The following is a 115,343-nucleotide window of genomic DNA, read 5'->3' on the forward strand; positions in this document are numbered from 1 at the left end:
CGCCTGAACGACGCTGTCGGACATCTTCGATCCGACGCTGGCTATGTCAGTATCGATCTCGTTCAAAATTGTGGATAACGATGTGCCGAGAGAGGCGATTGCCGTTTGAACTGTCAGTTGTGCCTCTGTGATCGCGCTGACGACACATCCGTCACATACGGCGAAGGCACTACTGCTGACCGAGAGCAGTGTGGCTCCCGCGAGCGTGGCGCTCAGTTTGATCTTGGTGATTTTCACAGTGGCGTCCTCAGTGGCACGTAGATTCGAGACGCATCGCGGTCGGAGCGGACACGAACAGTTCCAACAGCCGCACTTTCATGGCAATGACTTTTCCTTCTGCAAGCCACTGCCTCATGGTCATTTGGCGCATCACCGACACACCATTCGCGCACTCGCACGCGGTCACTGCGCGGTCCAGTGCCGCATCGTTGTCGATCTGAATCTGCTGTAAATGTGCGAGCGCTTCGGCGTGACGCGCATCGGCCGCCGCTTGTGCGGTTGCAAGCATGTCGGACGTGCTTTGTTGATCGGCGAGCGTTGACGCCGAGACAACAGCGAGCACGTAGGCGCAAATGATTTTTCGAATCACCATGTCAACTGCCCCCGGCATACACCACGGAACGGCGCATGTCATATAGGCCGTACAGATACGCCCGCGTCTCGCCGGGTGCAGTGCGCTCAATGAGGGTTTCCAAGCGTTGGAGCGACATGTGCCACACGTCTTCGGTCTCGAAGACAACTGATAAATCGGTGTCGAACGGCAGCGAAGAAAGGGGGTGACTTGCTTGTAGAATGCGGGTAGTCATGCGTTGGCCTCTCGTACAGGTCTATGTGTGATCAGGTGCGGCGGCCGGTTCCAGCCGGTCGTCGTACCGACATTCTTTTAAGGTAATCTAATTAAAGATAATCAATTATCACCGACACAGATAATTCGGCAAGTACCGGTTTGTCCTATAGTTCAAACTCGCGGAAATATTTTTTCTCGTAGGCTGGGAAAATTGCCTAACAAACAAAAAGTCGGTGAGCGAGCCGATTTCTTTGCCGGTTCGAAAGGCATTGCTTACGTAAATCGAAGAAAGGAACGAGCTCGTGCGTTCTTCTGGTAGCTGTGGACGCGTACTGGGGTGGTGCTGAACGTTGGCGTGTCTCTAGGCTGGTAAGGCGGCCGCGCGATGTTCGGGATGGGTAACTTTAGTTCAGCGATATCGATGGAGCAATCATCTGTCTCGGCTGATTGAATCGATTAGCAGTGCCTCGACCTCGATGATGGTGAGGACGCGCGATTGACTGTTTCATTTGGCTTGCGGACATCTGCCTGTCTTTGCTTGAATTCAGTCCACGCGCTGCGGCGCTGAGCGTAGTGTCGGCGCGCTGTCCGGATGGATCGATGCCCCAGCAGTGCTGCCACCTCGTCGGGCGAAGCGATTGCCTTAGCGTTCGCCGAAAACTGATGCCGAGCAGAATAGAGGGCATAGGTACGCTTGGTATCGCCCGGCCATAGTGCCTTACACAGCCGACGTAGAGCTTGGCTGCACCCCTTCTGAATGGCCGAGAATTGAATTCCCCGCGCTTGAAGTTCGCGCAGCGATTCCAGGTGCGCTCGAACAATCGGTAGATCGCCCGAATGTACAGGGATGACACGATGCTCACCGGTCGCACGTCCGTTTGTGGCCTTTGCGTTTCTGACGACTAGTGCTGCTTGGTCCTCGGACAGATTTGCGTGCTGCCATTCGCAAGGTCGCAGCCCCGTCACAATGGCACTCATCAACCAGAGGGCTGTTCTCCGCGAATAGTCGCCGTCACGTGATGGGTTCGCGAGGTTAGCGACCAACACGTCGTAGTCACGCTTGGGGATGCCCTTTCGTTTGCGTGACGACGTGCGTCCAATTTCCCGTTCTGGCTTGCAGTCGACATATGGGAGGAGTCGGATTTCATCGGCCGTTTTCTGAAACAGCGGGTAGCCGGTGCGTTCGAATTCCATCTCGTAACGGCACACCAGACACGCTTGATACTGCCGGAAAGTCGCCCACTTCCACTCGCTCGCGTGTCGTCTCATGTAGGCCACTACATCGGAAGGAGCCGGGTAGGCGTCTTCGGGTAACTGCATTTCATCGGCAATTCGACAGAGGAGACCATGCGCGCGGGCGAGGTACCCATCAATGGTTTCTTTTGTACGAGTCTGGTCGCTGGCTGCTTGCCTTGGGTTCATCATGGTCGTGCTCAATTCCATTTAGGGATGCAAACCACAAGTGCTCTGCCGATTGGGGTTGCAATATCTTATGTCCACAAGACTATCAGCTTCCGTGATCTTGTTGGTATTCAATCGAGACGGCGTCCAATGCATTGTCGGATTCGTTACGCGGTTGGGTATCACGTAGCGGCTATGTTTTCACATAGCCGCGTTACAGCTTCACTTCCAGTGAGCTGTAACAACCATAGGGTGTCGAAAAAGTATCAGATACCATACCGGTTCGAACCCGGACTTTGCGGGACTCGAGGTATTCGGAACCGAGCTTGTGCGGGTTGCGTGTCGTTATGAAGCGGCAGGGATCGAGGAATCGCGTTAAGCTCGAATGCGTTGATATTGCGTCGTCGATGCGTCGTGTGGAGGTATTGGGTGCTGTGACAGTCGATCCGCATAGGCGAATGCGTCATGGATGCGTCATCAATGCGTCGTTTCTGATACGCTCTCTTTGCTGGGGGCGGCCGAGGTGGGATTGCGTCGTGAATGCGTTGTAGATGACGCACTCGCGATCGAGTCGACTATTCGACACGACGAGCGCGCGATCGGAAATCATCGGCGAGAAGCGCAGCTTCAGCGGCGCATGGAACCGGCTGCGGCTATGCATGATCCGATGCAGGGGCATCTACGAGCCGAACTACGAGATGGGGAAGGCGGTGGGCTTGCGAATTGGCACGGCGTCGGGTATGCCGCTAGTGATCGTGGGCCCTCGGCTTGCGTGGGAAGAGACTTCCCAAAGATAAAAAGTGGCTTTGCCGGTGTTGTCTTTGATTGATATCCCTTTCTCCATCTCGCGTAGCAGCGTCATGTGGGCGGGTTGAGACGGGGCGGACACGTTGCAGTGCTATCGGAAGATTTGGTGAGCAGCTGGCGCACGTCCGTTTCGACTATTCGCGGCGTGGCTTGCCGGTAGCAGCATCGATGGCGTGCATAGTCGCATTACCGCACGAGCGCCGGGTGGAAGAAGCCTCGTGTTTTATGTAGGGAAAGGAAATGCAGGCGAGCAAGCTGTGATGGATTGACGGTAGGATACGAGAGCTTAACTCTTTTGATGCCGCGTTCGCGACACCTATGGTCAGCGTAAAGTACGCGTAAAACCATGCCGCTTGGGGAATTCCGAGAATAGGAAAGAGGGCACCCGGATGACAGGAACATGCGTCGTATGCTTTCGCCGGGGTGTGGAAACGCAAAATCTCGCCAAACATGCTGCTCTTTCTAGATACCGAGTACACAGGATATGAGCAAGCCGCTCCGCAACTTATAAGTCTGGCGCTCGTGACAGAAGACGGAAAGCGTGAGTTCTACGTGGAGATTGCTGATACATGGCGCGTAGCTGACTGCACCGAATTCGTAAAACGAGAGGTCCTGCCGCTTCTCGACGGCCCATGCCGTGCAACTGTACAAGCCCGGGCTGAACTACGTGCCTGGCTTGCAGATTCTCCACGCAAGGTGCAAGTGGCGTGCGATTCAGCAACAGACTTCAATTTCTTGCTCGGCCTGCTCGGATCGCCACGCCCCGTTAATCTGGCGTCAGCCTATTTTGATCTGCGGCCGTTGATCGATACGACGGTCTATGACCGGTCTGTCGCCGCTTACTATAAAACCGACCAAAGGCTTCACCATGCTTTGGCTGACGCCCGGGCATATCGCCGCGGATGGTTGGCTTGGATGGATGCTCGAAAAGCCGGATCCGGAAAAAACCGATGAGCAGCGACAGCATGGAGCGCCAGAATTGAGCTCCTATCAGCTGCGACTACGCAAAAGTATCCGCACAAAGCGCTTGAAATTTCTGGAACGCAAAAAAGACGTAAAGCTGTCCACGCAGTACGAAAAACGTGGATTGTCATTTTCCGGACGCGATTGGGTAGCCTTACATGATGTCGAGATTCATTTAACTTTGAACTCTTCATGCTACTTGGATAAGGCTTCCGAGGCGTGCCGCTCAGCTAACTCTGAACCCGCGGTTCACTTAAGTTTGAATTATCTGGAGTTTGGTTCGCTTAAGTTTGAACTTTATGGGGCGTATGAAAAAATATAACGACAAACGGCTGATATCGGCACATTAGGCCCGTGTACCCATATGCGTTGGCTTGTATGGTAGCAGCAACTGTGGGGCGATCATTGCTCAAGCGATGTTATGTCCAGGATAGTCTCGAACTCCCGAAGCAGGTCCGGTTGGTGAGCACGGAGGTAATCCGACACCGCTGAGTTTTCGAGCAGTTTCGCAAGATACCCGCGCGCCAACACCAGATTTAGCACGTCTTGCCCGTAGGTTTGTTCTGCGAGCTTGTACTGTCCCTGGAGATTGGTCATCTCCCGCTCCATCTTGGCTATCTGTTCCTGGCTCATGCCTGCAAGCCTTGAAGGTTTCTTTCCTTCCGCGAGGCGGTCCGCCGGAGTGGCTAGGAGAAGTGCATTTGCGTAAGAGGTCGTTACGCTGTTCGCCGCTAGCATCAACTCAATGCACTCAACCTGGCGCGTCGATTTCATCTTGCGAAGTACCTTCGAAAGTGCCGGTGAGAACTGCTGATCTTTCAGCAGACTTATAGCCTCGTGGCATATCCCATCCAGTAACGTTACCTTGGCTACGATATGACTGATATCGACACCTAGTGCCTTTGCGAGCCTGGTCGGCGGCACGCCCCGCTCGATGGCTCTTCGGATCATGTAATGTTCCTGAATTGAGGCGAGACGGTTAAGCCGGTTGTTGTATGTGTAGGCTTCGTCATCCGTGGCAATGAGGCATGACGCCTCTGTTTGTCCGAGTTCTTTCAGGGCAATCAGGCGGAGATGCCCATCCAGCAGCATGTATTTCTGGGACGTTGGGTCGCGCCCGGTCACTGACAATGGTTCGATCATCCCAACGTCGGCGATCGACGACACTATCTGTTTGAATTTACGGGTCTGAGAGATACCAAGCACGGCACGGCGAGATGGCAAAATGTCGTTCAGAAGAATCGACAGCGGCTCCGGTATGAATCCAAGCATGACTCCTGTCATATCGGACTCCCGGCTGGCCATACCCGCTCCGCGAGGTACTTGGGCATCGTGGTCAGTGATTCGGCACGCAGGAGATTGACGAAGTTTTCGTCTGCAAGGAGTTGACGCATCGCACCCACTATGAGTAGCAGACGCTGCTGCGAAAACTCCGCCTTTCGTACCAATGCAGTCTGCCGTTTCACTTCGTTTTGATATGTCCGCACCAGCGTGGCGGTAGAAACTTCAGACCGCCTTGCTGTCGAAGGTCGCGCTGCAGATCTTCCGTGCCTTTGCCGCTTTTCTATTACCCGACGGGCTACAATTAGCTGCCTTCCGCGCAACGTGCCGCTCTCATACGCCTCCTGCAATGCAGCTTGAACTGCCTTGTCGTCGTCCCCAGCGCCGGCGATGATCGTTGCGACATTTAAGGGAATGGCTCCGGTCTCTACTGCAATTAGCAACCGCTCCTCTCCCTGTCGAAGCAGATTGGAGATGGCGAGAACATAGGATCCGGCAAGGCCCGTTTTTTCTGAGATTGCCTTCGTTGTGTAACCCTTATCAAGCAATTGCCGTATGCCAGCGAGAAGTTCAAGTGGCCGATGCTGCCATCTCGCAATGTTTTCCGCGAGACTCATGATGAAGGCGTCCTCGTCCGATACCCGAACCACTAGGGCCGGAATCGTTTTTTCTCCAAGCGCGCGGTAGGCCTTGAGCCGGCCTTCGCCGCATACCAGTAAATATCTTTCCACACCTTGTGAGTCGGCTCGTGGGCTAACGCAGATAGGTTTCTTCAGTCCGATTGCCTTGATATTTCCGACGATTTCATCAAACACCCGACTTCCTCGCTCACGCGGATTGAGAACATCGATCTGGTCAAGGGGAATCAGCCGTATCTCCTGGGCCATGCTTGGCGTTTTCATCCCGCCCTCCTGAGCCGGGCACGCTCGGCCATGCGGTACAGATAGTCAAGAGTTTCAAAGCGATAGCTTTCAAATTCGATCGGATTGTGATCTGCTAAGCGGATACCCTCCCGACCGAAATCGAGGCGCGGAAGCAGATAGTAGTCAAGCGGCGCTTCGTTTCGCTCGTTGAGCCGAACGGCAACGGTAATGTCAGGCAGTAATCCTGTATCGAAGCGTATCTTCCACTGGTTCCTTCCGCTGATCCTGATCTGGCAGCGGGACAGTACGAGTGAGACCGTGAATTCGCGATTCACGTGAAGAATGTCGGTCGCTGCGTCACGCGTAACCTCTCCACCGAGATCGCCAATCATATGCTCGGTATCGGTCACAATCTGGGGGTGGAGACGCCGTAGAAAGCGGTTGACCTCGATGTATCGATAGTCCCGATCCGGTGTAAATCCCACGGTTTGGTAGGCTCGAATGAGACTCCCGAACCTGTACGCGTAGACCGAGGAAGAGGGCATTCCCTCCGTCTCATCAATTACTATCCCGGACAAATACCCGCGACTCCTGTACAACGTCCGTAGACGTTCGATCAGATCTTCACTTGTGTAGCGACGAGCTCGAGCCCTGATAATTCCCTGTGCCGTGTAGAACAGTTCGCTGGAAACAATTGCCGGAAACGAGGCGTCTTTGCGGATCCACATATCCGGAGTATTTACTACGCGCAACATCTTCAGCTTGAATGAGACGCGGTTGTAGACATTATTGCCAATGTATTTTTCATTGGTCAGCACTTCGTGAATCGTCGAGCGGCTCCATTCGCGGTCCAGATCGGTATGCACTTTCATCGCGTTAAGCCGTGCAGCTATCTCCAGTTCGCTCAAAGACTCGTCGACAAACCACTTGTAGATCAGATTGACCGTTCGTGTTTCATTTTCTGGCCCCGGCATCAGCACAACCCGATCAGTCTGCAGGCTCTTGCGCTCGCCCCGTTGCAACTCCGTTTTCATCAAGCCGTCCTGACCGACCAGTATGCGCCGCAAACCGTATCCGGCCGGCCCACCTTGCCGATAGCCCAATTCTACTAACCGGCATTGGCCTGAAAATACCTTTGCGGATAGCTCGCGACTATACTCACCGGCCATAGCGCGCTTGACACCCTTGACGATAGTGGACACTGGCGAGCCGTCGTTCTCGAACTGCTCGGCACAGTAGGACACCTGAATTCCGGCGCGACGGCAAATGTACTCGTAATATGCGCTTTCGTCGGCGTCCTGGAATCGCCCCCACCGACTGACGTCGTAGACCAGGATGATCTGAAAATCGGCCGAGCGACTCTCAACGTCACGAATGAGGCGCTGAAGGGCCTCCCGGCCATCAATTCGCAGACCGCTTTTCCCTTCGTCTGCGTATGTTCTGACAATCGTTAAACCACGCTGGGTTGCGTATTCCCGGATGCTGTTTCGCTGGTTGGCAGTCGAATATTGCTGGTGTTCAGTTGACATGCGAACATATTCGACGGCGCGGAGCGTCGTCTCGCATGAAGGAGGTACTCCGTCATCTCTCTCGATCGACATGGAAACACCAGCCCGTGCACGATGTGACCGTGGTTGCATCGTCAGAGTGCGGATACCAATGGGCAGCTGCGGGGGCGCAGGTCTGGAAAACTATGACGCGGCGCTAGCATCCGTGTCTGCTGCAATAGATAGTACGGTAGCAGCAACCACAGTGCCGACGCAGGAGTCATATCTTTGCAATCGGGTGTTCCGATTCCCGCGATGCCATCAGGACTGTCAGACGCACCGTCCAGACGTCCATCTTTGCAAGGCCCGCACGGTCCACTGCCCGAAGGGTATAGAGGCCCGACTCCAAAGGAGACGCGGTAGATGACGCGTCCATCTTTGCACTTGTTGCCCGTCGCTGGTTCCTGACTCCCTGTAGCTGCCGATTACGTTCTGCATAGTCCGCATGTGTCTGTCGATATCTGTGCCAATAATCAGGGTTGCGTTTGAGCCAGCCTGCTTGAGCACGTGTCTGGTTTTCACGGTAGTCGGGATCTGTGCGTATTCTTTCTTTTTGCCAGCGAGATTTGCGCTCGCGTTGACACCGTGGCTCGGAGCAGAATTGTTGCTGAGGGGTTTGGCGCCGCGGCTCGAAGAGTTGGCCGCACGCGGCACATCGGCGGTGTTTGCTCATCGACGCTGCCTCAATAGATGGCCGCGACCGGGCGTTGATGCTTTAGTCCTGAATGTAAAGCCGCGGTTGAGTTTTCGTTTCCACTTCCTACCTGGCGGATCACAGTCGCAATGACGGCAAGCTGAAAGTAAAGTCGTCAGGTTGCATACGCGATGTTGTGCGGACAAATCCAGCTTTTCGAAGTGAAATCTGTCTCATCGCTACCCTCTGGAGTCGAGGTGTAAGCGCAACCGTGTGGTTTGACGCCTGATCAGACGATGTCCAGAACGGGCGACGGGCGTTAGTAAGCGAAAGGCTGCGACTCCGCCTTTCGATCTCAGCACAATCGCTGGATCCACCGTTGATGTAAAGGATAAAGAACTTTGCTGGACGTGAACTCAAAGTAGGGGGTGTACGTCCTCGACGACCGCCTTACCGCCAATGCCAGTCAAGCGGCAGGATGAACCGAACATCGCCTTCGACGTCACAAGCGTTCGATGAAAAGGCGGACGAGCTATTACCTGTTAGTGAGACCGTGTCGCTGAGGCGTGGTGAGGGCGATCAGAAACTCCTTCGAGTCCTTCCCCTCAAGCCATCGCGGGCGCGGCCCCCGACCAGTCCATGTCTCACCAGTGTCCGGGTGGCGGTATCTGGGTGGGGCCGGTGACCTGCCACGCTTGTGTCCGACCAGTTCGCTCGGCTTGATGCCGTACTCCTGCATCAACGCTTGAATCTCTGCGATCACTCCGGTCTTTTCAACTTGTCGAACCCGCTCGATCTCCATGTCGAGTTCGGCCAACTGTTTTGTGAGCTGCGCGTATGTATTCTTGTCCATCGGCGTTCGCGATCAATAGCAACCTAGTTTTGCATGTTCCGGGACGCTTCTTCGAATGCAGTGGCCGCAGCCGCATGAAGTCGTTGCAAGGCATCGCGCACGGCATGAAGTTCGTCCCGGATACCGATCGCCCCGGCGGCGTCAATCATGTCTACGCACGTTGCCATTGCACGCGAACAGCCCTCGTCAATGACGCGAGCCGCCTCGTAACGCTCTGTTGCTGACTTGCCGGTGCTGTTACCCAATCTATGCCTCCACTACTGAGCGGTATTGATCTGATTTGGCCTTCAGGTCACATGGTAACGCCTTCAAAGACTCCGCGGGCACTTTCACAAGCGCGTCGCTCTGCAATGAACAGATGTTTGCTAAGTCGGGCCGTTGGCGGCAGAAAATTCCGTTGAAGAGGTGACACATCCGGCAGCGGGACCGAGGCAGCGAACTATCCGCCGCCGGATGGTTTTTCTTGCACCGGCACGCCGCGAACAGGCAGCGGTGGCTCGTCTGCGCGTTAAACTCGCATAGTCGTTTATGCGAGGATGGCGTTACCTTGACCAATCCGCTTAACCTTGATCTACGCGCTCGCGCCGAGCTGCTTACATACCTGGTCGCTTCTCATTTTGTCGCCCGGCAGTTGACGGGGGAATGGCTGTCGTCCGATCACGTTGTGGAATCGACGAAAATCTGGCTGGCCGCAAACGGCGGTGGAGCCGGTGTCCTGCAGCGGGTCATGCTTGCGAGTCGCGCCCGCGAGATAGCCGAACAGATGGAGTTGATATCGCCGCTTACTTTCGAGCCCGGACAGGTCACTTCGATGTTCTGCGAAAATCTTCGGCTTGACTTCCGCTCGCCGATCGCCAGAGACGTCTATCAGCAGTGCCTGAACCAGCTCCTTCATAGTCGCTGGTATTGACCTGATTCCGCCCCGCGTGCGCGCGCACGTCGCCTGACTTCTTTCGCAGGGCCTGCGACCCTGTCGCGTGCGTAAGGTAGCTTCATTGCCCGCTTCCACTCGGTTGCACAATCTGCTTCCTTAACCATCCGCTCAAGCGACGCGGTTTGAATCGGATAGCGCAAACGTAGCCAGACGAGTATGCCATCACTGCTGGTCCAGCCACGGATGAAGCTGATGCAGACCGCCAGATAGCGAAGATTGTCATTGTGTCCAGCCGACAGAAGCTGGTTCTTTACATGTGCTGCCAACAGCCGCTTTTCAAGCCTCGCAAAACGCTGCACACGGCGGCGATCGACTCGCTGCGACCGCCTGGCGACTACTCTCAACCCGGCAGGCGTCGCGGCCAGAAGTGCATGGGCAAAGTCTCCGGTGACGTTGTCCAGAGTGCCCATCAGATTCGCGACAGCTGCCCGGCGCAACGGCGCCATCCGGTCAAGCGCTCGAATAGTCCTTACGGGTAGCGTTTGCCCCGCGAGAATCGCCGAGGCATCCTCGGGGGCACCGATCGGTGTGCCCTGTGTGCAATGGGCATTGTCCGAATCCGTGCCCCGGTTCGCTGGGACGGTACAGTTTTCAGGGAATCGCGGTTGCAGACGTTGTCGAACGAGACAGGGTATCGCCGTGAATCCCGCAGCATTGAGCACAACAATGAAGGCAGCCTGGGATAGCAGTTCTCCGAGAATACTTCCTAGAAGTGCTATTTGGGCGTCTGCGGCTTCCTTATGCGCGAGTGAAGCACACTGTCGTTCACATTCCTCCCTGATCGCTTCCCGCATTCTGATCCCGGCGGGCTTGCGTGCGGCCTCCGGATGTCGTGACTTGACTTTCGTCACTGTGCCTCCTGGGTCAGACTTTGAGGTGCGCGAATTCATGTGGCACTGGCACCGTGGGCGAAATCCAGCACTTCCAGGGGGACGCAGTCAGTAAGTTCGATAATTGACCTCAGGTCGGGGTGTCGAAAATCTTCAAATCTCGAAACGCCGTTTCTTTGGATCACGGTATACGCCCCTGGCGTGAGGCTACCTCGAGGAAAGAGGTGGAAATCGAGCAGGTTCGGGTCCGCGCGCTCAATGCGGGCGTACACCAGAAAATCGATGGCGAAGCAGTCTGGCCATCGTGCAATCCAGTACGGTGAATGCCCGCGGACAAGCCATGAACTCCGCACCACAAGCTGCAGCCTGAGCGCGTTGTCCACGCACATGACGTTGGTGTGCTTTTCGAATTTGACCGCGTGTCCTCGCTTCCGCAACTCATCTGCGGTGATATCGGCTATTGAAAGCTCCGTTCGTCTTTCGGTATGCCTGTTCCGCGATCGCTCTGGATTCAGCCGTGGTGCGTATCCGATTGCCTCGTATGCTTCATACAGGCTGCCGAACTCCCGCATGATGCGTTCAACCGAAGGTGCACTTCGATAGCGTCGCAGCGTTGCCTGATTCAGGGTGCCAGTCTTTTCGATGACCTTGCGCAGGCCGGCGACAATTTCGTCCCGGTTGGGAACGCACTTGCAGCGGGCCAGCTTGCGCTGAACCGCTGCAAAAAGCTGGTTACCGACGACGGGATCAAAGGCACCGGGTACGCGAATCCATTCTTCCGTGGGTAATTGCTCCCATGCGGCGTCGAGCTTCGAAGACGTCCGGCTGTAGACGTTAGTCCCAACATATTTTTCGTTGCGCAGAATCTGGAGGATGTTGCGGGGCATCCACGGCCGCCCCACGCCGTTGCAGATGCCGAAATCATTCAGCCGGCGTGCTACGTCCGTAGCGGTAGTTCCACGGGCTGCATACCACTCAAACATTTTTCTGACGAGCGCCGTTTCATGAGGTGGCCCCGGCGCGAGGATTACACGGTCGGTCTGAAGGCTTTTGTACTGATAGGGTGCCAGCGCTCTGTGAGAGCCGTTCAGGGTGTCCACCAGTACGCGTTGCAGGCCGTAGCCAGGAGGACCGCCGGAATGGTAGCCGCGCTGAACGTTGACACAATGCCCAAGGAAAACCTTGCGCGAGATTTCGCGACTGAACTCTCCCGCCATCGCACGCTTGAGCGCCTTCATGACACACGTTGTCGGGCTGGCGTCGTCCTCGAAGGGCTCGGCGACGTAGATTACCTTCACGCCGGCACGACGACAGGTGTACTCGTAGAACGCGGCTTCATCAACATCCTGGAATCGCCCCCAGCGGCTTACGTCATACACTAGGATCACAGTGAATTTGCAGGCTGGATTTTCGACGTCCACCAGCAATCGGATGAGAGCAGGGCGCTCGCGCAGCGTGAGTCCGCTGATACCGGCGTCCTCATAGTCCCGAACGATGCGGATGTTGTGAGCGGCTGCATACTCAGCAATCGCCTGTCTCTGGAAAATTGGCGAGCATTGCTGGTGGTCCGTAGACATCCGCACGTATTGCGCTGCACGTCGCGGCGCGGTGAAGCCCGAGTGACCATCGGACGCGGACGGCATGTCATTTATCCGTGGACTAAAGGTATCAGTGATAGCGGTGCGGTGTGAAAAAGCAAGGCAAGTCGATAGACGCATGCGATCCTGCCGGTCCCACACGAACGGAAAGCCTTACCCACAACACGACAGCAGTCCAAAACTGCAGGCCACGCAACCTGAGCCCGTCAGTCAGGTTTTCGCTGGTCTGCGAATTCGATTTGACCCAGATGGCGAGGCGACTGGCAAGCTACTGCAGATTTTTCGCGAGCTGTCTGCGCAACGTATCCGCCATCTTTTGCAGGATGTCTGGCAAAAGAACCTGTGCGTCTAGTGGACCGACCACGGAATACCCGGATCCCGACTCGCCGTCGACGACGATCACGACCGCGCAGCGTGCATGCGTCATGTGACGCACCTGGTGACATGCAGCGTCGAACAGGCCAGCCGTGTCCCCCTGCGGTATGACTTTTGACTCGTAGTCTGATGTCATTGTGCCCTCGCAAAATTTTTGAACAATCCGTAAAACGAAGTCCTCTTTGAAGATGAGTTTATATCGCACACTTCCGGCGGATAGAAAGCACCGTAAAGCATGCGGGACAACGGACTGAGTTCGGCCATGAAAAGACATTTGTCGTCGCGACTTCGCGGACCTTTAAGCGGCCGCTTTGAATTCGAAAACCGCCAGCTAGATAGCGAGTTGGCGAGTTGTATTGCTACTTCCCATTGCCGAATTCGAAGGGATCGCGACGATGCATTGACCTGCTCAGGCTTGGCTAATGAGTTCGAAGAAGCCATTCAGTGACCTCACCCCGGATATCGGCATTTTGTGCTCCGATGAAGCCAACCTGGTGCCGTCGCATGAGAGCGTAGGGAGAAAAGGGGCGGACCGAGCCGCCCGCGTGACACACAATGCCTGGCACTATAACGGCTGATGTCCCGCCCAAACTGCGGGCCGCCGATTGATCCACGGCCGTGCGCGTTCGAGCTGTCCTCCGAGTCGCAGCAATTTATCTTCTCGCGCAAACTGTCCCGCGAATTGCATCCCGATCGGCACACCTGTTTCCGGGTGACTCTCTAGCGGTACCGACATTGCGGGAACACCGGCGACATTGAACGGCGGGGTAAGAGGCGAATGCCGGAATACTCGCTGGGTCCATTCGAGGCCGTTCATTGATTCCGCGCCCTCGCCGTATTCTCCAATGCGCTGCGGCATTTGCGGCAGCGTGGGCGTGAGCAGCACATCGAAGTCTTCGAACCAATGCCCGACAGCCCGCGTCACAACGTTGCGTATGGCCAGCGCGGCAGCGAATGCGGACGCCTTTTCGTCCTTGCCATAGCGATAACAGGCCAATGTGGCGGGCTCCAGCGTCGTCTCATCAATCGGGCGTCCCGTCGCCGCGGCCAGGCCTTCGATCCAGCCCACCAGCGTTGCCGTCCAGATCGTCGCGTTCATCTGCACGAACGCGTCCCACGACACACCAAGTGACGGCCGCACTTCGTAGACCGTGTGACCGAGGTCCTCCAGGAGTCGCGCCGTCGATCCCACCGCTGCCGCGATGGCCGGGTTGGTTCGATCCGCGCTCCACGGATCGGTCATCATGCCAATCCTGAGTTTGCCTGGTTCGCGGTCGACCTGCGACAGGAAGCTGTGCTCGGGCGCGGCGGTGAGGTAAGGCTCGCCGATCGCCTGTCCCTGGATCGCATCGAGTAGCGCGGCGCTGTCCCGCACGCTCCGGCTCACGCCCAGTTGCACGCCGAAGCCTGCGAAGACTTCGTCGAGGGCGGGCCCGTTCGAACTGCGCCCGCGCGTCGGCTTGAGTCCGAACAAGCCGTTGTAGCTTGCTGGCACCCGAATCGAGCCGGCGGCATCGGTGGCATGCGCGAGCGGGACGGCGCCGGCTGCGACTGCTGCGGCCGCGCCACCGCTCGAGCCGCCGGCGCTCGAATCCGGCTGCCAGGGATTGCGCGTCGCGCCCTGGAGCGTGGATTCAGTGGTCGTGCTGAACGCCATTTCGGGCGTAGTCGTGCGACCAATCGTGACGAGTCCGGCTGCGCGGAACCGCGACATGAGCCACGAATCGGCCGGGGCGACGACGCCGCTGGAGAGCCGGCTTCCGAGCTCCAGTCGCTTACCGCTCATGGCGACCGCAATATCCTTGACCAGAAACGGCACGCCAGCGAGCGGACCAGCGCAGTGTTCCGGGCGGCCTCCACTTTCGCTGGCCGGCCAGTGCTCGATAACTGCGTTGATCGCCGGATTGACTGCTTCGATCGCCGAACAGGCGAGCTCCGCAAGCTCTGCAGGCGTAACTTCGCGATCTGACACGCGTTTTGCGAGCCCAATTGCATCGTGACTTGTGTATTCGCTGAGATTCATCTTCGCCTCCGGGTTGAAGGCGACAAGATATTGCAGGAGCGCGCTGGCGATTAGCCCGTATTGCCGGCAAGGATTGAACCATCGGCGGCACAATCTCTATGTTAGGCTCGCGCCATCAACAACACTTAGCCGGGATATATGCGTCGATGACAAGGGATCTCAACGATACGCTCGTCTTTCTTCGCGTCGTGCAATCAGGCAGCTTTACTGCGGCAGCGATCGCGTTGCAGATTCCCAAGACGACGGTCAGTCGGCGAGTACGGGAACTCGAGGCGCACCTCGGTTCGCGCCTGTTGCACCGGACCACGCGCAAACTTCGCCTGACTGAAGCGGGTACGGCTTACTTCGAGCACTGCCGCAGTATCTGCAGACAGCTCGAAGACGCGGAGAACGCCGTGCAGCGCATTCGCGGCACGCCCGCAGGTTGGCTGCGCGTGACGCTGCCGTATTCGTTCGGCGTCACGTGGATCGCACCATTGATTGGGGGATTCTGCTCGCGCTATCCCGATGTACGGCTCGATATTCTGGCGACGCATGTGCCATTAGATCTTTTCGACGACGAAGTGGACGTCGCTCTGCGTCTTGGCGTCCTTCCCGATTCCAGTCTTGTGGCGCGGCGACTCGGGACCTTTTCGACGTCTGTCCATGCGAGTCCCGCATATGTCGAACGGTACGGGTCACCAGCCGTTCCCGACGAACTCCGGCTCCATCCATCGCTCGCACTTCATCAGGCACGTAGCGACAGCGGCTACACGTGGCCTCTGCGCAAGCCTGGACGGAAACCCACTCACTATTCGCTGGAACCGGTGATCGTCGCCAGTGACCCCGCGCTTATTCTTGACGCCGCCCGTGCCGGAAAAGGGTTGTTGCTGGCTATGGATGCCAGCATGGCTCCCGAAGTCGAGGCAGGGCGCTTGCTGAGGGTGCTGCCCGAATGGATAGGTCCAGCGCAAGACCTGAATGCACTGTTCCCGCGAGAGCGCGTTCCGTCGCCCAAGCTGCAGGCTTTTCTGAACTACCTCAAAACGCAATTGCGTTTCGGCGATATGAGGTGACAGAAATTGCAGGCCTTCGCGTTCGACGAGCGGCTCCTGTACGCCAATACCAGACCTCGAAAGTAGTTTCAGTTGACCGGCTGCTTCGGGTCGAACTGAGCCGATCGTCACGCAGCTCAGTTCGGCCAGGAGCGGTAGCTGGCGGCTTGAGACCGAATGGCCGTTCTCACTCTTATTTCAGCCGTTACCGAGAAGTCGCGCGTGCGAATTCCGTTTCCTTCAAAAGACCATGCTACCGTTCTCGCCCGGAGTTCGTGTGATGCTCCGACGCGATTCCATATTGTTCGAACGTCAGCTTCTTCGACGACCACATTTCCCAGATCCCCGCCGATGTCGTTCCTGACCGCCTATCCCTGCTTGGCGGCGACCCCGGTGCAGGCCTTGCGGATCACATCGAGCACAGCATGCGGCTGCGAGAGCATCGGGACGTGGCTGGTCTTGAGCTCGACGGTCGTGGCGCCCATGCGCTTTGAGACGAAGCGTTGCAACTCGGGATTGACCGTGCGGTCCTCGGTGGCCACGATGTACCAGCTCGGTTTCGACTGCCAGGCGATACCGTCCAGCTTCTGGTTGAACAGGTCGGCGTCCGGCGCAAAGTGGGTTGCATAGACGATCTCCTGGTCATCAGCAGACAAATCGCCGGCGAAGCACGGAACGCCGCCGCCGGGCTTCAGCCAGACGCGGCCGTCAGCGACGTCGATGTTCTCGAAGATATCGGTCCTGGTGAACTTCTCCTGTTGGCTCTGCGACGTTTCGGTCTCGTCCGGGGCCAGGGCTGCGATGTAGACCAGAGCAGCAACACGGGGGTCCATACCGGCGTGCGTGATAACGGTGCCGCCGTAGGAATGGCCTACCAGCACGATCGGACCGCTGACGCGTCCGAATGTGCGGATGGTCGCGTCGACATCGTCTTTCACGGTGTCCAGGCCGTATTGGGCTGCCATCACCTCGTGCCCCTCCGCTCGCAGCGTCGGGATCAGCTTCTGAAAACAGGAACCATCGGCCCAGATGCCGCGGGAGAAAACGATACTCGGCTTCATAGTGCTCTCCTTCCGTGATTGCTTGCGGGGGCTTGCGGCGACTGCAGGGACTGCGGCAGCCAGGCTGAGGCCGACGGCGCCGACCAGAACATCGCGACGGGATTCGCTTAATTTCCCGACATCGACCTGTCCAGCCCGAAGGGCTCACTCCAACAGTGGGTCAGAATTCGGTTGAAATCAACCTCCGCTGGCACCGCTGCCGGTGCAGCGACAGGGTGTCGCCCTCGGCTCGTTCTCTCCCTGATTCCCCAGACGCGTGGAGAATCAGTACCGAGTTCAGTGGGTAAGCAGAAGGTTGGGACTCAGCCGTATAGCGACACTGAGTGGCCAGATCGGTAGCGTCGGCCTGTACCAGTGCGCGCACAAGCAGGTGCACGGCTGGCAAGTTGTCGTCGTCACGTCGCCAGTCGACGGGTTTGTCGAGGTCCATCCCGGACAAACGACCATCCTCAAACCGGACAAACGTCGAGCGAACTGTCTCGTTGTGCCTCGCCCGGAAGCCGCGATTCTCAAAGACCTGTTCGTCGATTGTCAGCAGCGTGCGCTAGGTCGGCAATCGCGCGCCGCTTGAATAACGGCGACGGCTACTGTCGAGGTAACGACCTGCGACCGTGGCAATGATCTGCTGGAGGTCGAGCGACGCGCTGCGGAGTGCGCGTTCGAGGGCGACATGATTGATGTCGTGGACATCCCTATCAAGAGCAGAGTCGTTAATCATATGGTTTTCTTCCTGAAGACCGGCGGCAACTCGCTGCATCAAGGTTGATGCTTCAACAACGCCTGGTTTCGCTGTGCTAACAACTGGCGGATCTGGGCAAGATAGTTGTCGCCGACCGCGCAGTCTTCGACAGGCTGGCTATGCTGACGAGGCGTTGGTGGACGTACGCCGAGATAGCGGCACACCGCCGACAGATACCTCTTAATTACAATTGACTCCAGTCGATGGCTAAGGCTTTGGCCTGATTCTGACCACGACTCCGATATGTCTCCATCGATCCCCAGACGCGTTGTTGTAGGTGGGCCAGGCACACAGTTTCAGGTCAGGCTGAAAATTTTGTTGGCGAGCGCCGAGATACGCGGTGGTGCTAATCTAGCTTCTTCGCAAGGTCCTCGGCCCTTGGATGGTAGTACCGCATAAGCATCTTCGTGTCGCGGTGGCCTGTAATCTTCGCTAGCTCATGGAGTGGAAATTTTTCGGCTAGGCGTGATGTTGCCTCGTGTCGCAAGTCGTGAAAGCACAGGTCTACTAGGAGCTTGGGGTCCGTGGCCACGCCCTTGTTCGCACAATCCTTCTCGTAGGTTTTCCTCGCACGCGCGACTGCTCTTTCGAACGCTCGAGTTACTGCATCGGGACGGAGCGGGAAAAACAATTCGCGCCCATCTTTGATGAGTTGTTCAAAGACGGCAATCGCTTTGCTCGACAGGGGAACATCGCGCGAACTCCCATTCTTCGTCATGGCAAGACGCGCAACGCGCTTTGTAAGATCAACTTGGGCTGGCCCGAGCGAGATTAACTCACCTCTACGCATTGCGGTTTCGACTGCAATGTCGATGAGGGCTGGCAAGAAAGCAGACGCGGACGCAGCTTTGACGTATGCGAGTTCGTCGGTCGAGGTGCCTCTCTGGGCATCAGGTTCGATGCTCGAAATGCGTCGGGTGCGCTCATTCTTGATCGTAGGTTTTCGAACCAGTTCGACCGGGTTTGAGAGGCTCTCCAAACCCCACTCCTTGCGCGCGATTGTGAAAAGATGCGAGATGACTGCAAGCCGGCGGACAACCGTCGCCGGGCTATGTGTGGAACACCATTCGTCGCGCAGCTTCGCAATGTCAGCCCGCCGGATCGCTGCGAGTGGTCGCTTTGCAAGCCATGATTCGCGTAGCTGGCGAATGATCGACTTCTCCTGCGTTGCGCCTCGTTTGTTCGATGCAATCTCGCGCTCGTAGCGATCAAGCGCTTCGGTGAAGGTTGTGCTTTCAGCTTCCGCGTTGCTAACGAAGCGTCCCCGGTCCATCTCGCGTTCGACGGACCTCGCCCACTTCTCGGCATCTGCCTTGGTGTCGAAGGTCTTCGACTCTTGGGGATAGCCTTTTCTGCGAATCTTGGCTTGCCACTGAAGGTCGCCGCGTTTGGTAAAGGTCGCCATGGGCAAGTTGACCGCTAGATGTCGTTTTCGGGACAGGTGTGTCTCAAAATTGTCCCAAAAATGCCGAAATAGGTCAATGAGCCTTTATATTTATGAGTGGACCTTCTGATTCGCAATGCGAAGGTCGGGAGTTCGATCCTCCTCCTCTCCACCAAAGATCACATTCAGAGTTGTCCAGGACTGTCCGAAAACCCCGCAGCCGAAAGGCTTGCGGGGTTTTCTGTTTTTTCTGTTTCTAATGGAATCCAATCGCCTCCGCCGCCCCCACAGGGAGATGTCGCGAATGCGACTTACCCCTACTCCCGAAACTCCACCTCATCCAAACGTCTCAACTGCGCAATGTCGCGAAGCGGCGGCGCGCCGAAGTGCCGGCTATATTCGCGGCTGAACTGCGAAGGGCTGTCATACCCGACCCGGGTCGCCACCGACCCGACATCTCCACTATGCCGGAGCAGCAATCTGCGCGCCTCGTGTAGCCGCAATTGCTTCTGATATTGCAGCGGAGTCAGCGTCGTGACGTTCTTGAAGTGATGATGGAGCGACGACACGCTCATGTTCACCGCCTGTGCCAGCGTCTCTACCCGCAAAAGCTCGGTGTAGTGATCCTGGATCCACTCGATTGCCCGCGCGATCCGGTACGTCTGACTCCCGTTCACCGCGACCTGCCGCAGCCGTTTCCCTTGCTCGCTCGTCATCAGCCGGTAGAGCAATTCCTTTTCGATGAGCGGCGCGAGCACGGGAATGTCACCCGGAGTATCGAGCAAGCGTACGAGCCGCAGCGCTGCGTCGAAAACCGGTGCCGACAGCGGGGCTACGGCGATGCCTTCGCCTGCCGATGCGGCATCTGGTTCAGGCAGACGCAACTGCGTCGCCAGTTCGACGATGCGCTGCGGATCGAGCGAGAACTTCACACACAGATAAGGCGCCTCGGGCGACGCCCGCGTCACCTGCGACATCACCGGCAGATCGACGGATGTCACGAGGCAATGCAGATGATCGTAGACGTACGCTTGCCCGGCGACCATGACCCGCTTGGCGCCTTGCGCCGCGAACACGAATGCGGAGCTCGACACGCCGCAGCCGAGATCCACGGGCTGCGAGTAGCGATAGAAGGTGAGCGACGGAATCGCCGTCTGATGAGTGCCGTCCGTCGGCGCGAAGCGGCTGATGAGCGCGGCAAGTTCGCGGCGCGCCGCTTCGCGCGCCACCAAAGGATCGAGCCGGGAGGAGTGCAGTTTCATTCGCATGGAAATCCGTGGATGGAATCGAGCATACCCAACCGCTGCCGGGCAGGTGCGGCCGGCCGCTGGATTTGCAGCATTGTTCAATAAATTTGCAGGATTGTGTAAGCGCAACGGCGGGCAATCGGGTCACACTGCCGCGTACACCCGGCGCCAAGTTCGGGCTTTCCCCACGGAGAGGTTCCATGTCTACATCGTTTGTCCTCAACGGCAAGAACGTTACGCTCAATGCCGATCCCACCACGCCGCTCCTCTGGGCGATCCGCGAGGATGCGGGCCTGCACGGCACGAAGTTCGGCTGCGGCATGGCGCAATGCGGCGCCTGCACGGTTCATCTGGAGGGCGAAGCCACGCGCTCATGCGTGCTGCCGCTCGCGGCCGTCGCGGGCAAGCGCATTACGACCATCGAAGGCATCGAAAGCCGGCCCGCGAAAGCCATCCAGGCCGCGTGGGTCAAGCTGCAGGTGCCGCAGTGCGGGTACTGTCAGTCCGGACAGATCATGTCCGCGACAGCCTTGCTCGAGCATAACGCCACACCCACCGACGCCGACATCGACGCCGCGATGAACGGCAACATCTGCCGCTGTGCGACCTACACCCGCATTCGCGCGGCCATCCACGAAGCCGCTGCCACCCTGAAGGCCTGACCATGACGACCGATCTCGATCTCAAGGATGCGGTACGCCCGTCGCGCCGGACCTTCCTGAAAGCAGCCGGCGCCGTCGCGGCAGTCGGCCTCACCATCGGCTTCGAATGGGCGGGCACGGGCCGCCGCGCGCTCGCCGCCACGATGCCCGACGCGATGTTCGCACCCAATGCGTTCCTGCGCGTCGCGCCGGACAACAGCGTCACGGTCATCGCGAAGCACGTCGAGATGGGCCAGGGCGCGTACACCGGCATCGCGACGATCGTCGCGGAAGAGCTGGATGCGAACTGGCAGGACGTGCGTGTCGAAAGCGCGCCCGCCGATGCGAAGCGCTACGCGAATCTCGCGTTCGGCACGATCCAGGGCACGGGCGGCAGTTCGGCGATGGCCAACTCGTGGATGCAATTGCGCGAAGCCGGCGCGAAAGCGCGCGCGATGCTGGTCTCCGCCGCCGCCGCGCAGTGGCAGGTGCCCGCATCCGAGCTGACGACGCGCGACGGCAGCGTTCATCACACGGCCACGAACCGGACCGCGACCTATGGTGCGCTCGCGTCGGCCGCGGCTCGCTTGCCGGTGCCGGACAAGGTCGCGCTCAAGTCGCCGAAGGATTTTCGTTTGATCGGCCATCAGCTGCCGCGTGTCGACGTGCCGTCGAAAACCAACGGCACCGCGCAGTTCACGCTCGACGTGACGTTTCCCAGCATGCTGGTCGCGCTGTTGCAGCGTCCGCCGCTCTTCGGCGCAACGGTCAAGTCGTTCGATGCATCGGCCGCGAAAGCGGTGCCGGGAGTCGTCTCGGTCGTGCAGGTGCCTGGCGGCGTCGCGGTGGTCGCGAAGGGCTTCTGGGCGGCAAAGCAGGGCCGCGATGCGCTGAAGGTCGAATGGGACGATTCGAAGGCCGAAAAGCGCAGCTCGGACGCGATCATGGCCGAATACCGGCAACTCGCCGAGCAACCCGGCGCATCTGCCCGTAAAGATGGCGATGCGACCCAGGCGCTCGCGGGCGCGGCGAAGAAAATCTCGGCCACTTACTCGTTCCCGTATCTCGCTCATGCGCCGATGGAGCCGCTCGACGCCGTCGTCAAGCTCACTGCGGACAGTTGCGAGATCTGGGCCGGCGACCAGTTTCAGACGGTCGACCAGGGCAACGCCGCGCGCACGGCCGGGCTCGATCCGCAGCAGGTAAAGATCCACACGCTGTATGCGGGTGGCAGCTTCGGGCGGCGCGCGAACACCCAGTCGGACTATATCGTCGAGGCCGTGTCGATCGCGAAGGCGCTCGGTGCGAACGGTACGCCGGTCAAGCTGCAATGGACCCGCGAGGACGACATCCACGGCGGCCTCTACCGGCCGATGTACTTCCACAAGCTCGACGCGGGCCTGAGCGCGGACGGCAAGCTCGTCGGTTGGCGGCATCGCATTGTCGGCCAGTCGATTCTTGCCGGCACGCCGTTCGCGAGCGTGATGGTGAAGAACGGAATCGACGGGACGTCCGTCGAAGGGGCCGCTAACGTGGCCTACGCGATTCCGAACATCTCGGTCGAGCTGACGACTACGCAGACCGGCGTGCCCGTGTTGTGGTGGCGAGTGGTCGGCAGTTCGCACACGGCATTCGCGGTCGAGGCTTTCATCGACGAAGCCGCGCATGCCGCGGGCAAGGACCCGTTCGTGTTCCGTCGCGATCTGCTCGCGCACGAACCGCGCATGCGGGGCGTGCTCGAACTCGCCGCGGCGAAAGCGGGCTGGGACCCGGCCAAACCGTTGCCGAAAGGCCGCGGGCGCGGCATCGCGGTGGCCGAGGCGTTCAAGACGTTCGTCGCGCAAGTCGCGGAAGTCTCCGTCGATAAGGACGGCAACGTGAAAGTGGAACGCGTTGTCTGCGCGGTGGATTGCGGTACGCCGATCAATTCCGACGTCATTGCCGCACAGATGGAAGGCGGCATCGGCTTCGGTCTAGGCGCGGCGTTGCACAGCGCGATCACGCTGAAGGACGGCAAGGTCGAGCAGAACAACTTCGACGGCTACCAGGTGCTGCGGTTCGCCGAGATGCCCAAGGTCGAGGTGCATATCGTGCAGTCGGGCGAAGCGCCGACGGGTGTCGGCGAGCCGGGTGTCGCACCGGTCGGGCCGGCGGTAGCGAACGCGATTTTTGCGGCTACCGGAAGGCGGATCCAATCGCTGCCGTTCCCTGTTGCTTCGGAAAAGACCGCCTGACGGTCCGACCGAAGACGACGCGCCGCGTCGTGATGAACTGCGCTCCCGTGTGCCGGTCACGCGGGAGCGCAGCACCTTTTCGAGCGCGTCATCGGAAAGACTCCGATCAGAACTTATCCCGCCCGTCATCCGCAGTCGCTGTAGCAAGCTCAGCTACCGCCTGAGTCACTTCGACGGCCGCAGCATGAGCACATGACCTTCTGGCGAGCCCCGAACAGCAAAAATAAAATGGCTTGAACAAGCGGGCATTCCTGGATATGATTGAGCAATCACTCATTTATAGTCTGTAGTCGAAGCGAACCCCGTATGGCCCGTCCGAAAAGCGAAGACAAGCGCAACGCCATCCTTGCCGCGGCAACTGAGGTCATTGCCGAGCAGGGCTTGAGCGCGCCCACCGCGCGCATCGCAAAACTCGCGGGTGTGGCTGAAGGAACGCTGTTTACCTACTTCGACAATAAAGACGAATTGCTGAACCAGCTCTACCTGGACATCAAGGCGGAGTTGCGCGAAGTGATGATGACGACCTACCCGAAGCAAGCCAGCGTGCGCGAGCGCGCTCAATACGTGTGGGACAAGTTCGTCGACTGGGGCGTGGCGCAGCCGCAAAAACGCCGGGCGATGGCGCAGTTGTCCGTGTCGGAGCGGCTGACCGACTGCACACGCGCGACGGGCATGGAGTCTTTCGCAGACATCAACACAATGATTCAGGCAAGCGTGGCGAGCGGCGCTTTGCGTGATCATCCGCCGGCGTTTCTGTCGGCGATCATGGCGGCGCTGGCTGAGACCACCATGGATTTCATCGCTCGCGAACCGGCTAACGCCGACCGTTATCGCAAGGCCGGCTTTGAAGCGTTCTGGCACGCGATTGTTCAGAAGTAATTTTTTTGTCTAATTAATGAGTGCCTGCTTGCTCATTTAAATGAAGGAGCACACGATGTCGAAAGTCTGGTTGGTTACAGGAAGTGCCCGCGGGCTTGGGCGTGAAATTGTCGAAGCAGCTTTGCACGCCGGTGAGCGCGTCCTGGCGACAGCGCGCGATCCGCGTCAGTTGGACGATCTGCTCAAACAATATGGCGAGCAGGTTCGCGCGGTTGCGCTGGATGTCACGGATCCGGTGGCGGCACGCAATGCGGTACAGGCGGCGGTCGACGCATTCGGCCGGCTCGATGTCGTCGTGAACAATGCAGGTTTTGGTCACCTGTCGCCGTTCGAGCAAACCACCGAGGAGGATTTCCGTGCGCAGATCGACACCAACTTCTATGGTGTGGTTAACGTCACGCGCGCGGCGCTCCCGGTGCTGCGCAAGCAGCGAGCCGGGCATGTGATCCAGATTTCGTCGGTGGGCGGCCGTGTCGGTATCGCGGGATTGAGCGCCTATCAGGCGGCGAAGTGGGCGGTCGGCGGTTTCACCGAGGTGATCAGCCAGGAGCTTGCGCCGTTCGGCGTTCACGTGACGGCGCTCGAGCCCGGCGGCATGAAAACGGACTGGGGCACCGAGGCGAGCGGCGCGCTGCCGGAGTTGCTGCCGGATTATGTGCCCTCGGTGGGCGCAATAGTGGATATGCTGTCCCACCACATCGGCAACGAAACCAGCGACCCCGCGAAGGTTGCGCAAGTCGTCCTGAAACTGGCGTATCACGATTCGTTGCCGGCCCATCTCCTGCTCGGCAGTGACGCATTGCATTACGCCGGTGAAGGCGACAAGGCGCGTGCTGCAAGCGCGGAAGCGTGGCGAACGATCAGTACCGCGACCGATTTCTCAGCGCCCACACCGTTGCCGGCGTTTCCTGCCGCATCGGCGAAAGCCTGAGTACTCGCCACACTAAGGACACAGCGGGCGCCGCCCGCTTGTGGGATATATCGAAGGGTCGACCAACGCGCGCTGGCCGGGCGCGATCACGGAGCATGCATCATGAAGGTTTTGATATTCGGCGCGACCGGCATGGTCGGCCAGGGCGTATTGCGTGAATGTCTGCGCGCACCCGACGTCGAGACGGTTCAGACCGTTGGCCGCACTCGCACGGGCCAGCTCGATCCGCGCCTCGTCGAACTGGTTCAGCCGGACATGATGGACTACCGGGCCGTGGAAGCATCGCTGAAGGGTTTCGATGCGTGCTTTTTCTGCCTGGGCGTCTCATCCGCCGGCATGCAGGAGGCCGACTATACGCGCCTGACTTATGACCTGACGATGGCCGCGGCGCAGACGCTTGCCCGTCTCAATCCGCAGATGACCTTCGTCTACGTGTCCGGCGCGAGTACCGACAGCACCGAGCGCGGCCGCAGTATGTGGGCGCGGGTCAAGGGCAGGACCGAGAACGCGCTGCAGCGGCTGCCGTTCAAGGCGGTCTACCTGTTTCGTCCCGGTGTGATCGAACCGCTGAACGGTGCCCGTTCGAAGACCCGCTCGTACCGTTTGTTCTACACAGCAGCCAAGCCCATTCTGTCGACGCTGCGCGCGCTTTTCCCCAACTTCATTCTGAGTACCGAAGACATCGGCCAGGCGATGCTGGAGGTGGCGCGCCATGGCGCCGCCAAGGCTGTGCTCGAGGTCGCCGACATCCGTGCGCTCAGCCGCGCCGCTTCCGAGCCGGCGCTCGATCTGCACGCCCACTGAGCGCTGGGCGGGCGTGACGATGCACGCTCGAGTACGCTTGCGAGCACATCATCTGCACTCCGTGCCGTTCTGAAGGCGTGATGCCGGTGCCGCACCCGTATTGGCGGCCGCGGCATGAGGCACGCCATCGTCGAAATTTCTGCCCACGGCGCCCAAAAATGGTCTTTTCTTTCGTTTGACGCGCGTCGGCGTCTGGTAGGCTACCAGTTCATGGGACGCGCCTTCCGGACGCGGCCACCTTCTTCAAGCGCGTGGGTCAGCGCATGTTCGAATGAAAAGTTCATGGTGACGCGCCGACCGAACATCGTGATTGCCATCAGCATTGTGGTGGCCAGTGCGATCCTCGCGATTGCGGTGTGGGTATTGGCGCAGATGCGTGATGACGCACTGCGGCGTGCGCAGGACTCCGTCTTCAACGTCTCGCTGCTGGTCGAGCGCGATGTGTCGCGCAACCTCGAGATCTACGACCTGTCGCTACGGGCGGTAATCGACGGCCTGAAACAGCCCGGCGTGCTGGATTTGCCGCCGGCGATCCGTCAGATGGTGCTGTTCGACGGTTCCGCCAGCGCAAAAGACCTGGGCTCGCTTCTCGTCGTCGACACAACGGGCAATGTCGTTTTCGATTCGCAATCAACGCCTCCGCGGCCCGTCAATCTCGCCGATCGGGATTACTTCAAGGTTCAGCGCGACTCTCCCAATGTCGGCCTGTATGTCAGCCATCCGTTCACGCCCAAGATGACCAGCAAGGAAGTGAGCATTGCGTTGAGCCGCCGTATCTCGCGGCCGGACGGCAGCTTCGGCGGCGTGGTGGTCGGCACGATGCGACTCACTTACTTCAGGCATCTGTTCGCCGGTATGAATCTCGGCGCGGGTGGTTCGATGGCGCTGATGCTGAGCGACGGCACGATGCTGATGCGGCGTCCCTACGATGCGAACATCATCGGTCGCAATCTGACCGGCACTGCGAACTATTCGCGCTTTACCGAGCAGCCGAGCGGGGACTTCTTCGGCACGGCGGCGATCGATGGCGTCGAGCGCTGGTACGCGTTCCGTCATATCGATATGTATCCGCTGATTCTCGATGTTGCGCTCTCGACGAACGATATCTACGTGGAATGGCGGCGTCGCGCGTGGATCATCGGTTCGCTGATCGCGGCGCTCGACCTGGCGATCATAGCGCTCGCCATCCTCTTCTCGCAGCAACTGCGGCAGCGCCGCGCGGCCGAAGAAGAGCTACGCGTGCTGGCGTGCACCGACGGGCTAACCGGCCTGAACAATCGCCGCACTTTCGAGGAACACGCGGAGGAGGAGTGGCGCCGCGCGCAACGCAACGGGTGGCCGTTGTCGATGCTGCTGATCGACGTCGACACGTTCAAGGGCTTCAACGATCTCTACGGCCATTCGGCCGGCGACGACGCGCTCATCGCCGTGGCGCGCTGCATCGGGCAGAGCGTGCGGCGCCCGGGCGATACCGCGGCGCGCTACGGCGGCGAAGAATTCGCCGTGCTGCTGCCGGATACTGACCAGGCCGGGGCGGTGAACATCGCCGAGAGAATTCGCGCCGAGGTTCAGGCGCTCGAGCTTCGCCATGTCGCGAGCTCGCACCATGTGCTGACCGTCAGCATCGGCATTGCGTGCACTACAAGCCAGGCATTCGCGACAAGCCGGGCGCTTGTCAACGCCGCGGACGAGGCGCTTTACGAGGCCAAGGATGCTGGCCGCAACCGCGTGCTGTGTTATCCGGCGGCGGCGCGGGCGCATCGGCAGACCGTCGTGGTGTCGCCGCCGCGGTGAGGAGCGCGAACGAGCTGGGTTTTCTGGTTAATTTAACCCGGGTAATATGTTGCATCTATTTTATACCCGGATATAATTCGACAAATTCATCTTTCGGAGTTTGTCATGGCCACCCATCCTGCTACCTGCACCGCCTTCGAGGGGTACCGCCGTATCGCCTCGGGCGCCTTGTCCGAGGTGGCGCTCGCTGTACGCGAGGTGCTGGCGCGTGGAGAACAGGCGCCTGTGCTGATTTTCGACGACATCACCAGCCGTCCGGTCGAGTTTGATTTGCGCGGCTCGCCCGAAGAGATTCTGGCGCGGCTGGCAAGCCAGGCACCGAGTGAGCAACCTGAACCAACCGCAGGCGCTGAAGAGGACGATGCGCCGCGTGGCCGCGGCCGTCCCAAGCTCGGTGTGGTGGCAAGAGAGGTCACGCTGCTGCCGCGTCATTGGGATTGGCTCAACGGACAATCGGGCGGCGCTTCGGTTGCGCTGCGCAAACTGGTCGAAGCGGCGCGACTGGCGGGCGAGGACAAGGGCCGCAAACGCGCAGCACAAGAAGCCGTGTATCGCTTCATGACCGCACTCGCCGGCAATCTGCCCGGCTATGAAGATGCAACGCGCGCGCTCTATGCCGACGATCGGGCGCGGTTTGGCAAGATCGTCGCGGCATGGCCAGAAGACGTGCGTCATTACACGCTGCGTCTTGCCGATGGTGCGTTCGTCACGCATGCGTAATTCGCCTGCGTACTGGCGAGTGCCTGGGTCAACGAAACGTATGGACGAAAAAAAGCCGCTCACGCCGGGGAGCGTGAGCGGAAAGTCGGAGAGTTACAACAACATTGCGTGCGCTTACTCATGGAGATGAACGCAGCAAACAAAGTTTAAGAGTTGGACTCGTCCCCATATATCAGACAAATCCCAATCACCGCGCTGACGCGCAAAGCACGTTGACGGAACGATCCGGCGCCGTGTACCAGGCATTGCTTACATCATCCTGTCCCGGTTATGTCCACCATTTATTGCTTCAGGCCGCTGTTATCGCAGCCGTAAGAGAGGTGGCAGCGTCGCCACGTATCCGAAAAAAAGCGAAATATTTCGCCATGCATTTCGCCATGCCGCAGCGACGCGAGCGTTCCCCCAGGACTTGTGAAGGATGGTGAGATGAAGTGGTTCGACCGCATGACCGTATTCAGGAAGCTGCTGTTGGCGTTTGCCGTTGTGATCGGGTTTTGCGTCGTGATCGGCGGGACTTCGCTGAAGACGTTGTCGTCGATGCACGCCATTACCGACGCCATCTGCAACCGACACATGAACGGCCTCTACTGGATGGAAGAGGCGAACCGCCACAAGATCGATTCCGATCTTGCTGCCGCGAATCTCGGCTACGCAGCCGACGACGCCGGCCGTCAGAAGTTGAAGGACAGCATCGTCGCCTCGCTCAAGGAGATGCACGGCGCCTACGACCAGTATCGCGCGACCATCGCTACAGCCAAGGGTCAGGAGATGTTCGACGAAGTGCTGCGCAAGTCGGCCGTGTGGGAGGGCATCGTGCATCAGCAGATCGGCCTCGAGCCGATTCCCGCCGGCGTCGACAACAACGAACTCGTGCGCCGCGCGATCGCGTCGAGTGAGGCGCTGCGCGATCGCATCACGGCGCTGATCGACTATCGCCGTCAGCAAGCCAACGAGGCCCAGCAGGAGGCGAGCGCCCAGTATCAGCACATGCGCGTCGTGATGCTTGCGTTGGTGCTGGGCGCGATCGCGGCGGGCACGCTGCTCGCAACCGTGATTGCGCGACGCCTCGCGCGCCAGCTTGGCGGCGAGCCGGATTACGCGATGCATATCGCCAACCGCATCGCCGATGGCGACCTGAGCGTGCGTGTCGACACCCGTGCCGACGATACCGGCAGCATGCTGTTCGCGCTGCACAACATGCGTGAGCGGCTGGCGAGCATCGTGTCGGGTATCAGCGAGTCGAGCGAATCGATCCTGATGGCCTCGGGCGAGATCGCGCAAGGCAATACCGATCTGTCGCAACGCACCGAAGAGCAGGCTGCCGCGTTGCAGGAAACCGCGTCGAGCATGCAGGAATTGACATCGACGGTGAAGCTGAATGCCGAGAATGCGCAGCAGGCGGGCGGCGTCGCGCATGGCGCTTCGGAAGTGGCGGCGCGCGGCAGCAGTCTGGTCGGCGACGTGGTCGAAACGATGCGTGAGTTGGCGGCCGGTTCGAAGCGCATGACCGACATCATCGCGGTAATCGAAGGGATCGCCTTTCAGACCAACATTCTCGCGCTGAACGCAGCGGTGGAAGCGGCGCGGGCGGGCGAGCAGGGGCGTGGCTTTGCGGTGGTGGCGGGGGAAGTGCGTTCGCTCGCGCAGCGCAGCGCGGTGTCGGCCAGGGAGATCAAGGAGCTGATCGAGAGCTCGACGGCGCGCGTGGGCAGCGGCGCCGAATTGGCCGAGCGGGCCGGTCAGACGATGGCGGAAGTCACGCATGCAGTGAAGCGCATGACCGACATCATGGGCGAGATTTCGTCGGCGTCGCAGGAGCAAAGCACTGGCATCGAGGAAGTAAACCGCGCGGTCGCGCAGATGGACGACGTGACCCAGCAGAACGCGGCGCTGGTCGAACAGGCGGCCGCTGCGGCGTCGTCGATGGCGGACCAGGCGAGGCAGTTGCAGGCGGCAGTCACCGTGTTTTCGCTGGAGGCGCGGCAGGGCTGACGGAGCGGGCGATGATGAGGCATCGTTTGGGCGTGACTGCTTGTGTTGGTGATGCGTCGGGGCGGTGCTGCTTGTGCGGATGATTGTCGAAGGCGTGACTGCTTGTGTTGGTGGTGAATCAGGGTAGTGCTGCTCGTGCTGATGATCGTCGAGGGCCTGACTGCTTGTGTTGGTGGTGAACCAGGGCGGTGCTGCTCGCGCGGATGATCGTCGAGCGCGTGACCGCTTGCGTTGATGGTGAATCACAGGGACGTGCCGCTTACGTGGATGGTCGTCGGAGGCATCGCGGCTTGCGCCATTGATAGATGGCTTTGTCTGGCGATCTCCGTGCTATTCGACGGCGAGGCGTGCGTAGCGCTCTTTGCGCGGCTTTTGCCACCCTTGCCAGGCCTGATGGCTCTCCGTACACTCGCGCGTAATTCCCCGACGGCGCAGTTTCGCTGCGTCGCCCACTAAAACGCCGACAGAGGAGAACCCCCGCCATGGCCGATTCCTATTTCCCACGCTGGCGCGCTCAGCCTGACGCTGCCGAGGGCCGCATTGTCGGCACCGACGAGCGCCTCGCGTGGCCGCAGATGTTTGCAATGGGCATTCAGCACGTCGTCGCGATGTTCGGTTCGACCGTGCTTGCGCCGTTGCTGATGGGCTTCGATCCGAACCTGTGCATCTTCATGTCGGGGATCGGCACGCTGTTGTTCTTCGTGCTGGTGGGCGGGCGTGTACCGAGCTATCTCGGCTCGAGCTTCGCGTTCATCGGTCTGGTGATCGCGGTCACGGGCTATGGCGGCCACGGTCCGAACATGAACATTCCGGTGGCGTTGGGCGGGATCATCGCGTGCGGGGTGGCGTACGCGATCATTGGCCTGATCGTGTCGGCGGTCGGCACCAAATGGATTGAAACGCTGATGCCGCCGGTCGTGACCGGGGCGATTGTCTGCGTGATCGGGTTGAATCTTGCACCGATAGCGGTGCATGGCGTGAGCGGCAGCAACTTCGATTCGTGGATGGCGCTGGTGACGGTGCTGTGCGTCGGCGCGGTCGCGGTGTTTGCGCGCGGCATGCTGCAGCGTTTGCTGATTCTGGTCGGTTTGCTGATGGCGTACGTGATTTACGCGATCGTCACGAATGGTCTTGGCATGGGTAAGCCGATCGACTTTGCGATTGTGGCGAACGCCGCGTGGTTTGGTATGCCGCATTTCACGGCGCCGGTTTTCAACATGCAGGCGATGACCTTGCTCGCACCGATCGCGGTGATTCTGGTTGCTGAGAATCTTGGACATATCAAGGCGGTCAGCGCGATGACCGGTCAGAACCTGGACCGCTATGTCGGCCGCGCATTTCTCGGCGATGGACTCGCGACGATTGTGTCCGGCTTTGCCGGTGGTACGGGGGTGACGACTTATGCCGAGAACATTGGCGTGATGGCCGTGACCAAGATTTATTCGACGCTGGTGTTTGTGATCGCAGCGGTAATTGCTCTCGTGCTTGGTTTTTCGCCGAAGTTTGGGGCGGTGATTCAGACCATTCCGGGGCCGGTATTGGGCGGAGTATCGATTGTCGTGTTCGGGTTGATCGCCGTGACCGGCGCGCGCATCTGGGTTGTGAATAAGGTCGATTTCTCCGACAACCGGAATCTGATTGTGGCAGCGGTGACGCTCGTGCTGGGCGCTGGGGATTTTTCGTTGAAGCTCGGTGGATTTGGGCTTGGCGGGATTGGGACTGCTACCTTTGGGGCGATCATTCTGTACGCTCTCCTGAGGAGGAAGCCGGCGCAGGGGCCGGTGGCTTAAGGGAGTGGTTTTTTTTGCCTGTGCGGCGCTTTGTTGGCTGGTTTGATTGCCTACGGCGTTGGGGTTTGCGTGGTTTGGTTGTCTGCGCGACGCTTTTTTTCTGGTTGCCTGTGGCGGTGGGTTTGGCTTGATCTGGTTGCCTGCGCGGCGCTTATTGTCTGTGCGCCTGCGGCGTTGGTCTTTCCTTGATCTGGATTCTTTGGTCTTTGGTCTTTGGCCTTTCCTTGAATTGATATTGGTTTATTAGCGTCGCCCCTGTGCGGGGCAGGCACCTACTTTTCTTTGCCTGCTGCAAAGAAAAGTAGGCAAAAGAAAGCAGCTCACACCGCTAACTCTTAAGCGGGTCCCCCGCACAGCCAAGGTAGTGGTGCATCTGGAATCTGTGTTCTCGCACACTCCGCGCTCGTGACAAGGCAGTCATGCTTCCCGCCTCGCACTACGTGCTCTCCGGAAGGGTCTGCCAGAGGAACTTGGGGCTTCGTTTGGGCGTGGTGGGGCCATTGGCTTTGCCTCGGCGAAATGCCGACGGCCTCAGTGTTTCAGAATCGCCGCCGATGCAAAATGTAGCCCACTACATATGAAGCGTCGCTGGACGCAACAAACGGCAAGTTGCCCTTTGAAGTACCGGGACCATCAAGCACGACGGGAAGCTTCGCGAATGACCGCGAGCACGGAGTACGGTGCGGCCTTGTAATGTACTGCTGAGCGAAAAAGGCGGCAGGGCAATGAAGCTCCGTCAAGGCGAAGCCGATGGTTGCCACCGCACCCAAACGAGTCCCCACCGCAACTAAACGAAGAGCCTGGTTTCCCAGACAGACCCGTTCGTGGCGAGGCAACGCCGATGGCCCCACCACGCCCAAACGGAGCCCCTGGCTCCTGATGAACCCTTCCGGCGAGCACGTGGTGCGAGGCGGGAAGTATGACTGCTGTGTCACTGAGGCCGAATGTGCGAGGGCACGGATTCCAGATGCACCACTGCCGTGACTGTGCGGGGGACCCGCTTAAGAGTTAGCGGTGTGAGCTGCTTTCTTTTGCCTACTTTTCTTTGCAGCAGGCAAAGAAAAGTAGGTGCCTGCCCCGCACAGGGGCGACACTAATAAACCAATAAGAAAACAAGGAAAGGCCAACGCCGTAGGCGCACAACAATAAGCGTCGCACAGGCAACCAGATCAAGCCAAACCCACCGCCACAGGCAACCAGACAAAAAAGCGTCGCGCAGACAACCAAACCACGCAAACCCCAACGCCGTAGGCACTCAAACCAGCCAACAAAGCGCCGCGCAGGCAAACAACCAAAACAACCAACCCCCGCCAAAGGCAAAACCAACCCCAACCCCCGCCAAAGGCAAAACCAACCCCAACCCCCGCCAAAGGCAAAACCAAACCTAAACCTTCACTTCCTCCGCACAGTAAGCGCCGTCTCCGACAAATCCACCTCCCGCATGAGCTTATTCAAAGTCTCATCATTGATCTCCTGACTATTGCGCAGCGCGAGCAGCGCCTTCCGCTCAGCCCTCATCGCCGCCAATTTCATCCGGAATTCCAGCGCATCGGCACGACGCGCCAACTCCCGCGGCTCCTGTTCGTCTCCAAGCGTGGCAAGCCTGCGCCGATAAACATCCATCACCCTCGCGGTGACATCCGCCGCATATGCCGATGCGGACTCATCCAGATCCGCGCAGTCGGTATCGTGCACTTCGTCAACCGCGCGAATCGCGGCTTGCGCCGCCATCGTGCGCGCCATCGCTTCTTCCGCGGCATGCGGATCCTTGCCTCGCCGCCAGCCGCGCAACAGCAGCGGCAACGCCACCACTGCCACCAGCAGCGATAAAAGAATCACCCCGGAGGCAATGAAAATCGCCAGATCACGTCCTGGCAAAGGCGTACCGTTCGGCAACACCTCGGGCAGCGACAACACGCCCGCCAGCGTCACCGCGCCACGCACGCCGGCCACCGTCGTCACCGTGACCGTGCGCAACCCCGGCACGGCGTTCGCCACGCCGTGCTTCGCCGCGCCGCGGCTCGCGAACCAGCGCAGCAGCCAGACCCACACGAAGCGCATCGCGTACAGCGCCGCCGCCACGGCGGCGATGTAGCCGATCAGCAGCCACACCTGCGCGTCGCTGGTTTCGTGTGCGTCGAGCAGCGCCCGGCCAAGAATATGCGGAAACTGCAATCCCAGAAGAATGAACACCATGCCGTTGAAGACGAACTCGATCATCGTCCATGTGCTGTTCGCGCGCACTCGCGACGAAACCGGCCCGATATTCACAATGCTCGCGTAATTCATCATCATGCCGGCTGAGACTGCCGCCAGAATGCCCGACAACTCGAAGCGCTCGGCGATCAGATAGGCGGCGAACGGAATCAGCAAGGTCATCACCACGCCGGGTGCCGGATCGCCTTCTTCGTTAAGACTCAGAAAGCGCGCCGACACGAAACTGAACACCCAGCTCACCGCCGCGCCCGTCGCAAGACCGCCCACCGCGATGATCACGAAGCTGATCGACGCATCGCGCAGCGAGAACACACCCGTCAGCGCCGCGGCAATCGCGAACTTCAACGCGACAAGGCCCGACGCGTCGTTCATCAACGCCTCGCCTTCGAGGATGTGCATCAGCCGTCCAGGAATCTTGCCCTTGCCCGCGATGCCGGACAACGCCACCGCATCCGTCGGCGACAGCACCGCTGCCAGCGCGAATGCAACCGGCAGCGAAATCGACGGCACCAGGGCATGCACGAAGTAGCCGACCGCCAGCACCGTCATGAAAACCAGGCCGAGCGCAAGCATCAGAACGGAGCGGCGCGCCATGAACAATTCGCGCTTCGGGATGCGCCATCCATCCGCGAACAGCAGCGGCGGAATAAACAGCATCATGAAAATTTCCGGGTCGAAGCTGACGTGCAATCCGAGCCTGGGCCATGCGAGCAATGCGCCGACCGCGATCTGGACGAGTGGCAACGGCAACGCGATCGGCAACATCCGGATCACGACGCCGGAAGCGGCGACAGCGAGCAGAAGAATCAGTACGGTAAAGACAATTTCCATCGGTCTATTTCTGGAGATATAACGGCGTTTCCTCTGCGATAGCCGGCGATGTCGCCCTCTATCAGTCACGAAGCGTGCATGAGGCATAAGACATAAGGCCGAAGTTTAGCCCGGCGACGCATCACCTCATCGTCAACCCGGCAAGACTCCAGCGATTACACGGCAAGATTCCGCGAGCGCTGCGGGCAAACGTCCAGGTAAGGCTTTGCACCTAAACGGTGCGCATCACGCCCGCAGGCGGCGCATGTTCTCTTTCGCCGGTGCAATCTTTCATGCAAATTTCAATCGAATGTGCGCCAGCGTGCGCATGGAGCTTGCTTAAGGAATATCGATGACGCACATTTTGAGAAACGGTGCCGAGGTTGTTCGCTTCCGCGTTCGGACCGGCCCGGCTCTCGCGTGAGAGGATTGCATGACGATTGCGCAACAGGAAAGAACGGCCAGCGTGCCGCATGGCTTCGATGTCGAGGTGACGTCGGGGCTCGAACGTTTTTCGGTGCAGCATGGCGAGCTGACGCTGACCAGCGTATTTCAACCGATTTTCAGCCTGTCGCATATGCGGGCGGTCGGCTACGAGGGGCTGCTGCGCGCGCACGATGCGCTCGACAGGCCCGTGTCGCCGCTCGACGTATTCGGCGAGGCGGCGCGTCTGGGCGACGTGTTGCAAGTCGACCGGCTCGCCCAGACCCTGCATCTGGAGAACTTCAAGGTGCTCGGCGCCGAGCGCGAATGGCTGTTCCTGAACGTCCATCCTGGCGCGCTGACCGATCCGTATCACGCCGCCGCCTTGCTGGCCACGCTGAAGCGCCTCGATCTGCCGCCGCGGCGCATCGTGCTGGAGGTGCTCGAGCAACGCGCGGAAGATCTCGAACGTCTCGCCGACGCGGTGCGCCAGTTCCGTGAGCGCGGTTTCCTGATTGCACTCGATGACTTCGGTGCGGGCCACTCGAATGTCGAACGGATCTGGCAACTGAATCCCGACATCGTGAAGCTTGACCGCATCATGCTGTCGCACGCCGCGCATCGTGCGGATATGGCGACGATCCTGCCGGGGCTGGTGGCGCTGCTGCACGAAGCGGGCAAGCTGGTGCTGATCGAAGGTGTCGAGACGGAGTATGAAGCGCAGATGGCGCTCGCCTGCGACGCGGACTTCGTGCAAGGTTTTTTCTTCGGCCGACCGAATCCCGGCGCGGCCGACGCGGCGCACGCCGTGACTTGCATCAGCGAAGTGACCGACCGTTATCGCGAACAGGCCGAAGCGCGCGAGCGCCGCAATGCGAGCCGTCTCACACCGTACCTGCGGGCGTTCGAGCGAGCCGCGGAACGGCTCGCTGCCGGCGAACCGCTTGAGGAAGTCTGCTGGAATTTCCTCGCGCTCGACCATGCCGCACGCTGTTTCCTGCTCGATGCGAAGGGCAAGCAGGCGGGTCGTAATGTCGTGTTGCGCGCCGATCGCGCGGCGCATGAAACGCGCTTTCTGCCACTTGCCGATGCGCAAGGGGCGAACTGGCTGCGTCGTCCGTATTTCCGCGCTGCAATCAATGCGCCGGAACGTGTGCATGTGACGCGTCCGTATCTGTCGATTAACGAGGCGTTGCCGTGCGTGACGCTCTCGGTGGCGACGCGTGTCGGCGAGCAGACGTGCGTGCTGTGCGGCGATATCGACTGGGTCGAGGAATAGTGGATTCGATGGTCTGATCGGGGCGGGCCGACGGTTTAGGTGGTTCGATTGGAAGGGGGAGCGACGGTTCTGACGGTGCGGATTGGGAGAGCGACGGCGGTTCTGAGATCATGTCGTTTTTAACGACACACAGCCGCGCTCATGTCAGTCCTACTTGAAGTCATCGCCACGACCGTTGCCGACGCCCGGCTTGCCGTTGAGGCCGGTGCGAACCGTCTCGAACTCGTTACCGCGATGGGCGAGGGCGGGTTGACGCCGAGCCTTGGCCTGATCGAAGCGGTGGTTGCCGCGAGCGCCGTACCCGTCAACGTCATCGTCCGGCCGCATAGCCGCTCCTTCGTGTACGACGCCGACGACTATGCCGTGATGCTGCGCGACGTGCGTGCAGTCAAAGCGGCTGGCGCGAACGGCGTGGTGATTGGCATGCTGACGGCGGACGGTGAGATCGATCGCGAAGGCCTCGCGCGCGCAATCGATGCGGCCGATGGTCTGGCGATCACCTTCCATCGTGCGTTCGACGAAACGCGTGATCTGCACGAGGCGCTCGACGTGCTGCTCGGTTTCAATGCCGTGACGAATGTGCTGACCTCGGGCGGTAAGCCGTCGGTGTTGCAGGCAGAGTCGATCGTGCGTGACCTGGTACGGCAAGCGTCCGGCTCACATTGCACGGTGCTGGCCGGCGCGGGGTTGACGATTGATGCGGTGGCCGGCTTCGTGAGCGCGACGCACGTTAAAGCGGTTCACTTCGGTTCGGGTGTGCGCGTTGGCGGCAGCGGACTCGCACCCGTCGATGCGGCGAAAGTCGCGCAGGTGCGAGCGCTGCTGGACGCAAAGCATAGTTAATTCGTCAGGAAGATAATCAGCGCGATTGGGCGCAGTGCGTAGCAAACCGATCCGGCGGAAAATCAACACTCCCAGACGCAACGCATAACAAATCCATCAGGCGAAAAAATGCCGCTTCAAGGTTCAACCCGAAGCGGCATTTTTTTCACGGGCGAAGGAATTACTTCGCAACCACAACCGGAATCCCGCGCAACTGCCCGGCGCCCTTAACCTCGTCCAACGACTTCTTCACCGAAGCGCTCGTCGCCGCTTCGATCTGCAAGCGTGCAGCGAGATCGCGCTCGCCGCGCTTCACGCCAGCCAGATTTGCCAGCTTCACGTGACCATAACCGCGCACACGCGCATGCAGATCGGCGAGCTTCGCAATGTCTTCCAGATTGCTCGCGTCGAGCTTCGAAAACGCGCGTTGTAGCGTGGTTTCGTAATCGTCGGCGAGTTCGCGTTCCATTTTGCGTTCGAGCGTACGGCCGAACGGATCGAACAGCGTGCCGCGCAGACTGCTGAATTTCGCCATCACGCCGAGCACCGGCCACATCCATTGACCGAAAGTCTTTTTGGTTGGATTCACGCCTGGCTGCGGACGTGTGAGCGTCGGCGGCGCGAGGTTGAATTTGATGCCGAAGTCCTTGCCGGCGACGCCTTCGAATTGCGCCTCCAGTGCTTCACGGAACGCGCTGTCCGTATGCAGGCGCGCCACTTCATATTCGTCCTTCACCGCGAGCAGCCGATAGAACGTCGTCGCCACTGCACGTGTGATGCGTTCGCTTTTTGCATCGACCGCGGTTTCGGCACGGCGCGCCGCCTCGACCAGCGCGCGATAGCGCTTAACGTAACCTGCGCCACCGTACGTCTGGAGACGGCCCTCGCGATGGGCGATCAGTTCGTCGAGCGTATCGACGCGCACCACCTGTTTCGCCAGATGCCGTGCTTGCCACAGCGATTCCAGCGCGGCGGGGTCTTCCGCAGCAACACGCCCAATCGAAAACGCCAGTTGATTCATCTGCACGGCGACGTTGTTCAATTCGATCGCGCGCATCATCGCCGCGAACGACACCGGCACGAGGCCGAGTTGCCAGGCATAACCGAGCATCAGAATGTTCGCGCCGATGGTATCGCCGAGAAAGCGCGTGGCGAGCGCCTGGGCGTCGCACGTCGACATGCGATCGTCGCCTGCGGCGTGGCGCATCTTGTCGATCAACGCGTCGGCATGCAGTGTCGCATCCGGGTTCTGCACGAAGGTCGCATTCGGAATCGCGTGCGTGTTGACGACGATGCGCGTGCGGCCATGACGTACCGTTTGCAACGCATCGGCGCTCGCGCCCACCACCATGTCGCAGGCGAGCAGCACGTCGGCCTGTTGCGTGTCGATACGCACCTGATTGAGCCACTCGTCGCGCGCGGCGAAGCGCACGAACGACAACACCGAGCCGCCCTTTTGCGCGAAGCCCATGAAGTCGAGCACCGACGCGCTTTTGCCTTCCAGATGCGCGGCCATGCTGATCAATGCGCCGACCGTCACGACGCCCGTGCCGCCGACACCGGTTACGAGAATATCGTACGGCGCGGCATCGAGATGCGTCGCGGGAATCGGCAAGGCTTCGACGCGTGCGGCGAGTGCTACAGGATCGAACGCGGCGCCCGCGGCTTTCTTCAGCTTGCCGCCTTCCACCGTCACGAAGCTCGGGCAGAAGCCGTTCACGCAGGAATAGTCTTTATTGCACGACGATTGATCGATGCGGCGCTTGCGCCCCAACGCGGTCTCAACCGGCTCCACTGACAGACAGTTCGATTGCACGCCGCAATCGCCGCAGCCTTCGCAAACTTCTTCGTTGATGAAGAGACGCTTGTCAGGATCGGGAAACTCGCCTTTCTTCCTGCGACGCCGTTTTTCAGCGGCACAGGTCTGATCGTAGATCAGCACGGTCACGCCGTCGGTATCGCGCAATTCACGCTGCACGGTGTCCATTTCGCTGCGATGGTGGAACGTCGTGCCCTTTGGAAAGAGATCGTGGTGACCGTCGTATTTCTCCGGTTCGTCACTGACCACGACAAAGCGCGACACGCCTTCGGCTTCCACCTGACGCGCGATCTGCGGCACGGAGATGCTGCCGTCGACCGGTTGGCCGCCGGTCATCGCCACCGCATCGTTATAGAGGATCTTGTACGTGATGGTGGCTTTCGCGGCCACCGCCTGGCGGATCGCGAGAATGCCCGAGTGAAAGTAGGTGCCGTCGCCGAGATTCTGGAAGACGTGGCGCGTTTTTGTGAACATCGAATGCGATGCCCAGTCGACGCCTTCACCGCCCATCTGAATCAGCCCGGTGGTGTCGCGCTCCATCCACGACGCCATGAAATGACAGCCGATCCCCGCATGCGCGATCGAACCTTCAGGCACTTTGGTCGAGGTGTTGTGCGGACAGCCTGAGCAGAAATACGGCGTACGCTTCACGCTATCCGCGGCATTCGAGAGAATTTGCGGCGCCACCAGATCGACCACGCGCTCGCGGCGATCCAGCGCCGGCTTGTGCTTCGCGAGCCAGTTGGCGAACACCGGCAGAATGCGCGACGGCCGCAATTCACCGAGCGACGACAGCAGCATCGTGCCGTCCTCAGCATTCTTGCCGACCACGATCGGTCGCGTGCCTTGCGTGCGGTTGTACAGATAATCTTTGATCTGCTGCTCGATGACCGGGCCTTTCTCCTCGATCACCAGCACTTCGGACAAACCGGACACGAACGCGTCGATGCGCGTCATTTCGAGCGGGAACGACAAGCCGACCTTGTAGATGCGCACGCCGGCCGCTTCCAGATCGGCGACCGTCAGATCGAGCCGGCGCAGCGTTTCCATCAGGTCCAGATGCGCCTTGCCGCACGTGACGATACCCACGTTCGCATGCGGACTCGGTGCAATCCATTTGTCGATGCTATTGGTGCGCGCGAAATGACGAACCGCGTCGAGCTTCGCGTGCATCCGCGCTTCGATCGTAAGACTCGGCAGGTCGGGCCAACGGTTATGCAAGCCGCCAGCCGGAACTTCGAAATCCTGTGGAATCGTCCATTCGGTTTGCAGCGCATCGAGGTCGACGGTCGAGCCCGATTCGACCGTTTCCGAAATCGCTTTATAGCCGACCCACGCGCCCGAGAAACGCGACAGCGCCCAGCCGTACAAACCGAACTCGAGCATGTCGGCAATGTTCGACGGATTCACCACCGGCATATGCCACGCCATCAACGCGAAGTCGCTCTGATGCGGCATCGACGACGACACGCAACCATGATCGTCGCCCGCCACCACCAGCACGCCACCGTGCGGCGACGAACCGTACGCGTTGCCGTGCTTCAGCGCATCGCCCGCGCGATCCACGCCCGGGCCTTTGCCGTACCACATCGCGAATACGCCTTCGACGGTGCGCTCCGGGTCCGATTCCACCCGCTGCGTACCGAGCACGGCGGTGCCGCCGAGTTCTTCGTTGATCGCCGGCAAAAAGCGAATATCGCTCGCCGTGAGCAGTTTCTTCGCTTTCCACAACTGCTGATCGACCATGCCGAGCGGCGAGCCGCGATAGCCGCTGATGAAGCCGGCCGTGTTCATGCCGTGCGCCTTATCCCGTGCGCGCTGCATCAGCACGAGGCGCACCAGCGCCTGGGTGCCGGTCAGGAAGATTCGCCCGCGCGTGGCGGTGAGATTATCGGACAGCTTGTAATCGGCGAGAGCGGGCGTGCCGTCGAGGGGCAGGCGAGCGGTCATGGGTGAGTCTCCGGTGTTTTGTATCCGCGCGCCGTGGATGGGGACCACCTAAAGTGACGCAGCGAAAGAGACTCTATTTTTTAGCGCCGATTGGAGTGAATTTTTTCTACTTGATCAGGCGTTCGACGAAACCGCGCGACGCGGCACGCGTTTTAATGAAGTTTTGAGATGGATTTGCCACGCGGTTGACGGGTTCGGGTATGCCCTGGTGTCCCGCTACGCCTCCGCGGCTTACGGCGCAGGCGCTTTCGCCATGGACGCGGCGACCGGTGTTGCGTCGAGCGGCACGACCTCGTCGAAATGCGAGTAATCGATGTGACTCACGCCGTTTTCCTCGCGCATGACGTCGACGAAGCGGTGTTGCCAGCGGATCTGCTCGCAACGCCACATATGGCGCGCCTGCATGGTTTGCGAGGTCGATTCGTCGACTCCTTCGAGCGTGAGCCACAGCGACGCATCACGGCCCATGAGCGTTTCGGCGGTCTCGCCAAATAGCGGACTGCTTTCGTCGATGACGTGCATCATGACCCAGCCCAGTTTGAACACGGGATGCTGGTCGCGCACCAGCGTCAAGTCGTAGAGTTTGCGCAGCGTATAACCTTCGGCGGAGGTTTCCAGTCGCATGAGGCGAAGTTTCGCCCGCGCTTCGGCGATCACGTTTTGACGTGCGTTGGCGGCGCGCACCATCAGCGTCATGCGGCCCTCGAGCGGCCAGACGACCGCGTAGCGGGCGAACATGATCTTGGCGTGCGGGCGTGAAAAGCGCGCGAAGATCAGCCCCGTCGCCAACGCGATACTGGACATGCCGACAAAGATCTCCAGCGTCGCGATCCAGTGGGCGTAGACCGTTTGCGGATGCATGTCGCCGTAGCCGACCGTCGCGAGCGTTTCGACGCTGAAGAAAAACGCGCCGCCGAAACCCGACGGAAACTGATTGGCGATCGGTGCCCGGCCGAGCATGTAGAGCGTCGCAAACACGGTGTTGAGCAGCAGGAACAAAACGGCGAGCGAGACAAAGAACGTCGGCCAGCGGACGACCAGTGCACGGTGATAGAGATCCTGCCAGAGCGGCGTCGGCATGCCGTGCGCGATGACGACGCGATCGTCCAGCCGCAATTCCCGGCTGCCGCGCGCGCGACGCTTCTGCTCGCGCGCTTCGTCGTCGGCGATGCCGGAAAAGCGGTCTGATGGTTCAGTAGCCATCGCGTGCTCGTGGAGATGAAAACGCGCAAAGCGTAGCACGCCGGCTAGCGCACGGATGGTGATTTCCGGTGCGCTGCGGTGAGGTTACGGAAAGGCCCGCGGCTTCGGAATGCCGGCACCGTGTTCGATGTCGTCGACGGCTTGCAGGTGCGCTGCGCCGATTGCTTCGGCTTCGTCCGCGTAGCCGTTGTCGCCGCCAATGGTGGTCCACGATTTGACGGCTTTCTCGCGATGCCGGATTTCGTATTCCGCGTCCCAGCGCGCGCCGTTGAGTTCGAGAGGGCGGACGTGAATCGAGTACACGCCGTAGAGGAAGAGCTGTTCAGCCATGATCGCCTCCAGCCGGTTGATTCAGGAATGGCGCAGTGCGATGGATGCGGCGCCGGGTTGCCTAAAGTTCGATTTCCCCGAGGATGCGGTGCGCGAGGGCCTTGGCTTCCTCGAGCGCTTCTTCCGGTGTGGACGAGGTGGTGTCGACTTCGTAGACCGTGGTTTCCTGGTCAGCGCTTGCTTCGCCTTCGTCGCGGGAAAGGGTAACGATGCCCTGCCACGTGTCGCTTCGTACTTCTCTTATCGAGGCGGCGGCCGTGTAGATGCCCTTGGTGTAGGTGATGTCATCCATGGCGACGCTCCTTCTTCCAAAGGATTGGGTTTTTTCATCCTAGCACGATGATCGAGATTCGGTTTTCCGCCCGCGCGGCACTCGATGCCGACCGCCGATGCTGGCAACCGGCGTCGACAACCAGCGTCGACAACAATACGCGCCGCACAAGGCAAAAAAACTACAGCAGCGCGACAACCTCATCCAGCGAAGGCGCATGCGCACCGGCGTGGCGGCAAGCTGCCGCGCCGGCGGCCAGCGAAAAGGCGAGATGCTCCGGCCACGCTCGCTGCGGCGCGGTCATCAGGCTGAACAGCAGACCGCCAATCGAAGCATCTCCGGCACCCACGGTATCGACAACCTCGACCCGCGGCGGCCGGGCCTCCACGATCATGGCGCCGTCGATCAACATGGACGTGTCCGGCCCGCGCGTCACCAGCACGGTGGCGGCATGATTCATGGCCCGCAACTGTGTCAGTGCGGCGGCCTCGTCGTCCGTCTTGAACAACATCCGCAAATCTTCATCCGACACCTTGATCAGATCTGCCAGCGCGGCCATTTTTCGCAACGTGGGTTCGTATCCGTGCTCCATCAGGTTCCGGTAATTCGGATCGAAACTGATCTTCACGCCGCGCGAGCGCAACTCCGCGGCCAACGCTGCAAGCGTGTCGCCAAGCGGTTGACGTACCAGGCTGATGCAGCCGAAATGCGCCCACTTCACCTGACCCATCCAGCCCGCCGGCAAGCGCGCCGGATCGAACGCCAGATCGGCGCCGTTTTCACCCATGAAAAAGTAGGCAGGCGGATGCGTTTGATGAACGATTGCCAGCAAGGGTGGGCGCTCCACGCGCTGCATGAAGCGCATGTCGAGACCCGCGGCGACGCTCGCGCTCCACAGTTCATCGGAGAAATTGTCGACGCCCAGCGATCCGGCGCATGCCGTCGGCAAGCCGAGCTGCGCGACGCAGCGCGCGACGTTCCAGCCGGCGCCGCCAGGGCGCGAGAGCCATTGCGAGGTGCCGGTCCGAACGAGGTCGGTGAGGATGTCGCCGGCTGAGACAAAGAAAGGGAATTCGTTGTTCGCGCTCATTTTGCTTACTCCGCGGATTCGGACACAGCGGCCGCGCCGTCAGGCAGCGCGTGCGCCAGCACTTCGTAGCACGCGCCCATCGTGTGATAGTCGGTCTTGCCGGCGGGACTTTTTTCGTCGCTGTACTTACGGTTGTCGCACGTGAGGATGCGGTACCACGCGCCGTACTTGTGATCGACGAAATGCGCCCAGCTGTAGCGCCAGATCTCGTCGTACCAATCCCAGAAGCGTTCGTTGCCGGTGCGCTTGCCGAGCAGCGCCGCGGTGGCGAACGTCTCCGCCTGGACCCAGAAATATTTGTCGTGGTCGCACACGGTGCCGTCCGGGCCGAAGCCGTAATAGAGGCCGCCGTGGTCTTCGTCCCAGGCATGGGTCATCGCGGCGTCGAATAGTTCGATGGCGCGCGGCAGCAGCCACGGCAACGGACGATAACGCTCGAGAATCAGCAGCAGCTTGGCCCACTCGGTCTGGTGCCCGGGCTGGAAGCCCCAGGGCCGGAAGATGTTCGAGCTGTCTTCCTCGTTGTAATGCCAGTCCACCGACCAGTCCGCGTGAAAGTGTTCCCACACGAGTCCCTGCGAGAGCTTCGCCTGGCGCAGCGTGATGTTCGACGCCACCCGTTCCGCGCGATCGAGATAGACCAGGTGCCCGGTCGCCTCGTGGGCCGTCAGCAGCGCTTCGGTGGTGTGCATGTTCGCGTTCTGGCCGCGGTACGAGCTGACGCGCCAGTCAGGCGTCGCTTCGTCGGCGTAGAGGCCGGCGGCGGCGTCCCAGAAGCGGTGTTCCATCAACTCGAAGGTCGCGCCGATCATCGGCCTGGCTTCCTCGATGCCGGCCATCGCCGCATGCGAATACGCGAGCAGCACGAAGGCGAGGCCGTAACAGTGGCGCGTCGCGTCGAGCGTGCGTTTCTTGCCGTCGTGCCATTCGAGCTCCCAGTCGTAGCCTTCGTGTTCGGCGTCCCAATGCGCTTCGCGCAGGAAGCGCAAACCGTGGCGCGCGTACTCGAGATGCTGCGGGTCGCCAAACTGGCGATACGCCATCGCGTAGTTGAAGACGTAGCGGCACGTGCTGACGAGATGCCGTGTGGTCTTGTCGTAGACCGAGCCGTCGTCGCGGAAGAAATGGAAGAAGCCGCCGCTCGGATCGAGCACGTTCGGCGCGTAAAACTTCAGCGTGTCCTGCACATGCGAGCGCAGGAAGTCGCTGCTGCGGAAGCTCTCGACGGGCGGCGCGGCGGCGACGCTGTTGGCGGGGTGAAGCAGATCGGATTGCGTCATGGCGTTTTGACCAAGGTACTGGCACGGGCAATGAGATGGACGGGCAAGCGGACTTCGAGTTCAGCGGGGGCGTCTTCAAGCAGCAATTCGACGCCGCGCCGGCCGAGCGCTTCCTTGTCGACCGAAATGGTCGACAGCGGCGGCGTGGCATGAGCGGCGGCGGGAATGTCGTCGAAGCCGATGATCGCGATGTCCTCGGGCACGCGGATGCCGCGTGCGAGACACGCGCGCAGCGCGGCGAGCGCGGCGGCGTCGTTATAGGCGAATACGGCGTCGGGCCGCGGGCCGGGTGCGTCGAGCAACTGGTGCATCGCGCGCTCGGCGCCGCTGGCGGGATCGAGGCCGGCGTCGATGGGGATTTCAAGCGACGGGTCGAACAGCAAGCCCGCTTCGAAAAACGCGCGCCGGTAACCGAGCGCGCGCTGAGCGATGCTGAAGTGCGCGAGCGACCCGCCGATGAAGGCGACGCGTTTGCGCCCCTGTTCGAACAGATGCCGCATGGCGAGCATGGCGCCCGCGGCGTTGTCGAGATTCACCGAGCGCAGGCCCGGCGCCCACAGGTCGATCAGCACGAGCGGGCGTTGCATCGCCACCAGCGTAGTCAGCGTTTCGGGTTCGACGAAACCGGCGATCGCCACGGCGTCCGGTGCGTGCAGGCGCATCTGCTGGATCACGTCTTCGGTCGGACCGGCGGTCAGCACGGAAGGGACGATGCCGCGTTCGCGGCACGCGTCTTCCACGCCGTGCAGGACGTGCGAAAAGAACGGGCTGACGGCGAAGTTGTTGTGCTGACGGTGCAGCAGAAAGGTGAGGCGGCGGATGCGCGGACGCAACTGGGCAGCGTCATAGCCGAGCTGCCGCGCCGCTTCGACGACGCGTTCGCGAGTGGCTTCGGAAAGGCCTGGTTGATTCTTCAATGCACGTGAGACGGTGCCGATCGACACGCTGGCCGCACGGGCGATGTCGCGGATGGTTGTGGCCATCGAATGAAGCGGCCGCAAGAGGGCGGCCGCACGGTGTTTGGATTCGGGCGATTGTATAGTAAAACGTTACTGAATCAGCCTCGAGAACACGCGATCAACCCCCGGAAATACCCGTAGATATTGACGGGAGTGTGTTTTATGTTGTTTAGTAAAATATTCTAAACAAGGCGTTGGCGTTGGCGTTGGCGTTGGCGTTGGCGTTGGCGCGGTTGCGTGCCTAGTCGAAGGGCATCGTCGCCACTTCCGCCTGCCCACGCAGCAGCGCCACGCTCTCATCCGCATCGATCAGCACGAAGCCGCTCGTCTCGTGTTTTGCGCGCCGCTTCGCCAGCGCCGCGACGGACGCAATTTCCTCGCTGCTATAAAGCGACGGGCCGCCATTCGATTCGACGCGCACACAGCCGATCGCCATCGTCACGAAGCCGAAGAAGGTCGGATTGCCGCGCCGGTCTTCACCGTGGATGCCGCCGGCCAGCCGGTCGGCGGGGGCGTAGAAGCGCTGTGCGCCTTCGTTGAACAGGTGGATCGCGCGCAGTACGCGGTCCTGCCAGTCGTCGCTCTGGAACAGGATCAGGAAATCGTCGCCGCCGACGTGACCCAGGAAATCGCGGGTCGGGTCGCAGACGTCGGCGAGCACGGCGGCGGCGAATTTCAGGACTTCATCGCCTTGCCAGTAGCCGTACTGATCGTTGAAAGGCTTGAAGTGGTTCAGATCGACGTAGCACGCGTAGAAGCCCGCGTCGTTGCCCAACAGGCGGGCGATGTGCGAGCTGATCGGGATGTTGCCCGGCAGGAAGGTCAGCGGGTTCGCGTAGCGCGCGGCTTCGATGCGCACTTCGGTCACCGCGCGCACCAGCTTCTCGCCGGTGCCGAGACCGGCGTATTTGCCGTCGTTGTCGGTGATGACAAAGCCGTCGGCGAGATAGCGCTGGTCGTCGCTCGCGAGCAGCTTGGCCATCTGCTCGACGGTCATCGATTGCTCGATGATCATCGGCGATGCGTTCGCGAACAGCAGGCACGGCCGCTTGCCGAATAGCTCGCGATGGTAAGGCAGCGCATAGCGGTCCATGAAGCTGCGGCGATTGATCAGCGCGACCGGTTCGTCGTGCTCGACCACCGCCACCGCGTGCAGATCCGGCAGGCGGTTGAACAGTTCGAGCACGTCGTTGTTGGTCGCATGGCGCGGCAGCGCCGGCGCGTGCACCATCATCTTCGCCGACGCCATGCCGCCCGACGGCGACGCGCTGCTCATCGTGCGCGTGTTCTCCGGGAACACGGCGATGTGACCGGCGCGCAGTGCATCGCGGGCGTCGTCGGTGACGCTGCTGGCCGGCTGGGCATGCGGCCGGCCGAAGAAAAACCCCTGCCCGCAGCCGATCCCCATGTCGCGCACCACGATCAGATCCGCTTCGTCTTCGATGCCTTCGGCCACCAGCCTTGCGCCGCTTGCGCTGGCGAAGTGCTGCATGGCGCGCACCGCTTCGAACTTGAGTGAATCGCTCGAGATGCCGTGAATAAAGAAGCGGTCGATCTTCACGACGTCCGGCTGCAGGCGCACCCAAAGATTCATGCTCGCGTTCGCGGTGCCGTAATCGTCGAGCGCGAATTGCGCGCCCGCCATGCGCAGCGACGAAATCACCGGCAGGAAGCTGCCGATATCCAGAATCGTGCTTTGCTCGGTCAGCTCGATCACGATTCGTCGCGGATCGACGCCGCGATGACGCAGTAGTGAGAGCGTGTCGTCAAGCGCTGCGGCCAACTGGCGGATCGCGCCCGCGCTGAAGTTGAGAAATAGCTTGCCGTCGAAATCGAGTCTTGCGAATGCGTCGATGCAGGTGCGCGCCGCGGCCTGCTCGAGTTCGAGCGCGCAGCCCTCGGCGAGCGCCTGCGCGAACAGGGCGAATGGCGCTTCAAGCGGTGTGCCGGCCGGCCCGCGGATCAACCCTTCGTAACCGAGAATCGCGCCGTCGTCGAAATCGATGATCGGCTGGAATACGGCGGACAAGTCACGCCGGGCGATCAACTCCTCGATACGCGGCGTAGCGGATCGGGAGGGCGAACGAGGTTGCATGGCAGTTGGGCGTAGCGAGCGACCTTCGACTTATCGGCCCTTCTTGCCTGGGATTAAGTGAATTTTTGATGAAGCGTTGCACCGAGATGGTGCGGTGCGGTCCTGGGCTTGCTGCAGGCAGGTTTTGCCACGTCCTGGACTTTGCCTATGCCGTCCGGCCGAGGCGACAGCGGCGGCGTTTGAGCGTGAAATAACAAAAAAGCCGCACGAGGCGGCTTTCTTCAAATGACGCTCAGGGAGGGCGCTTATGAATGTCCTGTTTGCATTGCGAGCGTATTCAACGGCGCGCGACAGCGGCGGAGGGCCGCTCGCGCGAGGCGGCGCGGGTCTCGCCACTGGTGTCGCGCGCCCCCCAGCGTTGGGCGAGCGCGGCGCACACCATCAGCTGGATCTGATGGAACAGCATCAGCGGCAAGACTACGGCGCCCACCGCGTGCGAGGCGAAAATCACCTTCGCCATCGGTACGCCGGCGGCGAGGCTTTTCTTCGAACCGCAGAAGATGATCGTGATCTGGTCGGCGCGGCTAAAACCAAGCCGTTTGCTAACGAAGATCGTCAAGGCCAGCGCGAGCGCGAGCAGCACAACGCAGATCAACAGCAGGCCGCCGAGCGCGGACAGCGGGATCTGGTGCCACAGGCCCTCGTTGACAGCCTCGCTGAACGCGCCGTACACCACCAGCAGGATCGAGCCCTGGTCGACGAACTTCAGCACGCCGCGATTGCGCTCGATCCACTTGCCGATCAACGGGCGCAACAACTGCCCGGCAACGAACGGCACCAGCAACTGCAGAACGATGTTGCCCACCGTATGCCATGGCGAGCCGCCACCGCTCGCAGCCTGATTGGTGACGACGAGGCTGACGAGCGCGGGGGTGATGAAGATACCCAGCAGGCTCGAAGCCGACGCGCTGCACACCGCGGCCGGCACGTTGCCTTTAGCAATGGACGTGAACGCGATAGACGATTGAACCGTCGACGGCAGCGTGCAGAGGAAGAGGATCCCCGCATAGAGCGCCGGCGTGACAAGTGGCGAAAGGAGCGGCTTAAGCGCGAGGCCGAGCAGCGGAAACAGCGCGAACGTGCTGAGCAGCACTACCAGATGCAGACGCCAGTGCGTCGCGCCCGCCACAATCGCTTCGCGTGAGAGCTTGGCGCCGTGCAGGAAAAACAGCAGGCCGACCGCAACGTTTGTCACCCAGTTGAACCCGACGGCGGCTTGCCCGTGGACCGGCAGGAGGCTGGCAAGGATCACGGTGCTCACGAGGCACAGGGTGAAATTGTCGGGAAGCAGTTTCGGGCGAGCCATGGAGGAATCTCGATTCGGTGACGCGGAAAGCAGGGCGCGTGCGAATGCGCCCGCCCCAGGCTATGAGAAACGACTATTGTTATTGAAAACCGATTGAATATGCAAATTCATTTGCCGAATCGATTAATGAGCTTCACGCATCAAATTGCTGCATCAGCCGCCTTCAACCCGCCCTCAACCGACGCTCACGGCCAATTCCAGTATTGGCGAGCGGCTCTGTTTGGTCCACTGCCGTTTTGACAATCCGGCGAAAAATCCAGGCGAAATTCGTCGCATACAAGCACGTTGAGCGGGGCCCGATATAGCCGTGCAACCAAGCTGTTTCAAGGCTTTCGCGCAAGTGCCTTGTCGCGGAAAAACGTCGCAGTAACAAGGTGTTACAACAGCAGTCGAGGCCTAACACTTTTTGGCTCGACACCCTTTGCCGGCACCCATAAATTACTGCTCAAAGGCCATCGGGATGCCCCGCGCCGCGACAGATACGCAGCGCTCGCGCCGGTCCCAGAACAAGTCCATCGCAGCTCGAACGGTGGGCTTCAGGCAGGTCTTCGGGCATGTGAGTCACTTGGTGGACGGGTTGTCGAGAACGAAGCACTGGGCGTTGGGCGCGGTTATCGCCGCGCTGTGTTCGTTCGCCTACGCAAAAGTGCCGGGCATGCCGCACGGTGGCGGCGGTGGCAGCGGTGGTGGTTACTCGCCGCATGTCGCTGTGAGTCACGCAATGCGCGGTGATGCGCGTAACGGCGGCTATTACTATGGCGCCGCCAACGTAAGGCCGGCTCGCAGCAACCTGGTCGGCAGCAACGCGCGCTTGCCGCGTGGCGGTGCGAACTTCGCTGCCGGCAACTACGCCAACGGCTTTGGTGGTTACAACCCCGGCATGCATCGTGTTACCGGGCCGGCCGGATATCCTAACGACGGCCGCGGCGGCATGCAGTACGCCGGCGCTATCACCCCTGTCAGCGCCGAATCGCGCACGGTGCCGCGTCCGCCGCCCAACGCGCCGGTTCGTGCCGGTTCGATTCGCGCCGATGTCGCCCGCTACAACGAAGAGCGCGGCTCTTCCCGTGCCATGCAGCGCCAGACAGACGATCCGCGTCAGCAGGAAGGTTTGCCGTACCGTAACTAACGGCAGCGCGGGAGTCTTGCTCTCGCTTCAATGCGGTCTGACACCGCTCCTCGCCGTACCGCTCGCTGTTCCGAATTCCCCTCCCACGCTTCGCAGAATCCGCTTCTCCGGTTCTTAAACCGGTTTGCCGCGGCATTGCGCGTCGTTGCCGTCCAAAAAGCCCCTGTCAATGTGACGTTTCGACACCACACTTTTTTGAAAACATTCGGCAGCAAACCCTCTCCCGTCGTCAAATTTGATCGTTTTCGCCGCGGCGCGTCATCCGCATGTCATCTGAAGCGTTATCACCCGGTCGGGCGCCATATCAGTAACGCTTTGCGCCGGACCGCAAGGTCCGCGGCGATGCAGTGACGACGCATGAGGCCAGTGCTTTATCAGGCCGATAAGTGACAAAACTAATCAGACCGCTATACCCGCAATAACCCACGATATTTTTGTCCATAAAAATGGTCCGCAAAGATGGTCCCGCCCAGATTGGCTCGATGATCGAACGGACAACAACAATTCGCGCGAGCTCCCCCTTTCGCACAGCCTTACCTTTTTGACAAAGACAGGAGAACCCATGAAAACAAGCATCAGCAGTGCGCTGAAGACCACCCTCAAGGTAACCGCGTGTGCCGCCCTGCTGGCCAGTGCATCGTCTGCTTTTGCGCAATCGAGCGTACAACTCTACGGTCAGGTCGACGAATGGGTTGGCGCGCAGAAATTCCCGGGCGGCAAGTCGGCGGCTGAGGTGTCCGGCGGCGGTATGTCGACGTCGTACTGGGGCTTGAAGGGAGCTGAGGATCTGGGCAACGGCTACAAGGCGATCTTCACGATTGAAGGCTTCTTCCTCGCACAGAACGGCCAGTACGGTCGTTTCACGGGCGACACGATGTTCTCGCGTAACGCGTACGTCGGTATCGAATCGCCGTACGGCACGGTGACGGCAGGCCGTCTGACCACGCCGCTGTTCGTGTCGACGATTCTGTTCAACCCGTTCATCGACTCGTACCAGTTTTCGCCGATGGTTTGGCATACGTATCTCGGCCTCGGCACGTTCCCGACCTACTCGACCGATATGGGCGTGACCGGCGACTCGGGCTGGAGCAACGCGGTGTCGTACGCATCGCCGAACTTCAACGGCCTGTCCGCGACGGCGATGTACGCGCTCGGCAACACGGCGGGCGAGAACGGTTCGAAGAAGTGGAGCGGCCAGGTGCTGTATTTCCACGGTCCGTTTGCGGCGACCGCGGTGTATCAGTACGTGAACTTCAACAGCGTGCCGGGCGACCTCGGCAGCTTCGATACGTCGGGCGTTCCGGGCCTGAAGAGCCAGAGCGTGGCGCAAGCCGGTGTCACGTACGACCTGAAATTCGTGAAGCTCTATGGCCAGTACATGTACACGTATAACCAGCAGACCACCACGAGCTGGCACGTGAATACAGGGCAGGGCGGCGTGACGGTCCCGGCCGGCCCGGGCACGGTGATGGCGTCGTACGCTTATTCGCGCGACGGCGGCGGCCTCAACCAGACCCGTCAGACGGCTTCGATCGGCTATGACTACCCGCTGTCCAAGCGCACGGATGTCTACGCGGCTTATATGTACGACAAGATCAGCAGCCAGTCGAGCGGCGACACGTACGGCGTAGGCTTGCGCGCGAAGTTCTAAGCGTCTGGGTCACGGCGGGCGGCGCCTGAAAGCAGGTGCCGCGTGAAGCCGACTCTGCCGAAACCGGCAACTTCTGCAAAGCCCACTTTCTTCGGAAGGTGGGCTTTGTCGCTTCTGGCGCTCGCTTCTCCCCGATTTGCCGACCAGTTTTTGATAAACCCGGCAGAATGACGTCGATTGATTCCTGAAGCGAGCGATTGAGATGGATACCCTCGTCAGCATGAAAGTGTTCCGTCACGTGGTCGAAGTCGGCAGCTTCGTCGGCGCGGCTGAGCGGATGGAGATGTCGGCCGCGATGGCGAGCAAGCACGTGATGCACCTCGAACAGCAGCTCGGCGCGCGTTTGCTGAACCGCACCACGCGGCGCGTCGCGCCGACCGAGGCGGGCCGCGAATACTACGAGCGCTTAAGCCAGGTGCTCGCCGAACTCGAAGAAGCCGAGCAGGTAGTCGGCGCCGCGAGCGTCGTGCCGCAAGGGCGCTTGCGGGTGTCGTCGCTGTCGGCATTCGGCCTGAGCCACGTGATGGCCGCGGTGGCCGACTACGCCGCGCAGTATCCGCAGGTCACCGTCGACATGACTCTGTCGGACCGCGTCGTAGAACTGATCGACGAAGGTTTCGACGTCGCGATCCGCGCATCGCCGAGCGGGCTGAAATCGTCTTCGCTGATCGCGCGGCAGATTGCGACCGCCCACCTGGTGCTGTGCGCGTCGCCGGCCTATCTGCGCCGGCATGGCACGCCGAAGACCATTGCCGATCTGGCGCGCCACAACTATCTGCAGTACGCGGGGGTGTCCGCGCTCGAAATCGTGTCGGCGTCGGCGACCGCCGATGCCGCGCCGCGCGTGCGTCTGTCCGGCAATCTGATCGTCAACCACCTGGAGGCGCAGCGTGTGATCGTGCTGCAAGGCGCGGGTATCGCGATGCTCGGTACGGAGGTGATCGGCGACGATCTGGCCGCCGGGCGTCTTGTGCCGCTGCTGGTGGACGACGTGCCGCCGCGCGAGTTGCCGATTCATGTGGTCTACGCGAGCCGGCGGCATCTGTCGGCCAAGGTGCGCTCGTTTGTCGACTTCCTGGCCGAGCGGTTCGCGAACGAATCGCTCTGGCCTTCGCTCGAGCAGATCAAGGCGCTGGCGGTGCGATAGGTGAGTTGAGAGGCGCGGCCGGTCGCGGCGGCAAGCGGTGCGGCGGGCTCGGTCACCCAGCGGTGTAAGTGGCGCGGCGGGCTTGGTCACCCAGCGGTGTAAGTGGTGAGGTCGATCCCCGGTCGTCAAACGCAGCAAGCGGCGCGCTCCGGGCCACCGATGCGCCGAGCTGCACAGCCCGGCTGGTCAAAGCGCTCTCACCCGTTTAGCTATACTGGTTGCCAGCACCCATACGCGTAACGATCTGGGGGAGACATGACCGATCTGTCCACGCCGCAGCGCGCTGGCGGCCACAAGCTGCCAGCGGGCCGGCGCCTGCGCTTTGTCACCGCTGCCGCCTTGTTCGACGGCCACGACGCGTCGATCAACATCATGCGGCGCATTCTGCAAGCGAGCGGCGTAGAGGTGATTCACCTCGGCCATAACCGCTCGGTCGATGAAGTCGCCACCGCCGCACTGCAAGAAGACGCCGATGGCGTCGCCGTGTCGAGCTATCAGGGCGGGCACAACGAATACTTCCGTTATCTCGTCGATCTGCTGCGTGCGCGCGGCGGCGAGCGCATCAAGGTGTTCGGCGGCGGCGGCGGTGTGATCGTCCCGGAAGAAATTGCCGAGCTCGAGCGTTATGGCGTCGAGAAGATCTATTCGCCGCACGACGGTCAGCGACTCGGCCTGCAAGGCATGATCGACGACATGATTGCGCGCTGCGCCGAAGTGGCGCGTGCCGCTGTCGCCGTACGGGAGAGTCCGGTTGACGCGTGGGTGGCCGATTTGTCGGCGAATGGGTTGCCGCGTTTTGAGCCGCGCGCGGAGTCGCATGTTGAGCAAGGTGTCGAGGGTCAGGATAGCGGACGCGATCTTTCCGGTAAGGTGAGGCGGGCGGCCAGTGTCCTGCACGTCAATCAGACCGCTAGTATCACCAGTACCGCTGAGACCGCTGAGACCGCCGACCCCGCCGACCCCGCCGACCCCGCCACTTTCGCATTCCGCCGCCTCGCGCAACTGATCAGCGCGTACGAAGCGGGCGGCGTCAAACCGGCCGAGCAGAAAATACTATCGACCCTCGCTGAAGCGACCGAGGTTCCCGTCCTCGGCGTCACCGGCACCGGCGGCGCGGGCAAATCCTCACTCACCGACGAGCTGATCCGCCGCTTTCGCCTCGACTATGGCGACGCCCTCACCATCGCCGTGCTGGCTATCGACCCATCGCGCCGCAAATCCGGCGGCGCGCTGCTCGGCGACCGCATCCGCATGAACGCAATTGGCAATTGGGGCGGCGGCGCGCGCGTCTACATGCGCTCGATGGCGACACGCGACGCATCGAGTGAAATCACCGACTCGTTGTCCGACGTGCTCACGTTGTGCAAGGCCGCGGGCTTCGATCTGATCATTGTCGAGACGTCCGGGATCGGCCAGGGCGATGCGGCGATCGTGCCGTTCGTCGACGAATCGCTGTATGTGATGACGCCCGAATTCGGTGCCGCGAGCCAGTTGGAAAAGATCGACATGCTCGACTTCGCCAGCTTCGTCGCGATCAACAAGTTCGACCGTAAAGGTGCACCGGACGCGTTGCGCGATGTGGCCAAGCAGGTGCAGCGCAATCGCGGCGACTTCGCGAAGGCGCCCGATGCGATGCCGGTGTTTGGCACGATCGCCTCGCGCTTTAACGACGACGGTGTGACCTCGCTTTATCAGCACGTTGCGGAGGCGCTGCGCGCACACGGTCTGCGTGCAGGCGGGGGCCGCCTGCCGAGGCTCGACGATCTGCGCTTTTCGAGCGGCCGAAACGCTATCGTGCCGCCGGCGCGTGTGCGATATCTGGCGGATGTTGCGCAGACCGTTCACGCGTATCGCGAGCGTGCCGACGCGCAGGCACGTGTCGCACGTGAGCGCTGGCAACTCACGGAAACGCAACGGATGCTCGGCGAAGCGGATGCGAGTGCAGGCACAAAAGCAAGTACGAAAGCAGGCACAAAAGCAGGCGACAGAGATGCCGATTCGGTTGCAAAGGCAGCAGGCCGAAATACTGCAAGCGCATCCGCAGCACCCGATACAGACTCAGCGAAATACGCACCCACCCAACTCGACACCCTCATCGCCCAACGCAGCGCCGCCCTCGGCGAGCGCGAACGCAAACTGCTCGAAGCCTGGCCGCAAACCGTGGCCGCGTATTCCGGCGACGAACACATCGTCCGCATTCGCGACCGCGAAATCCGCACCGCGCTCACCGTCACGACACTATCCGGCTCCGAAGTCCGCAAAGTCGCACTGCCGAAGTTCGTCGACCACGGCGAAATCCTGCGCTGGCTGATGCTCGACAATCTTCCCGGCTACTTTCCGTTCACTGCCGGCGTGTTCCCATTCCGCCGCGAAAACGAAGACCCGACCCGGATGTTTGCCGGCGAAGGCGATCCGTCCCGTACCAATCGCCGCTTCAAATTGCTCTCCGAAGGCATGCCGGCCAAACGTCTTTCGACGGCGTTCGACTCGGTCACGCTTTACGGCGAAGAGCCGCACGAGCGGCCAGACATTTACGGCAAAGTGGGCAATTCGGGCGTCTCCGTCGCAACGCTCGACGACATGAAAACGCTCTACGACGGCTTCGATCTGTGCGCGCCGGAGACGTCGGTATCGATGACGATCAACGGCCCGGCGCCGACGATTCTCGCGATGTTCTTCAACGTCGCGATCGATCAGCAGATTGCGCGCATGGCGCAGCAGCGAGGCCGTCCGCTCACGGAAGACGAACTCGCCGCCGCCCGCCGCACCGCGCTGGAAAACGTGCGCGGCACGGTGCAAGCCGACATCCTGAAGGAAGACCAAGGTCAGAACACGTGCATCTTTTCGACCGAGTTCAGCCTGAAAGTCATGGGTGATATTCAGGCGTACTTTGTCGATTACGGTGTACGCAATTTCTATTCGGTGTCGATCTCCGGCTACCACATCGCCGAGGCCGGCGCGAATCCGATCTCGCAACTGGCCTACACGCTCGCGAACGGCTTCACGTATGTCGAGGCCTATCTTGCACGCGGCATGTCGATCGACGATTTCGCGCCGAACCTGTCGTTCTTCTTTTCGAATGGCATGGATCCGGAGTACACGGTGCTCGGCCGTGTTGCGCGACGCATCTGGGCGATTGCCATGCGCGAACGCTACGGCGCGAACGAGCGCAGCCAGAAGCTCAAGTACCACGTGCAAACCTCGGGCCGCAGCCTGCACGCGCAGGAGATCGATTTCAACGATATCCGCACCACGCTGCAGGCGCTGATCGCGATCTACGACAACTGCAATTCGCTGCACACCAATGCATTCGACGAAGCGATCACCACGCCTACCGAAGATTCGGTGCGCCGTGCGGTGGCGATCCAGTTGATCATCAACCGCGAATGGGGTTTGGCGAAGAATCAGAATCCGAATCAGGGCAGCTTTGTGATCGAGGAGCTGACCGATCTGGTGGAAGAAGCGGTGCTGGCGGAATTCGATCGGCTGACCGAGCGCGGCGGCGTGCTCGGCGCGATGGAAACCGGCTATCAGCGCGGACGCATTCAGGACGAATCGATGCTGTACGAGCATCGCAAGCACGATGGCTCGTATCCGATCGTCGGCGTGAACACGTTTTTGAGCACGCATCCGCACGAAGCGCCGCAGCCAATCGCACTGGCCCGTTCAACCGACGAAGAAAAGCAGAGCCAGTTGAAGCGTTTGCGTGATTTTCAAGCTCGGCATCGTGACGACGCGCCCGCGGCGCTCGAACGCCTGAAACGCGCAGTAATCGACGATGACAATGTATTCGCGGTGCTGATGGACGTCGTGCGGGTCTGCTCGCTTGGGCAAATCACGCACGCATTGTTTGAAGTGGGCGGACAGTACCGCCGCAATATGTGAGGTTTAAGCGCGGAGCCGGAATGCGGAGCCTGCATGTGGAACCGGCATGTGAGACCGGCATGTGAGGCCGGCATGTGAGGCAGGCACCGTAGGCCTCGCACAACGCCCACGTGTGAGTGCCGGACGCGCTGCGGCTCCAGCATCGAGCCGCAGCAAAGCGCCCTGACCAGGCGCTTATCGCGCGACACTTACCGCGCGATACCCAGCCGCGCTTTCGCGTCGTTATATTCCCTCGACAGACGCTCGACCAGTTCGCTGACGCTCGGCACGTCGTCCATCAAGCCGACGCCCTGGCCTGCGCCCCAGATGTCTTTCCACGCCTTCGCCTTGTCGCTGCCGAAGTTCATCGCGGTCTTGTCCGATTCCGGCAGCGCGTCGGGGTCCAGCCCCGCGTTCAGAATACTTTCGCGGATGTAGTTGCCGTGCACGCCGGTGAACAGGTTCGTGTAGATGATGTCCGACGCCGTGGAGTTGACGATCGCCTGCTTGTAGCTGTCGACCGCGTGCGCTTCTTTGGTCGCGATGAAACGCGTGCCCATGTAGGCGAGGTCCGCGCCCATGGCCTGCGCGGCGAGAATCGAACCGCCGTTGGCAATCGAGCCGGACAGCACGATCGGGCCGTCGAACATGCGTCGCACTTCGCCGACCAGCGCGAACGGCGAGGTCGTGCCCGCATGGCCGCCGGCACCCGACGCCACCAGGATCAGCCCGTCGACGCCCGCTTCCAGCGCCTTCTGCGCATGGCGCAGATTGATCACGTCGTGCAGCACGATGCCGCCGTAGCTGTGCACCGCGTCGACAATCTCACGGGCCGGTGCGCGCAGGCTCGTGATGAAAATCGGCACCTTGTGTTCGACGCACACCCGCACGTCGTGCTCGAGCCGTACATTCGACTGATGAACGATCTGGTTGACGGCGATCGGCCCGATGATCGCGTCGGGGTTCGCCGCCTTGTGTTCGGCGAGCTGTGCCTGAATCTGCGTGAGCCATTCGTCGAGCAGTTCGGCCGGGCGAGCATTCAACGCGGGGAACGAGCCGACGATGCCGGCCTTACATTGAGCCAACACGAGTTCGGGATAGCTGACGATGAACATCGGCGAAGCGACGACAGGCAGCGCGAGTTTTTGCAGGACGGCGGGCAATGCCATGATGCGAGTCTCCTTAAGCGGACCGGTGCGGTGTAGTGCGCCCGGCGATTATGAGTTTAGCGGCACATGGCCTGGGGTGCGTCGAAGCTGACTGGCGTCGTGCCGCCGCCGCGATCCCACCATGCAACTGCCAAGGTCGCCGGAAATTTAAGAACGGTCGTTCGATTATAGGCGAAGCGGCCACATCATGTCCGTTTAGAACAGTTGGAAGGAGTGTTCAGGTTCTACGCTTGCGTGGGCTACCCCACCCCGCATCGACACATTGCGCTCCTACAATGCTCTGACTCCCAAACGACAAGAGACCCGCTATGGCCTTCGAGGATTTCACGCCCTTTCGCGTCGCCGTGGGCGACGTCGATATTTTCGGAGTGAAGGGCGGGGCAGGTCCGCCCCTTCTGCTGCTGCACGGCCACCCGCAGTCGCATCTGATCTGGCAACGCTGCGCTGCGCAACTGGCCGAGCACTTCACCGTCATTGCGACCGACTTGCGCGGCTACGGCGCCTCGGGCAAACCGCCGAGCGACGCCGACCACACGCCGTATTCCAAACGCACGATGGCAGCCGATCAGGTCGCCGTGATGCGCCACTTCGGCTTCGAACGATTCCTCGTGTGCGCCCATGATCGCGGCGCCCGCGTCGCGCACCGGATGGCGCTCGATCATGCCGACGCCGTCGAGCGTTTGATGCTGCTCGACATCGCGCCGACGCTCGCGATGTACGAAGCCACCGACCGCGCCTTCGCCACGCTTTACTTCCACTGGTTCTTCCTGATCCAGCCCGAGCCGCTGCCTGAGACCCTGATCGGCGCGAATCCGGCCGCCTATGTCGATGCGGTGATGGGCGGCCGTCACGCGGGCCTGGCGCCATTCGCGCCCGAAGCGCTCGACGCCTATCGCAGCGCGCTGGCGCAACCCGGCGCCGTACATGCGATGTGCGAGGACTACCGGGCGTCGGCGAGCATCGACCTCGAACACGACCGTGCCGACATCGAGCGCGGCCACAAGATCGGCTGTCCGCTGCGTGTGCTGTGGGGCGATAAGGGGGTGATCGAGAAGTGCTTCGACGCGCTGGCGGAATGGCGTCACGTGGCGCGGGACGTGAGCGGACGCTCATTGCCGTGCGGACATTACATTCCCGAAGAGGCGTCGGACGAACTGGTCGCGGAAATGCTGTCGTTCTTCGAAGCGGTCGAACAGTAAGCGGTTCTGGTCATACGCCATGTAGCGGCCGGCTTGCCAGTGTGCGGCTCTGCCGCCGTTGTCTTCAGCCACGCTATACGGCGACGATTTCGTTCAAGCGCGACGAGACGCGACCTGGCCGCGCGTATCGCTCAGCCTAGCGGCGGCAGGCGGCGCGCGACCGGCGTCGACTTGACGATTGCGGTGCTGGTTTCCGCGCGCTCGGTGACCTTCGACAGAATCTCGTCGAGCTGCTCGATCGAATGCAGATAGAGGCGGCAGATGAAACAATCGTCGCCCGTCACCTTGTCGCATTCGACAAATTCCGGAATCCGCCGGATCACGTCTTCCACCAGATGCAACTGCCCGGGCATGGGCTTCACGCGCACGATTGCCTGTAACGTGAAGCCGAGCGCGCGCGGGTCGATCTGCACGGTGAAGCGTTCGATCACGCCTTGCGCCTCGAGTCTTCGGACGCGTTCTGCCGTACTGGGTGCCGAAAGGCCAACCAGACGGGCCAGTTCGCTGACTGGCTGACGGGCGTCCACCGCCAGCGCGGCGAGCAGCGCGCGGTCGGTTTCATCGAGTGTCGCGGGTGTGGCAGGAGCAAGGCGTTTAGTCATGATGGCCTTCGATTATTAGGTTTCCTCGCGGGAAGTCATAAGTTTAGCCATGTATTCGACCGAATGAATTAATTACACTGCTTCTCATGCAGGAATCAATTCGAGGATCGAATCATGGCGTCAAATGAAATTCGCCGCGGCGCGGCGGAAATGACCATGGCCATGCTGATGTCCGGCACCATCGGCTGGCTGGTGGTGTCGTCACAGCAGAGCCCGTTCAATGTGGTGTTCTTTCGCTGCATCTTCGGCGGCGCGACGCTGGCGCTCGTGTGCGCCGTACTCGGCCTGTTCAGGCGCAAGCTCTTTTCCTGGAAGATGCTCGGCCTCGCGCTGCTCGGCGGCGCGGCGATCGTCGTCAACTGGGTGTTGCTGTTCGCGGCTTATTCGCGTGCTTCGATTTCGATGGCAACCGCCGTCTACAACACGCAGCCGTTCATGCTGGTCGCGCTCGGCGCGCTGGTGTTTCGTGAGCGCATCAGCGCGTCGACGGTCGCCTGGCTCGTGGTCGCGTTTATTGGCCTCGTGTTCGTGGTGAAGGTCGAGCCGGCGGTGCTGGCGGTGCCGGGGCAGTATCTGGTCGGCGTCGCCTATGCCGTGGGCGCGGCGGCCATGTATGCGGTCTCGTCGATCATCACGAAGCGCCTGAAGGGCACGCCGCCGCATCTGATTGCGCTGATCCAGGTGTCGCTCGGCGTCGTGATGCTGGCGCCGTTCGTGCGCTTCGATGCGTTGCCGACTAGCGGCGTGCAGTGGCTCGAGTTGATCGTGCTCGGGATCGTCAACACGGGGCTCATGTACGTGCTGCTCTACGGCGCGATCCAGAAGCTGCCGACCTCGATGACCGGCGCGTTGTCGTTCATTTACCCGGTGGTGGCGATCATCGTCGACCGGGTCGCGTTCGGACAGACGCTCGCATGGATTCAGGTGCTCGGCGCGGTGCTGATCCTGGTTGCGGCCGCCGGCGTGAATCTCGGCTGGCGGATCGTGCCTCAGAAACGGCTGTCTTCGACCTGATGCAAGGGCCGCGGTGCGGACGGATTGCCCGGCAATGCTATGGATTCCGGAGCAACCGCCGTGCTGCTTTGTTCATCTGGACGGACCAATGACGCCGAACTCGCGCGACTACGGGGCTTCGTAGCGGGGCTTGTATGCGGGTTTACAAGGCGGCGTCAAGCTTCTGTAGGGAAATCACTGATGCGGTCAAAAAACCGGCACGCGTATGATTCAGTTCGACGCTGATCACGTCCGACAGAATTTCCGCCGCTCGCCTTTATAGTCGAGCGGCTTTCTTTTTGTGGTGACGGTTTTGGTGTTTTCGCGTGTGCACGCGGCTTACCGCCGGTTCCTTGCACGTCACGCCGGGCGCGCGACAATGCGCTCTCCATCGATTTCCAATGGCCCGTTTCTGGCCGCCAGTTCCTCGACGATCGTGTGCACCAACGTGGACCATTCGCCACGCGGCTTGAGCATGGCCGCGGCGGCGCGCATCACGGCGGCATCGTCGACCATTTGCAGCAACGTGTCGAAGCGCATCGCGCGGACGTCGAGCAGCTTGAACACGATCAACACCTTCAACGCATTTTTCGCATTCCGCGCGGGATCGGCGCGCAGCCACGCGACGCGCGAAAACGCCCGTTCAAGCGCCTGTTCGACATTCGTGAAGGGCGAGCCATGCCCGGGAATCACGAGCCGCACGTCGAGCTTCGCAATGGCTTCGAGCACCGCCTGTTCTTCGGCGAAACCGCTTTCACCTTCCAGCTCGGGAAATATCACGCCGAAGCCGTTTTCCCACAGCGCGTCCGCGCTGATCAGAATGCGCTCGTCCGGGCAATACAGCATCAACGAATGCGGATCGTGGCCCGGTGCGCCGAGCACTTGCCAATCGAGCGCGCCGAGCCGCAATTGCGCGCCGGGCGCGATCGTTTCGGTGAAGGTAAAGCGCTCGCAATGCTGACCGGTGGCGCGAAACGTTAGACGGGCTTCGTCCCAGTCGCGCACCGCATCGGCTTCCGAGGCGGGAATCGCGGTGCGGCACGGCCATGCCGACTGCAAGAGCGCGTTGCCGCCGCAGTGGTCCGAATGCAGATGCGTGTTGACGATCAGATCGAGCGGCCGCGCGCCGATCGTCTGCCTGACCAGCGCGAGGGTTTGCGGCGCGTGCGTCGCGTAACCGGTGTCGACGAGTGCCGCGCACGTGTCGTCGACCAGCAGCACATTGTTCGACGACAGCCAGCCGCGTTCGAAGACCCGGATCGATGCCGGTAGCGTGATCATGATGTGCTTGTGCCCGCGTTTTTACCCGCGTTGGTGCTCGCGTTTGTGTCCACGCGTGTGTCCGCGCCCGAATGCGCCGACGCTTCCGGTTTCGGCATCACAAGAATGGTCGACGTGCCGATCAACATGGTGTCGCCGCGCTGATTCACCACGGTTCCTTCGAGATGCGTCAGATCGCCGTTCAGACTCGGCTTCCAGTAAGCGTCGCGCACCCGCCAGGTGATCGTCAGCGTATCGTTCGCGTGGACGGCTTTCTTCAGCTTGATATCGAACTCCAGTCCGAGCGGTTGCGCGTAGGTCGAAAAATGTGTCGCCAGCAGCGCCATGAAATACGCGGTGGGCTGCGTGCCGGACGCGATCAAACCACCGAAGCGGCTTTGCGCGGCGTACGCATCGTCGTGATGCAACGGGTTGAAGTCGTTGACGAGCGTGGCGAACGATTTGACCGATTCGGCCGATAGTTCCAGCGTCGAGCTGAACGTTTCTCCGATCTTCACGATACGCGGCGCTGCGTTCATCGTTGTGCCTTTGCCTGCTTCGCCATGAACTCCGCGTGGCGCTCCTCGATGGCGTCCCAGACCGCGCGCTTCGCGTCGTCGTCGAACAAAGACCAGCCGGCGATTTCGTCGATCGTGCGCAGGCAGCCTTCGCACCAACCGGTCGACGCGTCCATCCTGCACACGCTGATGCACGGTGACGGCACGGCAGCCTCGTCGTCTTCGTTATCGATGCCCGCTGTCATGGCTTCACACCGTCTCGCGCAACGCCACGTCAAACACCGGCGCACCCGTCAACGTGATCAATTCCTGCGCCGTCAGATTGAACACCGCATGCGGATGACCCGCGGCGGCCCACAGGCTGTCCAGTTCAAGCAGATCGGCATCGATCAGCGTGACCGGCTCCGTGGCGTGGCCGATCGGGCAGACGCCGCCGATCGCATAACCCGTTTTCTCGCGGACGAACTTCGCATCCGCACGGCCGATCTCGCCGACTTGCGCCGCGACCTTTTTTTCGTCGACGCGATTCGCGCCGCTCGCGACCACCAGCACCGGCGCGTCGTCTTCGCGGCGGCGGAACAGGATCGACTTGGCGATCTGCGCGACCGAGCAGCCGAGACCGGCAGCGGCTTCGGCGGATGTCTTGCCGGTTTCCGGCAGCATCACGATCCGCCCCGCGTGGCCGCGTTCGCGCAACAACTGTGCGACGCGGCGCGCGGAATCGGGCAAGGCGGCGAGATCGTCGGAATCGAGAGAGGCGTGGTCCGTCATCGTTTCAGGTCCTGAATGATTTGGTGAAATGCGTGCGGGAATGAATGGCCGGGAGTTGCCAGAAGTTGCCCAACGCGTGGCGAACGTCAAACGCAGTTGGCCTGTTCGCTGCGTGCTTTGGCGAGCAATGCCTTGCCGGCGCGCGAGACGTTAGGCCGGCCGATCGACGTCGAAATGAAATCGCCGATCGCGACAACCTGCGCGAGGTCGATACCGGTTTCGATGCCGAGGCCGTTCATCAGATACAGCACGTCTTCGGTCGCAACGTTGCCGGTCGCGCCTTTCGCATACGGACAGCCGCCGAGCCCTGCCACGGAAGCGTGATAGATCTCGATGCCTTCCTGCAAGGCCGCGTAGATGTTCGCGAGCGCCTGACCATAGGTGTCGTGGAAGTGCCCCGACAGACGTTCGCGCGGGAAGACCTGGGTGACCGCTTCGAACACTTCGCGTGTGCGTTTCGGCGTGCCGACGCCGATCGTATCCGCGATATCGATCTCGTCGCAGCCGAGGGCTGCGAAACGTTCGACTACGTCGACCACCGACGCCACCGGCACTTCGCCTTGATACGGACATCCGAGCGCACACGACACGCTGCCGCGAATCCGCAGGCCGTGTTCTTTGGCCGCCTGCGCGACGGGCGCGAATCGATCGATGCTTTCCGCGATGCTGCAATTGATGTTCTTCTGCGAGAACGCTTCGCTGGCTGCGCCGAAGATCACGATCTCGTCCGCGCGCGCAGCGAGTGCGCCTTCGAAGCCGCGCAGATTCGGCGTCAGCACGGAGTAGATCGTGCCAGGGCGGCGCTCGATGCCGGCCATCACGTCGGCGCCGTCGGCCATCTGCGGCACCCATTTCGGCGAGACGAACGACGCGGATTCGACGTTGCGGAAGCCGGCCGCCGACAGGCGATTGATCAACTCGATCTTGATCGCGGTAGAGACGAATTCTTTCTCGTTCTGCAGTCCGTCACGCGGGCCGACTTCGACGATTTTGACGTGTTGGGGCAAGGCCATGATGTGTCTCCTATGTCGACCGGAGTTAGCGCTTCAGCGCTTGCTCCGGTCCCATGCAATGAGCCCGCGCGTGGCGGCGCTCCTTCAGATGAATTCGGTGGTGCTCAAAATCCGTTCTCGATATTTTTGCTCAGTACCCGTGCTCAGTATCCACGATCCATATCAACCACGCCGCTCACCGTTTCGCCGCGCATCAGCGCCGTGATTTTCCGTGCGACCTGCACGACGCTCTCCTCGCGTAACGTAAGCGCGGACATATGCGGCGTAATCGTGATGCGCGGTTCCCGCCAGAACAGATGATCGGCCGGCAAAGGTTCTTCGCGGAACACATCCAGCGTCGCGGCGGCGAGCTGGCCGCTTGCGAGTGCGTCGAGCAGATCCTGTTCGACCAGATGACCGCCGCGTGCAACATTGATCAGATAAGCACCCTTCGCGAGCTTCGAAAAGGTGCGTCGGTTCAGCACGTCGCCCGTATCCGGCGTGTGCGGCAGCAGATTCACCAGCACTTTCACGCCGTCGAGAAATGCGTCGAACTGCGCAACGCCTGCAAAGGTCGTGATGCCGTCGATGTGCCGCACACTGCGGCTATACCCGCGCACCGGCATGCCGAACGCCGCGACCGCTTGTGCGACATGCGATCCGAGCACACCGAGACCGAGCACGCCGACGGTGAAGGTCTCGCGCGGATGCGGATCGAGCACTTTCCAGCGGCGTTCGCTTTGCAGCGTCTGATATTCGTCGAAACGGCGCAGGTAGCGCAGCACCGCGTGCGTCACATACTCGGCCATTTGCAGGGCCATGCCGGTGTCTTCGAGCCGGATCAATTGGGCGCTGCGCGGCAACGTACCGGGCTGCTCGCGTTCGAGCCCGAGGATCGCATCGACGCCCGCGCCGAGATTGAAGATTGCGCGCAGACCGTCGCGGCCGGCCAGCATCTCACGCGGCGGGCGCCACACGACCGCGAAGTCGGCCGGGTCGGTGTCGCCCGGTTGCCATTCGCGCAGTTCCGCTTCCGGCAGCGCGCGGGCAAAGTCCTGAAGCCACGCGGCGGCGTCGGTGTCCTGCGTGTAGAAGACGATTTTCATACGGTCCGGAAGGCGCGTGCGTTGTCGAGTCGGATGGCGGGAAAGGCCCGAAAGTATGGCGGCCACGCTCGCGGCGCTTCAGACGACGCTTGCGGCATGGGGCCTCCTCGTTTTATGGACAGGCTTCATTCTACTTTTTCGACGCGAATCGCGCGCGTTTGCGCACGGGCGTGCGATTCTGGCGGCGCCTTCGCCCCATAACCAAAGCACAAAAACTTGGTTCACCCTTGCGGCGCCCGGCGGGACAATCATCTTCCGGATTCCCGCAGCGAGGGACAGACATGCTTTCATGCACCAAATCGACATGGCCGCCGCGGCTCGTCACCGTTCCCGGCCTGCACGGCAGCGAGGGCGCGCACTGGCAAACGTGGCTCGAGCGGCAGTTCGCGCGCTCGCTGCGCGTCGAACAGGCCGACTGGGACGCCCCGGACGTCGCCGTCTGGGCAAGGTCGCTGCGCGATCTGCTCGCGCGTGAGCGTGGACCGTTTGTGCTGGCCGCCCACAGCTTCGGTTGCCTCGCGACAGCGCACGCGTTGCAGCAGGCGTCGTATGCGAACGATGTGGTCGGCGTGCTGTTCGTCGCGCCTGCGAGCCCGGAGAAATTCTCCTTCGCCGGACCGTTCGACGCGCGGCGCCTCGGCGTGCCGTCGATTCTGATCGGCAGCGAAACCGATCCGTGGATGCCGCTCGCCGGTTCGCGCGATCTCGCGCAGCGGTTCGGCAGCGCGTTCGTCAATCTCGGCGACGCGGGACATATCAACACTGCGGCGGGATTCGGCCCGTGGCCGCGCGCCAAGTATTTCGTCGACACGCTGGTGCATTGCGCGGCGCCGCTGCGCTTTCGCGAGGAGTCGTTCGAAGTCGCACAGCACGCGTTTGTTTGAGCGCAAGTGAGCCAGTAAGCAATCCGTTAGAATCCCGCTTCACGCCGCGCGTTTGTGCGGCCACCGGTTTTCATCATCGATAAGCGGGGACAAGATGGCAGGCAAGACGGGGACATCGCGCTGGTTCGCAGCCGGCATGACGGCAATCACGCTCGCGCTCGGCGGCATCTCGACGGCGCATGCGGATACGTCGCTGCTCAACGTGTCGTACGACGTGACGCGCGAGCTGTACAAGGACATCAACGCCGGCTTCATCACGGCATACAAAGAGAGGAGCGGCGAGACCGTGTCGATTCGCCAGTCGCATGGTGCGTCGAGCGCGCAGGCGCTGTCGGTATTGCAAGGACTGCAGGCCGACGTCGTGACGATGAACCAGCCGAACGACATCGACCTGCTCGCCGAAAAGGGCCAACTGGTGCCCGCCAACTGGCGTGCGCGCCTGCCGGACGACAGCGCTCCGTACACCACGACGATGGTGTTCCTCGTGCGCAAGGGCAACCCGAAGCACATCAAGGACTGGGACGACCTCGCCAAACCTGGTGTGCAAGTAGTGATCGCGAATCCGAAGACGTCGGGTAACGGCCGCTATGCGTATCTGGCGGCATGGGGCTATCGCAAACAACATGGCGGTACCGATGCTCAGGCGGTCGACTTCGAAAAGGCGATCTTCAAGAACGTGCCGGTGCTCGATACGGGCGGCCGCGGCGCGACGACCACGTTCACGCAACGCGGTATTGGCGACGTGCTGGTGACGTTCGAAAACGAAGTGTCGCTGATCGACACGGGTGTGGGCGCAGGTAAGTTTGAAGCGGTGTATCCGTCGGTGAGCCTCCTGGCTGCGCCGCCGGTATCGATCGTCGATAAGGTGGTCGATAAGCGTGGCACGCGTAAGGAAGCGCAGGCGTATCTCGACTATCTCTGGTCGCCGGCTGCGCAGGAAATCATCGCTGAGCATCATCTGCGTCCGCGCGACAAGAACGTGCTCGCGAAGCACGCGTCAGAGTTCAAGCCGATCAAGACCTTCACCGTCGAAGAGATGTTCGGCAGCTGGCAGAAAGCGCAGCAAACGCATTTCTCCGATGGCGGGACGTTCGATCAGATCATCGTGGATAAGAAGTAAATCGCTGCGTCAGACGTAAAAAGGCCGCCTCGTTTCTGAACAGCACCCCAGGTAAGTTGGACATCTGTCCGACGAATCGAGGTGCCGTTCATTTCCGAGGCGGCCTTTTTTATGCGTGTGTTTGATCGCACACGCCTGGTACCCGCCGTGCTTTAGTTCGGCGCAGCGTGCGCGTTTTGCTCATGCGCGCAGCCATGCTCGCAGCCGCTCTGATCCAGCGGCATCTGCTGCGCCGCTTCCGCACGAATGCCAAGGCGTTCGAGCAGTTTGCGGTCCGCTTCGGCTTGCGGGTTGCTGGTGGTCAGCAACTGGTCGCCGTAGAAAATCGAGTTCGCGCCAGCCAGGAAACACAAGGCCTGCAACGCTTCGTCCATCTGCTCGCGGCCGGCCGACAGGCGCACCATCGCGCGCGGCATCGTGATGCGTGCAATTGCGATCGTACGGACGAATTCGAACGGATCGATTGCTTCGGTGCCGGTCAGCGGCGTGCCTTCCACTTGCACCAGGTTGTTGATGGGCACCGATTCCGGATACGGCTCCATGTTCGCCAGTTGCGCGATCAAACCGGCGCGTTCACGGCGCGATTCGCCCAAACCGACAATCCCACCGCAGCATACGTTGATGCCCGCATCGCGCACGCGCTCCAGCGTGTCGAGACGATCCTGATACGTGCGCGTCGAAATGATCTGGCCGTAGAACTCCGGCGACGTGTCGAGGTTATGGTTGTAGTAGTCGAGACCCGCTTCACGCAGACCTTGCGCCTGATGCGTTTCGAGCATGCCGAGCGTCACGCAGGTTTCGAGACCCATCGCCTTCACGCCGCGGATCATGTCCTTGATCGGTTCGAGGTGACGGTCCTTCGGATTGCGCCACGCCGCGCCCATGCAGAAGCGCGTTGCGCCGTTTTCCTTGGCGACCTTGGCGGCGGCCAGGACTTCGTCGACCGGCATCAGCTTGTCGGCTTGCAGTCCCGTATCGTGATGCACCGACTGCGGACAGTACGCGCAATCTTCTTCGCAGCCACCCGTCTTGATCGACAGCAGCGTCGACAGTTGCACGGTGTTGGCGTCGAAATGCTCGCGATGGGTTTGCTGCGCGCGGAACATCAGGTCGTTGAACGGCAGTTCGTACAACGCGACGATGTCAGCGACACGCCATTTGGCCACCGGCTTGACGCCTGCTGCAGCGTTGTTGTGGGCGGCGGCCGTGTCGGCTGGCGTCGGAGCGATGTTCAGTTGCGTCATGTCGTCAATCCTCGTGGATGGATGTAATGGGTTTTCAGCGCTGCGCGTGGCGCAGCGTCTGCAGGAGTCGGTTGATGTCGAGTTGATCTGCTGCGAGTTCGGGCGAAGCCGGGTTCAAATGCGGCACGATGCCGAGCAAGGGGGCGTCGTGTCCGCGTGCAAGATGCTCGCGAATCGAGGCGATGTTTTCATCGGGAAACGTCATGTCGGGATCGACGCGATTCGCCACCCAGCCGGCCAGCGTGAGGCCGCGTGCGGCGATCGCCTCGGCGGTGAGCAACGCATGGCTGATGCAGCCGAGGCGCATGCCGACCACCAGCACGACCGGCAGCTTCAGCGCGACGGCGAGATCGGCGGTGTCTTGCGTTGCGGTCAGCGGCACGCGAAAACCGCCGACGCCTTCCACCACGACGATCTCGGCTTGCTTCAAAGCTTGCGCATGACAATCGACAATGTGGCCGATATCGAACGTGACGTTTTCCAGTGCGGCGGCAATGTGCGGCGCGGCGGGTTCCTTCAACAGATACGGCGTACGAATCGCAGGCGGTAGCAGGACGCTCGATGCGGCGTCGAGTTGATCAGCGTCTTCGTTATGCAGCACGCCGTTCACTTCGAATGTGCCTGCGGCGATCGGCTTCATCGCGGCGGCTTGCAGACCTTCGCGAACAAAACCGCGCAGCAGCGCTGCGGACACGAAGGTCTTGCCGATTTCCGTATCGGTGCCGGTGACGAACAGGGAAAGCGCGCTTTGGCTCGAACCGATCATGCCGCTTTCGCCCCGAGTTGTTGCAAGCCTGTTTCGAGCCGGTCCAAATCAGCTTGCGAATGCGCGGCGGAAAGCGAAATGCGCAGTCGCGACGTACCCGCGGGCACGGTCGGCGGACGGATCGCCGGTACCCACAGACCCGCGCGATCGAGCGTGGACGCGATGTCGAGCGCGGCATCGTTCGCGCCGATGATCAGCGGTTGTACGGCAGTGTGCGAATCGACCGGCAGCCACGGCGTGGCTTTGAGCATCGCGCGCGTGCGTTCGATCAGTTGCCGGAGATGGGCGCGCCGCGCGTCGCCTTCTTCGCCGCCGATGATACGCAGACTCGCCGACACCGCATGCGCCGCAGCGGGAACCGACGCAGTCGTGAAGATATACGGACGCGCGCGCTGCACGAGCCATTCGATCACGGTCTCATGCGCGGCCACAAAAGCGCCCGATACCCCCGCGGCCTTGCCAAGCGTGCCGATCGAAATCAGATTCGGCGAGCGCAACGCGGCCTCTGCGATCGCACCGCGTCCTTGCGGACCGAGCACGCCGAAGCCGTGTGCATCGTCGACGATCAGCCATGCGCCGTGCTGTTCTGCAAGTTCGAGCAAACGCGTCAACGGCGCGATATCGCCGTCCATGCTGAACACCGTATCGGAGACGATTACTTTGACTTCGGCATCCGACGCGTCGAGCATCGCGCTCAGCGCTTCCATATCGCAGTGCGGATAGATCTGCACGTCGGCGCGAGACAGGCGCGCACCGTCGATCAGCGACGCGTGATTCAGCGCGTCGGAGAAGAGCGTCGTACCGCGGCCCGCGAGCGCGGTGAGCGTCGCGAGATTCGCCATGTAGCCGGTGCTGAAATAGAGAGCGCGCGCATTGTCGACGAAACCGCCGACGAATTCGGCCAGATCGTCTTCCAACTGCGCATGCGCGCGCGAGTGGCCACCGAGCAGATGCGAGCCGCCGCTGCCGGCGCCGTAGCGTTGCGCACCTTCAGCGATGGCAGCGATCAGTTGCGGATGTGCGGCGAGCCCGAGATAGTCGTTGCTGGCGAAGCCGATGATCGCGCGACCGTCGACCGTCATATGCGCGGCGCACGGCGTGTCGGCGATGCGGCGCCGGCGGCGCAGGCCGAGCTCGTCGATTTCCTTGAGGCCTTGTGTGAGCGTGTCGAGCAAGTGCATTAGCGGGTCTCCGCGAGCGTCGCTTCGAAGGTCTCGCGTGTGCGCGAGGCGAGCAGCGCGATTTCTTCGTCGTCGAGGATGTAGGGGGGCATCAGGTACACCGTGGTCGAAATCGGGCGCAGCAGCAGTTCACGCTGCAACGCGTTTTCGAAGAAGCGGCGCGAGAATGTTCTGGCTTGCTGAGCGTCGTCGATGATTGCGTCGAACGCGAAGATCGTGCCGCACTGACGCAGATTGCGCACCTGCTTGTGTTCGGCCAGCGGCGCGAGCGCGGCCTTCAGCTTCGCGGATTTTTGCGTGTTGACGGCGTGCACGTTGTCGCTTGCAAACAGATCGAGCGTGGCGAGCGCTGCGCGGCACGCGAGCGGATTGCCCGTGTACGAATGCGAGTGCAGGAAGCCGCGCGCGGTGTCGTCGTGATAGAAGGCGTCGAAGATTTCATCGCGCGACAACACGATCGACAGCGGCAGATATCCCCCGCTGATGCCTTTCGACAAACACAGGAAGTCAGGCCAGATACCGGCCTGTTCGCACGCGAAGAAGGTGCCGGTGCGTCCGCAACCGACGGCGATTTCATCGGCGATCAGATGCACGCCGTACTGATCGCAGAGCGCGCGCAAGCCGGCGATATACGACGCGTCGTGCATCGCCATGCCGGCCGCGCATTGCACCAGCGGCTCGACGATCAGCGCCGAGATTTTCGTGGCGCGTGCTTCGAACAACGAGCGAACCTGATCGAGCGCGCGGCGTGCCACGTCGGCGGCGGTTTCACCGGCCTGTGCGAGGCGCGCATCGGGCGACGCAACGACGTGCGCGTTGCGGATGAGCGGATCGTAGGCGTCTTTGAAGAGTGCGACATCGGTGACGCCGAGCGCGCCGATGGTTTCGCCGTGATAGCTGTTGGCGATGCAGACGAATTCCTGCTTGTCGGCGAAGCCGCGATTGCGCCACGAGTGGAAGCTCATTTTCAGCGCGATTTCGACGGCGGATGCGCCATCGGACGCGAAGAACGCGTGACCGAGCGTATTGCCGGTGAGTGCGCCGAGGCGCTCCGCGAGTTCGATGGCCGGTTCGTGCGTGCAGCCGGCGAGCATGGCGTGTTCGAGCGTATCGAGTTGGTCTTTCAATGCCGCGTTGATGCGCGGGTTGGCGTGGCCGAACAGGTTGACCCACCAGGAGCTGATCGCGTCCAGATACCGGTTGTTCGCGCGATCGTAGAGCCACGCGCCTTGACCGCGTGCGACCGGGATGAGCGGCAGGCGCTCATGATGTTTCATCTGGGTGCAGGGGTGCCAGACGGCACGCAGGCTGCGGGTGATCCAGTCTTCAGGGGATGCCGACTTTTCCAAAAGGTACTCCGAGGTGCTTTTTTGCCGTTGCACGGCTGGCTTTTTAGGGCCTTTTCATTCGTGTTGCGGTTTTTCTTTGCGCTGCGCGCGGCCTTGGGAAAGGCTTGCGGGGTCGAGATTAGCGGTTTATTTCGTGCTGCGCACTAGGGGCCTGGTTTGGTTTTTTGCCTGCGGCGTTGGGGTTTGGTGCTGTTCGATGCAGGTGGTTTCAGATTCGGTCTGAAGGTCGCTGATCGGCGGAGTTGACGACGTCAAAGTAGTTGGACCTTGTGGGCGGGAATTTGCTGTTAAGGGTGGGGGGTGGGTTGGTGGTGCTGGTTTGTTTGCCTACGGCGTTTGGGTTTGTTTGGTCTGGTTGTCTGCTCGGCGCTTATTGTTTGTGCGCCTGCGGCGTTGGCCTTTCCTTGAATTCTTATTGGTTTATTAGCGTCGCCCCTGTGCGGGGCAGGCACCTACTTTTCTTTGCCTGCTGCAAAGAAAAGTAGGCAAAAGAAAGCAGCTCACCCCGCCAGCTTATAAGCGGGTCCCCCGCGCAGCCACGGTAGTGGTGCATCTGGAATCCGTGTTCCCGCACATTCAGCGCCGGTGACAAAGGTGTCATCCGCTCCCACTCCGCACTGCGTGCGTCGCGGATGGGTCTGCATGGGAAACCAGCGGCTTCGTTTGGGTGCAGTGGAGATCATCGGCTTCGCCGCGGTGCGGATGAGTCTGCAGAGGAAGCTTGGGCTTCGGTTGAGACCTGTGACGGTCGCCTGCCTTGCTTCGGCGAATGCTGAGAAATATATCTGCTCGGAAAGTACCGCCCGGCACCGCGAGCGGGCGACAAGTCGCGATAGTGCGTGCAGGCGCGAACTCGCACTTCGGATGAAGCGCTGATGCATTGGAGAAACGTTGGGGATGCAGCGATGAGCCGCGGCGTCAAGCGCAGCCCGCGCGCGAAAACAATCAGACGGTTCCAGGACGTACGCGTCGGCGCGCGCAGCGCCGCCGGAAGAATGACTGCCTTGTCACCAGGGCCGAATGTGCGAGGGCACAGATTCCAGATGCACCACTACCGTGGCTGCGCGGGGGACCCGCTTAAGAGTTAGCGGGGTGAGCTGCTTTCTTTTGCCTACTTTTCTTTGCAGCAGGCAAAGAAAAGTAGGTGCCTGCCCCGCACAGGGGCGACGCTAATAAACCAATAAGAATTCAAGGAAAGGCCAACGCCGCAGGCATACAGTGAAGCGCCGAGCAGGCAACCAACTCAAGCAAACCCCAACGCCGTAGGCAAACAAACAAGATACGCCGAGCAGGCCTAATTCCGACTAGCAATAGCTCGAGCCGAAGAAGACTCCGCCGTCTGCGAAGACTGAGCCCCCCATACAACGGCGTTATCCACCGCATACAACCGGCAAGGCGCCGAACTCTGCTTCTGGCAATTAGCAATGGCAACAGACATCGGATTATCGCCACCTTCCGCCCACGACCATGCCCCCGAATCCGACACGGCAAAAGCCCGGCTAGGATACTGATGCAAGAAGTTGCGATAACCATTGCGGCCGGCTTCATCCACAAACGGCACAGAGTCGACCGCATCGACCGCAGCAAAGCCGCTAGCCTTCGGCGCCGAAGGATCGTCGACCCGATATTGCACGCCGGTAGGCATCCCCACCCGAGCAAGAAACGCTTCGACCGCCGGCCACCACACATGCACGCCGTCGCGGTCGCCCACGAGCCGATGTGCGTCATTCTTGTAGTTGCCGAAATCCACCATCTTCGCGCTCGCGCCGTGCGCGGCATACGCGGCATACATGCCGGCCACCAGCGGCGCGGTCCACACCGAATCGTTATCGCCGTACAGCCACAGCGACGGTACCTTCGTCTTCTCACCATACGCGCCGAATGCGCGCGTCAGGTTGCCCTGCCAGTCGGCGCATGCATCCTGCCGCAAACCGCCCGAGAAATTGATCAAGGCCCGCACGCCCGGCGCAGCCTCAGGACCGTAAGCGATCGTCGCAAGGCCACCGTGCGAGGTGCCGGCCACCACAATGTGCGTCGCGTCCACGTACGGTTGCTTCGACATGAAATCGATCGTCGCGGCTACGTCGCCGGCCTGACCGATGCCGTTGCGTTCGACGTCGCAACCATCCTGCTGATAAGTGCCGTCCGAATGACCGAAGCCCTGGCGGTTTGGCGCCACCACCACGTAGCCGCGGCGCACGAACTCACGCGCGAACGGCAACGGGTCGCTGCGCTCCTGGGTGCGCGGGTCGCCGGGAATCTTGCCGTGGTTGAAAACGATCATCGGAAACGGGCCTGCGCCGTCCGGTTTGTAAATCGTCGTTTCGAGCGTGACCGTGCCGGCAGCGTTGACCGGCACGCGGATGATCTGTTCGTTGAGACCCGCAGTGGGCAGATAGACATCGTCGTCGAGCGCGATGCGCGGCACGTGTGCACGGGTGAGCGGCCCCGTCTGGGTGTCGGCGAGAGGGTCGGCATGCGCGAGTGCGACAGCGCAGATCGCCGTTGCACACATCACCGCACCCTTCGTCAGTACCTTGCTGAACACCATTGACGCATCTGCCTCAAAAACCTGCCCTGAACACTGTGATGCTTTGTCTGTCGAATGTCGTCGCTAACAATTGCCTTTCATCGGCGTTTCGACAAACAAAAACACACTCGCGTACGTAGTGCGCCAGGCGCACGCACGCTAATCGAGATCGCACGGGATAAACCCAAACGGCCGACGCGACCCCACGCGCCGATGATGAGCGTCACACACGCTGCCCGGAACCGCCGTCGAACCCTTGCTGAAGGGCTCTCGGCTGGGCGCCGCGTATTTTGCGGAATCGGTATGGACCTGTTCTCGCAACGTGACGTCACAAACCTACGGCCTCATCCTGGCACGACAATTTTGTTTTGTGCAATCAAGGAGAACCCGCGACGAAAAAATTGCCGCATGGGGATCGGGGCCTTTTCGTCTGCCGGGTGGCTGCAAAGCGCCTGTCTCGCGGTGCCTGGCTACACGAAGTAATGTGTCGAAATACTCGCGCTGTGGTGTCGAGCCAACACGAAAAAAAAGCCCTCGTTTGAGGGCCATATGTGATCACGCCAGGCGCTGCGCAACTGAGTTGCGTAAGGCTTTGGAAGGTGCGGCTTATTCGCTCACGTCGCCGTCGACATAGCGCCAGCGTCCGTCCTCGCCACGTACGAAGCGGCTCAGCTCATGCAGCCGGTGGGCGCGGCCGCCTACCTTGTATCGTGCGACGAATTCGACTGTCGCGTGGTCGGCGCCGGTTTCAGCGAAGGCCTTGATCTGCAGTCCGAGCCAACGCGGCGCGTCGGGGGCGGCAGGGTCGGCGTCGAGGTCCGCGGGGCAGGTGTGCGGCGCCCAGGTTGCGCGCAAATAATCCGTTGCGCCCACAACATACGCGCTGTACCGCGAGCGCATCAGTTCGAGCGCGCGTGGCGCCGCTTCGCCGCCGTCGATATAGCGGCCGCAGCATTGCGCGAAGCGCGGCGGTTTGGCGCCGCTGCGCTGATCGGGCGCGGCGCCGCCGCAGGGGCAGTCGGACGGTCGTTGCATTGACAACAATGGCTTATTCATCAGACTTTCAGGCAAGACCGCGTGCGATCAAAATTTTCTGGATGTCGCTGGTGCCCTCGTAGATCTGGCACACGCGTACATCGCGGTAGATACGTTCGACGGGGAAGTCGCTCAGATAACCGTAGCCGCCATGAATCTGCAAAGCGGCCGAGCAGATGCGCTCGGCCGCTTCGGAAGCGAACAGCTTGGCCATCGCGGCTTCGGTCAGGCACGGCTGCCCGGCATCTTTCAGCGAGGCGGCGTGCCAGATCAACTGGCGTGCGGCTTCGAGTTGGGTCGCCATATCGGCGAGGCGGAATTGCACGGCCTGGTGCGAAAACAGCGGCTGGCCGAAGCTCTCGCGTTCCTTCGCGTAGCCCAGCGCAGCCTCGAACGCGGCGCGCGCCATGCCGACGCTTTGCGCCGCGATACCGATGCGCCCGCCCTCGAGTCCCGATAGCGCAATCCGATAACCTTCGCCCTCCGCGCCGATCAGATTCGCGGCCGGCACGCGGCAATCTTCGAAAATAATCTGCGCCGTGTCCGACGAATGCTGACCGAGCTTCTCTTCGACTCGCGCGACGACGTAACCCTTCGTATCGGTGGGCACGATAAACGCGCTGATGCCGCGCTTGCCTGCCGCCTTGTCGGTCACGGCCATGACGATCGCGACGTTGCCGTTCTTGCCGCTCGTGATGAACTGTTTGACGCCGTTCAACACGTACGCATCGCCATCGCGTGTCGCGGTGGTGCGCAGCGCGGAGGCGTCCGAGCCCGCTTGCGGCTCGGTCAGACAAAACGCGCCGAGCATCTCGCCGCGCGCAAGCGGCGTGAGCCAGTCGCGTTTCTGCGCGTCGTTGCCATAGGTCAGCAGGATGCTGCACACCGGGCAGTTGTTGACGGAAATCGCGGTCGAGGTTCCGCCGTCGCCCGCGGCGATTTCTTCGAGGATCAACGCGAGCGCCAACGCGTCCATGCCGGCGCCGCCGTACGCTTCGGGCACCAGCACGCCATACGCGCCGAGTTCGGCGAGCTGGCGATGCACGTCTTTCGGAAAGATGCGCTCACGGTCCCATTGCGCCGCGTGCGGGGTGACCGCTTCGCGGACGAATGTGCGCACCGCGTCGCGGATCATCTGGTGATCCTGGTCAAGCACCATGGCTCGGTCTCCTTGTTCGTCTCACCATGCGTCTCTTCACCAGTCGAGCGCCGTGCCGTCGTATTGATAGAAGCGGCCGTTGAACGCTTCGGGCGCCGCGGCTGCCTGCGCGAGCACGTCACGCATGCCGGTGACGCTACGCGCCGGATCGATCGCCGCCTGCGCGCCACCCATATCGGTGCGCACCCAGCCGGGGTGCAGCGAAATACAGGTTGCGCGTGTTGTCTCCAGCGAGGCGATCTTCAGCGCGTCGTTCAACGCCGCCTTGCTCGCCCGATACAACCAGCCGGTTGTGCCGCTTGCGTCGCCGATGCTGCCCATCTTGCTTGAAATCACCGCGAACACGCCGCCGGCCTCTTCGACGAGCGGCAGCAGGATCGGGATCAACTGCATCGGGCCGCGCACGTTGGTATGCATGACGTGGTCGAAATCATCAGCGGTGATCGTCTCGAGGCCTTCGGTGCGCGGGCCGTACACGCCCGACACCAGCACTGCCGCGTCAAGCCGTTCGCCGTCGAGCTTCCAGCCGAGCGCGGCGATTTCCTCGGGCGCGGTGACGTCGAGTGAAAAGGTCTCCGCGCCGAGCGCCTTCAGCGCGTCGAGCGCCGCGCCATCGCGCGCGGTGGCGAGCACCCGCCAGCCGCTCTTCTTGTACTGCCGCACAAATTCCTGGCCGATGCCACGCGATGCACCGACGATCAACACTGTCTTCATCGAATCACCTCAAGCCTTCAAACACCTGGAAACAGCAACGCCCGGAAACAGCGCGTTAGACCAGTTCAATGCCCATCGCGGTCGCTTCACCGCCGCCGATGCACAGCGTCGCAACGCCGCGCTTCAGACCGCGCTTTTTCAACGCGCCGATCAGCGTGACGAGAATCCGTGCGCCCGACGCGCCGATCGGATGACCGAGCGCACAGGCGCCGCCGTTCACATTGACCTTGTCGTGCGGCAGATGATGCTCTTTCATTGCGGCCATCGTGACCACCGCGAACGCTTCGTTGACCTCATACAGATCCACTTCGTCGGCGCGCCAGCCGTTCTTTTCGAACAGCTTGCGAATCGCGCCGACCGGCGCGGTGGTGAACTTCGCCGGCTCCTGCGCGAAGGTGGAGTGGCCGACCACGCGAGCAAGCGGCTCGACGCCGAGACGCTTCGCGGTCGATTCACGCATCATCACGAGCGCCGCGGCGCCGTCGGAAATCGACGACGAGTTCGCCGCCGTCACCGTGCCTGTTTTGCTGAACGCGGGCTTGAGTGTCGGGATCTTGTCGAGGTTCGCTTTGAACGGCTGCTCGTCGCGATCGATGGTCACGTCGCCCTTGCGGCTTTCCACCTTCACTGGCGCGATTTCCCATGTGAACGAGCCGTCTTCGTTCGCGCGCTTCGCACGATTCAGGGACTCGACGGCGAACGCGTCCTGCGCTTCGCGCGTGAAGTCGAACGAGGCCGCGCATTCCTCGGCGAAGGTGCCCATCAGACGGCCTTTTTCGTAGGCGTCTTCGAGACCGTCGTAGAACATGTGGTCGATCACCTGGCCGTGGCCCATACGCATGCCGTTACGCGCCTTCGGCAACAGGTACGGTGCGTTGGTCATGCTCTCCATGCCGCCCGCGACGATCACGTCGACCGAGCCCGCGGCCAGCATGTCGTGCGCGAACATCGCCGCGCGCATGCCGGAGCCGCACATCTTGTTGACGGTCGTGCTGCCGGTGGCGAGCGGCAAGCCGGCGCCGAGCGCAGCCTGACGCGCCGGCGCCTGGCCGAGACCGGCGGGCAGCACGCAACCCATCACCACTTCGTCGATCTGCTCAGGTTTCAGGCCGGCGCGCTGCACGGCGGCTTCGATTGCGACCGAGCCCAATTGCGGCGCGGTCAGTGAGGCGAAGTCGCCCTGAAATGCCGCCATCGGCGTGCGGGCGACACCTACGATTACGATCGGATCAGACTTTGTCTCGCTCATGTTTGTCTCACTCGTGCGGGTTTCACTCATGCGGGTTTCATTCGTGTTTAAGCTCTTTGATCACACCTTCGACAATGGCCGGCACGTCGCCGAGCTGGGCCGCATCGGCGGCGGCCATGTCGTTGTCTTCCTTGTACGCGCCGCCGGCCGAAACCGCGGCGAGGCATCTCCTGTAAGTGGCATCGAGTGCCGCCGGGTCGTTGACGGTCATGCCGAGGTTGCGCACCTTGCCGTCATGCACGCCATACACCCAGCCATGCACCGCGAGTTCCTGGCCGCGTGCCCACGCGTCGTTGATGATGGTGGTCCGGCATACGTTCATGACCTGCTCGATCGCATTCAGTTCGACCAGACGCCGGTGGCGCGCCTCGCCGATCGGCCACTCTTCAATCAGCGCCGCGTGTTTGGTGCGCACGTCCTGCACGTGATGCAGCCAGTTATCCGCCAGACCCACGCGACGCCCGTGCAATGCCGCGGCGACGCCCGAGCAGCCGTAGTGACCCACCACCATGATGTGCTTGACCTTGAGCAGATCGACGGCGAACTGGATCACCGACAGGCAGTTCAGATCCGTATGCACCACCACGTTGGCGATATTTCTGTGCACGAACACTTCGCCCGGCGGCAGGCCGATGATCTGGTTGGCCGGCACGCGCGAATCGGAACAGCCGATCCATAGATATTCGGGTGTCTGCTGGTGCGCGAGACGCGAGAAGTATTCGGGATCTTCGGACAGCTTGCGGGTCACCCACGCGTCGTTGTTGTCGAACAGATGGGCCAGCGGATTGGCGGCGGGAGAATCATTCATGGTCATGGTGAGTCTGGGCGGTTGCTCGACCGGTTGACCGGTCGATGTCGTTGCATAAGGTTCGGACGATGCACTCAACGATGCGCGCGAGGCTCAGGCCGCGCGCACGGTGCGCTCGTCGGCCTGGTTCTCCGGGGTGCCGGACGCCGCGTCGGCGAATCGTTCCGGATAGCGGTTGCAGAAGCGCACGCTGCTGTCGTACGGGAAAAAATCGGGCAGTTCGCCTTTCAATAGATGATCCTTGTGCCGTTGCCACAGCGCTGGATCGAAGAAGTCCGCGTGATGCTGCATAAAGGACCGGCGCACGCGTGGGTCGCCGAGCAGAAACGTGCCGTATGTCTCCGGAAAAATGTCGTGCGGGCCGACCGAGTACCACGGCTCGCCGGACATTTCGTCTTCCTCGTTACGTGGCGCCGGCACCGCGCGCACGTTGCATTCAGTCAGATACTCGATTTCATCGTAGTCGTAGAACACGACGCGGCCGTGACGCGTCACGCCGAAGTTCTTGTACAGCATGTCGCCAGGGAAGATGTTCGCCTGCATCAATTCCTTGATCGCGTTGCCGTATTCCTTGATGCCGTGATCGACGTCGTCGTCGCTGCCGGTTTGCAGGAACAGATTGAGCGGCACCATCCGGCGCTCGATATACATGTGGCGAATCACCAGGTTGTCGCCGTCGTATTCGATCAACGACGGCACTTCCTTTTGGAGTTCGCGCACCAGCGCTTCGTCGAGCCGTGAAACCGGCAGCGCGACGCTCGAATATTCGAGCGTGTCCGCCATGCGGCCTAAACGGTCATGCCGTTTGACGAGCTGATATTTTCCCTTGATCTGCTCGCGGGTGGTTTCCTTCGGCGGTGGAAAATAATCTTTGATCAGCTTGAATACATACGGAAACGACGGCAACGTGAACACCAGCATCACGAGCCCCTTGATACCGGGCGCGATGATGAAGCGATCGCTGGAATGCTTCAGATGGTGCAGCAGATCGCGATAGAACAGATTCTTGCCCTGCTTCTGCAAACCCACCGAGGTATAGATTTCCGCCTTCGGTTTGCCCTGCATGATCGTGCCGAGAAATTCGACGTAAGCGGACGGCACTTCCATGTCCACCAGGAAATACGAATGCGAAAAGCTGAAAATGATCTGCAACTGATCGCGTTTGAGCAGCACCGTATCGAGCGCCAGCACGCCCGGCTTCACATGGCGCAGCGGCACGGCGAACGGCAATAGCAAGTCGCCGTTGATGATTCGTCCGACGATATACGCCGACTTGTTCCGGTAAAACAGCGACGACAGTACGTGAATCTGGAAGTTGGGCGCTTCGTCGAACACGCCGAACGCATCGTGGATCGCCTGCATCACACACGCGACGTCGCGCGTCAGATCCTCAAACGGCGGCTCCAGCTGGAAGTTGGTGACGATACGCTCGAGCGTCGCGGCAAGACCGTCCTTGCCGGGGTAATACGCGCGATAGGTCGGCTTCGCGGCGGGTTCGTCGTTCTCGATGTATTCGGTCGAGATCGCCGGGCGCACAAAAATGAAGTCGTTGTTGAAATACGAACGGTGCAGGATCTTGCAGCACACCGAATTGAAGAACGTCTCCGCGCACTCGGGCTGGCGGTGCGTGGTCAGGAGGCCGATGTAGTGGAGCTTGATCTGCTGCCACACTTCGTCGTCGATATTCTCGGCGTCGTATTCGTCTTCGAGCAGTTCGACGCATTCCTCGACGCGATCGTCATATGAGGTAATGCGCTCGCGCGCCAGCGTTTGCAGGCCATGCCAGTCGGCGGCTTCGAAAAGCGTTTTGGCATGGATCGCGGCGTCGCGGAAGATCCGGTAGTGCCGATCGAATCCTTCGAGCATCGTCTGGGCGACGTCAAAGCCGATCTGCGACGACAACAGTTTAGGGAAGTGATTCATGTCGACCGTGCATTCGTCCCATGTCGTGAAGACACCCGCGATTGTATCGTCCGGGTGGGCCCGCGACGCATCGCGCCGCTCGGCTCGCGCCCTGGCTTCTCCTGGAAGTTGCCAGGCGTTAGCCGACTTTCAGACTATCTCCGCTCAATGCCTCAGTTTGGCATGTCTTGTCGGCACAACTTTCTGCAAAAAATATTTGCCCGAGCGCCGCTCAGGCGGACTTGGTCTCGCGTACGCCGCCTTCCAGCAGTGCGCGCGCCTGGGTTTCGTATTGCGCGAGGTCTTCGAGCGTTGCGTTCAGGTCTTCCAGTTGGCGCTCGAGCACCTCGCGATGGCGCGCCACCGTGGCAAGGAAGGCATGCAATTGCGGCACGGTGTCGGTCGGCGACTCGTAGACATCGAGCAGATCGCGGATTTCCGACAGCGTGAAGCCGAGCCGCTTGCCACGCAGCGTGAGCTTCAGGCGGGTTCGGTCGCGGCCCGAATAGACGCGCCGCAAGCCGCTCGAACCCTCTCGGCTGGGTGAGAGTAAACCCTGGTCTTCGTAGAAGCGGATCGCCCGCGGCGTGACGTCGAATTCCCGCGCGAGCTCGGTGATCGTGTATTGCGTGTTCATCGGGGCATCCCGTAGCCGGGCAGAAAATCGGATTGAACGATAGAATCGACGTTTACGTTATCGTCAACTTGATCGAAACGCAACTACGGCGCAATACGGCACCGGCATGTCCCGGCCGGGCCGCAACCACGCCGTGCGGCATCGCATACCTCGCCATGCCGGACGGCCGACGGAGGAAGACAACCACAATGAATGCACTCGAACATCAACTCGACTACCCGTTCAACGACACCTTGCCCGAAACGGGCCAGACGATGGAAGTCGCGCCCGGCGTGTTCTGGCTGCGCATGCCGCTGCCGTTCGCACTCGACCATATCAACCTGTGGCTGCTGCGCGATGAAATCGACGGCCAGAAAGGCTGGACGGTGGTCGACTGCGGCATTGCCTCGGACACGATCAAGGCGAACTGGGAGAAAGTGTTTGACTCCGTGCTCGACGGTTTGCCGGTGTTGCGCGTGATCGTCACGCATTGCCATCCGGACCACATCGGCCTCGCGCACTGGATCTGCACTGGCGGCGACAAAAAGCGCTGGGACGTGCGCTTGTGGATGACGCTAGGCGAATATATGCAGGCCCGCGTGATGGCGGCCGGCGACGGCTCGAATGCGGGCGGCGAGGGCGCGGCACGACATTTCGCGCGTCATGGTTTGAACGATGAGGCGTCGCTCGACAAGCTGCGCAATCGCACGAGCTATTACGCGAGCCTCGTGCCGGCGATTCCCGATCAGTACCGCCGCCTGCGCGAAGCTGATGGCGTGAAGATCGGCGGCAGGACGTGGCGCGTGGTGACCGGTTTCGGCCATTCGCCGGAACACTGCGCGCTGCATTGCGAAGAGACGGGCACGTTGATCTCGGGCGACATGGTGCTGCCGCGCATTTCGACCAACGTCTCGGTGTTCGGCATGGAACCGGAAGGCACACCGCTCGCGCTATATCTGGAATCGCTCGGCCGCTACGAGACGATGCCTGAAGACACGCTCGTGCTGCCGTCGCACGGCAAGCCGTTTCGCGGCGTGCATACGCGCATCAGGCAACTGCGCGAGCATCATGACGCGCGTCTGGCGGAAGTGCGCGAGGCCTGTGCGGAGAAGCCGCAAAGCGCTGCGGATATCGTGCCGCTTATGTTCAAGCGCCAACTCGACATCCATCAGATGACGTTCGCGATGGGCGAGGCGCTGGCGCACTTGCATCTGCTGTGGCTCGCAGGTGAGTTGAAGCGCACGCAGGATACGGATGGGGTGATCCGGTTTTCGGCCTGATCGCGCCGACAGGTTGATGCGTCGATAAAAAAAGCCCGATTGCTTTTCGCAACCGGGCTTTTTCTTCAGGCGCTCAAACGTTCAAACGTTCAAGCGGCGTGGCGGAAACTTACTGCACTGCCACCGTCCCAAAGTTCTGCCGTCCGAACGGACTCACGTGATAGCCGCTCACGTTGGTACGCGTGATGGCCGCTGCGGTCGGGTAACCCAGCGGAATCCACAGCGCCTGATCGTGAATGATCTGCTGCGCCTGCTCATATGCTTTCGCACGTTTGGCCTGGTCGGGCGTCGCTTTGCCGTCGGCGATCAGCTTGTCCAGATCCTGATCGCAGAAGCGCGCAAAGTTGATCCCCGACTTCACCGCGTTGCAACTGAAGAGCGGCGACAGATAGTTGTCCGGATCGCCGTTGTCGCCGGCCCAGCCCATGAACAGCGTGTCATGCTGGCCCTGTTTGGCCTGCTTGATCAGCTCGCCCCATTCGATCACCTTCACCTCCGCCTTCACGCCGATCTTGGCGAAGTCGGCTTGCAGCAATTCGGCGCCGGCCTTCGGATTCGGATTCAGCACGCTGCCGTTCGGGCGCACCCAGATCGTCGTTTCGAAGCCGTTCGGATAGCCCGCTTCCGCGAGCAGCTTCTTCGCCTTTGTCGGATCGTACGGCCATGCCTTGACGGCCTTGTCGTAGCTCCACGTGTTCGGCGGATACGGATTGACGGCCGGCGTCGCGGTGTTGTCGAAGATCGCCTTCAAATACGTGGTGCGGTCGAACGCCATGTTCAGCGCGGCGCGCACCTTCTGGTTATCGAGCGGCTTCTTCTGCGTATTCAGGGCGACGAACGCGGTCATGAACGCGGGCGTCTGCACGATGGCGAGCGACTTGTCGCCCTTCGCTTCGGCGAGATCCTGCGGCTTCGGCGATAGCGCGATCTGGCATTCGCCGGCCTTCACCTTTTGCGCGCGCACCGTGGCGTCCGGGGTGATCGCGTAGATCAGGCGGTCGATCTTCGGCTTCGCGCCCCAGTACGTCGGGTTCACGTCGTAGCGGATTACCGCGTCTTTCGTATAGCTCTTCAATTCGAACGGACCGGTGCCGATCGGTTTCGCGTTCAGGTCGACCTGCTTGCCGGCCTTGAGCAACTGGTCGGCGTATTCAGCCGAATAGATCGAGGCGAAACCCATTGTCAGGATCGACACGAAGGTCGCGTCCGGCGCGTTCAGTTCGAACTTGACGGTGTTGTCGTCGACCTTGCTGATCGACTTGATGAGCTTCGGCAAGCCCATCGACTGCGCGTGCGGGAAGCCGCTTGCGCCCGCCACCTTGTGCCACGGATTGCTGTCGTTGAGCATGCGATCGAACGTGAAGACGACGTCGTCGGCAGTAAGCGGCCGGGTGGGCTTGAAGTAGTCGGTGGTCTGGAATTGCACGTTCGGGCGCAGATGGAACGTGTAGGTGAGGCCGTCGGCGCTCACGTCCCACTTGTCGGCCAGCGCGGGAACGACTTTTTTGGCGGCCTCGTCGTACGAGACCAGCGAATTGAAGATCACGTCGGCCGATGCATTGGTCGTGACGAGCGAATTGAACTGCACGACATCGAAGCCGTCGGGGCTCGACTCGGTACAGACGGTCAGCGGTTTGGCGAGCACGAGCGCGGGCGCCGTGAACAGTACGGCGGCTGCGAGCAGTTTGAAGCGCATAGGATCTCCCATAACAAGCGCAGTCAGGCAGTGCGTCTGGTTGTGTGGTTGTATTCCGTTGACGAAGGACGGAGAACTGGCCGCCCGATATCCGGGGGCAGCGTGACCGTCATCTTTATTGTGATACGTTTCCGGCGCTGGCGCATGGTCTGGATGTTGCGCTATACGCGCGTCCTTGCACGTCCTCGCCTTCGCGAAAGCTTATCGAAGGGTGGTTGTGGCGACAACAATTTAATCCGCATATCCATATGGAGCCCGTTTGCTGGAATGCGGCGGCCCGGTTCAGTGCGAGCGCCGGGTGGCTGCACCAGGCGCCTGCGCTCACGGCGCTGCCGCGCGCTGCAGCAGATATCCGATGCCTTCGATAGCGCGCACGCCGTACCACGACACTAGCTCTCCGTCGATCAGCTCAACGCGTTTGCCCGCCAGACGCGGATTGCGTTTCAGCGCGTCGCAATGTGCCTGAGTGAAGCGATAGGGCTCGCTTGAGAGCAAGATGCGATCGACGTCCACCAGCCACGGTGCGTGGTCGAAGTCGAGCGTGGGGTAGCGTGCCGCGCCCGCCGTTCCGCCTTCTACGTCAGGCAGCGTCTGCCAGTTCACGAGCTTCAGCATCGCGGAGATATAGGTGTCGCGCGCGACGGTCATCCATGGTTCGCGCCAGATCAGATACAGCACGTTTTGTTTGGGAAACACCTGCGCGGCGGCCTCATGCAGACGTATTTCGAGCGCTTCGCTCAAGCGCTGCGCTTCTTGCGCGCGGTCGAAGATCGCGCCTAACAGGGAATACAGCGAGAGATTGTCTTGCGGCGTCTGCGGATGGGTGACGACGATATGCGGCACGAACGCGCGCAATTGCTCGACGGTATCGCGGTCGTTTTCGTCGATATTGACGATCAGATGCGTGGGCCGTAATGCACGAATCGTGTCGATATTGACAGCCTTGGTGCCGCCGACCTTGCGCACCTGCCGCACCTTGTCGTGGGGATGCACGCAAAAACCGGTGCGTCCGACGATCTGCCTGTCGAGCCCAAGCGCGAACAGCAATTCGGTGATGCTTGGCACCAGCGAGACGATGCGGGTATGGACGTCCGCCATTTCGTGCGCGACGCCGGCTGCATCGACCGCACGCGGCTGCATGATTTATTCGACAACGGCGCGGGGCTTGCGCGGCGCGCGTTCGAAGGCGCGGTCGTAGAGCCAGCGCGGCAGCACATGCAGCAGCATCGCCGCGATGCGCATCTGCCACGGGAACACGGCGAAGGCCGTCTGCCGTTCGATCGCCCCGGCAACCTTCACCGCGAAGCGGTCGGCGTCCATCAGGAACGGCATGCTGTACGGGTTGTGCTCGGTCATCGGCGTGCGGATATAGCCAGGCGCGATGGTGACCACGCCGACGCCCAGCGGCCGCATCTCGACGCGCAGCGCTTCCAGATACTTGAGCGCGGCTGACTTCGACGCGCTATACGCGCCCGACCCCGGCAAACCACGCACGCCGGCGACGCTGGCGATTCCGACCAGCGTGCCTTGCTTCGCCGCGACCATGGCGGCGGCAAACGGTTCGAAGGTGGCGACCATGCCGAAGTAATTGATGTCCATCACTTCGCGGAACGTGCGCAGATCGCCGTGCCCGGTGACCGCGCCGCGGCTGATACCGGCATTGGCGATCACGATGTCCGGCAAACCGTATTGGGCGATGAACTGCGCGGCTGCTTCGGCGAGCGCCTCGGCGTCGCGGACGTCGACGGAATAGACGGAGATGGAATTCTGCGGATGGGACTGCTGGAAGGCGGCGAGGGCGTCGCCGCGGCGGGCAACGAGGCCGAGAATCGCGCCGCGCCGCGCATATTCGGCGGCGAGCGCGAGGCCGATGCCGCTGGAGGCGCCGGTAATGAAAACCTTCAGAGGTGAACTCATTCCGGCGCCTCGGCTTTACATCTTCTTGGCGCGGACCTGGGCGACCAGGTAGTCCAGCACCTGAATCGTGCCGGGCAGGCTGTTGGTCGCAGCCGGGCCGGTTTCATACTTGCCCTGCACGGCCAGCGTCGGCACACCGTCGATCTTGTAGTCGTCGAGCAGCTTCTTGTCTTTTTGCAACGCGCTTTGCGTCGAGAACGAGTTGTACGCGTCCATGTACTTCTTCGGATCGACGCCGTTCTTCGCGAGGAATTTGGTCTGGTCTTCCGGCGTCAGCAGGTAGTTCTTGTTGACGTGGATTTCATTGAAAACCTTCGGCGTCAATTGCGTGGCGAGGCCGAGCGCGTCGAGCGCGTGATACATCTTCGAGTGCGGAATGAAGTCGTCGCGGAAGGCGACCGGCACGCGCTTGAAGACCACGTCCGGACCCTGCTTCTTCACCCACGCTTCGAGGTACGGGTTGAATTCATTGCAGTGCGGGCAGCCGTACCAGAAGAATTCGGTGACTTCGATCTTGCCGGCCGGCACGTCTGTAGGTTGCGGCGTGGGCAGCACGGTGTAGTCCTTGCCGGACACCGGTGCGCTCGGCGATGCATGCGCCGTGGCGGCAACCAGGCCCAGCGAGAGGAACAGAATGCTCAGCAGTTTTTTCATGTTGTGATGACCCAAGTAGGCGGTAAAGCGGTGGCGCCACGCAAATGCCCGTCACCGTTTTCAATGTCGGCGTTAGACGTTTTAGTCGTCTGTTGTGCTTGTCGGATGTGCCTGTGACACGCGCCGCACGCCGATAGTTCGGCGGCGGCGCGCTCCGGCAAATCACCGGTTGCTTATTGTTTCGTAAAGCGGATTACTGCGGTATCCACGCCCGCGTCGGACAAACGCTGACGGCTCGAATTCATGTCTTCGAACTTCGAGAACGGGCCGATACGCACGCGGTAGTACGTCACGCCGCCCGCATCGCGCTGCGTGACCTTCGATTCGAAGCCCTGGAAGGCGAGGCGCGCACGCTGCTGCTCGGCGTCGGCCGAGGTCTTGTAGGCGCCGACTTGCAGGAAGTAACCCGTGTTCGCGTCGCCCGGCGCCGGCGCTGCGCCCGAACCCGGCTTGGCGTTGGCGGCCGTGGCGGGCGACGTGCCCTTCGGCGCCGAACCTGCCGCGGTGGCGGCCGGTGTGCTCGCGCCTTGCGGTTTTTTCACCGGTGCGGCGGCCGTGCCGTTATCCTGCGCGGGCTTCGGTGCGACTGCCGTGCCGTTTGCATTGCCGTTCGACGGCGGCACTTCGACGATCTGCGGTTCTTCCAGCATGCCCGACTGGGTCTGCGAGTTGGTCTGACCCGGTGCGGTATTCGGCGGCGCCGGCTGTGCGGCTTGCGGCACCGGCTGGCCCGGCGTCTTGCCTTGCAGCGGACGGTTCGGGTCGTATTGCTGCGCCTGGCTCGCGCCGGTGTCAGGCGCCGCGGGCGGCGCGACCTTCGAGACGAACGGCGTAGGCGCACGGGTGATATACAGTGCCACCACTACCGCGATCGCGAGACCGACGATCAGGCCCAGCACGATGCCGAGAAAAGTGCCCCCGGTTTGTTTCGATTGCGATTGCTTTGTTGTGCGGCGTGGTTTTGCCATCGTATGAATCACCTGCAAAAAGAATCCTGGAACGGCCGCCGATTATAACGACGGCCGCATGCATGTTGCGCCGGAGGACTTACATCTTGACGGGAGCGGAGACGCCGATCGTCGCGAGACCGTTGGCCAACACTTGACGCGTGGCCGCAAGCAGCGCGACGCGCGCATTGCGCTCGGCCGCGTCGTCGACCAGCACGCGTTCGGCTCTGTCATTGTAGAACGAGTGGAATTCCCCGGCGAGGTCGCGCAGATAGAATGCGACCGCGTGCGGCGCGAGTTCGTCGGCGGCGTGCTCCAGCATGTCCGGGAATTCGGCAAGCTTGTTCAGCAAGGCCATGGCGCGTTCGCTGGTGAGCGGCGACACGTCCACCGTGGACAGCGTGCTTTCGTCCGTGCTGTAGCGCGCCTTGCATTCCGCGATGACCGAGCAGATCCGCGCATGCGCATACTGCACGTAATGCACCGGATTTTCGTCGTTCTGTTTCAAAGCGAGATCGATGTCGAACACGAATTCCGTATCCGCCTTACGCGAAATCAGGAAGAAGCGCACGGCGTCGCGGCCGCGGCGAATCGTCTCTTCGTCGATCAGGTCGACGGCGGCTTCCGAGCCTGGCGTCGCGCCGCCCGACCATTCGATCAGGTCGCGCACCGTCACATAGCTGCCGGCGCGCTTGGAGATTTTCACCTCTTCGCCGTTGCGCATCACCGTAACCATCTTGTGCAGGATGTAGTCGGGGTAGCCCTTCGGAATACCGATGCCGAGACCCTGCAGGCCGGCGCGCACCCGCGCGATCGTGCCGTGGTGGTCCGAACCCTGAACGTTGATGACCTTGGTGAAGCCGCGTTCCCACTTGGCGACGTGATAGGCGACGTCCGGCACGAAGTACGTGTAGGTGCCGTCGGTCTTGCGCATCACGCGGTCTTTGTCGTCGCCGTCGTCGGTGGTGCGCAGCCACAGCGCGCCTTCCTGTTCATAGGTCTTGCCGGCGGCGATCAGCGCCTCGACGGTCTTTTCGACCCGGCCTTCCTTGTACAGCGACGACTCCAGGTAGTACTGGTCGAACTTCACGCCGAAGGCCTGCAAGTCCATGTCCTGCTCGCGGCGCAGATACGCCACGGCAAAGCGGCGGATCGCTTCGAGGTCTTCGACGTCGCCCGCGCCCGTGACTGGCTCGCCGTCGCTCGCGGCAACCGTGGCGCCGCTCAGATAGTCTTTGGCGATGTCGGCGATGTATTCGCCGTTGTACGCCGAGGCGGGCCAGCCTTCGTCGCCCGGGGCGATGCCGCGGGCACGCGCCTGGGTCGACACGGCGAGCGTGTGAATCTGCACGCCGGCGTCGTTGTAATAGAACTCGCGGTGCACGTCCCAGCCTTGGCTAGCCAGCACGTTCGAGAGCGCGTCGCCGAGCGCGGCCTGGCGGCCGTGCCCGACGTGCAGCGGGCCGGTCGGGTTGGCCGACACGAATTCGATCAGCACATGCTTGCCGGCGTCGCGCTGCGAACGGCCGAAGGCGTCTTTTTCAGCGAACACGGCGGCGATCACCGCCTGCTTGGCGGCCGCCGCGAGGCGCAGGTTGATGAAGCCGGGACCGGCTACTTCGGCGGCTTCCACGAGCCCTCGGGCTTGCGGCTGCGCGAGCAGCGCGTCGACGATCTGTTGCGCCAGCTGGCGCGGGTTGGCGCGCAAGGGCTTGGCGAGTTGCATCGCCACATTGCACGCGACGTCGCCGTGCGCGGCGACTTTGGGGCGTTCCAGCGTGATCGTGGGCGACACGAAGGCGGCTTCGCTCGCGCCCTGGGTTGCTTCAGCGACCTGCTTCACCGTGTCGGCGAGCAGTGTTTCGAGGGTTTGTTTATGTGCAGGCAGCATGCTTGTTGCGAGTCCAGTGAGGCAATCCGGTGATGCGGAAGAAGCGGCGGCCGCGCGGCGGGCGCAGCCGATTCGTCAGAAGCGTGGAAAGCGGCGATGTACCGCGCCGGCCCAGCCACGCCACCTGCGCTATGCCGCGCGCGGCGCATGGCGGCGCGCTTTTCCGTCCAGAGGGATTTTAGCAGGTGCTAATATGTTCAATGAGATGCCCACCAAGGGCCGTGGCCGCCATGTCCGACCGGCGTGCCAACGTAACGCGCGCCGAGGGCCGGTTTCGAGCTGCTTGCGCGTCAATCCAACATAACGAAAAAGGGAACAGTCATGCTGATTACTTTCAAATGTCGCGCCAGTCCGGACGTGATGATGCTGGAGAATCTTGCCCAGTACCTCGTCGGCATCGTCGGGAAACGCCTTGGTGAGCGTGGTGTCATTACCCACGACGAAACAGGCCCTGCGATTGCGAAACTCGAATCGGCCATCAATACCGACAAGCAGGAGCGTGCCGAGCACGACGGCCATTTTCACGAAGGCGAAGAGGGCCACGAGCACCACGAGATTCCGCCGGGACTCGCCCAGCGCGCGTATCCGTTCCTCGACATGCTGCGCGCCGCGCAGAAGGAAAACGCGGATATCGTCTGGGGTATCTGATTCCTGGGCGGTCCGCCGTTTGTGGCGTTCGCTGCGTCTGGCGGCGAAGACCGCGACGCGCCAATGAAAAGAGCCCGCATCCGCGGGCTCTTTGTCTTTCAGGGCTTTAACGGCTTGTCTGCCGAACCTGCTTACTGGCTGGCGGCGTCCGCCGGAGCGGCCGCCGGTGCTGACGCACCCTTCTTCATTTTCTGCTTCTTGGGCTTCTTGACGTGCTTCACAGTGGGCGGCGAATACGAACTGACCGAACTCGCGGCGCCGGGGGCGGCAGGCTGAGCCAGCGCCACCGAGGCGCTGGCGGCGAGCGAAACAGCAGTCAATAACAGCGTCAGCTTCTTCATACGATTCTCTCCGTTGACGATTGCAATTTGATAAACCGACGCGTTTTGGCCGCGTCTGGCGGGTTGATGCCGTTTCAGTCTACAAAGCCGAAAATTACACTGCCGCAAATATTCAGCCTAGCGCGCCCGATATAGTGGCTTCCCGCCCCGCAAGGCTTACAGCAAAGGCGCCAAGGCCCGTTCAGCGTCGGTTTTCGACAACGACATGCGTTTTGCGTAGTCTTCCAGCTGGTCCTGGCCGATCTTGCCGACCGAGAAATAGGTGCTGTCCGGGTGCGCCAGGTAGAAGCCGGAGACGCTTGCCGCCGGCAGCATGGCCAGCGATTCGGTCACGCTCATGCCGATTTCTGTGGCTTGCAGCACGTCGAACATGTCGCGCTTCACGAGGTGATCCGGGCAAGCCGGGTAACCTGGCGCCGGACGGATGCCGTGGTATTTTTCGGCGATCAGGTCCTCGTTCGAGAGGGTTTCGGCGTTCGCGTAGCCCCACAGGTCGCGGCGCACACGGGCATGCATCGCTTCGGCAAAGGCTTCGGCGAAGCGGTCGGCGAGCGCCTTGAGCATGATCGCGCTGTAGTCGTCGAGGTCCTTTTCGAACTGCTTTTCCTTCACGTCCACGCCGAGGCCGGCCGTGACCGCGAACATGCCGATATAGTCGGCCACGCCCGAATCCTTCGGCGCGATGAAGTCGGCCAGCGACCGGTTTGGCCGCATCACACCGTCGACCACCGGCCGCACGCTTTGCTGGCGCAGGTTGCGCCACGTGAGCGCCACTTCCGAGCGCGATTCGTCCGTGTAGATTTCGATGTCGTCGTCGTTCACCGTGTTGGCGGGCAGCAGCGCGATCACGCCGTTGGCCTGCAGCCAGCGGCCCTGAATCAGGCGCGCGAGCATCGACTTGCCGTCCGAGAACACGCGGCGGGCCGATTCGCCCACGATCTCGTCGTTCAGGATCGCCGGATACGGGCCGGCCAGGTCCCAGGTCTGGAAGAACGGACCCCAGTCGATATAGTTCGCCAGTTCGTTCAGGTCGAAGTTCTTGAACACGCGGCGGCCGACGAACTTGGGCTTGACCGGCTGGTAGGCGGCCCAGTCGATCTTCGTCTTGTTCGCGCGGGCTTCGGCGAGCGTGACCATGGGCAGCGCCTTCTTGTTGGCGTGCTGATCGCGGATACGGTCGTAGTCGCTTTTCAGTTCGTCGACGTACTTCGCCGCGCCTTCATCGGACAGCAGGCTCGACGCCACGGAAACCGAGCGCGATGCATCCGGCACGTACACCACCGGGCCTTCGTAATGCGGTGCGATCTTCACGGCGGTGTGCACGCGCGAGGTGGTCGCGCCACCGATCAGCAGCGGGATCTTCTTCACACGGAAGTAGTCGTCGCGTTGCATTTCCGAGGCGACGTAGGCCATTTCTTCGAGGCTCGGCGTAATCAGGCCGGACAAGCCGATGATGTCCGCGCCCTCGACCTTCGCCTTGGCGAGAATGTCGTTGCACGACACCATCACGCCCATGTTGACCACTTCGAAGTTATTGCACTGAAGCACCACCGAGACGATGTTCTTGCCGATGTCGTGCACGTCGCCCTTCACCGTGGCGATGACGATCTTGCCCTTCGCGCGCACGTCGGCGCCGGCTTCGGCCATCAGCTTCTTTTCTTCTTCGATGTACGGGATCAGATGCGCGACCGCCTGCTTCATCACGCGCGCCGACTTCACCACCTGCGGCAGGAACATCTTGCCCTGGCCGAACAGGTCGCCGACGATATTCATGCCGTCCATCAGCGGGCCTTCGATCACGTTGATCGGGCGGCCGCCGGCTGCGGCGATCTGCGCGCGCACTTCTTCGGTATCTTCGACGATGAAGTTCGTGATGCCGTGCACCAGCGCATGCGACAGACGCTTTTCGACCGGCTGGTTGCGCCACTCGAGGTTCTCTTCCTTCTTCGCGGCGCCGGTCTTGAACTTATCGGCGATTTCGAGCAAACGATCGGTGCCGTCTTCACGGCGGTTCAGCACGACGTCTTCAACACGCTCGCGCAACTCGGGATCGAGATCGGCATACACGCCGAGCTGACCCGCGTTGACGATGCCCATGTCCATCCCCGCCTGAATCGCGTGATAGAGGAACACGGTGTGGATCGCCTCGCGCACCGGATCGTTGCCGCGGAACGAGAACGACACGTTCGACACGCCGCCGCTGATCTTCGCGTAGGGCAGGTTTTCCTTGATCCAGCGCGTGGCGTTGATGAAGTCGACCGCGTAGTTGTTGTGCTCTTCGATGCCGGTTGCGATCGCGAAGATGTTCGGATCGAAGATGATGTCTTCCGGCGGGAAGCCGACTTCGTTCACGAGGAAATCGTACGAGCGCTTGCAGATCTGCGTCTTGCGTTCGAACGTATCGGCCTGGCCTTGCTCGTCGAAAGCCATCACAACCGCGGCTGCGCCGTAGCGGCGGATCAGGTTCGCGTGATGACGGAACGCTTCTTCGCCTTCCTTCAGCGAGATCGAATTGACGATTGCCTTGCCTTGCACGCACTTCAGGCCCGCTTCGATCACGTCCCACTTCGACGAGTCGATCATGATCGGCACGCGCGCGATGTCCGGTTCCGAGGCGATCAGATTCATGAAGCGGACCATCGCCGCTTTCGAATCGAGCATGGCCTCGTCCATGTTGACGTCGATGATCTGCGCGCCGTTTTCGACCTGCTGCCGCGCGACCGCGATCGCGTCGTCGAACTGGTCGTTCAGGATCATTCGCGCGAACGCCTTCGAGCCGGTCACATTGGTGCGTTCACCGACGTTGATGAAGAGCGTCCCGGACGTGACGTTGAACGGCTCGAGGCCGGAAAGGCGCATGGTGTGATCGGTCATGGCGTAGGTGCGGTTCGGTTGCGTGCGTTTAGTTGCTTGCGCTCAGTTGCGTGCAATTACGTGCGTCGGGTTCGATAGCGAAAGTGCGGCGGGTCAGGAGCGAGCCGCCGGACTCAGGCTGCGTCGCGGTATTGCGTGGGCCATTGGCGCGGCTTCACTTCAGCCAGCGCCTTGGCAATCGCCGCAATATGCTCCGGCGTCGTGCCGCAGCAGCCGCCGGCGATATTCACGAGGCCTGCCTGCGCGAACTCCTTCAGCAATCCCGACGTATCCGCCGGCAATTCGTCGAAGCCGGTATCGCTCATCGGATTCGGCAAACCGGCGTTCGGATAGCACGACACATAGGTGTCGCACAACTTGGCCAGTTCGGCGATGTACGGGCGCATCAGCGCCGCGCCCAGCGCGCAGTTCAAACCGAAGGTGAGCGGTTTGGCGTGGCGCAGCGAGTTCCAGAAAGCCTCGACGGTTTGTCCCGAGAGAATCCGGCCCGATGCATCGGTGACGGTGCCCGAGATCATGATCGGCAGACGCTCGCCGGTGTCTTCGAACAATTCGTCCAGCGCGAACAGCGCGGCCTTGGCGTTGAGCGTGTCGAAGATCGTTTCGACGAGGAACAGGTCGCAGCCGCCGTCGAGCAAGGCCTTCGCCTGCTGGTAGTACGCCGCGCGCAGTTCGTCGAACGTCACGTTGCGTGCGCCCGGATCGTTCACGTCGGGGGAAATGCTCGCTGTCTTCGGCGTCGGTCCGATCGCGCCGGCGACGAAGCGCGGCTTGTCGGGCGTCGAATACTTGTTGCAGGCGGCGCGCGCCAGCTTCGCCGATTCGAGATTCATCTCGATGGCGAGGTCTTCCATGCCGTAGTCGGCCTGCGCAACCGTGGTGGCGCCGAACGTGTTGGTCTCGATGATGTCCGCGCCCGCCGCGAGATACTGCTCGTGAATCTCGCCGATGATTTGCGGTTGCGTGATCGACAGCAACTCGTTATTGCCCTTGATGTCGCGCCCGTAGTCCTTGAAGCGCTCGCCGCGATAGCGGGCTTCGTCGAGCTTGTAGCGCTGGATCATCGTGCCCATTGCGCCGTCCAGAATCAGGATGCGCGACTTGAGCAGCGCGGGCAGCGCCGTGCCGCGCGTGTAGGCGGCGTCGGAACGGACTGGCGTGGCGGTTTGAGCAGGCTGGTTCATGGCGGACGAGGGCTTGCGCCGGCTTTTTCAGGAAACCTGTCATTGTAGCCGCAGTGGGGCGGTTCCGCCGGGCGTGGGCCGGGCAGACAGATGCGCGTGTCGCGGCAGCGGTGGCCGAGGCTGTGGCCGCAGCGGAAACAAACAGAGGAAACGGCCGGGGAAACTACGGTGGAAACGACAGGAGAAACGACGGTGGAAACGGCAGGAGAAACGACGGTGGAAACGACGGGGAAAACAAAACGGCCCAGTCAGGTGAAAGCCTGCTGGGCCGCGTTACTTCTGCTGACCGCCTTATAAAGGCCGCCGGGCGAGCCGGCTGGCGCGGTCGATGTAGGTCGCCAAATCGTTACGCTAGACCCTTCGGTTAGTGAAGAATCACCGGTTGATGCATCAGGCTGTCGAACTGCCCAAGGAATTCGTCTACTTCATCCAACGACGGTTCCTCTTCGATCAGTTTTTGCACGTGCTCGCGGAAACTCGCCGCCATTGCACCGTCTATGTAAATTTCGCGCTGCATGTTCTTGTCGACGATCTCGTAGCCACCCGACTTCATGGCCAGCGGACCTTCCTGCGGCGGAAACTCGACGACACAATAATTGGGGCTGTTGTAGATCATTTGCATGGCGACACTCCTTATTTCCGTTGGCTCCTGGCCGTTCCTGCGCCATAGGTGGAGCTTATGGTGTGGAATTCAAGGGGTGGGTCCGGATTGACGCTTGTATGTTCCGAACCTACCGGTTAGACCGGCTTTCCAAGAAACGTTTCAAGCAGTGCAGCAAAACGGTGAGATTGCTCGATGGGCGCAAGATGAACGGCCTCGAGCATGTGAACTGTGCGCCTTCGATGGCGTCTGCTATTGCCTGCGTGGCAGCAGGTGGCGTGCCCGTGTTGTGGCGGCCCCCATGGCCAAAGTCGGGCGACGTAGTGTTCCCAGCTTACCGCGTAGATCGAAATCGCGCAGGGCTTCGCATGCCATAGCGTAGTCTTCTGACAACGTATGGGCCGGCGCCTCCCGGATCGGCTCGATCGCTTCGGCGCGCGTTGCCTGAAAACCGGGCGCCGGCCAGCGGCTCAATGTCGCGCCAGGGATGTCATGCCGCGAGTCGGCCTTGTCGCGAAAGTGTCACGGGCCTGGTCGAGTCCCTATTCAGATTCAGGGCTTTTCGGGCAGGTTGCCAGGCGTGCTTGAATCGACTGATGAAGAAGGGGTGGTTTCGGGCATCGCTGCCGGTGCGCTGGAAGGTGGCTGGCTTGTCGAATTGTCAGGCGAAGTATTGCCGTTATTGCCGGTATCCCCGCTGCCATTGAGCGGACTGCCTGCGCTCTCCAGATTGAGCTTGCCGCGCCACACCAGTTCGAATTGCGTGCCGTTCGGCTCGGTCTGCATGATTCGCGCGGGCAACCAGCCGAGCGACGGCGCGAGCCATACGTCGATGCGGCGCAGATCTCCATCGTGGCGCGGCAAGCGCTTGAAGTGGCGCGTCTCGAGGTAACCCTGCGCCGTGCGAATGGTTTCGTCGCCGATCGTCTCGACGGGCCAGTTCTCGCCGCTGTCGTTATCGACCACGAAGAATTGCCGCGTCACGCCCGGCTTATAGGCGGCAGGGTCGCCGCGCACGAGAGCGGCGAGTTGCATCACCATGCTGAAACGGTCTTGCGCGCCGTCGGGCAGCGGCAGCGAGGCTGGAGTCCGCGTGAAAACGATCTTCTTGTCGGTACGATTGAAGATGGACACGTCTTCCGGGCGGCGGCCGCGCTTTTCGATGTATTGGTCCGGTGCGAGGCCGAATGCGTCGATGCGGCCATGGCTCGAATACACGAACGTGCCGACGAACGGCAACGGCACGGAGACGACCATCTCGTAGCTCTGTGCGTTGCTGGTCCAGTGAATTGTGCCGGGCTGGTTGCGCACGCCGTTGTAGAACGTGTCGTACTGAAGTTCCCCGGAAGGTGGAACGGAGAATTTCACGCCGGCTGAAGCTTGAGGCGCGCTGGCGGCGGCGGGCGCACTGGCCGTGCCGGCGGCGGATGCATTCGCATTGGCTTTGGCGTCAGGGATGTTCGCTGCGTCCGATGCACTCGCTACCGCATCCGATGCCGCCGTGACCGTGGGTGCCTGCTTTGCCGGTTGCGTCGCGGTCAACACGTGTTCGCGCGGCTTGCCCGCTGCTGCCTTGTGCACCGGCGCTGCGGCTCGCGGCGCTTCGGCGGCGGGTTTGCGCTCGATACGTTCGGGTGTCAGCAGTGCAACCTGCACGGGGACATGCGCGTTGTCCGATGGATTCAGCGTCGCGCGGTTGCGCTCGACCCACTGCGCCGCGATCCAATGAAGGACGGTCACTACTATCAGAACCGCCACCCATCGCCACGCCCGCAAACCGGCGCGCGGCCCGACGGGCGGCGTGCGATCAGAGCGGTGGGTGGCGGAAGGCGAGGACATGGGCAAATGAATGTGAACGGGCGGACAGTAACTGAATAGACGGGGCAACATACCCAAGGCCCCGGCCTGGCGGCAACGGTGAAAGCCGTCAGGTCTGGTGCCGATCGGACAGCGAACGGGTTCGACCGCCCACTGGCGAACGATGTTCCTGAACCCAACGCATCATTGCGTCAGCGTGGCGCGGCACTATACCCGAGCTCGTACGAGAGCTTTTGCGCACATTCACGCAGCGCCGTATCGATCTCGCCGCCCCAGCGGATATCGAATGCGCCTTCATGACCGAGCGCGATCAGGCCCAGCGCCAGATCGCCGGTCGAGTCGAACACCGGCATGCAGAACGCGTGGATGGTCGGCAGCAACATGCCTTCCACACGCGCCGCTTCATGCTGCCGCACTTCCGCCAGCACCCTTTCCATTTCTTCCCGCGTGCGCGGTCCGCCCATGTGCGACGAGCGGCGCGAGTCGGCCAGTTCGCGCTCCAGCATCGCAGCGGTCTTGCTCGACGGCAGATAGGCGGCAAACAGCAGGCCGGTGGCTGAGCTGAGGAGCGGCATCACGTCACCGAGCTTGAGCGACGCTTTGGCCGGATGGCTCGACTCCATCCAGTGAACCATCGTCGGACCCTGATTGCCCCATACGGCGATGCCCACCGTTAGATCGAGCCGGTCGCGCAGTTCGGCAAGCGCAATGCGCGCAAGCTTCACGCCGTCGACGCGGGCAAGCCGCGCGAGACCCAGTTGCAAGGCGAAGCCGCCCAGTTCGTAGCGGCCCGACAGGGGATCCTGTGCCACGACGCCAAGGCGCAGGAAGCTCACCAGATAGCGGTGCGCTTTCGCCGGACTCATGCCGGCGCGCTGAGCCAGATCGCGCAGCATCATCGCACGCGGTTCGTGGGTCAGCACCTCGAGCAACCTGAACCCGACTTCGATCGACTGGATGCCGGAGCGCAGTTTTTCCTCGCCGGTCTCGACGCTTTCGTCGTCGGATTCGGGTGCGTCGAGCGGTTCCTGCGGTTCAGCGGCGCCGGTGTCGGTACGGATCGCGCCGGAGCGGGCAATTGGAGGCATGAGCGAGGCGCATGGAGCGCGTTTTAAAGAAAGTGAGAAAGAAGCCGGGTCGGCCCCTGCAGCCGTGCCGCCACGTGGCGCAAACTGCCGCCGGGCAACGGCGCTTGGGCCGAGCCGATTCACCATCGTAGAATAGATTCCTTCTATCGTCACTAACGGTTCACGCCTCTATGAAACTTGCCACGCTGAAGGACGGCACGCGCGACGGTCAACTGATCGTCGTGTCCCGCGACCTGCACACCGCGGCCATCGCCGACGCGATCGCGCCCACCATGCAGCGCGTGCTCGACGACTGGGCGTTCTACGCGCCGCAATTGCAGGATCTGTACGACTCGCTCAACCAGGGCCGCGCGCGCAACACGTTCCCGTTCGACGCCAAAGAATGCATGGCGCCGTTGCCGCGAGCATTCCAGTGGGCCGACGGGTCGTCGTACGTGAACCATGTTGAGCTGGTGCGCCGCGCGCGTGGCGCAGAAATGCCGCCGGAATTCTGGACCGATCCGCTGATGTACCAGGGCGGCAGCGACGACTTTATCGGCCCGAAAGACGATGTGCTGTGCGCATCCGAGGAATTCGGCATCGACTTCGAAGCAGAAGTCGCCGTGATCACCACCGACGTGCCGATGGGCGCCACCCCTGACCAAGCCTTGAAGAGCGTGCGGCTGGTGACGCTCGTCAACGACGTCTCGCTGCGCAATCTGATTCCCGCCGAGCTGGCGAAGGGTTTCGGCTTTTTCCAGAGCAAGCCGGCCACGTCGTTCGCACCGGTCGCGGTGACGCCCGACGAACTCGGCGAGAGCTGGCGCGACGGGCGCGTGCACCGGCCCATGATCGTCCACTGGAACAACAGGAAAGTCGGCCAGCCGGACGCCGGCACCGACATGGTGTTCCACTTCGGCCAACTGATCTCGCACGCGGCGAAAACGCGCAACCTGCGCGCCGGCGCGATTGTCGGTTCGGGCACGGTGTCGAACAAGGACGCGAAGCGCGGCTACTGCTGCATCGCCGAAAAGCGCTGCCTCGAGACTATCGAGCACGGCGCGCCGCAAACCGAATTCATGAAGTTCGGCGATACCGTGAAGATCGAGATGTTCGATGAAGCGGGCAAGTCGATTTTCGGCTCGATCGATCAGGGTATCGCGCCGCTGGACTGACTTGCCGGTGTTGTGCGGTACGCGGCATGAAGACCGCGTCCGCACGCGCTTCGTCGTTTACGAAAGGGTTTCGCCCGATACCGGCACCACAACGCGCCGCTACACTGACTGGCGCGGCGCCGGGCTTGGGGCAGCGATTGTCCGCTGATCGCGGGGCCAACGCGAACCCGAACGCAAACCCGCACGTGAGCAGGGCACAAGCAGCACATCGGCAGTACATCAAAACGAAAAACCGACGTGAGGAGACAGCATGCCGCGATTTGAATCCATTGAACGAGCCACCCAGCGCGCCGGTGCATCGAGCGTGCGCGCAACCCTGCGGGCAACACCGGCGCGACGCGGGCTTGCCCGTCTTGCCGCCGCACTGTGTGCCGCGCTACCCGCCGTCGCCCTCGCGCAGGTGAAGATCGGTCTCGTGCTGTCGCTGACCGGGCCGGCTGCGTCGCTCGGCATTCCCGCACGCGACACCGCTACGCTGCTGCCCAAACAGATCGGCGGGCAGAGCGTCGAATACATCGTGCTCGACGACGCGTCCGACACCACGCAGGCCGTGCAGGACACCAAGAAGCTGATCTCCGAGAATCACGTCGACGCCATCATCGGCTCATCGATCACGCCGAATTCGCTCTCGATGATCGACGTGGTTGCCGACGGTGAAACACCGATGATCTCGCTGGCCTCGTCGGCGAAAATCATCGAACCTGTGGATGCGAAACGCCACTGGGTATTCAAGACTCCGCAGACCGACGCGATGATGGCATCGGCGATCGCCGAGCACGCCAGCGCGCACGGCGTCAAAACGATCGCGTTCATCGGCCAGGCCGACGCGCTCGGCGAAACTTTCTACACCGAAGTCGCAAAGTTCGCACAGTTGCATCACATCGATGTGGTGGCGAGCGAGCGCTTCAATCGCACCGATCCGAGCGTGACCGGCCAGGTCCTGAAGATTATCGCGACCCATCCGGATGCGGTGGTGGTCGGCGCGGCCGGCACGCCCGCCGCGCTGCCGCCGAAGACGCTCAGGGAGCGAGGCTACAAAGGACTGATCTATCACAATCATGGAGTCGGCAATAACGACTTCCTGCGTGTGTGCGGTGCCGACTGCAACGGCACATTCCTGCCCGCGAGCCCGGTGCTGGTCGCCGCGCAATTGCCGGTGGACCATCCGGCCAAACGTCTCGCGCTCGACTACATTGCGCGCTTCGAGGCATTGCGTGGACCGGGCAGTGTATCGGCATTCGGTTCGTACACGTGGGACGCCGGCATGCTGCTCAGCAACGCGATACCGATCGCGCTTAAAGTGGCCGCGCCCGGCACGCCGGAATTTCGCCGTGCGTTGCGCGACGCGCTGGAATCGACGCGTGGTCTCGCGGACACCAACGGCGTGGTCAACATGAGCGCCACGGATCACCTCGGGCTCGATCAACGGGCGCGTGTGATGGTCGAAATCAAGAATGCGAAGTGGGTTTACCAGCCGCATTAAAGTTTTGCCGGGTTTGCGCGGGGCCAGCGCGGAATATGGCGAATGTGCCCTTAGCTGAGGGCGCCGGTTTCAACAGACGTACCGATAGACGGATGGCTCACCATGTCTCAGACACCACACCGTAACGACGCGTTTTATGCGCACTACCAGTCGCTGCAATTGCACCGTCACCCGCACGGTGTGCTCGAAGTCGTGATGAGCGGCGAGGGCGCGAACAAAAGCGGGCTTGCCACCGCTAACGCGCGGATGCACTTCGAACTCGCCGAAATCTGGCGCGATATCGACCGGGATCCCGATACGCGTGTCGCGATCATTCGCGGGGAGGGCAAGGGCTTTTCGGCAGGCGGCGATCTGCAACTGGTCGAAGACATGGCGACCGATTTCGACGTCCGCGCACGCGTGTGGCGCGAGGCGCGCGATCTGGTCTACAACGTGATCAATTGCAGCAAACCGATCGTTTCAGCGATGCATGGCCCGGCCGTCGGCGCGGGGCTGGTGGCCGGACTGCTCGCCGATATCTCGATCGCGACGAAGTCGGCACGCATTATCGACGGCCATACGCGTCTGGGCGTGGCCGCGGGAGATCACGCGGCCATCGTCTGGCCGCTCCTGTGCGGCATGGCGAAGGCCAAGTATTACCTGCTGCTGTGCGAGCCGGTGAGCGGCGAGGAGGCTGAGCGGATCGGCCTCGTGTCGCTTGCCGTCGACGAAAACGATTTGCGGCCCAAAGCATTCGAAGTCGCGCAGAAACTGGCCAACGGTTCGCAAACGGCGATTCGTTGGACCAAGTACGCGCTGAACAACTGGCTGCGTTCGGCGGGGCCGGCGTTCGATACGTCGCTGGCACTGGAGTTCATGGGTTTCGCCGGACCGGATGTGCGCGAAGGGGTGAGCTCGCTGCGCGAGCGGCGCGCGCCGGATTTCGGCGGCGCGGACCCGTGGAGCGGGCAGCGGCGGCAGGCGCCGGGCGGTGACGCCTCGGGCGGCGATCGCTCGTGAAAACCGGGGGTCCGGCGCGTGTTGCGTAAAGCCCCGCCGGTCGGCCCTTGAGGTCCCCCGCGAGTAACGCAAACAGCGGCCTAAACCAGCTCAAACTAAGCGCGGTTCGTGGCGTCTCGCGCGGTATGATCGAATCAGACGCGCGCGGGACGGCGCTATTTCCTTCCCTTTATGCAGCGAGGCGACAAGCATGACCGATACACCTGGCACCACGCCGCCCTTTCCCGGCTTTCCCGGTTTCCCGCCCGCTGAAATGCTCGAACGCATGTGGGGCATGATGCGTCTCTCGCCGTTCAACTCGGCGTTTTCGGGCGCGCAGCCTGGCAGCAGCCTCGGGCCGTCGCTGTCGATGATGTCCGACATGATGGCGCCGCTGACCAACGTCGAAGAACTCGACAAACGCATCACCGATATGCGCGCGGTCGAGCAGTGGCTCAAGCTGAATCTGAATATGCTGCAGTCCGCCATTCAGGCGCTCGAAGTGCAGCGCGCCACGCTCGCGACGCTGCGAGCGTTCGGCGCGTTCGCGCAGTCGTCGATGGCGCAGCCGGTCGGCGCTGCGGCGAGTCCCGCGCCGGCCGGCTGGCCGCATTCGGAGACTTCCTCGGCTTCGAGCAGCGCGAGTTCATCGGCCGCCGCCGAGCCGGCAGCCGACGAAGGCGCGGCCGCCGCGCCGCCGCCGTTCGACGCCTCTGCCTGGTGGAATCTGCTGCAATCGCAGTTCAATCAGATCGCCCAGTTTGCGACGACGCAGGCAGGTGCGGCAGACGGTTCGACGACGGGCTCGCCAGAGGGCGCGGCGAGTGCTTCGGCGTCGGCAGGGAAAGCGGCTGACGCGCCGAATGCGGACGCAGGGGCCGCCAAACGGCCGGCAGCGAAACGGGCAGCCACGCCGACTTCAACGTCCGCGAAGCGCGCCGGTAGTTCGAGCGCCGCGCCGCCGGCGCCGAAAAAGTCTATTTAACGGCAGGAAGGGAACCGGGCAGCGCGACCCGTGCGACGAGGGGGCAAAGGGCGCAAAGCCAGACAGGCCGGCGAGCCAAACCAGGTGAATTCGCACCTGTCATGGTTTTGACCCCGATCGTCGGCCACACTTCGCGAATCGGCTGATTTATTGAGAGTGATCAATCAGGCACCGGATTTGCGTCTCCTAAGGTACGGGAACCGTAAATTCAGCGTGCTATCATTGTGTAAGCTTCATTTGGCTTTTGGGCGTGCGCTGAAAACAACCAATCCGGCCGCCCTTGCTCCATTCGTCGCCGGTACCACCGGCGCAGGGCTGGACGGTGCGGATTCATCGCAGACTGGCTCGACCTCAGGCATAGGGTATCCCTCACCCACGGTTGGCCGCGTAGCGCGTAACTTCTGGTTAGCAGCGCCGCGCAATCGCCTGGACTTCTTTGCTGCCCGGTGCATCTAGGCGGCGGATTACCGCGTAAAATTGAATGCTTGGCCGATAAACGATACCCCAAACGGTGCGTTTCGTTCGTCATAAGCAAAAGTGCTACACGTAGTAGTTACAGACACAGACAGTATGCGCAGAACAGGGGTGGGACTATGAACACCATGCTTTATCCGGAACTTTATAAATCGCTCGAATCCGTTCGATGGGACATGGAGAAAGACATTCCCTGGGACAAGTTCGATGCATCGCTATTGACCGACGAGCAGGCTGCGACGATCAAGATGAATGCGATCACCGAATGGTCGGCGTTGCCCGCCACGGAAATGTTCCTGCGTGACAACCATCACGACAGCGATTTCTCCGCATTCATGAGCGTGTGGTTCTTCGAAGAACAGAAGCATTCGCTGGTGTTGATGGAATATCTGCGGCGTTTCAAGCCGGAAATGTGCCCAACCGAAGAGGAACTGCATGCGGTGCGCTTCGAATTCGACCCGGCGCCGCCGCTCGAAACGCTGATGCTGCACTTCTGCGGCGAAATCCGTCTGAATCACTGGTATCGCCGTGCTGCCGAATGGCACACCGAGCCGGTCATCAAGGCCATCTACGAAACCATTTCGCGCGACGAAGCGCGTCATGGCGGCGCGTACCTGCGCTACATGAAGAAAGCGATGGTGCAAACCGGCGACATCGCGCGTGCTGCGTTCGCCAAGATCGGCGTTCTGATGGCATCGGCGCGCCGCACGGAAAAGCCGCTGCATCCGACCAACCTGCACGTGAATCAGGCGCTGTTCCCGCGCGACACGATTCAATCGCGTCTGCCGGATCCGGAATGGCTCGAGCGCTGGCTCGACGAGCAGATCCGTTTCGACGACGGCTGGGAAAAGAAGGTGGTCGAGCGGATTCTGCACAACCTGTCGATTCTGTTCGAGCGCACGTTCAATACGGCGCAGGAATTGAACCGTTACCGCAAGGAAGTCGTCGCGCGCTTGCAAGCCGATCAGAAGTCGGCTGAACAGCCGGCATGATGGGTTCCGGCTCGCAGGTTGAGCCGTTGGCTTAAGTCTGCTGATCCAGGGTTGAGGGCTTGAGTCCGCGGGTTTGGGTTCGCGGGTTTGGGTTCGATCCGGCGTTAGCACCGCGAACCGGTTAAGGTTTTTAAGAACGGCCCGGCAGGCGTGAGCTTGCTGGGCCGTTTTGCTTCATGCCGTTCGCCGTGTATCGTGGCGGCACTTCTCTTTTCTTTGCGATTCCGTTATGGCTGCCACCTTTGAACGCAAGATGTTGACGCGCGATGCGCTAGTGAAGCTTCGTGCTTCGATGTCCGCGCCGGTTGTATTTACCAACGGGGTGTTCGACATCCTGCATCGCGGGCATGTGACTTATCTTGCCGATGCCAAAGCGCTCGGCGCTTGCCTGATTGTCGGCGTCAATAGCGATGCTTCCGTGCGCATGCTAGGCAAGGGGGATGACCGGCCGATCAATAACGAGTCTGATCGGATGGCGTTGCTGGCGGCGCTGGAGAGCGTCGATTATGTGGTTTGTTTTGGCGAGAAAACGCCTGTGGAGCTGATCTCGGCACTGCGGCCCGATGTGCTCGTCAAAGGTGGCGACTACGATATGGATGCTTTACCTGAATCGGCCATTGTGCGTGGCTGGGGCGGTAAGGCTTTGGCAATTCCCTTCGAGCACGACCGCTCGACCACCGCACTGCTGAAGAAGGTTCGAGCGCAAGGCTGATGTTTTTGCGTGCGCGGCGCCTTTTTCTATTCGCCGATATCGCGTGGGATGTAGGCGTGTGGCAGTGCCTCTAGCACCCTCCGTCGCCTTTACTGCGGCAACGCCGATGCCGCTATCGGCGCCACCGGTGCCGGACCGCCTACCACCGCCTGATCGGCGGCTTCGGCAGCCGTGACGGGGCGCACCTTCAACCACTCCGCGTGGAACTGGCGATTCAGATGGTTCGGCTCGCGGCCGCCGGCTGTGGGCGCCGGGCCGAACACGCCGCGTACTGCGACGAATGCCAGCATGTTGGCAAGAAATAATATGGCGATCAGCCAGCGCAGCATCGTTAGTATTCCCCGTCCATAAGTTCAGCCACCGTTATCTCGCCGCTATTCCAACACTATTCCGCCGTGATCCGAAAGGTCGCGGCTCAGGCGTCGCGTTCTGCTGCGCGTTCGGCAGCAATCAGCGCAAGTCCGGACAGCACCAGCGAATCGTGGCGAGTATGCGGCACTTTTAATGCACTTGTCACTTCGTCCACCGCGCCGCCGCTCACCACCAGACGCACCGGCACCTGCCATTCGTCCTGCAAGTCACGCCACATGCGCTCGATCAAACCGGCTTGCGCCAACGTGCATCCGGCCGATAACGAGCGTGGCGTGTCCGTCGCGAAGAACGGGCCGCGGCGCTCGCGATCAGACGGGGCGCCTGCGTCGAGCAAGCCGCGCGCCGCGTTGGCGTCGAGCGTCGGTAGTTGCGCCGTGTGCTCGCCTAGCGAACGCATCATCAAGGTCCAGCCCGGCGCAATCAGCCCGCCGACAAAGCAGCCGTCCGCGCGCAACGCTTCAAGCGTGGTCGCCGTGCCGAACGTCGCAATGAGCAGATTCTCGCCGGGAAACGCCGCGTGCGCTCCAATCAGCCCGGCCCAGCGGTCGCTGCCGAGCGCATGTGGTGTCGTGTAGCTATTGGTCACGCCGCATTGGTGCGCAGAGGCGCGGATCGTCGTGAGCGGCAGTTGCGGCCAGTGAGCGCCGAGTAGTGCGGCAATTCGTGCCGCGACACTTTCGCCGGCGACGTTCGATAACCATGCGCCGCCCGGCACCGGCAAATTCGACCAGTCGGGTTGATCAGCATCAGCATCAGTACCGCCGTGCGCGAGCGCGCCGGCGGCGATCTGCGTACCGTCCGGCTGCACCAGCGCCCACTTGACGCGGCTATTGCCCGCGTCGATCAACAGATAAGGCGCGCCGCTCGTCATGCAGCACCGTCGGCCAGACGCAGCGAGACGTCACCGGTCGCGACGGTCAGACGGCCCGCCGCCGTGTTGAGCAGCAGTTGTCCGCGCTCGTCCACGCCCGCAGCCACGCCGCGCGCCAGTTCTTTACCTTGCTCCAGCAAAACGACTTCCCGGCCCGCGTAGGCGTGCACGGCGTTCCAGCGCGCCTGGAACGGCGCGAAGCCTTCGGCGCCAAAGCGCTGCAACGCGGGTTCGAGCGCATTCAGCTCCGCCGCCAGCGTATCGGTGAGGTTCGCATTCGGCAGCGCGCGTTGCAGCGCGGTCGGCACGGTGCCGCGCGCTTGCGCCGGCACATCCGCGTTCAGTGCGCCGACCTTGGCGGCGAGCTCGTCCGCGCCCTTCACATTGGTGCCGATGCCGATCACCACGGCGCTCGCGTCATCCGTGCTCCACGCGGTTTCGATCAGGATGCCGGCCAGCTTGTCGCCTTCGAGCAGCACGTCGTTAGGCCACTTCAGCGCGATCTGTCCTGGCCCCGCCACCGGCAACGAGCGCAGACCGTCGACCAACGCCACGCCCACCGCGAGACTCAAGCCTGCCAGCCCTTCGAGCGGGCGCGGCAGCACGCATGCCACCGAAAACAGCAGCGCATTGCCCGGCTCGGCATACCATGGGCGGCCACGGCGGCCGCGGCCCGCGGTTTGCAGATACGCGACCCGCACGATCGGCCGTGGCAGCGCGTTGGCTTTGCGCGGCAATGCTTTGACGCGCGTCATCAGGTCGGCGTTGGTCGAGCCGGTTTCCTCGACGATTTCGATCGGCCAGTCATGCGCATGCGGACCGAATAGCGCGACGGCGCGCTCGCGGTCGATGCGCCAGTCGGACGCCGCAGCGGCTTGGGGTGGGGTCTTGGAAGCGTTCATGCCTCATATTGTAGCGACAGCGAACGCTGCGAGCCTGCGAGCACGGTTCATCCGCCGCGCGTTCGCTACAATGGCCCTTAATCCGATAACCAGATTGCAGCGATCCTTGAACTACGACACTCCGCCCGGCCTTGAAGTCGCGGCAGGCAGCCAAGGCAAGATCGTCCGGCTCTCGGGCCAGTGGACGGCGCTCGCGCTCGCGCGCGACAAGGCCACTGGCCACGTGATTCCGCTGTTGCGTTCGCTGGTCGGTGCTGAAGGCATCCGCCAGTGGGATCTGTCGCGTATCGACCGGATGGACCACGTCGGCGGTCAGGCGTTGTGGCGCGTGTGGGGCCACAAGATGCCCCCGGACACCACGCTCACCGATACGCAACGCGACATTTTCGAGCGCATCGCGCTACTCGACACAGTGCGCGAAAAGGCCGAGCCGGTGGTCAAGTTCGACCCGTTCACCCGGCTGGGCCTCGCAATCTTTTCGTTCTTCGAACATCTGTACGGCGGATTCGGCATGTTCGGGCAGGTTGTGCTCGATCTCCTCGCGATCGTGCGCAAACCGAAAATCACGCCGTGGACCGAAATCTCGGCCAACATTTATAACGCCGGCACCAAGGCGTTGCCGATCACCGCGCTGGTCGCGTTTCTGATCGGCATCGTGCTGAGCTATCTGTCGGCGCAGCAACTGCGGCTTTTTGGCGCGAATCAGTACATCGTCAATATTCTTGGTTTGTCGGTGATTCGCGAACTGGGGCCGGTGCTGTCGGCGATTCTGGTGGCGGGCCGCTCGGGCTCGGCGATTACCGCGCAGATCGGCGTGATGCGCGTCACCGAAGAACTCGACGCCATGCGCGTGATGGGCATCCCGCATGGGCTGCGGCTGATCCTGCCGCGCGTGCTCGCGCTTGGCGTGGCTATGCCGCTTCTCGTGATGTGGACCAATATCATCGCGTTGACGGGCGGCGCGCTCGCCGCGAAGATCGTGCTCGGTATCGACATGAGCTACTTCGCGCGCGCATTGCCCGGCGTCGTGCCGGTTGCGAATCTGTGGATCGGCCTCGGCAAGGGCGTCGCGTTCGGCATGCTGATCGCGATCGTCGGCTGTCACTTCGGTTTCCGTATCAAGGCCAATTCGCAAAGCCTCGGCGAAGGCACGACGACCTCGGTGGTGACCTCGATCACCATCGTGATTCTCGCGGACGCGGTGTTCGCGATCCTCTTCCAGAACGTGGGGCTCGGATGATCGCGCCACTCACCCAGGCCGTACGCGGCCAACCGATGCCCGAGATCGCGGAGCCGGTGATCGAGGTGATCGACATCACCAAGCGCTACGGCCGCAACATCGTGCATCAGCATCTGAATTTCGACGTGCGGCGCGGCGAGATCGTCTCGATCGTCGGCGGATCGGGCTCGGGCAAGACCACGCTGGTGCGGCAGATTCTCGGCCTGGAGCGGCCTTCGTCGGGAACCATCAAGCTGTTTGGTCAGGACATTGCCACTATTTCGCCTGAGACCGCGCTGCTCATGCGCAGCCGCTCCGGAATGCTGTTTCAGCGCGGCGCGTTGTTCTCGTCGCTCTCGGTGTTCGACAACGTCGCGCAGCCCTTGCGCGAACTCGGCAAGGTGCCCGCAGATTTGCTGCGCGACATCGTGATGCTCAAGCTCGAGATGGTCGGCCTGCCGTGCAAGCACGCGTCGAAGATGCCGTCGGCGCTGTCGGGCGGCATGATCAAGCGCGTGGGGATCGCGCGCGCGATCGCGCTCGAACCGGAGTTGCTATTTCTCGACGAACCGACGGCCGGCCTCGATCCGCAGGCGTCGGATGAATTCGTCGAGCTGATCTCCTCGCTGCATCGCGCGCTCGGGCTGACGGTGGTGATGGTCACGCACGATCTCGACACGATGATCGCGCTGTCCACCCGCGTCGCCGTGCTGGCGGATCGCAAGGTGCTGGTCGCTGCGCCGGTCGAAGAGGCGGCGGGCGTCGATCATCCTTTTATCCGCGAATATTTCCTCGGCCTGCGCGGGCGTCGCGCGCTGCAGGCGCTGCCGCCGGAACGCCGCGCGAAATTGCCGCGCGCCGCGCTCGAATCGGCATCGTCCGAATTGCCGCTGTGAACCAGGGAACCTGACAATGGAAAATAAATCACATGCCTTCTGGGCAGGGATCTTCACGGTGGCCCTGCTGGCTGCGATCGCGGTGGCGGCTTTTTTGTTCAACGTCGACCGGTCCGTGCGGGTGCCGTACGATCTGATTGCGCGCACCAATGTGACGGGGCTGTATACCGACGCGGCGGTGCGCTATCGCGGGCTCGACGTCGGCAAGGTGCAGTCGATCAAATTCGATCGGGATCATCCGGGACAAATTCTGATCCGCATTCTCGTCGACACGCACGCGCCGATTACGCACTCCACGTTCGGCAGCCTGGGTTTCCAGGGCGTGACGGGTATCGCCTTTATCCAGCTGGATGACAATGGGCGCGATCCGACACCGCTCGCGTCGTCGCCGAAAGACGTGGCGCAATTGCCGATGCGTCCGGGCTTGCTCGATCAGTTGCAGCAGCGCGGCGACATCTTGTTGCGCAAACTCGAAAAAGTCACCGACGACGTCGACAATCTGTTGTCGCCGGAAATGGTCAACCAGTTGCAAGGCACGGCGGCGAGTATTCAGAAGGCCGCTGACGGCGTCTCCACGCTGACCCAGCAGATGGCGCCGGCAGCCGGCAAGCTGCCCGCCACGATCAACGCACTGGATCGCACGCTGGCGTCGACCAATCAGTTGATCACCAGTCTGAACCGCCCGGACGGGCCGTTCGAGACCAACCTGAACAAGGTCGGCACGGCGGCGCAGCAGGCGGGCGATGCGCTGGTGTCGATGGATAGCTCGATCCAGGAGTTGTCGGCGCGCGTCGGGTACGACACGCTGCCACGCGTTAATTCGCTCGCTGAAGACGTGCGCTCCGCAGCCCGTTCCGTGGATCGCGCGGCCGATACGTTCAGCACCAATCCGCGCAGTGTGCTGTTCGGTGCGCCGAGCGCGGCGCCGGGTCCTGGCGAGGCGGGTTTCTCGTGGCCTGCCGCCCGCGCCGCGGCGCCCGCTGCCAAATGAATTGAAGGTTTGAAGAAAGGAAGATTGTCATGTCACGCTTGGCTCATCGCTTGACTCACCGATTGTTGTCCTCGAGCAGCGCGCTTGCGATGCTGCTCGCGTTCGGCGTGCTGGCTGCGGGATGCGCAGGAAATCCCGCGGCGATCTCGGACATCCGTTACGACCTCGGGCCGCCGAACCCGGCCGCCTCGGCCGGCATTCAGCCGGCCGTGAAGGTGCTCGACGTCACCGCGCCCGACACGCTCGAGTCCGACAAGCTGATTTACCGGCTCAGCTACGCCGACGCGCAGCAGACCGCGTCGTACGCGAATAGCCACTGGACCATGGCGCCCTCGCAGTTGCTGACGCAGCGGCTGCGCAGCGCGCTCAGTTCGCGCGGCACTGTGCTGACCGGTGCGGACGGCGTGCGCGCTCCGGTGTTGAAGGTCGATCTGAGCGAGTTCGAGCAGGTTTTCGATAGCCAGTCGGAAAGCCACGCTGCAATCACGGCGCGCGCCACGCTGACGCAAAACGGCAAGGTGATCGGCCAGCGCACCTTCATTGCGCGCGCGCCGTCCAGTTCGGCGGACGCCGCCGGCGGTGCACAGGCGCTCGCCGCCGCCAGCGACGACCTCGTCTCGCAGATCAGCGCGTGGCTCGGCGCGCAGGCGCTGGTCGCCGCGCAATGAGCGGGCTGCAGCGCACGCTTCGGAGCGCTGCATGAGCGTTAAACCCTGGCAGCGCCGTCCTTCGGCGCTCGCCCGGCAGGCACTGGCGTTGTACGCGGCGCTGATCGTCTACGGCTCGTGGTATCCGTTTTCCGGCTGGCGTTCGCTCGGCCTCGCTCCGTTTGCCTATCTGTTCGATCCCATGCCGCAGTACCTGACGGCGTTCGACGTCGTCACCAACGTGCTCGGCTATATGCCGTTCGGCGCGCTGGTGGTGCTCGCGGTGTATCCGCGCTGGCGGGGCACGCTGGCCGTGGCCCTGGCCTTCGTGCTCGGCGGCTTGCTGTCGGGCGTGATGGAAGCAGTGCAAACCTATCTGCCGACGCGCGTGGCCTCCAACCTCGATCTGGCCGCCAATGCGCTTGGCGCGCTGCTCGGCGCGGCGATCATGTCGCCTGCCACTGGCGCGCTGCTCGACCGTGGCTTGCTGCGGCGTCTGCGGCTGCTGTGGTTCGAGCGCGACACGGCGGCGCTCGTGTGCCTTGTCGCCTCATGGCCGTTCGCGACGATGTACCCGGCGCCACGCCTCTTCGGTCTCGGCAACTGGCCGCGCGAACTTTGGCTGCGTTTCGATTCGACAACGCAGGATGCCTTGCTTGCGTGGACGCCGTCGGCCTGGCACGTCGGCGCGTGGCCGGCGCTGACTGCCGCCTGGTTGCCGGACGACGCCTGGGAAGCCGTCATTACCACGCTCAACCTGTTCGCCGCGCTCGCCCTGGCCTCGCTGCCCGTGCGCCGCCACGCGCCGCTCGTGCGCCTGTTGATGGTGTTTATCGTCATGACCTTGTGCGTCAAGGCGGGCGCGACCTTTCTGCAGTCGCAATCCGGCCTTGCATTCGACTGGGCGACGCCCGGCGCACTGGCGGGACTCGTGTGCGGGACCGTCGCGGCACTCCTGGCGCTGCGCCTGCGGCGCAGGTCGCGTGCGGCGCTCGCGGCCTGCGCGCTCATGGTGGCGCTGGTGTTCGTCAACCTGCTGCCGGTGAATCCCTATTTCGATGCCGTGCTGGCCGACTGGCGCCAGGGCCGGTATCTGCATTTCAACGGTCTCGCGCACTGGATCGCGTGGATCTGGCCGTATGCGGCGCTGGTGTGGCTCGCCTATCTCGTCGAACAGGTGTGGCTCAAGCGGCGCGTGACGCACGTATGAAGCGCGTATGAAGCAAGGGCGCGCGACCGCCGGCCCCGCTCGCTATAATCTTCCGCACAACAGGCGCGCTGTGGCGCTTCCAGCGCCATTCCCACTCTTACAGTCTCGCCCTTCCGGACATCATGGACTCCTACTACAAGTACCACGTCTTCTTCTGTCTTAATCAGCGCGATCCCGGCGCGGAGCGTCCGAGCTGCGCCAATTGCAATGCGCAGGCGATGCAGGAACACGCGAAAAAGCGCGTGAAGCAACTCGGCCTTGCCGGCCCCGGCCAGGTGCGGATCAACAAGGCCGGCTGTCTCGAGCGTTGCGAACTCGGACCGGCGCTGGTCGTGTATCCGGAAGGCGTCTGGTACACGTACGTCGACGAGAGCGATATCGATGAAATTGTCGATTCGCACCTTGTCAACGGCAAGATTGTCGAGCGTCTGAAAATCGATCAATAAGCGTCGCCATGAACGGTCATACAAAGAAATATCTGATCGACGGCCCGGTCGGCAAGATCGAGGTCGCGCTGGATCTGCCCGACGGCATGCGCGAAAACGGCGCTGCGCCGCGCGGCATCGCGCTGGTCGCGCACCCGCATCCGCTGTTCGGCGGCACGATGGACAACAAGGTCGCACAGACGCTCGCGCGCACGCTTGTGCAGTTGAACTACGTGACGTACCGCTCGAATTTCCGGGGTGTCGGCGAAACGCAAGGCGAGCATGACGCCGGCATCGGCGAGCGCGACGATCTGCGCGCCGTGCTCGACCACATGCGCGCGCAAGCCGGGCAGGGCGATCTGCCCCTCGTGCTGGCGGGTTTTTCGTTCGGCACGTTTGTGCTGTCGCATGTGGCCGCGAAGCTGCGCGAAGAAGGTCAGGCGATTGAGCGGATCGTGTTCGTCGGCACGGCGGCGAGCCGTTGGGAAGTCGCACCGGTACCGGAAAACACGCTCGTGATTCACGGCGAAACCGACGATACGGTTCCCATTCAGTCGGTTTACGACTGGGCGCGGCCGCAGGAATTGCCCGTTGTCGTGATTCCGGGGGCAGAGCATTTTCTGCATCGCAAGCTGCACGTCCTGAAGCGGATCATCGTCGACGCGTGGCGTTAAATCGGCATATGCGGGACACACGCGCGGCACACGCCGGGCGCGTGCGGGACGCATCGCGCGTGTTTTCCGGGGTACAGGTACGTGCAAACGCAAATTAATCGACGCCCTTTGCTCAAAGATACCAGGATAGCGCGCGTATAATGGGCGCTCTTTTTTGGGCGCAGCACATCGCCCACCCGGCAGTTCGCGCGACGCGTAGCCTCTTTGCGCGCGCAGCGGTGCTGGATGAGAGGCGTGCTGCGCGAACCGATCGCGTGGCCGGAAGTCCAATGGGCGCCGCGCCGTTTTTTACGGCCTGACGCTCGCCGACCGGCTCCTCCAAACTATGCGCCCTGCGCGCGATGTATTTTTCCGCACGAATCGACCTTATGCGTTTCTCCACCTCCGGCCGCACGTCATTCCCGTCAGTTTCTTCTTTCGTTCCCCCTACGCTTAGCCGTGCCGTGACTCTCGGCATCGTG

The 115,343-nt window shown here is 61.8% G+C and carries 100 protein-coding genes (2 of these 100 cut by a window edge); 39 read left to right on the forward strand and 61 right to left on the reverse strand.

Annotated features, from left to right (window positions below):
* The 4 genes from traW to ACOSV0_RS01010 all read right to left on the reverse strand — a co-directional run.
* A protein-coding gene (gene traW / locus ACOSV0_RS00995) for a conjugal transfer protein TraW (protein WP_434108145.1) crosses the window boundary here: on the reverse strand, positions 1–237 show its start. The gene continues 972 nt to the left of window position 1, outside the view; only the first 237 of its 1,209 coding nucleotides appear in the window; the start codon lies at positions 235–237; the stop codon falls past the left edge of the window.
* A 10-nt stretch (positions 238–247) separates the two neighbouring features.
* Positions 248–682: a hypothetical protein gene (locus ACOSV0_RS01000; RefSeq protein WP_434108146.1), complete on the reverse strand. Its 435-nt coding sequence runs from the start codon at positions 680–682 to the stop codon at positions 248–250.
* Between the two features lie 561 nt (positions 683–1,243).
* Positions 1,244–2,230: a site-specific integrase gene (locus ACOSV0_RS01005; protein ID WP_434108147.1), complete on the reverse strand. Its 987-nt coding sequence runs from the start codon at positions 2,228–2,230 to the stop codon at positions 1,244–1,246.
* 421 nt (positions 2,231–2,651) lie between these two features.
* The gene (locus ACOSV0_RS01010; protein WP_434108148.1) at positions 2,652–2,849 is read right to left on the reverse strand and encodes a hypothetical protein; all 198 of its coding nucleotides are present in this window, start codon (positions 2,847–2,849) and stop codon (positions 2,652–2,654) included.
* A gap of 966 nt (positions 2,850–3,815) precedes the next feature.
* Between ACOSV0_RS01010 and ACOSV0_RS01015 the strand changes: the two genes are divergently transcribed.
* Positions 3,816–4,280 carry a hypothetical protein gene (locus ACOSV0_RS01015; RefSeq protein ID WP_434108149.1) on the forward strand — a complete coding sequence of 155 codons (465 nt, stop codon included), beginning with the start codon at positions 3,816–3,818 and terminating at the stop codon, positions 4,278–4,280.
* An 80-nt stretch (positions 4,281–4,360) separates the two neighbouring features.
* Here ACOSV0_RS01015 and ACOSV0_RS01020 read toward each other — a convergent pair whose 3' ends face one another.
* The 5 genes from ACOSV0_RS01020 to ACOSV0_RS01040 all read right to left on the reverse strand — a co-directional run bounded on the left by ACOSV0_RS01020 (position 4,361) and on the right by ACOSV0_RS01040 (position 9,381).
* Complete coding sequence (locus tag ACOSV0_RS01020; protein ID WP_434110361.1) at positions 4,361–5,242, reverse strand: plasmid partitioning protein RepB C-terminal domain-containing protein; 882 nt, start codon at positions 5,240–5,242, stop codon at positions 4,361–4,363.
* Positions 5,239–6,141, reverse strand: a complete 903-nt coding sequence (locus ACOSV0_RS01025) for a plasmid partitioning protein RepB C-terminal domain-containing protein (RefSeq protein WP_434108150.1) — start codon at positions 6,139–6,141, stop codon at positions 5,239–5,241. The genes ACOSV0_RS01020 and ACOSV0_RS01025 overlap by 4 nt, the downstream gene beginning before the upstream one ends.
* Positions 6,138–7,703: a recombinase family protein gene (locus ACOSV0_RS01030; RefSeq protein WP_434108151.1), complete on the reverse strand. Its 1,566-nt coding sequence runs from the start codon at positions 7,701–7,703 to the stop codon at positions 6,138–6,140. The genes ACOSV0_RS01025 and ACOSV0_RS01030 overlap by 4 nt, the downstream gene beginning before the upstream one ends.
* Before the next feature lie 1,115 nt (positions 7,704–8,818).
* Positions 8,819–9,136, reverse strand: coding sequence for an H-NS family nucleoid-associated regulatory protein (locus ACOSV0_RS01035; RefSeq protein ID WP_434108152.1), 318 nt, complete (start codon positions 9,134–9,136; stop codon positions 8,819–8,821).
* Between the two features lie 23 nt (positions 9,137–9,159).
* Positions 9,160–9,381: a hypothetical protein gene (locus ACOSV0_RS01040; protein ID WP_434108154.1), complete on the reverse strand. Its 222-nt coding sequence runs from the start codon at positions 9,379–9,381 to the stop codon at positions 9,160–9,162.
* Between the two features lie 302 nt (positions 9,382–9,683).
* Between ACOSV0_RS01040 and ACOSV0_RS01045 the strand changes: the two genes are divergently transcribed.
* Positions 9,684–10,046 carry a hypothetical protein gene (locus ACOSV0_RS01045; protein ID WP_434108156.1) on the forward strand — a complete coding sequence of 121 codons (363 nt, stop codon included), beginning with the start codon at positions 9,684–9,686 and terminating at the stop codon, positions 10,044–10,046.
* On the opposite strand, the gene ACOSV0_RS01050 is transcribed toward ACOSV0_RS01045, so the two are convergent.
* The 4 genes from ACOSV0_RS01050 to ACOSV0_RS01065 all read right to left on the reverse strand — a co-directional run bounded on the left by ACOSV0_RS01050 (position 10,028) and on the right by ACOSV0_RS01065 (position 14,896).
* Positions 10,028–10,921, reverse strand: a complete 894-nt coding sequence (locus ACOSV0_RS01050) for a hypothetical protein (protein WP_434108157.1) — start codon at positions 10,919–10,921, stop codon at positions 10,028–10,030. The two genes, ACOSV0_RS01045 and ACOSV0_RS01050, sit on opposite strands and share 19 nt — an antisense overlap.
* Before the next feature lie 35 nt (positions 10,922–10,956).
* Positions 10,957–12,543 carry a recombinase family protein gene (locus ACOSV0_RS01055; RefSeq protein ID WP_434108158.1) on the reverse strand — a complete coding sequence of 529 codons (1,587 nt, stop codon included), beginning with the start codon at positions 12,541–12,543 and terminating at the stop codon, positions 10,957–10,959.
* A gap of 223 nt (positions 12,544–12,766) precedes the next feature.
* Positions 12,767–12,925, reverse strand: coding sequence for a hypothetical protein (locus tag ACOSV0_RS01060; RefSeq protein WP_434108159.1), 159 nt, complete (start codon positions 12,923–12,925; stop codon positions 12,767–12,769).
* Positions 12,926–13,438: 513 nt separating this feature from the next.
* Positions 13,439–14,896, reverse strand: coding sequence for an amidase (locus ACOSV0_RS01065; protein WP_434108161.1), 1,458 nt, complete (start codon positions 14,894–14,896; stop codon positions 13,439–13,441).
* 98 nt (positions 14,897–14,994) lie between these two features.
* Here ACOSV0_RS01065 and ACOSV0_RS01070 point away from each other — a divergent pair, with 98 nt between their 5' ends.
* Entirely contained in the window at positions 14,995–15,951 is a 957-nt protein-coding gene (locus tag ACOSV0_RS01070; RefSeq protein ID WP_434108163.1) for a LysR substrate-binding domain-containing protein, read from the forward strand.
* A 347-nt stretch (positions 15,952–16,298) separates the two neighbouring features.
* Here the strand turns inward: ACOSV0_RS01070 and ACOSV0_RS01075 are convergent, their stop codons facing one another.
* The gene (locus ACOSV0_RS01075) at positions 16,299–16,991 is read right to left on the reverse strand and encodes an alpha/beta fold hydrolase (RefSeq protein WP_434108165.1); all 693 of its coding nucleotides are present in this window, start codon (positions 16,989–16,991) and stop codon (positions 16,299–16,301) included.
* A gap of 295 nt (positions 16,992–17,286) precedes the next feature.
* On the opposite strand from ACOSV0_RS01075, the gene ACOSV0_RS01080 reads away from it, so the two are divergent.
* On the forward strand, positions 17,287–17,562 hold the full coding sequence (locus ACOSV0_RS01080; RefSeq protein WP_434108166.1) for a hypothetical protein: 276 nt from the start codon (positions 17,287–17,289) through the stop codon (positions 17,560–17,562).
* Between the two features lie 514 nt (positions 17,563–18,076).
* Here ACOSV0_RS01080 and ACOSV0_RS01085 read toward each other — a convergent pair.
* Positions 18,077–19,135 carry a tyrosine-type recombinase/integrase gene (locus tag ACOSV0_RS01085; protein WP_434108169.1) on the reverse strand — a complete coding sequence of 353 codons (1,059 nt, stop codon included), beginning with the start codon at positions 19,133–19,135 and terminating at the stop codon, positions 18,077–18,079.
* A gap of 296 nt (positions 19,136–19,431) precedes the next feature.
* Positions 19,432–20,376: an AraC family transcriptional regulator gene (locus tag ACOSV0_RS01090; RefSeq protein ID WP_434108170.1), complete on the reverse strand. Its 945-nt coding sequence runs from the start codon at positions 20,374–20,376 to the stop codon at positions 19,432–19,434.
* Positions 20,377–20,561: 185 nt separating this feature from the next.
* Between ACOSV0_RS01090 and ACOSV0_RS01095 the strand changes: the two genes are divergently transcribed.
* From ACOSV0_RS01095 to ACOSV0_RS01135, 9 genes are all read left to right on the forward strand, one after another.
* Positions 20,562–21,023, forward strand: a complete 462-nt coding sequence (locus ACOSV0_RS01095) for a (2Fe-2S)-binding protein (protein WP_434108171.1) — start codon at positions 20,562–20,564, stop codon at positions 21,021–21,023.
* Positions 21,024–21,025: 2 nt separating this feature from the next.
* A complete protein-coding gene (locus tag ACOSV0_RS01100) occupies positions 21,026–23,236 on the forward strand; it encodes a molybdopterin cofactor-binding domain-containing protein (protein WP_434108172.1) in 2,211 nt (736 codons plus the stop codon).
* A gap of 306 nt (positions 23,237–23,542) precedes the next feature.
* Positions 23,543–24,115, forward strand: a complete 573-nt coding sequence (locus ACOSV0_RS01105; protein ID WP_434108173.1) for a TetR/AcrR family transcriptional regulator — start codon at positions 23,543–23,545, stop codon at positions 24,113–24,115.
* Positions 24,116–24,170: 55 nt separating this feature from the next.
* Positions 24,171–25,046 (forward strand): SDR family NAD(P)-dependent oxidoreductase, encoded by an 876-nt coding sequence (locus ACOSV0_RS01110; RefSeq protein WP_434108174.1) that lies wholly within the window; start codon positions 24,171–24,173, stop codon positions 25,044–25,046.
* 102 nt (positions 25,047–25,148) lie between these two features.
* Entirely contained in the window at positions 25,149–25,850 is a 702-nt protein-coding gene (locus ACOSV0_RS01115; protein ID WP_434108175.1) for an NAD(P)H-binding protein, read from the forward strand.
* Between the two features lie 282 nt (positions 25,851–26,132).
* A complete protein-coding gene (locus ACOSV0_RS01120; protein ID WP_434108177.1) occupies positions 26,133–27,644 on the forward strand; it encodes a sensor domain-containing diguanylate cyclase in 1,512 nt (503 codons plus the stop codon).
* A gap of 105 nt (positions 27,645–27,749) precedes the next feature.
* Entirely contained in the window at positions 27,750–28,364 is a 615-nt protein-coding gene (locus tag ACOSV0_RS01125) for a DUF2239 family protein (protein ID WP_434108179.1), read from the forward strand.
* Positions 28,365–28,790: 426 nt separating this feature from the next.
* Complete coding sequence (locus ACOSV0_RS01130; protein ID WP_434108180.1) at positions 28,791–30,356, forward strand: methyl-accepting chemotaxis protein; 1,566 nt, start codon at positions 28,791–28,793, stop codon at positions 30,354–30,356.
* 482 nt (positions 30,357–30,838) lie between these two features.
* Positions 30,839–32,146, forward strand: a complete 1,308-nt coding sequence (locus ACOSV0_RS01135) for a solute carrier family 23 protein (RefSeq protein WP_434108181.1) — start codon at positions 30,839–30,841, stop codon at positions 32,144–32,146.
* A gap of 1,392 nt (positions 32,147–33,538) precedes the next feature.
* On the opposite strand, the gene ACOSV0_RS01140 is transcribed toward ACOSV0_RS01135, so the two are convergent.
* Entirely contained in the window at positions 33,539–35,194 is a 1,656-nt protein-coding gene (locus ACOSV0_RS01140) for a Na+/H+ antiporter (RefSeq protein WP_434108182.1), read from the reverse strand.
* Positions 35,195–35,606: 412 nt separating this feature from the next.
* Here ACOSV0_RS01140 and ACOSV0_RS01145 point away from each other — a divergent pair, with 412 nt between their 5' ends.
* Positions 35,607–36,875, forward strand: coding sequence for a sensor domain-containing phosphodiesterase (locus ACOSV0_RS01145; RefSeq protein ID WP_434108184.1), 1,269 nt, complete (start codon positions 35,607–35,609; stop codon positions 36,873–36,875).
* A 141-nt stretch (positions 36,876–37,016) separates the two neighbouring features.
* Positions 37,017–37,718: a copper homeostasis protein CutC gene (locus ACOSV0_RS01150; protein WP_434108185.1), complete on the forward strand. Its 702-nt coding sequence runs from the start codon at positions 37,017–37,019 to the stop codon at positions 37,716–37,718.
* Positions 37,719–37,878: 160 nt separating this feature from the next.
* Here ACOSV0_RS01150 and ACOSV0_RS01155 read toward each other — a convergent pair whose 3' ends face one another.
* The 9 genes from ACOSV0_RS01155 to ACOSV0_RS01195 form a co-directional block, all read right to left on the reverse strand.
* Positions 37,879–41,466, reverse strand: a complete 3,588-nt coding sequence (locus ACOSV0_RS01155) for an indolepyruvate ferredoxin oxidoreductase family protein (protein WP_434108186.1) — start codon at positions 41,464–41,466, stop codon at positions 37,879–37,881.
* Positions 41,467–41,697: 231 nt separating this feature from the next.
* Positions 41,698–42,669 carry an ion channel gene (locus ACOSV0_RS01160; RefSeq protein WP_434108187.1) on the reverse strand — a complete coding sequence of 324 codons (972 nt, stop codon included), beginning with the start codon at positions 42,667–42,669 and terminating at the stop codon, positions 41,698–41,700.
* 84 nt (positions 42,670–42,753) lie between these two features.
* The gene (locus tag ACOSV0_RS01165; RefSeq protein ID WP_434108188.1) at positions 42,754–42,999 is read right to left on the reverse strand and encodes a hypothetical protein; all 246 of its coding nucleotides are present in this window, start codon (positions 42,997–42,999) and stop codon (positions 42,754–42,756) included.
* A 61-nt stretch (positions 43,000–43,060) separates the two neighbouring features.
* A complete protein-coding gene (locus ACOSV0_RS01170) occupies positions 43,061–43,291 on the reverse strand; it encodes a hypothetical protein (RefSeq protein ID WP_434108189.1) in 231 nt (76 codons plus the stop codon).
* Between the two features lie 160 nt (positions 43,292–43,451).
* Positions 43,452–44,360, reverse strand: a complete 909-nt coding sequence (locus ACOSV0_RS01175) for a carbohydrate kinase family protein (protein WP_434108190.1) — start codon at positions 44,358–44,360, stop codon at positions 43,452–43,454.
* Positions 44,361–44,365: 5 nt separating this feature from the next.
* On the reverse strand, positions 44,366–45,640 hold the full coding sequence (locus ACOSV0_RS01180; RefSeq protein WP_434108192.1) for an AGE family epimerase/isomerase: 1,275 nt from the start codon (positions 45,638–45,640) through the stop codon (positions 44,366–44,368).
* Positions 45,637–46,623, reverse strand: coding sequence for a LacI family DNA-binding transcriptional regulator (locus tag ACOSV0_RS01185; protein WP_434108193.1), 987 nt, complete (start codon positions 46,621–46,623; stop codon positions 45,637–45,639). Before ACOSV0_RS01185 ends, ACOSV0_RS01180 begins: the two co-directional genes overlap by 4 nt.
* A gap of 217 nt (positions 46,624–46,840) precedes the next feature.
* Positions 46,841–48,694, reverse strand: coding sequence for an EAL domain-containing protein (locus ACOSV0_RS01190; RefSeq protein WP_434108194.1), 1,854 nt, complete (start codon positions 48,692–48,694; stop codon positions 46,841–46,843).
* A gap of 277 nt (positions 48,695–48,971) precedes the next feature.
* A complete protein-coding gene (locus ACOSV0_RS01195; protein ID WP_434108195.1) occupies positions 48,972–50,000 on the reverse strand; it encodes a bile acid:sodium symporter family protein in 1,029 nt (342 codons plus the stop codon).
* Positions 50,001–50,568: 568 nt separating this feature from the next.
* Here ACOSV0_RS01195 and ACOSV0_RS01200 point away from each other — a divergent pair.
* The 4 genes from ACOSV0_RS01200 to ACOSV0_RS01215 all read left to right on the forward strand — a co-directional run bounded on the left by ACOSV0_RS01200 (position 50,569) and on the right by ACOSV0_RS01215 (position 57,812).
* On the forward strand, positions 50,569–51,129 hold the full coding sequence (locus tag ACOSV0_RS01200; protein ID WP_434110363.1) for a hypothetical protein: 561 nt from the start codon (positions 50,569–50,571) through the stop codon (positions 51,127–51,129).
* A 562-nt stretch (positions 51,130–51,691) separates the two neighbouring features.
* Entirely contained in the window at positions 51,692–52,780 is a 1,089-nt protein-coding gene (locus ACOSV0_RS01205; RefSeq protein WP_434108197.1) for a porin, read from the forward strand.
* A gap of 202 nt (positions 52,781–52,982) precedes the next feature.
* A complete protein-coding gene (locus ACOSV0_RS01210) occupies positions 52,983–53,927 on the forward strand; it encodes a LysR family transcriptional regulator (RefSeq protein WP_434108198.1) in 945 nt (314 codons plus the stop codon).
* Positions 53,928–54,182: 255 nt separating this feature from the next.
* Positions 54,183–57,812, forward strand: coding sequence for a methylmalonyl-CoA mutase family protein (locus tag ACOSV0_RS01215; RefSeq protein ID WP_434108199.1), 3,630 nt, complete (start codon positions 54,183–54,185; stop codon positions 57,810–57,812).
* Positions 57,813–58,000: 188 nt separating this feature from the next.
* Here ACOSV0_RS01215 and ACOSV0_RS01220 read toward each other — a convergent pair whose 3' ends face one another.
* Positions 58,001–58,960: an NAD(P)H-dependent flavin oxidoreductase gene (locus ACOSV0_RS01220; RefSeq protein WP_434108200.1), complete on the reverse strand. Its 960-nt coding sequence runs from the start codon at positions 58,958–58,960 to the stop codon at positions 58,001–58,003.
* A 308-nt stretch (positions 58,961–59,268) separates the two neighbouring features.
* Here ACOSV0_RS01220 and ACOSV0_RS01225 point away from each other — a divergent pair, with 308 nt between their 5' ends.
* Complete coding sequence (locus ACOSV0_RS01225) at positions 59,269–60,159, forward strand: alpha/beta fold hydrolase (protein WP_434108201.1); 891 nt, start codon at positions 59,269–59,271, stop codon at positions 60,157–60,159.
* A 131-nt stretch (positions 60,160–60,290) separates the two neighbouring features.
* Here the strand turns inward: ACOSV0_RS01225 and ACOSV0_RS01230 are convergent, their stop codons facing one another.
* Positions 60,291–60,761, reverse strand: a complete 471-nt coding sequence (locus tag ACOSV0_RS01230) for an Lrp/AsnC family transcriptional regulator (protein WP_434108202.1) — start codon at positions 60,759–60,761, stop codon at positions 60,291–60,293.
* 114 nt (positions 60,762–60,875) lie between these two features.
* Between ACOSV0_RS01230 and ACOSV0_RS01235 the strand changes: the two genes are divergently transcribed.
* Positions 60,876–61,775 (forward strand): DMT family transporter, encoded by a 900-nt coding sequence (locus ACOSV0_RS01235; RefSeq protein WP_434108203.1) that lies wholly within the window; start codon positions 60,876–60,878, stop codon positions 61,773–61,775.
* Positions 61,776–62,114: 339 nt separating this feature from the next.
* Here the strand turns inward: ACOSV0_RS01235 and ACOSV0_RS01240 are convergent, their stop codons facing one another.
* The 6 genes from ACOSV0_RS01240 to ACOSV0_RS01265 form a co-directional block, all read right to left on the reverse strand.
* The gene (locus ACOSV0_RS01240; RefSeq protein WP_434108205.1) at positions 62,115–63,035 is read right to left on the reverse strand and encodes an MBL fold metallo-hydrolase; all 921 of its coding nucleotides are present in this window, start codon (positions 63,033–63,035) and stop codon (positions 62,115–62,117) included.
* Positions 63,032–63,553, reverse strand: a complete 522-nt coding sequence (locus ACOSV0_RS01245; RefSeq protein WP_434108207.1) for a MaoC family dehydratase — start codon at positions 63,551–63,553, stop codon at positions 63,032–63,034. Before ACOSV0_RS01245 ends, ACOSV0_RS01240 begins: the two co-directional genes overlap by 4 nt.
* Positions 63,550–63,777, reverse strand: a complete 228-nt coding sequence (locus ACOSV0_RS01250) for a DUF1289 domain-containing protein (RefSeq protein ID WP_434108208.1) — start codon at positions 63,775–63,777, stop codon at positions 63,550–63,552. The genes ACOSV0_RS01245 and ACOSV0_RS01250 overlap by 4 nt, the downstream gene beginning before the upstream one ends.
* Before the next feature lie 4 nt (positions 63,778–63,781).
* On the reverse strand, positions 63,782–64,303 hold the full coding sequence (locus ACOSV0_RS01255) for a YbaK/EbsC family protein (protein ID WP_434108209.1): 522 nt from the start codon (positions 64,301–64,303) through the stop codon (positions 63,782–63,784).
* Positions 64,304–64,389: 86 nt separating this feature from the next.
* Positions 64,390–65,316: a hydroxymethylglutaryl-CoA lyase gene (locus ACOSV0_RS01260; RefSeq protein WP_434108210.1), complete on the reverse strand. Its 927-nt coding sequence runs from the start codon at positions 65,314–65,316 to the stop codon at positions 64,390–64,392.
* Positions 65,317–65,459: 143 nt separating this feature from the next.
* A complete protein-coding gene (locus tag ACOSV0_RS01265) occupies positions 65,460–66,401 on the reverse strand; it encodes a 2-hydroxyacid dehydrogenase (RefSeq protein WP_434108211.1) in 942 nt (313 codons plus the stop codon).
* Between the two features lie 281 nt (positions 66,402–66,682).
* Between ACOSV0_RS01265 and ACOSV0_RS01270 the strand changes: the two genes are divergently transcribed.
* Complete coding sequence (locus ACOSV0_RS01270; protein WP_434108212.1) at positions 66,683–67,285, forward strand: RBBP9/YdeN family alpha/beta hydrolase; 603 nt, start codon at positions 66,683–66,685, stop codon at positions 67,283–67,285.
* A gap of 94 nt (positions 67,286–67,379) precedes the next feature.
* Positions 67,380–68,405 carry a sulfate ABC transporter substrate-binding protein gene (locus ACOSV0_RS01275; protein ID WP_434108213.1) on the forward strand — a complete coding sequence of 342 codons (1,026 nt, stop codon included), beginning with the start codon at positions 67,380–67,382 and terminating at the stop codon, positions 68,403–68,405.
* Between the two features lie 152 nt (positions 68,406–68,557).
* On the opposite strand, the gene bioB is transcribed toward ACOSV0_RS01275, so the two are convergent.
* The 12 genes from bioB to ACOSV0_RS01335 form a co-directional block, all read right to left on the reverse strand.
* The gene (gene bioB, locus ACOSV0_RS01280; protein WP_434108215.1) at positions 68,558–69,649 is read right to left on the reverse strand and encodes a biotin synthase BioB; all 1,092 of its coding nucleotides are present in this window, start codon (positions 69,647–69,649) and stop codon (positions 68,558–68,560) included.
* A gap of 34 nt (positions 69,650–69,683) precedes the next feature.
* Positions 69,684–70,415 (reverse strand): dethiobiotin synthase, encoded by a 732-nt coding sequence (gene bioD, locus ACOSV0_RS01285; protein ID WP_434108217.1) that lies wholly within the window; start codon positions 70,413–70,415, stop codon positions 69,684–69,686.
* Positions 70,412–71,596, reverse strand: coding sequence for an 8-amino-7-oxononanoate synthase (gene bioF, locus ACOSV0_RS01290; protein WP_434108218.1), 1,185 nt, complete (start codon positions 71,594–71,596; stop codon positions 70,412–70,414). The genes bioD and bioF overlap by 4 nt, the downstream gene beginning before the upstream one ends.
* A complete protein-coding gene (gene bioA, locus ACOSV0_RS01295) occupies positions 71,596–72,945 on the reverse strand; it encodes an adenosylmethionine--8-amino-7-oxononanoate transaminase (protein ID WP_434108219.1) in 1,350 nt (449 codons plus the stop codon). Before bioA ends, bioF begins: the two co-directional genes overlap by 1 nt.
* A gap of 1,294 nt (positions 72,946–74,239) precedes the next feature.
* Positions 74,240–75,496 (reverse strand): dienelactone hydrolase family protein, encoded by a 1,257-nt coding sequence (locus ACOSV0_RS01300; protein ID WP_434108220.1) that lies wholly within the window; start codon positions 75,494–75,496, stop codon positions 74,240–74,242.
* 585 nt (positions 75,497–76,081) lie between these two features.
* Positions 76,082–76,531, reverse strand: a complete 450-nt coding sequence (locus ACOSV0_RS01305) for a YchJ family protein (RefSeq protein WP_434108221.1) — start codon at positions 76,529–76,531, stop codon at positions 76,082–76,084.
* Positions 76,532–76,538: 7 nt separating this feature from the next.
* Positions 76,539–77,669 (reverse strand): acyl-CoA dehydrogenase family protein, encoded by a 1,131-nt coding sequence (locus tag ACOSV0_RS01310; protein ID WP_434108222.1) that lies wholly within the window; start codon positions 77,667–77,669, stop codon positions 76,539–76,541.
* A 36-nt stretch (positions 77,670–77,705) separates the two neighbouring features.
* Positions 77,706–78,383, reverse strand: a complete 678-nt coding sequence (locus tag ACOSV0_RS01315; protein WP_434108224.1) for an SDR family oxidoreductase — start codon at positions 78,381–78,383, stop codon at positions 77,706–77,708.
* Positions 78,384–78,438: 55 nt separating this feature from the next.
* Positions 78,439–79,632, reverse strand: coding sequence for an acetyl-CoA C-acetyltransferase (locus ACOSV0_RS01320; RefSeq protein ID WP_434108225.1), 1,194 nt, complete (start codon positions 79,630–79,632; stop codon positions 78,439–78,441).
* A 37-nt stretch (positions 79,633–79,669) separates the two neighbouring features.
* Positions 79,670–80,446 carry a carbonate dehydratase gene (can, locus tag ACOSV0_RS01325; protein ID WP_434108226.1) on the reverse strand — a complete coding sequence of 259 codons (777 nt, stop codon included), beginning with the start codon at positions 80,444–80,446 and terminating at the stop codon, positions 79,670–79,672.
* Between the two features lie 87 nt (positions 80,447–80,533).
* Positions 80,534–82,363 (reverse strand): bifunctional isocitrate dehydrogenase kinase/phosphatase, encoded by a 1,830-nt coding sequence (aceK, locus tag ACOSV0_RS01330; protein WP_434108227.1) that lies wholly within the window; start codon positions 82,361–82,363, stop codon positions 80,534–80,536.
* 211 nt (positions 82,364–82,574) lie between these two features.
* A complete protein-coding gene (locus ACOSV0_RS01335; RefSeq protein WP_434108228.1) occupies positions 82,575–82,979 on the reverse strand; it encodes a MerR family transcriptional regulator in 405 nt (134 codons plus the stop codon).
* Between the two features lie 188 nt (positions 82,980–83,167).
* On the opposite strand from ACOSV0_RS01335, the gene ACOSV0_RS01340 reads away from it, so the two are divergent.
* Positions 83,168–84,238, forward strand: a complete 1,071-nt coding sequence (locus ACOSV0_RS01340; RefSeq protein ID WP_434108229.1) for an MBL fold metallo-hydrolase — start codon at positions 83,168–83,170, stop codon at positions 84,236–84,238.
* Positions 84,239–84,347: 109 nt separating this feature from the next.
* Here ACOSV0_RS01340 and ACOSV0_RS01345 read toward each other — a convergent pair whose 3' ends face one another.
* From ACOSV0_RS01345 to argS, 6 genes are all read right to left on the reverse strand, one after another.
* Entirely contained in the window at positions 84,348–85,934 is a 1,587-nt protein-coding gene (locus tag ACOSV0_RS01345; protein ID WP_434108230.1) for an ABC transporter substrate-binding protein, read from the reverse strand.
* Between the two features lie 321 nt (positions 85,935–86,255).
* Positions 86,256–87,074, reverse strand: coding sequence for a cobalamin-binding protein (locus ACOSV0_RS01350; RefSeq protein WP_434108231.1), 819 nt, complete (start codon positions 87,072–87,074; stop codon positions 86,256–86,258).
* A gap of 3 nt (positions 87,075–87,077) precedes the next feature.
* Positions 87,078–87,851, reverse strand: coding sequence for an SDR family oxidoreductase (locus tag ACOSV0_RS01355; protein WP_434108233.1), 774 nt, complete (start codon positions 87,849–87,851; stop codon positions 87,078–87,080).
* Between the two features lie 15 nt (positions 87,852–87,866).
* Positions 87,867–88,505, reverse strand: a complete 639-nt coding sequence (locus tag ACOSV0_RS01360; RefSeq protein ID WP_434108234.1) for a thiol:disulfide interchange protein DsbA/DsbL — start codon at positions 88,503–88,505, stop codon at positions 87,867–87,869.
* 173 nt (positions 88,506–88,678) lie between these two features.
* A complete protein-coding gene (locus ACOSV0_RS01365; RefSeq protein WP_434108235.1) occupies positions 88,679–89,491 on the reverse strand; it encodes an SPOR domain-containing protein in 813 nt (270 codons plus the stop codon).
* Between the two features lie 61 nt (positions 89,492–89,552).
* On the reverse strand, positions 89,553–91,343 hold the full coding sequence (gene argS / locus ACOSV0_RS01370; protein ID WP_434108236.1) for an arginine--tRNA ligase: 1,791 nt from the start codon (positions 91,341–91,343) through the stop codon (positions 89,553–89,555).
* Between the two features lie 321 nt (positions 91,344–91,664).
* Between argS and ACOSV0_RS01375 the strand changes: the two genes are divergently transcribed.
* A complete protein-coding gene (locus tag ACOSV0_RS01375) occupies positions 91,665–91,991 on the forward strand; it encodes a DUF1840 domain-containing protein (RefSeq protein WP_434108237.1) in 327 nt (108 codons plus the stop codon).
* 131 nt (positions 91,992–92,122) lie between these two features.
* On the opposite strand, the gene ACOSV0_RS01380 is transcribed toward ACOSV0_RS01375, so the two are convergent.
* The 6 genes from ACOSV0_RS01380 to ACOSV0_RS01405 form a co-directional block, all read right to left on the reverse strand.
* Positions 92,123–92,332, reverse strand: coding sequence for an acid-shock protein (locus ACOSV0_RS01380; protein ID WP_434108239.1), 210 nt, complete (start codon positions 92,330–92,332; stop codon positions 92,123–92,125).
* A 156-nt stretch (positions 92,333–92,488) separates the two neighbouring features.
* On the reverse strand, positions 92,489–95,206 hold the full coding sequence (metH, locus tag ACOSV0_RS01385; protein ID WP_434108240.1) for a methionine synthase: 2,718 nt from the start codon (positions 95,204–95,206) through the stop codon (positions 92,489–92,491).
* 113 nt (positions 95,207–95,319) lie between these two features.
* Entirely contained in the window at positions 95,320–96,390 is a 1,071-nt protein-coding gene (locus ACOSV0_RS01390; protein WP_434108241.1) for a homocysteine S-methyltransferase family protein, read from the reverse strand.
* Positions 96,391–96,754: 364 nt separating this feature from the next.
* Positions 96,755–97,012, reverse strand: a complete 258-nt coding sequence (locus tag ACOSV0_RS01395) for a BTH_I0359 family protein (RefSeq protein ID WP_120344435.1) — start codon at positions 97,010–97,012, stop codon at positions 96,755–96,757.
* 531 nt (positions 97,013–97,543) lie between these two features.
* Positions 97,544–98,830 carry a DUF3108 domain-containing protein gene (locus ACOSV0_RS01400; protein WP_434108243.1) on the reverse strand — a complete coding sequence of 429 codons (1,287 nt, stop codon included), beginning with the start codon at positions 98,828–98,830 and terminating at the stop codon, positions 97,544–97,546.
* A gap of 170 nt (positions 98,831–99,000) precedes the next feature.
* Positions 99,001–100,050 carry an IclR family transcriptional regulator gene (locus tag ACOSV0_RS01405; protein ID WP_434108244.1) on the reverse strand — a complete coding sequence of 350 codons (1,050 nt, stop codon included), beginning with the start codon at positions 100,048–100,050 and terminating at the stop codon, positions 99,001–99,003.
* A gap of 17 nt (positions 100,051–100,067) precedes the next feature.
* Between ACOSV0_RS01405 and ACOSV0_RS01410 the strand changes: the two genes are divergently transcribed.
* The 6 genes from ACOSV0_RS01410 to rfaE2 all read left to right on the forward strand — a co-directional run bounded on the left by ACOSV0_RS01410 (position 100,068) and on the right by rfaE2 (position 106,675).
* Positions 100,068–101,051, forward strand: coding sequence for a fumarylacetoacetate hydrolase family protein (locus ACOSV0_RS01410; RefSeq protein ID WP_434108245.1), 984 nt, complete (start codon positions 100,068–100,070; stop codon positions 101,049–101,051).
* 250 nt (positions 101,052–101,301) lie between these two features.
* Positions 101,302–102,534 carry an ABC transporter substrate-binding protein gene (locus ACOSV0_RS01415; protein ID WP_434108246.1) on the forward strand — a complete coding sequence of 411 codons (1,233 nt, stop codon included), beginning with the start codon at positions 101,302–101,304 and terminating at the stop codon, positions 102,532–102,534.
* A 102-nt stretch (positions 102,535–102,636) separates the two neighbouring features.
* Positions 102,637–103,533, forward strand: coding sequence for an enoyl-CoA hydratase/isomerase family protein (locus ACOSV0_RS01420; protein ID WP_434108247.1), 897 nt, complete (start codon positions 102,637–102,639; stop codon positions 103,531–103,533).
* A gap of 190 nt (positions 103,534–103,723) precedes the next feature.
* Positions 103,724–104,497 carry a PhaM family polyhydroxyalkanoate granule multifunctional regulatory protein gene (locus ACOSV0_RS01425; protein ID WP_434108248.1) on the forward strand — a complete coding sequence of 258 codons (774 nt, stop codon included), beginning with the start codon at positions 103,724–103,726 and terminating at the stop codon, positions 104,495–104,497.
* Between the two features lie 593 nt (positions 104,498–105,090).
* Positions 105,091–105,963: a ferritin gene (locus tag ACOSV0_RS01430; protein ID WP_028198988.1), complete on the forward strand. Its 873-nt coding sequence runs from the start codon at positions 105,091–105,093 to the stop codon at positions 105,961–105,963.
* Between the two features lie 229 nt (positions 105,964–106,192).
* Complete coding sequence (rfaE2, locus tag ACOSV0_RS01435; RefSeq protein ID WP_408214272.1) at positions 106,193–106,675, forward strand: D-glycero-beta-D-manno-heptose 1-phosphate adenylyltransferase; 483 nt, start codon at positions 106,193–106,195, stop codon at positions 106,673–106,675.
* A gap of 89 nt (positions 106,676–106,764) precedes the next feature.
* Here rfaE2 and ACOSV0_RS01440 read toward each other — a convergent pair whose 3' ends face one another.
* The 3 genes from ACOSV0_RS01440 to ACOSV0_RS01450 form a co-directional block, all read right to left on the reverse strand.
* Positions 106,765–107,004, reverse strand: coding sequence for a hypothetical protein (locus tag ACOSV0_RS01440; RefSeq protein ID WP_434108250.1), 240 nt, complete (start codon positions 107,002–107,004; stop codon positions 106,765–106,767).
* A gap of 86 nt (positions 107,005–107,090) precedes the next feature.
* Positions 107,091–107,918, reverse strand: coding sequence for a type III pantothenate kinase (locus ACOSV0_RS01445; RefSeq protein ID WP_434108251.1), 828 nt, complete (start codon positions 107,916–107,918; stop codon positions 107,091–107,093).
* Positions 107,915–108,820: a biotin--[acetyl-CoA-carboxylase] ligase gene (locus ACOSV0_RS01450; protein ID WP_434108253.1), complete on the reverse strand. Its 906-nt coding sequence runs from the start codon at positions 108,818–108,820 to the stop codon at positions 107,915–107,917. Before ACOSV0_RS01450 ends, ACOSV0_RS01445 begins: the two co-directional genes overlap by 4 nt.
* Positions 108,821–108,926: 106 nt before the next feature.
* Here ACOSV0_RS01450 and ACOSV0_RS01455 point away from each other — a divergent pair, with 106 nt between their 5' ends.
* The 8 genes from ACOSV0_RS01455 to ACOSV0_RS01490 all read left to right on the forward strand — a co-directional run.
* Positions 108,927–110,060, forward strand: a complete 1,134-nt coding sequence (locus tag ACOSV0_RS01455; protein ID WP_434108255.1) for an MlaE family ABC transporter permease — start codon at positions 108,927–108,929, stop codon at positions 110,058–110,060.
* Positions 110,057–110,935 (forward strand): ABC transporter ATP-binding protein, encoded by an 879-nt coding sequence (locus ACOSV0_RS01460; protein WP_434108256.1) that lies wholly within the window; start codon positions 110,057–110,059, stop codon positions 110,933–110,935. Before ACOSV0_RS01455 ends, ACOSV0_RS01460 begins: the two co-directional genes overlap by 4 nt.
* A gap of 16 nt (positions 110,936–110,951) precedes the next feature.
* On the forward strand, positions 110,952–111,926 hold the full coding sequence (locus ACOSV0_RS01465) for an MlaD family protein (protein WP_434108257.1): 975 nt from the start codon (positions 110,952–110,954) through the stop codon (positions 111,924–111,926).
* A 29-nt stretch (positions 111,927–111,955) separates the two neighbouring features.
* Positions 111,956–112,594, forward strand: a complete 639-nt coding sequence (locus tag ACOSV0_RS01470; RefSeq protein WP_434108258.1) for an ABC-type transport auxiliary lipoprotein family protein — start codon at positions 111,956–111,958, stop codon at positions 112,592–112,594.
* A 31-nt stretch (positions 112,595–112,625) separates the two neighbouring features.
* A complete protein-coding gene (locus ACOSV0_RS01475) occupies positions 112,626–113,783 on the forward strand; it encodes a VanZ family protein (RefSeq protein ID WP_434108259.1) in 1,158 nt (385 codons plus the stop codon).
* Positions 113,784–113,905: 122 nt separating this feature from the next.
* The gene (locus ACOSV0_RS01480; protein ID WP_097391070.1) at positions 113,906–114,229 is read left to right on the forward strand and encodes a (2Fe-2S) ferredoxin domain-containing protein; all 324 of its coding nucleotides are present in this window, start codon (positions 113,906–113,908) and stop codon (positions 114,227–114,229) included.
* An 8-nt stretch (positions 114,230–114,237) separates the two neighbouring features.
* Entirely contained in the window at positions 114,238–114,882 is a 645-nt protein-coding gene (locus tag ACOSV0_RS01485) for an alpha/beta hydrolase (RefSeq protein WP_434108260.1), read from the forward strand.
* Between the two features lie 368 nt (positions 114,883–115,250).
* Positions 115,251–115,343: the start of a D-alanyl-D-alanine carboxypeptidase family protein gene (locus ACOSV0_RS01490; protein ID WP_434108261.1), read on the forward strand. Its footprint extends 1,137 nt past the window's final position; the window shows 93 of its 1,230 coding nt (coding positions 1–93); its start codon is at positions 115,251–115,253; its stop codon lies beyond the right edge, outside the window.

The organism is Paraburkholderia caffeinilytica (assembly GCF_051027425.1).
In the GTDB taxonomy this organism is placed as follows: Bacteria; Pseudomonadota; Gammaproteobacteria; order Burkholderiales; family Burkholderiaceae; genus Paraburkholderia; species Paraburkholderia caffeinilytica_A.

Excerpts from the sequence above, each read along its gene's own strand:
- ACOSV0_RS01005 (WP_434108147.1), bottom strand. The coding sequence starts at position 2,230 with ATGGAATTGAGCACGACCATGATGAACCCAAGGCAAGCAGCCAGCGAC.
- ACOSV0_RS01010 (WP_434108148.1), bottom strand. The coding sequence starts at position 2,849 with ATGCATAGCCGCAGCCGGTTCCATGCGCCGCTGAAGCTGCGCTTCTCG.
- ACOSV0_RS01015 (WP_434108149.1), top strand. The coding sequence starts at position 3,816 with ATGACCGGTCTGTCGCCGCTTACTATAAAACCGACCAAAGGCTTCACC.
- ACOSV0_RS01020 (WP_434110361.1), bottom strand. The coding sequence starts at position 5,242 with ATGACAGGAGTCATGCTTGGATTCATACCGGAGCCGCTGTCGATTCTT.
- ACOSV0_RS01025 (WP_434108150.1), bottom strand. The coding sequence starts at position 6,141 with ATGAAAACGCCAAGCATGGCCCAGGAGATACGGCTGATTCCCCTTGAC.
- ACOSV0_RS01030 (WP_434108151.1), bottom strand. The coding sequence starts at position 7,703 with ATGTCGATCGAGAGAGATGACGGAGTACCTCCTTCATGCGAGACGACG.
- ACOSV0_RS01035 (WP_434108152.1), bottom strand. The coding sequence starts at position 9,136 with ATGGACAAGAATACATACGCGCAGCTCACAAAACAGTTGGCCGAACTC.
- ACOSV0_RS01055 (WP_434108158.1), bottom strand. The coding sequence starts at position 12,543 with ATGCCGTCCGCGTCCGATGGTCACTCGGGCTTCACCGCGCCGCGACGT.
- ACOSV0_RS01060 (WP_434108159.1), bottom strand. The coding sequence starts at position 12,925 with ATGACGCATGCACGCTGCGCGGTCGTGATCGTCGTCGACGGCGAGTCG.
- ACOSV0_RS01065 (WP_434108161.1), bottom strand. The coding sequence starts at position 14,896 with ATGAATCTCAGCGAATACACAAGTCACGATGCAATTGGGCTCGCAAAA.
- ACOSV0_RS01070 (WP_434108163.1), top strand. The coding sequence starts at position 14,995 with ATGTTAGGCTCGCGCCATCAACAACACTTAGCCGGGATATATGCGTCG.
- ACOSV0_RS01075 (WP_434108165.1), bottom strand. The coding sequence starts at position 16,991 with ATGAAGCCGAGTATCGTTTTCTCCCGCGGCATCTGGGCCGATGGTTCC.
- ACOSV0_RS01085 (WP_434108169.1), bottom strand. The coding sequence starts at position 19,135 with ATGGCGACCTTTACCAAACGCGGCGACCTTCAGTGGCAAGCCAAGATT.
- ACOSV0_RS01090 (WP_434108170.1), bottom strand. The coding sequence starts at position 20,376 with ATGAAACTGCACTCCTCCCGGCTCGATCCTTTGGTGGCGCGCGAAGCG.
- ACOSV0_RS01095 (WP_434108171.1), top strand. The coding sequence starts at position 20,562 with ATGTCTACATCGTTTGTCCTCAACGGCAAGAACGTTACGCTCAATGCC.
- ACOSV0_RS01100 (WP_434108172.1), top strand. The coding sequence starts at position 21,026 with ATGACGACCGATCTCGATCTCAAGGATGCGGTACGCCCGTCGCGCCGG.
- ACOSV0_RS01105 (WP_434108173.1), top strand. The coding sequence starts at position 23,543 with ATGGCCCGTCCGAAAAGCGAAGACAAGCGCAACGCCATCCTTGCCGCG.
- ACOSV0_RS01110 (WP_434108174.1), top strand. The coding sequence starts at position 24,171 with ATGTCGAAAGTCTGGTTGGTTACAGGAAGTGCCCGCGGGCTTGGGCGT.
- ACOSV0_RS01115 (WP_434108175.1), top strand. The coding sequence starts at position 25,149 with ATGAAGGTTTTGATATTCGGCGCGACCGGCATGGTCGGCCAGGGCGTA.
- ACOSV0_RS01120 (WP_434108177.1), top strand. The coding sequence starts at position 26,133 with ATGGTGACGCGCCGACCGAACATCGTGATTGCCATCAGCATTGTGGTG.
- ACOSV0_RS01125 (WP_434108179.1), top strand. The coding sequence starts at position 27,750 with ATGGCCACCCATCCTGCTACCTGCACCGCCTTCGAGGGGTACCGCCGT.
- ACOSV0_RS01130 (WP_434108180.1), top strand. The coding sequence starts at position 28,791 with ATGAAGTGGTTCGACCGCATGACCGTATTCAGGAAGCTGCTGTTGGCG.
- ACOSV0_RS01135 (WP_434108181.1), top strand. The coding sequence starts at position 30,839 with ATGGCCGATTCCTATTTCCCACGCTGGCGCGCTCAGCCTGACGCTGCC.
- ACOSV0_RS01140 (WP_434108182.1), bottom strand. The coding sequence starts at position 35,194 with ATGGAAATTGTCTTTACCGTACTGATTCTTCTGCTCGCTGTCGCCGCT.
- ACOSV0_RS01145 (WP_434108184.1), top strand. The coding sequence starts at position 35,607 with ATGACGATTGCGCAACAGGAAAGAACGGCCAGCGTGCCGCATGGCTTC.
- ACOSV0_RS01150 (WP_434108185.1), top strand. The coding sequence starts at position 37,017 with ATGTCAGTCCTACTTGAAGTCATCGCCACGACCGTTGCCGACGCCCGG.
- ACOSV0_RS01155 (WP_434108186.1), bottom strand. The coding sequence starts at position 41,466 with ATGACCGCTCGCCTGCCCCTCGACGGCACGCCCGCTCTCGCCGATTAC.
- ACOSV0_RS01160 (WP_434108187.1), bottom strand. The coding sequence starts at position 42,669 with ATGGCTACTGAACCATCAGACCGCTTTTCCGGCATCGCCGACGACGAA.
- ACOSV0_RS01165 (WP_434108188.1), bottom strand. The coding sequence starts at position 42,999 with ATGGCTGAACAGCTCTTCCTCTACGGCGTGTACTCGATTCACGTCCGC.
- ACOSV0_RS01170 (WP_434108189.1), bottom strand. The coding sequence starts at position 43,291 with ATGGATGACATCACCTACACCAAGGGCATCTACACGGCCGCCGCCTCG.
- ACOSV0_RS01175 (WP_434108190.1), bottom strand. The coding sequence starts at position 44,360 with ATGAGCGCGAACAACGAATTCCCTTTCTTTGTCTCAGCCGGCGACATC.
- ACOSV0_RS01180 (WP_434108192.1), bottom strand. The coding sequence starts at position 45,640 with ATGACGCAATCCGATCTGCTTCACCCCGCCAACAGCGTCGCCGCCGCG.
- ACOSV0_RS01185 (WP_434108193.1), bottom strand. The coding sequence starts at position 46,623 with ATGGCCACAACCATCCGCGACATCGCCCGTGCGGCCAGCGTGTCGATC.
- ACOSV0_RS01190 (WP_434108194.1), bottom strand. The coding sequence starts at position 48,694 with ATGCAACCTCGTTCGCCCTCCCGATCCGCTACGCCGCGTATCGAGGAG.
- ACOSV0_RS01195 (WP_434108195.1), bottom strand. The coding sequence starts at position 50,000 with ATGGCTCGCCCGAAACTGCTTCCCGACAATTTCACCCTGTGCCTCGTG.
- ACOSV0_RS01205 (WP_434108197.1), top strand. The coding sequence starts at position 51,692 with ATGAAAACAAGCATCAGCAGTGCGCTGAAGACCACCCTCAAGGTAACC.
- ACOSV0_RS01210 (WP_434108198.1), top strand. The coding sequence starts at position 52,983 with ATGGATACCCTCGTCAGCATGAAAGTGTTCCGTCACGTGGTCGAAGTC.
- ACOSV0_RS01215 (WP_434108199.1), top strand. The coding sequence starts at position 54,183 with ATGACCGATCTGTCCACGCCGCAGCGCGCTGGCGGCCACAAGCTGCCA.
- ACOSV0_RS01220 (WP_434108200.1), bottom strand. The coding sequence starts at position 58,960 with ATGGCATTGCCCGCCGTCCTGCAAAAACTCGCGCTGCCTGTCGTCGCT.
- ACOSV0_RS01225 (WP_434108201.1), top strand. The coding sequence starts at position 59,269 with ATGGCCTTCGAGGATTTCACGCCCTTTCGCGTCGCCGTGGGCGACGTC.
- ACOSV0_RS01230 (WP_434108202.1), bottom strand. The coding sequence starts at position 60,761 with ATGACTAAACGCCTTGCTCCTGCCACACCCGCGACACTCGATGAAACC.
- ACOSV0_RS01235 (WP_434108203.1), top strand. The coding sequence starts at position 60,876 with ATGGCGTCAAATGAAATTCGCCGCGGCGCGGCGGAAATGACCATGGCC.
- ACOSV0_RS01240 (WP_434108205.1), bottom strand. The coding sequence starts at position 63,035 with ATGATCACGCTACCGGCATCGATCCGGGTCTTCGAACGCGGCTGGCTG.
- ACOSV0_RS01245 (WP_434108207.1), bottom strand. The coding sequence starts at position 63,553 with ATGAACGCAGCGCCGCGTATCGTGAAGATCGGAGAAACGTTCAGCTCG.
- ACOSV0_RS01250 (WP_434108208.1), bottom strand. The coding sequence starts at position 63,777 with ATGACAGCGGGCATCGATAACGAAGACGACGAGGCTGCCGTGCCGTCA.
- ACOSV0_RS01255 (WP_434108209.1), bottom strand. The coding sequence starts at position 64,303 with ATGACGGACCACGCCTCTCTCGATTCCGACGATCTCGCCGCCTTGCCC.
- ACOSV0_RS01260 (WP_434108210.1), bottom strand. The coding sequence starts at position 65,316 with ATGGCCTTGCCCCAACACGTCAAAATCGTCGAAGTCGGCCCGCGTGAC.
- ACOSV0_RS01265 (WP_434108211.1), bottom strand. The coding sequence starts at position 66,401 with ATGAAAATCGTCTTCTACACGCAGGACACCGACGCCGCCGCGTGGCTT.
- ACOSV0_RS01270 (WP_434108212.1), top strand. The coding sequence starts at position 66,683 with ATGCTTTCATGCACCAAATCGACATGGCCGCCGCGGCTCGTCACCGTT.
- ACOSV0_RS01275 (WP_434108213.1), top strand. The coding sequence starts at position 67,380 with ATGGCAGGCAAGACGGGGACATCGCGCTGGTTCGCAGCCGGCATGACG.
- bioB (WP_434108215.1), bottom strand. The coding sequence starts at position 69,649 with ATGACGCAACTGAACATCGCTCCGACGCCAGCCGACACGGCCGCCGCC.
- bioD (WP_434108217.1), bottom strand. The coding sequence starts at position 70,415 with ATGATCGGTTCGAGCCAAAGCGCGCTTTCCCTGTTCGTCACCGGCACC.
- bioF (WP_434108218.1), bottom strand. The coding sequence starts at position 71,596 with ATGCACTTGCTCGACACGCTCACACAAGGCCTCAAGGAAATCGACGAG.
- ACOSV0_RS01300 (WP_434108220.1), bottom strand. The coding sequence starts at position 75,496 with ATGGTGTTCAGCAAGGTACTGACGAAGGGTGCGGTGATGTGTGCAACG.
- ACOSV0_RS01305 (WP_434108221.1), bottom strand. The coding sequence starts at position 76,531 with ATGAATAAGCCATTGTTGTCAATGCAACGACCGTCCGACTGCCCCTGC.
- ACOSV0_RS01310 (WP_434108222.1), bottom strand. The coding sequence starts at position 77,669 with ATGGTGCTTGACCAGGATCACCAGATGATCCGCGACGCGGTGCGCACA.
- ACOSV0_RS01315 (WP_434108224.1), bottom strand. The coding sequence starts at position 78,383 with ATGAAGACAGTGTTGATCGTCGGTGCATCGCGTGGCATCGGCCAGGAA.
- ACOSV0_RS01320 (WP_434108225.1), bottom strand. The coding sequence starts at position 79,632 with ATGAGCGAGACAAAGTCTGATCCGATCGTAATCGTAGGTGTCGCCCGC.
- can (WP_434108226.1), bottom strand. The coding sequence starts at position 80,446 with ATGACCATGAATGATTCTCCCGCCGCCAATCCGCTGGCCCATCTGTTC.
- aceK (WP_434108227.1), bottom strand. The coding sequence starts at position 82,363 with ATGAATCACTTCCCTAAACTGTTGTCGTCGCAGATCGGCTTTGACGTC.
- ACOSV0_RS01335 (WP_434108228.1), bottom strand. The coding sequence starts at position 82,979 with ATGAACACGCAATACACGATCACCGAGCTCGCGCGGGAATTCGACGTC.
- ACOSV0_RS01340 (WP_434108229.1), top strand. The coding sequence starts at position 83,168 with ATGAATGCACTCGAACATCAACTCGACTACCCGTTCAACGACACCTTG.
- ACOSV0_RS01345 (WP_434108230.1), bottom strand. The coding sequence starts at position 85,934 with ATGCGCTTCAAACTGCTCGCAGCCGCCGTACTGTTCACGGCGCCCGCG.
- ACOSV0_RS01350 (WP_434108231.1), bottom strand. The coding sequence starts at position 87,074 with ATGCAGCCGCGTGCGGTCGATGCAGCCGGCGTCGCGCACGAAATGGCG.
- ACOSV0_RS01355 (WP_434108233.1), bottom strand. The coding sequence starts at position 87,851 with ATGAGTTCACCTCTGAAGGTTTTCATTACCGGCGCCTCCAGCGGCATC.
- ACOSV0_RS01360 (WP_434108234.1), bottom strand. The coding sequence starts at position 88,505 with ATGAAAAAACTGCTGAGCATTCTGTTCCTCTCGCTGGGCCTGGTTGCC.
- argS (WP_434108236.1), bottom strand. The coding sequence starts at position 91,343 with ATGCTGCCTGCACATAAACAAACCCTCGAAACACTGCTCGCCGACACG.
- ACOSV0_RS01375 (WP_434108237.1), top strand. The coding sequence starts at position 91,665 with ATGCTGATTACTTTCAAATGTCGCGCCAGTCCGGACGTGATGATGCTG.
- ACOSV0_RS01380 (WP_434108239.1), bottom strand. The coding sequence starts at position 92,332 with ATGAAGAAGCTGACGCTGTTATTGACTGCTGTTTCGCTCGCCGCCAGC.
- metH (WP_434108240.1), bottom strand. The coding sequence starts at position 95,206 with ATGACCGATCACACCATGCGCCTTTCCGGCCTCGAGCCGTTCAACGTC.
- ACOSV0_RS01390 (WP_434108241.1), bottom strand. The coding sequence starts at position 96,390 with ATGAACCAGCCTGCTCAAACCGCCACGCCAGTCCGTTCCGACGCCGCC.
- ACOSV0_RS01395 (WP_120344435.1), bottom strand. The coding sequence starts at position 97,012 with ATGCAAATGATCTACAACAGCCCCAATTATTGTGTCGTCGAGTTTCCG.
- ACOSV0_RS01400 (WP_434108243.1), bottom strand. The coding sequence starts at position 98,830 with ATGTCCTCGCCTTCCGCCACCCACCGCTCTGATCGCACGCCGCCCGTC.
- ACOSV0_RS01410 (WP_434108245.1), top strand. The coding sequence starts at position 100,068 with ATGAAACTTGCCACGCTGAAGGACGGCACGCGCGACGGTCAACTGATC.
- ACOSV0_RS01415 (WP_434108246.1), top strand. The coding sequence starts at position 101,302 with ATGCCGCGATTTGAATCCATTGAACGAGCCACCCAGCGCGCCGGTGCA.
- ACOSV0_RS01420 (WP_434108247.1), top strand. The coding sequence starts at position 102,637 with ATGTCTCAGACACCACACCGTAACGACGCGTTTTATGCGCACTACCAG.
- ACOSV0_RS01425 (WP_434108248.1), top strand. The coding sequence starts at position 103,724 with ATGACCGATACACCTGGCACCACGCCGCCCTTTCCCGGCTTTCCCGGT.
- ACOSV0_RS01430 (WP_028198988.1), top strand. The coding sequence starts at position 105,091 with ATGAACACCATGCTTTATCCGGAACTTTATAAATCGCTCGAATCCGTT.
- rfaE2 (WP_408214272.1), top strand. The coding sequence starts at position 106,193 with ATGGCTGCCACCTTTGAACGCAAGATGTTGACGCGCGATGCGCTAGTG.
- ACOSV0_RS01440 (WP_434108250.1), bottom strand. The coding sequence starts at position 107,004 with ATGCTGCGCTGGCTGATCGCCATATTATTTCTTGCCAACATGCTGGCA.
- ACOSV0_RS01445 (WP_434108251.1), bottom strand. The coding sequence starts at position 107,918 with ATGACGAGCGGCGCGCCTTATCTGTTGATCGACGCGGGCAATAGCCGC.
- ACOSV0_RS01450 (WP_434108253.1), bottom strand. The coding sequence starts at position 108,820 with ATGAACGCTTCCAAGACCCCACCCCAAGCCGCTGCGGCGTCCGACTGG.
- ACOSV0_RS01460 (WP_434108256.1), top strand. The coding sequence starts at position 110,057 with ATGATCGCGCCACTCACCCAGGCCGTACGCGGCCAACCGATGCCCGAG.
- ACOSV0_RS01465 (WP_434108257.1), top strand. The coding sequence starts at position 110,952 with ATGGAAAATAAATCACATGCCTTCTGGGCAGGGATCTTCACGGTGGCC.
- ACOSV0_RS01470 (WP_434108258.1), top strand. The coding sequence starts at position 111,956 with ATGTCACGCTTGGCTCATCGCTTGACTCACCGATTGTTGTCCTCGAGC.
- ACOSV0_RS01475 (WP_434108259.1), top strand. The coding sequence starts at position 112,626 with ATGAGCGTTAAACCCTGGCAGCGCCGTCCTTCGGCGCTCGCCCGGCAG.
- ACOSV0_RS01480 (WP_097391070.1), top strand. The coding sequence starts at position 113,906 with ATGGACTCCTACTACAAGTACCACGTCTTCTTCTGTCTTAATCAGCGC.
- ACOSV0_RS01485 (WP_434108260.1), top strand. The coding sequence starts at position 114,238 with ATGAACGGTCATACAAAGAAATATCTGATCGACGGCCCGGTCGGCAAG.